Raw genomic sequence first — 112,260 nt, 5'->3', positions numbered from 1 at the left:
CCCGTCGCTCAGTTCGACCGCCGCGAGCGTCGCGGGCGCGACCGCCTGGCGGATCGACGCCAACGTGGACCCGCTCCGCAGGGTGTGCATCGCGTCGAGCAGCAGCCCGCCGTTCGGGTGACCCGCCGCTGCGACGAACCGCGAGGCCCGTTCGATCGTCGGCAGGTTCGACCACGGCTCGGGTTCGAGGACGAGCTGCGCGCCGACGGCCGCAGCCTGGTCGGCCAACACGGTCCAGTCGTCGGCCATGGTGATCGGTGAAGCGCCGGGCAACGTCGTGTCGGCACGAGCGATCACCTGCCAGGCGCGGAGCGCCGCGGCGGCCTCGAGGACCACCCCGCGGTCGGCGGCGTCGTCGTCGGTCCGGCTCGTGCACGTCCACCAGCGGTCGAGCGGCCCCAACTGGACCCAGACGATCCCCGCACCGTCGAGCATGCGGCGGAGTTCGGCGAAGCCCGTCGTCGCACGCACCTCGTGCAGGTCGTCGAGCGACAACGAGAGTCCGGCGAACCCAGCGGCACCGACCGCGTGGACCCGTTCGCTGATGGGCTCGTCGCCCGCCCACGTCCACGACGTCGCCAGCAGATCGTGTTCCATCACGGCCCGTACCTCCGTCATCCCGGAGCAGCTGCAGACGCCCGTCGCGATGGTCCTGCCCCGTGTGTGCGACGCCGCGATCCCCACCTGGCGTCGCTCCAGGGATACCCGGCGTGTCTGCGAGCCCTCCCAGCGGCGCGTCACACTGCGGAAACGCCGGTCAGACGATGCGGGTGCGGACCGTGCCGATGCCGGCGATCGTGCCGACGACGAGCTGACCGCGCTCCAGGACCCCGACCCCCTCGGGCGTCCCCGTCATGAGCAGGTCGCCGGGGGCGAGCGTCACCGACCGCGACAGCGCCGCGATCGTCTCGGCCACCGACCAGATCTGCTCGGCCAGGTCACCGACCTGCCGTCGTTCGCCGTCGACGACGAGCTCGATCGCACCAGCCGTCGGGTCGATGCCCTGCGCCGGGACGATCGCGCCGATCGGTGCCGAGGCGTCGAACCCCTTCGCCGTGTCCCAGGGCCGACCGAGACGCTTGGCCTCGGCCTGGAGATCGCGTCGGGTGAGGTCGATGCCCACCGCGTAGCCCCAGACGTGGGTGAGCGCGTCGTCGACGCCGATGTCCGCGCCGCCGGTGCCGATCGCGACGACCAGTTCGACCTCGTGCTCGAGCTGCGCCGTCTGCGGCGGGTACGGGGTGTCCGCGTCGTCGACGACGACGGCGTCCGCCGGCTTGGTGAAGAAGAACGGCGGCTCGCGATCTGGGTCGTGACCCATCTCGCGTGCGTGCGCCGCGTAGTTCCGACCGACGCAGAAGACGCGTCGGACGGGGAAGCGTGCGCCCGTGGTCGTGGGGACGGTCGGGAGGCTCGGGGCCGGGATGACGAGGTCGGTCACGGTCTCAGCGTGGCAGGCTCGCAGGGCGTCGGTTCAGCTCTCACCGAAGGACGCCTCGTACTTGAGCTTCCGCGCGCGGGCGCGCTCCTGCCGTTCGCGCCACTCGATCCGTGCCTGGCGGAGCTCCTCCTCGGCGCCCTTCGCCCGCATCATGGGGCCGTAGTGCGGATCGGCGAGCAGCGCTGGCGTGGTGAGCTCACGTCCGTCCAGCCAGTACTTGAAGTCCCGGTCACTGAGCTTCGAGATCATCGTTCGTCCCTTCGTTCGTCGCTGTCTTCAGGTCATCGAGTGCCTGGCGGACCCAGCGGTCGTCAGCGGTCGTCCAGTCGCGGGTGGTCAGGGCGACCGACATGACAGCCGCGGCCTCTCGCTGCCGCACGTCGTCCGAGGTCGCGCGGTCGGCGACCCACGACCAACGCTGCCACCAGAGATCCCGGTGCCCCAAGAACTCGGTATTTCGCCGCCCGGCCCGCCCGTCGACGACCGACACGACCAACGCGCCGACGGCCACGAGAGCCCCGACCACCGACACGACCGCACTCGTCAACGCGACATCCATGTGGACCACCCTGAAGCCACATGACCGGCCACGCGGCGGGCGTGGCCGGTCCTGTGGAAGGTGATCCGGGCCTCCCGGCCTGTGCAGGAGGGATCAGGCAGACGGGTCCTGCGGCCACCCCGAGAACTCCCACCCGTCGACGGACGGGTGGTCCTCGCCCCGCGAGTAGGCGTACTCGCGGGCCGCGTCCCGTGCGGCGGACAGCCGGTCGAGCAACTCGGCGTGTGCGCCCGCGTCGACCCGCGTCAGGGCGTCGTGCGCCAGCGCGAAGCGGTCCATCTCGTTCCGCATGAGCATGTCGAACGGCGACGTCGTCGTGCCCTGCTCCAGGAACCCGTGCACGTGCAGGTCGTCGTGGCCGTTGCGGCGGTACGTCAGCTGGTGCACGAGCGACGGGTACCCGTGGAACGCGAACACCGTCGGGGTCCCGGGCAGGAAGAGCTCGTCGTACCGCTCGTCGGGGATCGGGTGCTCGTGCTTCCGCGGGTCACCGAGGGCGAGCAGGTCGACGACGTTGACGACCCGGACGCCGACCCCGGGAGCGTGCTGCCGGATGATGTCCGCGGCGGCGACCGCCTCGACCGTGGGGACGTCCCCGGCGCAGGCGAGGACGACGTCGATGCGACCGGCGGACTGCTCGGTGCCGGCCCAGTCCCAGACCCCGAGACCTGCGTCCGCGTGGGCGACGGCGTCCTCGAGGGACAGGAAGACGGGCTCGGGGTGCTTCCCGGCGACGATCACCTCGATGCGGTCGGTGGTCTCGAAGGCGTGTGCCGCGACGGCGAGCAGCGTGTTGGCGTCGGCGGGCAGCTTGATCCGGACCAGGTCCTGCTGCTTGGACGCGACGACGTCGAGGAACCCGGGGTCCTGGTGGGAGAACCCGTTGTGGTCCTGCCGCCAGACGTGCGACGACAGCAGGATCGACAGGTTCGACACGGGCGCACGCCAGTCGATGTCGGTCGAGGACTCGAGCCACTTGGCGTACTGCCCGACCATCGAGTCGATGATGTGGGCGAACGCCTCGTAGGTGTTCAGGAGCCCGTGCCGGCCGGAGAGGACGTAGCCCTCGAGCATGCCCTCCAGCAGGTGCTCGGACAGCACCTCGGTCACGCGTCCACGGGCAGCGAGGTGCTCGTCGCCGACCGCGCGTTGTGCCCGCCACACGCGCGAGGTGACGTCGAAGACGGCGTCGAGCTTGTTCGAGATCGTCTCGTCCGGGCCGAAGAGCCGGAACGACGACGGGTTCTTGGTGATCAGCGCTGCGAGCCACGGGCCGAGCGTGCCGGTGGCCGAGGCCGTCGAGCCGGCGGGGACCCCGTACGCGTCGAGCGCGGGCCGGTCGAGGGCCGTCCGGATGCGCCCGCCGTTGGCGTGGGGAGTGGCGCTCATCCGGTCGTCGCCGGTGGGACGGATCGTCGTCATGATCCCGACGGGGTTCCCGTCCGCGTCGAAGAGCTCCTCGGGTCGGTAGGACCGCATCCACTCCTCGAGCTGGGCGCGGTGTGCGGAGTTCTCGCGGACCTCGGACAGCGGCACCTGGTGGGCGCGGAACGTCCCCTCGACCTGCTGGCCGTCGACCTCCTTCGGCCCGGTCCACCCCTTCGGACTGCGGAGGATGATCATCGGCCAACGCGGGCGCAGGTCGGCGGCGCCGGCTGGTTGCCCGGCAGCCGCACGTTCGGCCTGCGCCCGAGCTGCCGCCTGGATGTCGTCGATCGATGCGAGCGCTCGACGCAGGGCGCCGTCGAACAGGGCGTGCACGGCGTACGGGTCGTCGTCGACCCGCTTCGAGTCCACGACGATCGGGTCGTAGCCGAGGCCACGGAAGTAGGCGGTCAGGTCCTCACCGGGGATGCGGGCGAGGACGGTGGGGTTCGCGATCTTCCACCCGTTGAGGTTGAGGATCGGGAGCACGGCACCGTCGGACACCGGGTCGAGGAAGGTGTGTGCCTGCCACGACCCCGCGAGCGGGCCGGTCTCCGCCTCGCCGTCGCCGACGACGCACGCGACCACCAGGTCGGGGTTGTCCAGGGCCGCTCCGTACGCGTGGGCGAGGGAGTAGCCGAGTTCGCCGCCCTCGTTGATGGACCCGGGTGTCTCCGGTGCCGCGTGTGACGGGATGCCGCCGGGGAACGAGAACTGCCGGAAGAAGCGCTGCAGGTCGTCGTCCGCGTACAGCTCGCCCCACGTGCCGTCGAGCCAGGCGTTCGCGTTCATCGCCGGGCCGCCGTGGCCCGGGCCGCAGACGTAGAGGAACTCACGTCCGGTCTCGGCGATCAGCGCGTTGCAGTGCGCGTACACGAGGTTGAGGGCGGGCGAGGTGCCCCAGTGTCCGAGCAGTCGGGGCTTGATGTTGTCGGGCTCGATCGGCCGCCCCAACAGCGGGTTGTCCAGCAGGTAGATCTGCCCGACCGTCAGGTAGTTGGCGGCACGCCACCAGGCGTCGACCGCCCGGAGTCGGTCGGTGGTGGAGAGCTGTGCAGGAGCCATGCCCCCACGCTACGAAATGCCGGCCCCGTGAACCTCAGGAAACCCGTTCCAAACCGATCGCGGGGGTGCACCGAATGAGTTGCACAGGGTAAAAGCCCAGGGCGCTCTCCGGTCAGACATGGCCGTTGTTCAGCGTACGCACAGGAGCATACGTCGGCCGTCGGCCGGGGTGCCCACACAGCAAAGGAAAGATCACCATGCGCAAGAGCCTGAAGACCTCCATCACCCTCGCCACGACCGGCGCCCTCGTGCTCGGCGGTGCCGCGTTCGGCATCTCCTCCGCCCAGGCCTCCACCCCCCAGGTCCACACGGTCTCGTCGTCGTCGTCGAAGATCCCCGCACCGGTCGCCTCGGTCCCCGAGGTCCTGGGTGGTTCCACCGCCGTGAAGCTCGACTCCGGCTTCACCGACGCCCTCACCGCCCTCAAGCTCACCCCCGGCGTCTCCGGGGACGCGACCCTGGCTGACGGGTCGGTGTCGTTCCCGATCACCGCCGGGTCGGTCACGTACTGGTCGCCGGACGGCAACTACAAGCCCTACGTGCAGGGCCTGCTCAACCACGACGACTCCGGCCTGACCCTGAAGGCCGGCGACACCACCGTCACGCTCGAGAACTTCGTCGTGAACCCGGGCTCCTCGAAGCTCTACGGTGACGTCCTGGTCAACGGCAAGGTCGCCGCGTCCAACGCGTACCTGTTCGAGCTCTGGGGCGGTTCCCTCAAGCCCCTCCAGCTCGAGGGCGACAACGCCATCCTGACCGGCACCACCGTCCACGTCTCCGAAGACGCCGCCGGCCTGCTGAACAAGACCTTCGGCACCGACGCCGTCAAGCGTGGCCTGCTCGTCGGCACCGCCACCATCACCGCACAGATCAAGTAACACCCCGCACCACACGCACCACCGCACCACACGTGAAGGGCCGCCCCGGGCAACCGGGACGGCCCTTCACCACGTTCAGTGACGCCGGCGCCACCACCGACGAGGTCGGTCGTCAGACCCGGCCGCCAGTGCAGCCGCAGCCGCTGCGGCCGCGGCGAGACGGGCCTCCCGGCGGTCACGCCACGCGGTGACCTCGTCATCGACGTCCCGCAGCGGCGTCACGACCGGCGGCCCACCGAGCAGCTGACGTCGGGCTTCCTTCACCCGGGCGTTGAAGTCCACCAGGACATCACGCACGTCGGCCTCCGTCGACAGCGCGTCGAGGGCATCGTCGAGTTCCGCGTCCTCGGTGCGGAGTGCGAGAGCAGGCGGAGCGATGCCGCGGATGTCCTCGCGTTCGATCTTGGAGCGGATCCACCAGTCCGGGTCGTGCTGCCCGTCGTTCCCGGGCAGGGGCTTGCCGTGGTGCGGATTGCCCTCGAAGACGCCGCGGCGCTCGGCCTCCTCGATCTGTGCCCGAGCATGCGCGGCGACGTCGGCCGCTTTCAGCAGCCGGCGTTCCTCACGCACCTCGTCCGGATCGAGCGACCCCCGCTCGATCTCACTGTCGACCAGCTGCTGGTAGCGGTAGCGAGCGGCCCTGCGGAGCCGGTCCATCCGTGCATCGACGTCGTTCATGACCCCTCCATGATCACTCCGAGCGGTCGTCCTCGCCAGTCAGTTCCTCGATGGTCAGCGCTGCCTGGATGAGCGCCAGGTGCGACAGCCCCTGGGGGAGGTTGCCCATGAACGAGCCGTCCTCGCTGATCATCTCGCTGAACAGCCCGACGTCGTTCGCCTGGCCGACCATCTCGTCCATCAGGGTCCGAGCGTCGTCGACCCGGCCCGTGCAGGCCATCGCGGCAGCGAGCCAGAACGAGCACGCGACGAAGGGCGACTCCTCGTCCTCGATGCCCGAGTAGCGGTACACCAGCGGTCCGCGCTGCAGCTGCTCCTCGATCGCCCGGATGGTCGACGCCATGCGTGGGCCGCGGTCGAAGGAGCTCATCGCGTGCAGCAGGATCGATGTGTCGAGCGCATCCGAACCCGGGTACATCACGTAGTGCCCGCGTTCCTCGTCCCAGCCGTGCTCGGCGACCCACTGCTCGATGAGCTCGCGGTTCTCGACCCACTTCTCGCGCGGCCCGTCGATCATCCCGGCGTCGTGGAGGTCCACCGCGGCGTCGAGGGCCTGCCAGCAGCCGATCTTGCTCGTGACGTAGTGCTGGGTGTCCTCGAGCTCCCACATGCCGGAGTCCGGTTCCTCCCACCGATGGCAGGCGTCGTCGGCGAGTTGCTGCAGGACGGCCGCGGTCTTCCGGTCCAGGACGTTACCGGCGTTCACGTACTGGCGCAGGATCTCGAAGACGTCACCCCAGACTCCGAGCTGCAGCTGGTCGCCGGCGCGGTTGCCCACCGTGACCGGGCCGATGCCGTTCCACCCGGGGACGTCGCGCTCCTCGACGTCGTCGCTCTTCGTGCCGTCGAGCTCGTAGAAGATCGGCATGTCCTCGTCGTGCTCGGCGATGGTGCGCATCACCCACGACACCGCCGCGTGGGTCTCCTCGCGCAGGCCGAACCGGGTCAGGGCGTGCACGGTGTACGACAGGTCGCGCACCCAGGCGAACCGGTAGTCCCAGTTCTTGCCGCCGGTCCGGTCCTCGGGCAGGCTCGTGGTCGGCGCCGCCGCGATCGCTCCGGTCGGCGAGAAGATGAGCAGCTTCAGGGCGAGGGCGCTGCGCTGCACCGCTTCGGCCCAGGGGCCGTCGTAGGAGAACTCCTCCGACCAGGTCGCCCAGTTGTCGATCGTGCGGTCCATCGCGGCGAGTGCACTCTCCGGCCGCGGCATGAAGATCGGCTCGTCGTGCGTGCCCACGATGGTCAGGATGTGCTTCGATCCGTCGCCGGTGGTGAACCGGCCGGAGAAGCGCGGGCGGTCGTCGTCCACCGGGTCGAACCCCTGCTCGACGATCGCGATCGTGATGCCGTCGATGCCGATGACGGCGCCGTTCGCGGTGTCGAGGCGCTTCGGCTCAGCGGTCCCCAGCAGGGTGCCGGGCACGACGGCCCACTCGAACTCCACGGACCCGTTGACCCCCTGGACACAGCGCGCGACCTCGGCCCACGGCAGGCGACCGGCGACCCCGGTGACCATCGCGTCCGTCACCGTCGCCCGCCCGGACGGTGTCGTCCACGTGGTGACGAGCACGTTGGTGCCGGGCAGGTACTCGCGGGTGACCTCGGCCGATCGGTCCACCGGGCGGAGCGCCACGTGGCCGCCGTGTTCGGCGTCGAGGATCTCCGCGAACACGGGCGGTGAGTCCATCGAGGGGATCGGCAGCCAGTCGATCTGTCCGTCGCGGGCGATGAGCGCGACGGTCCGACCGTCGCCGATCGCTCCGTAGGTGCGGAGCGGGGCGTAGCCGTCGGTGCGTGCGTGGGTGTCGACCGCGTCGAGGGTGTCTTCGGTGCGCTCCGTCATGCACCCAGACTGCCCGCGCCCGAGGCGCGACCATCAGGCGGACGTACCCCGCTGTGGAGGACGCGGGACGGACCTCCCGACTGTGGACGACCGCGACACGCCCGGGTGAGTTGCGCATCCCGGGCGTGTCGCACTACTGTCGCTCTCCTGCCCAACGGCAGGAACGCCAGCGGCACCAACGCCGCCGGCAGGAACGCCAGCGGCACCAACGCCGCCGGCAGGAACGCCCGTCCCGGGCACACCGGAAGGACCGCGCATGCGCGCCGTGCAGCACAACGAGGAACGCGTCGAGCTCCAGCTCGACGCGACCGCCGTGCTGCCCGAACCGCAGCAGCAGTGGTCCCTCCGCTATCCCGCGTAGGCACGGAACGTCCCACGACGCCCCGTGCCCACCCGGCCCGGGGCGTTCGTCGTCCTGCTCATCCTCGCCACGTCGCGCTCGACGTCGCCCGGAGCGCAGGCCGGACACCGTCCCGGACCGTCATCGAAGACCGTCCAGACGACCGTCCAGACGGCCATCCTGAAAGCGAGACGAAGCAATGAAGAAGATCAACGACCGGCTGCTGAGTTGGGCCTCGATGCTCGAGGACAACACCGAGCAGCAGGCCCGCACGACCGCACGCATGCCGTTCGTGTTCCCGCACCTGGCCCTGATGCCGGACGCCCACCTCGGCCTCGGCGCCACCGTCGGTTCCGTCATCCCGACCCTCGGCGCGGTCATGCCGGCGGCCGTCGGCGTCGACATCGGCTGCGGCATGATCGCGGTCCGGACCCAGTTCACCGAGGCCGACCTGCCCGACGACCTGCAGGAGCTGCGCGAGCAGATCGAGCGCGCGATCCCGCTGTCGGCGGGTGCGTCGAACCGCAAGATCGTCGCGACCGCCGAGCCGCGGATCGCCGAGCTCGAGGCGATGGCCGACGCCGCCGGGTTCGACCCCGCACAGGCGCACGGCGGCTGGCGCAACCAGCTCGGCACGCTCGGCTCCGGGAACCACTTCATCGAGGTCTCCCTCGACGAGCAGGACCGGGTCTGGCTCTTCCTGCACTCCGGATCGCGGGGCGTCGGCAACAAGATCGCGCAGCGGCACATCACGGTCGCCAAGCGGCTGATGGAGCGCTGGTGGATCCAGCTGGCGGACCCCGACCTCGCCTACCTGGTCGAGGGCACGCCGGAGTTCGACCGGTACATCGCCGAGCTGCGGTGGGCACAGCACTTCGCCCTGCTCAACCGCGAGGAGATGATGGACCGCGTCGTGCGGCAGCTGTCCGAGGTCGTCGGTACCCCCGTCGACGAGCAGGAGCGGATCAACTGCCACCACAACTTCACGCAGCGCGAGACGCACTGGGGGAAGTCCGTGTGGGTGTCCCGCAAGGGTGCGATCCAGGCGACGGCAGGTCAGGCCGGCCTGATCCCCGGGTCGATGGGCACGGCGTCGTACGTCGTCGAGGGCCTCGGCAACAAGCCGTCGCTCGAGTCGTCGCCGCACGGAGCCGGCCGGCTGTTCTCGCGGAGCGCGGCACGGCGGACCTTCACGCACGACCAGCTGCGGGAGGCGATGGTCGGCATCGAGTACCGCGACACCGATGCGTTCCTCGACGAGATCCCGGGCGCGTACAAGCCGATCGACCAGATCATGGCGGACGCGTCGGACCTCGTGTCGGTCCGGCACACGCTGCGGCAGGTCGTCAACGTGAAGGGCGACTGACGTGACGGTCGCGACCCTGCCCGACGTCCTGCGCGCCGTCGAGTCCGCGTGGGTGGCGCGGCCCGAGCGTGACGTCTCGTGGCCGGCCCCTCATCCGGACCGCGCTCCGCTGGACGAGGAGTACTCCCGCGTCACCGACCCCGAGCGGTACCTCGTGGTCGGTGCACGCGTCCAGGCCTGGGTCGAGGCGCTCACGTCCCTCGGACTGGCCCGACGGTCCGAAGGGCCCGAAGGCGTCCTCCGGCTCGTCCCGGCCGCCGACGGCGCGCTGGTGCTCGACGTCGCCGTGCGGTCGATCAACGGGGTGTCGGGCACGGTCGTCGACCTGCTCGTCGGGGATCCGGCCGTCGTGGTCGGAACCCAGCCGGACTGCGGGTGCGATGCCTGCGACGACGGCTCCGAGAGCCTGCGCGAGGCGGTCGACGAGATGTTCGTCGGGACCCTCGGCGGTGGGTTCGTCCTCATCGACTCGAAACGCTCGACGATCATCGCGACGGCAGACGGTTGGAGTGCATCGGGCAACACCGGCGACACGGAGGCGGCGGTCGCCGCCGCACGGCGAGGCGAGCGCCGTCGGGGGCGGCGCACCCTGGTCGGCGCGGCCTGGTGGGTGCGCTGACGACGGTGCGGACGGGAGGCGCGGGTGCAGCCCGCCCCGCGCCGCCCGTCCGGCTCCGGGTCAGCCCCACTGCCCGGCGCGGCCCGGACAGACCGGCCCGCGTCGGGCACGCTTGACCGGATGAGCGACACAGCAGAGCACGCAGCACGGGAGACCGGACGACAGGTCCGACGAGCGGCGGACAGCCGCTGGTTCGAGCTGACCGCTCGCGCCGGCTTCGTCGGCAGCGGCATCGTCCACCTGCTGATCGGGTACCTCGCGATCCTGCTCGGCATCGGCAACGCGTCCTCCGGCGGTGAGACCGACCAGTCCGGCGCACTGCAGCAGATCGCTGCCGTGCCGGGCGGGGTCTTCCTGCTCTGGCTGATCGCGATCGGTACGGCCGCACTCACCGTGCGGCTGATCGTCGAGGCCGTCGTCGGCGGCCGGTCGGACAGCACGCGTGGGTGGCTCGCCCGGGCGAAGGACGTGGCGAAGGCCGTGGTCTACGGCATCATCGCGTACTCGTCGGCGTCGTACGCCCTCGGCGCCGGGTCGAGTTCCAGCAGCTCGTCGCAGAGTGCCGCGGCGAAGACCCTCGCGACGCCCGGAGGGGTTTTCGTGCTGCTCCTCGCCGGCGCGATCGCGGTCGCGGTCGGCATCGGGCTCGTGGTCATCGGGTGTCGGCGGACGTTCCGGAAGCAGATCACCCGACCGTCCGGGACGCTCGACCGGGTGGTCACGGTGCTCGGGGTCGTCGGGTACGTCGGCAAGGGCATCGCCGTGGTCATCGTCGGTGTGCTCATCGGTGTGGCCGGACTGCGGAGCGACCCGGACCAGGCGACGGGCCTCGACGCGGCGTTCGACGCGGTGCGCTCGATGCCCGGTGGCGTGTTCGTCCTGGTCGCGATCGGCATCGGGTTCCTCGCCTTCGGCGTCTACAGCTTCTTCCGCGCGCGGTACGCCCGCCTCTGATATATTGACCTTGCTCGCCTCCTGCTGGGGGGATGAGAAGTCGGAGCCGGTGCACCTGGGGTATACCAGGTCCCGGCTCTTGCGCCGTCCGGTGTTCGCTCACGGACGGACTTCGAAGGTCTCGAGCCCGTCGGCGATCGAATCCGAGAGCGGCTTTCCCGTGGTCATGGCCTCGCCGAACATCCCGAGCAGCTGATCTGGGAGCCAGAGCATCGGCTCGTTCCTGGGGTCACCGTGCTCGACCCGCAGGGTCTTCGGGATGACGCGTCGGCCGCGGAGTGCTTCCACGACTCGCAGATCCCGGGCGATGAGCGCGCTCGCACGTGATTCGAGCGTGAGCAGTGACACGTCGTGGCGAGCGAGCTCCCATCCGAGACGTTCCAGGCAGACCGCTCGTGCTCGTTCTTCCCGACGGAGATCCACGGGTGTGGCGACCACGACGAGGTGCAGGGCTTCGAGTGCCTCGACGGCCTCGCCGACCCGTCGTCGCTCACGCCGACGGAGGTCGTGCCAGTGGAGCTTCCCGTTCGTCGGCCGCAGCGACTCGAGCACCTCGCGGGTGGCTTCGACGTCGTCGGAGTCGACGACGGAGGCGCCGAGCAGGTAGGCGGGTGCATCGAGTCCGTGGGAACGGATGCTCTCGTCGCCCCAGGCGTAGAGTGGACAGATCATCGAGCCACGCTGCCAGCTAGGAGAGTCCACAGCCGAACATTCCGTGTTTCGCTGAGGGAGCACGGAGCCGGCGCCGGTAGACCGGTCCGATGAGCACCAGCGCGACGACCGGGCCCGTGACCGTCTTCTCCGACGCCCGGGCGGTCCTCGCCGAGAGCATCGTGTGGGACCCGTCGGCGCAGCTCCTCCGCTGGACCGACATCACCCTCGGCACCCTCGTCACCGCGCAGTCCGACGGCACCGTGGTGTCGACGGTCCCGCTCCCGCCGCCGCTCGCGAGCTTCCAGCCGCGGGCCTCCGGTGGCTTCGTCGCAGCGCTCGGGGACACCGTCGTCGTGACGGACGAGCACGGGGTGGTCGAGCGTGAACTCACCCGCGTCGAGCACGCCACGGCCGGGCTCCGGTTCAACGAGGGCAAGTGCGACCCGTTCGGCCGGTTCCTGGTCGGCAGCATGAACCTGACGACGGGCGCGCCGGACGGTGCGCTGTACTCGGTCGAGGCGGACGGCACGACGCGCGTGCTCCGCGGCGGCTTCGGTGTGACGAACGGCTTCGAGTGGTCGGACGACGGCTCCGTGATGTACGTCACCGACACGAGCGCGTCGACGATCTACCGTGGGTCGTACGGTCCGGACGGCGAACTCGGCGAGCTCGAACCCTTCGTCGTCGGCCACGCCCACGACGGCCTGGTCCGCGATGACGAGGGCTGCTCGTGGAGTGCGGTCTACGGCGGCGGCCGGGTGGAGCGGTACGGCCCCGATGGGTCGCACCTCGAGACCGTGGAGCTGCCCACCCCGAACGTGACGTCGGTGGCCTTCGGCGGCCCCGACATGTCGACGCTGTTCGTCGCCTCGGCACGGGAGAACCTCACCGAGGAACAGCTCGAGCAGCACCCGTCCTCGGGGGCGATCCTGGCGGTGCCGACGCGGGTGCACGGGTTCCCCGCGAACACCTTCAGCGGCTGACCGGGCGGGAGCGCACGCTGCGGCGGTGTCCGCGGGTATCGTGGGCGCTCGCCCGACCCGAGGAGACCCACGTGAACGACGAGCGCACGGCAGCCACCCCGGACCCGGCCGGCGAACTCGCGGAGGCCGAGGACGCCGACGTCACCGTCGAGGTGGACCGGGTCGCGGTCGACGGCACGTACGTCCGCGTGAGTTCGATCGGCGAGCCGGGGGAGCGCGCCTTCCTGCTCGTCGCCGGCCTCGGCATCGCGGCCACCTACTACGAGCGGCTCGCCCCGCACCTCAACGAGAACGGCCCGGTGCACGCCCTCGACCTGCCCGGCTTCGCGGGCGTTCCCCGGTTCCGCGGAAAGGTCTCGATCGAGCGGTACGCCGCCGCCGTCGAGAAGGTCATCGACGACCTCGGCCTGGTCGACCCGGTCCTGGTCGGCCACTCGATGGGCACCCAGGTCGTGACCGAGGTCGCGGCGCGGCACCCGGAGATCTCGGACCTCGTGCTCATCAGCCCGGTCGTCGACTCGCACGCGCGCACGGTCCGCCAGTCCGCGTTCCGGTTCCTGCGGTCGACCCTGCACGAGCCCTCGGCGGTCCGGTGGCACGGCATCACGGCGTACGCGCTGTGCGGATGGCACTGGTTCTCGAAGGTGCTGCCCCGGATGATCGCCTTCCCGATCGAGGAGCGTGCGGCCCACGTGCAGGCGCGCACCCTCATCGTCCGCGGCGAGCACGACGCGATGGTCCCGCGGGACTGGATCCGACGGCTCGCGCGGGTGTTCCCCTACGCGGTGCTGCGCGAGGTCGTCGGCGGCGCCCACTCCGTGATGCACGCCCAGGCCGACGCGGTCGCGCAGCTGGCGGTCGCGCACGTCGACCACCGGCTGCCGGACCGCGGGGTCGGTTCGCTGCAGCGGGTGCGCGACGACTCGACGGCGTCCGACCTGTCGCGCCTCAGCCCGAGCGAGGCGTGGATGCTCGTGAAGTCGCGCTTCGTCGAACTGGTCGGCATGGCGAAGAACGACGACGAGACGCTCGAGGCGGCGAAGTCCGCCCACGCGGTCGCGATGGCCGACGGGGACGACCTGCCGGTCGACCCGGCCGACCGCAAGGCGGTCGTCAACGCGGTCGCACCCGAGGCCGACCCGAACCGCTGACACCGGGCACTGCACGCGACGCACAGGAGGCCCGGTGCCGGTTCTCGGAAACGGCACCGGGCCTCCCGTCGGTCGCGTCCAGGGCCACCAGCGTGCCGGTCAGGCCGTGATGCGGCCCGGCAGCATGTCCGACGTCAGGGAGTTCGCCTCGGCGAGGACCTTGCGGGCCTCGTCGGTCTTGTCCCACACGTTCCAGAGCAGCACGCCGCGCACCGTGTCGTCGTCGTCCAGATAGTAGACGACGCCGGTGACGGTCGGGTCCTGCCAGTCCTCGACGGTGCGGAGCTTCGTGGAGACCTGCCCCACCGCCTCGTACCCCATGTCGAAGACGTCGGAGTAGAACATCGGCGTGTGGTCGTAGGTCTCGTCGGCGTCGGCGAGGTTCCGGCCTGCCTGCCGTCCCTGCTGCTGCGCGTTGTCGACGTGTTCGACCCGGCGGGTCCCGAGGATCCGGTCCGGGTACTCGGCGACGTCGCCGGCCGCGAAGACCGAGTCGTCGTCGGTGAGCAGCGTCGACGAGACCACGATGCCGTCGCGCACGGTCAGACCGGCGTCGGCGGCGAGCTGGGTGGCGGGCTCGATGCCGAGTCCGGCGACCACGGCGTCTGCTTCGAGCACGGAGCCGTCGTCGAGCGTGAGCGTGACCCCGTCGGCCGTCTGCGTGCCGGACTCGACCCGGCGTCCGAGTCGGAGGTCCACGCCGGCGTCGACGAAGCGCTGTTGGAACGCGCGCGCGAGGTCGTCCGGGAACATCCGGCCGCCCACGATGTCGTCGGGGTCGACCAGGGTGACGCGGGCGCCGTTCTGCACGACCCCCGCGGTGATCTCCTGGCCGATGTAGCCGCCACCGACGACGACCACGTGCGCCCCGGCGTCGGCGAGCTCGCGGAGCTTCCGGTAGTCGTCGGCGCTGCGGTAGTCGAGCACCCGGTCGGAGGGCTCCAGGCCCGGCAGCCCGCGGGGCTTGCCGCCGGTCGCGATGAGCAGCCGCTCGTAGCCGTGGGTCTGGCCGTCGGCCGTGGTCACGGTCTTCGATGCACGGTCGATCCCCGTCACCGCGGTGCCGAGGACGAACGACGCCCCGGTCTCCTCTGTGTGCAGGTCGACCTTCTCGTCCCAGCTGAAGTCCGGGTCGGTCCACAGCTTCTTCGACAGGGCCGGGCGGGCGTAGGGCCGGTCGACGTCCTCGCTGAGGATGCCGATCGTGCCGTCGGCGTCGAGCTCGCGGACACCGCGGGCAGCGGCGTCGGCGACCATCCCGCCGCCGATGATGAGGTATCGGTAGTCGGTCACGGTGCCTCCCGGCGTCAGATCGTGGCGACCGAGCCGGAGTCGACCCGGTAGTTGGAGCCGTTGACGAAGCTCGCGAGGTCGGAGCAGAGGAACGCGATGACGTTCGCGACCTCTTCCGGCTCACCGCGGCGCTTCAGCTCCATGTAGGGACGTTCCTCGTCGAGGAAGCTCGTGATCGCGTCGTCGAAGCTCTGGTTCGTCTCCTTCGCCCGCTTGTTCATCATCGCGTCCGTCATGGGCGTGTGGATGAACGCGGGGCTGACGGTGTTCACGAGCACGCCCTCCCGCGCGTAGGTGCGCGACAGGCCCTTCGCGAACGACAGGACCCCGGCCTTCGCGGCGCAGTAGGGCAGTTCGTCGTCGTAGGGCTGCGAGGCGTCCTCGGACACGAGGTACACGATCCGGCCCCAACCGCCCTGCCGCAGGTCGCCGATGAACTCGCGCGTGATGCGGACAGGACCCATCAGATCGACGTCGATGGTGTCGGCCCAACCCTGCTCGTCGATCTCGTGGAACAGCCCCTGGGCGCCGGTGACGCCCGAGGACTGCACGAGGATGTCGATCGCGCCGACGGCGTCCCGCACCTTGCCGTGCAGGTCCGCCAGGCTCGCCGCGCTCGTGACGTCGGCCGCGAACGCGTGCAGCTTGCCGAGCGGCGCCTCGAGCTGGTCGGCGCTGTTGTCGAGCTGCGCCTGGTCGAGGTCGCTCACGACCACGGTCGCACCCTCCGCCAGGAGGATGCGAGCCGTGTTCCAGCCGATGCCGGAGTCGGCACCGAAGACGAGCGCGGTCTTGCCCTGGATGCCGAGGTCCACTCGGTCCCCTAGGCGTGCGCCGACGCGTCGGCGACGGCAGGCGTCGTGGCGGAGGCCAGCGGCGTGCTCGGCGCGCGGTTCTCGGCGGAGACCATCCACGCGAGCTGCTCGAGGCGCTCGATGAAGCCGTGGAGCAGGTCCGCGGTCGTCGGGTCCTCGTCGTCGACCTCGTCGTGGACGTCGCGCATGGTGCCGGTCGCCTGGTAGAGGCGGAGCGTCACCTGGTCGATCGCGTCGTGCGTCGTGATCTCGCCCTCGGGGAACTGGTCGAGGTGGCTCGACGCAGCGACCGTGCTCGAGCGTCCGTCCGGCACGGCGTACAGGGCGCGCATGCGCTCTGCCGTGTCGTCGGCGAACTCGCGTGCGGCGTCGACGATCTCGTCGAGCTGCAGGTGCAGGTCGCGGAAGTTCGTGCCGAGGATGTTCCAGTGGGCCTGCTTGCCCTGGAGGTGCAGGTCGATGAGGTCCACGAGGACCGCCTGGAGGTTCTTGGCCATCTTGTCCGAAGCGTGCATGGTGGTGGCTCCTTTCGCGTCGGTTACCCTTCCGGTCTACGCGGTGCGGCCGAGACCGCTCTCAGTGCGCACGGAACCGCACTGTCCCCCGGGCGTTCCACCGGGTGTGTTCGCGCCGGTCAGTGGGCCGGTGCCGGGTCGACCTGGTCGACGGCGCCGCGCATCTGCTCGAGGAACGACGCCACGATGCGCGCCTCGTCCGCTGGCAGTCCCTCGGCGATCGACATCATCCGGCGGTGCATGATGCCGAGGGTCGCGCGGACCTCGTCGTCGGTCTCGGTCGTCGGGGTGATCACGAGCGCGCGACGGTCGGTGGGGTGCGGGTCGCGGCGCACGTGGTTCGACTTCACCAGGCGGTCGATCAGGATCGTGGTCGAGGCCGACGAGATCTTCAGGTAGGCGGCGAGGTCCTTCGGGCTGATGCTGCGGCCCGAGCGCTGCGACTGCAGCAGGAAGCGCACGGCGAGCAGGTCGGTCTCGCCCATGCCCATGGAGTCGCGGGTGCGGCGGCGCATCGCGGTCTCGGCGGCCCGGTAGCGCCGCAGTGCGTTGAGCACGGCGACCCCGCGCTGGGTCGCGTCGTCGTCGGGGAACCAGTACCCGGACGCCTCGGTGATCTCCTGCGTTGCCATTGGCACAGGCTAGTCCGTCTCGTATGGAGGCCGTCTAGCGACTTCCTGTGGGTGTGCCTGCTTCGTTCCCGCGTGCAGGACGGGAGGCCCGTGGCGGGGTCGCTACGGCCCTCCCGTCCGTCCTGTGGTGCGGTCGACCGCACCCGGTCGCTCTACGCGGCGGCCTGCTCCGTCGAGGCGTCGGCGAGTGCGTTCAGCGCGCCCTGGACGAGCGAGGTGACCTCGGCGTCCTCGCGCGGGTGGGTCTCCGCGAAGCGGACGACCGACTGCGGGATCGCGACCTTGACGTCCTCGAGGACCTTCGCGCCGGCGATGCCGGCGACCTTGCGGGCGTCGTCGTGGGCCCACACGCCGCCGTACTGCCCGAACGCGGAACCGATGGCGGCGAGCGGCTTGCCGGACAGCGGCGAGGCGCCGAACGGACGCGATGCCCAGTCGAGGGCGTTCTTCAGCACGGCCGGGATCGTGCCGTTGTACTCGGGGGTGACGAGCAGGACGGCGTCCGCGGCGGCGATCGCGTCGCGGAAGGCGACCGCTGCGGCCGGCGGGGTGTCGCCGTCGATGTCCTCGTTGTAGAACGGCAGGTCGACGATGCCGTCGAACGTGGTGACCTCGATGCCCTCCGGCGCGTGGTGCGCCGCGGCCTCGGCGAGCTTGCGGTTGATGGAGTCGGCGCGGAGGCTGCCGACGAGTGCGAGGACGTTCGTCATGGTGATCCTTCTGGTTCGAGACGTTGTTCTGGGACGGAAAGGTGTCTGCGACAACCAATCCGAGCGTACGGCGTGCTATTCCCAGACCGCTGGGTACGGTGGCGATGGGTACGGTGGCGACGTGAGCACGCTTCGGACGCCGGCCAGCACGCCCCGCACGACGAACCCGGACTGGTGGCGCGATGCCGTCGTCTACCAGGTCTACCCACGCAGCTTCGCGGACTCGAACGCCGACGGCCTGGGCGACGTCGCGGGCATCACCAGCCGCGTGCCCTACCTGTCGGCGCTCGGCGTCGACGCGATCTGGCTCTCGCCGTTCTTCCCGTCGCCCCTCGCCGACGGCGGGTACGACGTGGCCGACTACCGGGCGGTCGATCCGCGACTCGGCTCGCTCGAGGACCTGGACGCCCTGCTCCGGTCCGCGCACGAGCACGACCTGCGGGTGATCGTGGACATCGTGCCGAACCACACCTCGGACGAGCACGAGTGGTTCCGGGCGGCGCTCGCATCCGCGCCGGGCTCGCCGGAACGGGCGCGGTACGTCTTCCGCGACGGAAGCGGCACCGCCGGGGAACTGCCGCCGAGCGACTGGGTGTCGAACTTCGGCGGAAGCGCCTGGACGAGGGTCCCCGACGGCCAGTGGTACCTGCACCTGTTCGCGCCCGAGCAGCCGGACCTGGACTGGTCCAACCCTGAGGTCCGTGCGGATTTCGAGGACACGCTGCGCTTCTGGTCGGACCGCGGGGTCGACGGGTTCCGGGTCGACGTCGCACACGGCCTGGCGAAGGACCTGTCGACGCCGTACCGCCCGTCGAACGAGCACGCGCTGCCGCTCGACGGCTCCGACCCGCTGTACGACCGCGACGAGGTGCACGAGGTCTTCGCGTCCTGGCGCACCGTGCTCGACGAGTACGACCCGCCCCGTGCCGCAGTCGCCGAGGCCTGGGCGCCGGCACCGCGACGCGTCCTGTACGCCCGGCCCACCGAACTCGGGCAGGCGTTCAACTTCGACCTGCTCGAGGCGCCGTTCGAATCCGCTGCGTTCCGGAGCATCATCGAGCGGAACCTGGCGGCGTCCGAGCAGTCCGGTGCGTCGAGCACCTGGGTGCTGTCGAACCACGACGTCGTGCGGCACGCCAGCCGGTACGGCCTGCCGGACCACACCGACACCGACGCCTGGCTGCTGACGGACGGCACCACGCCCGAGCTCGACCGCGAGCGGGGCCTCCGCCGTGCCCGCGCCGCGACCCTGCTGATGCTCGCGCTGCCCGGGTCGTCGTACGTCTACCAGGGCGAGGAACTCGGCCTGCACGAAGCCGCCGCGATCCCGCGTGACCAGCTGCAGGACCCGAAGTGGATCCGCTCGGGACACACCGTGAAGGGACGGGACGGCTGCCGCGTGCCGATCCCGTGGACGACCTCCGGGCCGTCGTTCGGCTTCGGCGACGTCGCGCCGCTGCTGCCGCAGCCGGCGGACTTCGGAGCGTCGTCGGTCGAGGCGGAGGACGGCGATCCGGCATCGACGCTTTCGCTGTACCGGGCCGCGCTCGACGCGCGTCGCCGCCTGCAGCAGGGTGAGGAGCTCACCTGGCTGGACTCCGCCGACGGCGTCGTGGCCTTCGCCCGGCATGACGGGTGGCGGTCGGTCACGAACTTCGGCACGACGCCGGTGCCGATGCCGTCGGGAGACGTCGTGGTCGCGTCCGGGCCGCTGCCCGGCTCGCTGCCCGGCTCCGCGGCAGGCACGCTGCCGGGTGAGACGACGGTGTGGTTGGCCTGAGCGGACCGGTTCCGGTCGTCGTTCCTCCACAGCCAGGAGGCCCGGGGCCGCGTTCCACAGGTCGGGTCGCGGCCGACGTGCGGTGACGTCCGGATCGCGACGATCGGGGCATGACAGAACCCACTGCTCCAGCATCCGTCCCACGTCCGGTCCGGTCGCGGGTGGCCCGTCGCCTCGCGGCGGCGTGCACCGCGTTGACCGCGCTCGCCGTGCTCGCGGCACCGACGATCCTGCCCACGGGGTCGAGTGCGGCGACGCTCGACTTCCCCTACGTCAACCAGTTCTCCAGTGCGTCCGGCGGCGCCCTGCACGGTGACGCCGCGGTCTCCGGCGGACGACTCCGGCTGACCGCGGACGTCCGCAACCAGGCCGGCGCCTGGTCGACGAACGACACGTTCCCCTCGGACACCGGGCTCGAGATCGAGTTCACCTACGCGATGCACACCGCGAAGGACGACCCCGGAGCCGACGGCCTGCTGCTGTACCTCGCCGACGGTGCAGCGGCGCAGGGCGTGGGGTCGTTCGGCGCCGGGCTCGGGTACGCCTGCCGCAAGGAGGCCACCGAGGGCGGTGGGCGGCTGTGCGACCTGCCCGGTGTCCCCGGTGGGTTCGCCGGGATCGCGATCGACCACTACGGCAACTTCTCGTCGCGCATCAACGCCTCCGGGCCGGGTGCCCAGCCGGACCACGTCGTCGTCCGCGGCTCCGGCAACGGGCTCGAGGGCTACCGGTACGTCGCCGGGGCTCCCGCTCCCGGCGGCACGGTGACGAACGGGTCGACGCCGCGGAAGGTCCGCATCACGCTGCTGCCGGGCGACGCCGGCGAGCTGTCGATGACCGTCCGCCTGCAGGTCGGCTCGACGATGCGCACGGTGCTCGACGCGGTCCCCCTGCACGGGGACGACCAGGCACCGCTGCCGGGCACCCTCCGCCTCGGGTTCGCCGGCGCCACCGGCAGCCACGTGAACAACCACGAGGTCGACGCCCTCAGGGTGTGGAAGCCCGCCGACCTGTCCGTCGAGCACGACCTGCCCGCCACCGCCGTCGCCGGGGAACCCGTCCGGTACACCGTCACGGCGCGCAACCCCGGACCGAACGCCGCCGACCCCAGCCCGCTGCAGGTGGACGTCCCGGACACGATCGAGGGCGCTTCCTGGACGTGCGAGGCGGCGGAGGGCTCCGGCTGCGCCACCCCGTCCGGGCAGGGTGACGTGGCGACCGACCTCGACCTGCCCCGCGGTGGTTCGGCGGTGGTGACGGTCGAGGGGCGGATCGCCGACGGCGTCGAGGGGCCGCTCGAGAGCGTCGCCACCATCGCACCACCGACGTCGTTGTCCGACACGAACGAGTCCGACAACACCTCGCGGGCGAGCACGACCGTCACCACGCCGCCGGTCGTCGCCCACGTCGAGACGGACAAGACGGTGTCGCCGTCCACCGTCGAACCCGGCGACGAGGTGGAGTACACCGTGACCGCACGGAACCGCGGACCGTCGGTCGCCCAGCAGATCGGCGCGGTGGACGACCTGCCCGAGGCGATGCGCTTCGTCGGGTCCGACGACGGCTGCACGGCCGAGGGGCAGCGGGTGACCTGCCGGTCCGACGTGGCGCTCGCCGTGGGGGAGACCCACGACTTCCGGCTCCGTGCAGTCCTCGACCCGGAGTACCAGGGGGACGGGTCCGACGTGGTGAACGTGGCCACGGCGACCTCCCCGACGGACCCGGACGGCGGCGACCCGTCGACCGAGGTCGCGATCGTCGTCGAGCAGGACGACGACGGTCCCGCGCCGAGCCCGTCCCCGTCCCCGGCGCCCGGACCCGACGACGAGGCATCGGTGCCCGATGCGCCCAGCGGTGGCGACGGCGACGGCGACCGGGATCTCCGTGGCCCGGTCGCCGACGCGGGACCGCAGGCTGCACGCGGCGCCCTCGCCTACACCGGCGTCGACGACCTCGGGCTGCTCGCCGCGCTCGCCGCGGTGGTCGTCGCGGCCGGTTCGACCTGCTGGTGGCTCGCTCGTCGGCGTGGGCGGCGGTCGGTGGTGACGGACGACCAGCGGCGGTCCTGATCCAGCGGCCGGGGTGGCGTCGCTCGGGCGGCGCCACCCCGCCGGGCATTCGAGCATCCTCAGTGCTGCGGAACCCCCGGCGGTCGGTCGGCTGCCACCGCGGCGGTAGGATCGATCTCACGATCCGCATGCCTGAAAGAGGTCCCGTGTCCGACACCGTGGACGACGCCACCACCGTGAACGAGGCGACCCAACGCGCGCGGTACTGGCCGATCCCGATCCTCCGGGCCGTGCCCGCCGCGGTCGTCGCGCTCGTCATCACCTTCTCGACGAACCACGCCGCCGGCTACGGCCTGCTGCTGTTCGCCGGCTTCGCCCTGGTCGAGGGACTCGTGCTCCTGTGGGCCGGCGTCGCGCGGCTCCCGCTTGACGGTCGGTCCCGCCGCACCACGTTGCTGCAGGCCGTCATCACCCTGCTCGCCGCCGTCGCCGGGTTCGCCGGCAACGGTCTCGGGCTGCCGGCGTTCATCTCGGTCATCGTCGCCTTCGCGGTGCTCACCGGGGCCCTGGAGCTGGCACAGGGGCTGCGGGCTCGTCGTCGTTCCCCCTTCGCGCGGGACTGGACCACGATCGGCGCACTCACCCTGTTGCTCGCGATCGCGTTCCTCATCACCCCGCCGGACTACTCGCAGCAGCTCGGTGGGGTGGAGCAGGTCACCGGCACGCTGGACGCCTCGATCGTCCTGGTCGGCCTGCTCGGCGCCTACCTCGCCATCACGGCGGTCTTCCACGTGATCGCCGGCCTCTCGCACAAGTGGGGCACGGCCACGCCGGCCGTCGCCCCGGACGGAGCACCACACGCATGACCACCCCCAGCCGCCGTGACCGTCTGCGCCCGGTCGAGCTCCTCGGGATCTCCGCGATCATCGCGGTGTTCACCGGGCTCGTCGTGCTGTTCTCGACGCGGGAACTGCAGCTGGCCGTGATCTTCCTCGGCGTCGCGTTCATCGTGGTGGTCGTCGTGCTCGCGATGCTCCAGCTCGCGTCGACCAGCGACCAGGACGACAACGACATGCTCGGCGGGCACAAGACGCCCGGCGACGGCGAGGGCGACGACTTCCACTGATCCACTGCGGGCGCCGTCGCGCGCATCGCTGTGCGGACACGCCCGGGATCACGTTTCCGCCACGGTCCTGTCAGGATCGCGCGTCCTGCCGACACCTCTGGGTGAAGGAGGTGGGATGTGGACGTGACGACCGGCACCGACACGGACGAAGGACTCGTCCGTGCGATCGCGCAGGGGGACACCGGTGCGCTCGCACGGGTGTTCGACCGCTACGCCGCCACGCTCACCCGGTACGCCTGGGCACTCGTCGACGACCGGTCCGACGTCGAGGAGATCGTGCAGGACACGTTCCTGACCCTCTGGCAGCGGGCGGCGACGCTCGAGCTCCCGGCGGACACCGTGCTGCCGTGGCTGCTCGTCGTCTGCCGGAACCACGCCTTCAACACCGGCCGGAGGCAGGCGCGTCGGCGCGCTGACGAGCTGCCCGAACACCTGGCCGCTCCCACCGACCAGGACGAGGCCCGTGACCTCCTGCGCTGGGTCCGCGACGAGATCGCCGCACTCCCCGCCACCGACCGCCGCATCTGCGAGCTCTGCCTGCTCGAGGGGTACTCGTACGCCGAGGCCGCCGAGATGCTCGGACTCAGTGTCGGAGCGGTCACGCAGCGGGTCTCCCGCAGCCGACGCCGACTCAAGAAGGTGGTGACGCACGATGAACACTGAACCTCCCGAGGGAGACGACCTGCAGCGCATGCTCGTCTCGATGAAGCAGAACGTCCTCGAGCGCGCCACCCCGCGGGCCGCGCGGCGTCGTGGCCGATCCGGCATCGTCATCGGGGTCGTGGCGCTCCTGGCCGTGGGCACCGCGACCGGAGCCGTCGCCCTGACGCTCTCGCAGCAGGACACCCCGGTCGCCGCGCCCACCCAGACGCAGGCGCCCGAGCCCTCGCCCACCGCGACGACCCCGTCCTCCGCGCCGATCACCGGCGCACCGACCCCGACGTCCACACCGAGCGCCCCGGTGGACGTGGCGACGATACCGACGGACTGTCGCGCGCTCGTCTCGGCAGCGGACTACGACCGCTTCTTCGGGGACACTCCGTTGACGCAGGCCGATCCGCCGTCGGGAACCGATCGGGTCCCCGACGGCCAGGACCCGGCAGGCGTCGAGTCGAAGGTCTCCTGCACGTGGCGTGACCCGCGCGCGGACGTCTCGGGGATCGAGGTCCGGGTCGGGACCGCCACCGAGGCCGCCATCCAGCAGGAGATCGACGAGTTCCCGGCGCACGACGGCGGGGGGACGTGCACCGAGCGCGACGGCGGGACGTTCTGCCAGTCCCGCGGGATCGTGGAGCCCTACGGCGTGGAAAAGGCGTACACGTACTTCGCCCGAGGTGACACCTGGATCACCATCGAGCAGACCAACGTCCCGACCGACGGGCTCCTGCCCGCTCTCATCGCGACGATCTGGGGGGACTGACGGCCGGGAGGCGCGCGGCGGACCCGCCCCGCGCCTCCCGTCCGTCGGTGCGACCCACCAACCGGCGCCGCGTCACACGACGCGCGCCGCGACGAGGTCGCGCGCCAGCGTCCGGACGGCACGGTTCGGATCCGGACTCGTGCGGATCGCCAGGCCGATGCGGAGCGGTTCGACCGCGTCCTCGAGCTCGAGGACCGCGCCGTCGTGCCGCACCCCGGAGTCCGGCACGACCCCGACCCCCAGCCCCGCCGAAGCGAACCGGATCACCGCGGGCATGTCGTTCATCTCGGCGACGATCCGCCGTCGGATCCCGAGCCGCTCGAGTGCGCCGTCCAGGATGATCCGGTTGCCGAACCCGTGCGCGGTGTCGACGAAGGGCTCGTCCGCGAGCTCGGCGAGCGACACCGAGGCGCGTCCCGCCAACGGGTGGTCCGACGCCGTGAAGACCCGGAACGGCATCTCGCGCAACGGTTCGACCACCACTCCCGCCGGCACCGTCGGTAGCCCCGTGTACGCGAGGTCGAGGCGCCCGGCGACGAGGTCCTGCACGAGCCCGGTCGTGCCGGACGGCGAGGTCATGAGCTCCACGGTGACGAGCGGGTGCCGCCGCCGGAACCGCTGCAGCACACCGGTCAGGTCGACGATGTCCATGCTCGTGAAGATCCCGAGCCGCACCCGTCCGCGCAGGTCGGCGTCGTCCACCGTCGCCAGGTCGCGCATCCGGTCGAGCGACTCCAGCACGGCGCGGGCGTGGGGGAGCAGGTCCTCGCCGGCGGTCGTGAGGACGAGGTGCCGTCCGGTGCGGTCGAACAGCCGCACGCCGAAGGTCCGCTCGAGCGAGGCGATCCCCGCCGAAACCGTGGACTGCGCCGCCCAGAGCCGTTCGGCCGCGCGGGTCACGCTGCCCTCGGCGGCGACGGTGATGAACTGTTCGAGCAGGCGGGTCTCCATCTCCCCATCATCGATCCGATCGATGGACGGCATCAAGAGCATCCGTTGGACTCGATGCTCGGCGCGCGCGATCATCGGAGCATGTCAACCGTGACCGACACCCCGACGGGCGCTCTCCCCGCCACTGCATCCGCTCCCGCGAGCGACCGCGTCCCGGCCCCGCGTGGCCGTCGTGCGCACACCCGTCGGCGCCACGGCTTCGGCTTCTGGGCCGTCGCCTTCGCGTTCCTGTCGGTGATGGCCTTCGCAACCGTCCCCGCACCGCTGTACGTCATCTACCAGGCACGGGACGGCTTCCCGACGTTCACCACCACGATCATCTTCGCCGCGTACGGCGTCGGGGTCGTCGGGTCCCTGTACCTGGCCGGACACCTCAGCGACGTGCACGGGCGGAAGCCGCTCATCCTCGTGTCGATCGCGCTCGAGCTCGTCGCCGCCGTGCTGTTCCTGGTCTGGAACGACGTCACCGGCCTGATCGTCGCGCGGCTCGTGACCGGCCTCGGCGTCGGCACGCTCACCGCCACGGCGACCGCCCACCTCGGTGAGCTGCGGGTCCGTGCGACCGGATCGTCCGACTCGGCGAAGGGCGCGAGCGTCGCAGCCGGTGCCGTGAACCTCGGCGGGCTGTCGCTCGGCGCCCTCGTCGGGGGTGCGCTCGCCGAGTTCGTCGGAGCGCCGCTCATGGTGCCGTACGTCGTGTTCGTCGTCGCGCTGACCGTGGCCTTCGTGCTCGTCCTCGTCGTGCCGGAGACCGTCGCCCGCTCCGAGACCCGTGTGCCCTACCGCCCGCAGCGCATGCAGGCGCCGGAGGGCAAGGCTGCCGCGTTCTGGGCAGCCGGTGCCGCGGCGTTCGCGGCCCTCGCGGTCCAGGGGCTCTTCACCTCGGTCGCCCCGACGTTCCTGGGCACCACCTTCCACGTCACCGACCGGCTGGCGGCCGGTGCGACGACCTTCGGGGTGTTCGCCGCGAGTGCCGTCTCGCAGATCGTGTTCGCCCGACTCACGCAGCGCACGCAGATCCGACTCGGCATGGTGCTCCTGGTCGGCGGTCTGGCGGTGCTCGCCGTCGCCGCGGTCCTGCTGCAGGTCGCCGGCTTCATCGGCGGTGGCGTCGTGGCGGGCGCCGGGGTCGGGCTGCTCTTCCGGGCCAGCATCGCGAGCGCCGGAGCCCTGGTCGGTCCCGAGCGTCGGGGCGGGGTGCTCGCGGCCACGTTCCTCATCGCGTACGCCGGGCTGACGGTGCCGGTCGTGGCCGTCGGGGCGGCGCTCCTGGTGATCCCGACCCTGCCCGTCCTGATCGGGTACGTGGTGCTCGTCGCCGTCCTGGCCGTCGTCGCCGGCACCCGACTGGCCGCGCGCGCCTGACGCGGGGCGGGCCTCCCGTCCGCCGTCGCATCCCGGAACCTGGTTCCGGACACCGAACCACGCGATCGCGCGGTGTCGTGTCCGGAACCTGGTTCCGTCGTGAGGGTCGCACTCCCGGCATACTGGGCGCGTGCCCCAGAACCGCAACCGTCCCGTGATCACGGGGATCGCGGCCGTGGTGGCCGCCGGTCTCCTCGCCGGCGGGCTGTTCCTGACGGCGAGGCAAGGCGCGGACAACCCGACCATCGGCGCCGGATCGAGCTCCGGGACGCCGAGCGACGCTGCGACCGCCTCCGGCGACGGCACCGTCACGATCACCCGCACCGGGCCGGACCTGCCCGGCGACACCACCCTGGCGCGGTGCGACTCCACGACCCAGGCGGCCGTCGCCCAGTACGACACCGCGGCGCTCGGGCGGGTCACCCTGCAGTGCGGCACGTCGGCACAGGGCTACGAGCACATCCGGCAGCGGCACACCGCCGACTGGCAGGGGGTCGTCGCGGGCCACGGCTCCCGCGACTGGGACGACGCGATGCTGACGGCCGTTCAGACGGCGCTGGTCGCACCGCGAGCGGGGTTCCCGGTCGACGCCGGCGACGGCAAGGTCTGCTACGCGGCACCGGTGCGGTTCGACGACGGGTCGCGCCCGGAGGCGGACCCGTTCGTGAAGGTCATCGTCTCCGCCACCACCGACCGCGTCATCACGGCGTACCCGACGCGCACCGACGACTGCTGACGCGGGCGGGGGCGAACGCCGACCCCGAACGACACTCTCGATGTCGTACGACGTCGAGGATGTCGTCTCCGGGCACCGGAAACAGTGCGCGCGTGCAACGAACGACGAAGCCGATGTCGTACGACGTCGACGAAGTCGTTCCGCGTCGACACGCACAACGCCCGCCAGCACCGCTACGCGTGCACCTCGTGCTCGTGCCGCCGGTGCGACGCGGGCTCCAGCTGGAAGGTCGAGTGCTCCACGGGCACGTCGAAGTGCTCCGCCACGCACTGCTGCAGCTCGTCGAGGATCCGCGGAGCGTGCGCCGTCGAGAAGCACTCGTCGTCCACCACCACGTGGGCGGTCAGGTTCGGGACCCCCGTCGCCACCAGGGTCGCGTGCAGGTCGTGCACGGCGATGACGTGCTCGAGCTCGAGGATGTGGCCCCGCACGTCGTCGAGGTCGAGCCCCGGCGGCGTGGACTCGAGCAGCACGTTCGCGGTCTCGCGCAACAGCCGGATCGCCCGCGGCAGGATGAGCAGGCCGATGAGGATCGCAGCGACCGAGTCGGCACGCTCCCACCCGGTGAGCATGAGCACGACCGCGGCGGCGATGACGGCGACCGAGCCGAGGGTGTCGTTGAGGACCTCGAGCCGGGCGGCGCGCGAGGTGAAGCCCTCGCCCGAGGCCCGCAGCAGCACGCCGTAGGCCACCAGGTTGCCGACGAGTCCGATGATGCCGAACACGAGGAGCGGTCCGGAGTGGATCTCGGCGGGCACGAACAGCCGTTGGATCGCGGAGATGATCACGAAGACGCCGACCGCGAGCAGGATCGCCGCCTGGGCGGTGGCACCGAGCACCTCGGCACGTTGGAAGCCCCACGTGCGCTGCGTCGTCGGGCTGCGGCGGGCGAGCCGCGTCGCGACGAGTCCGATGCCGAGCCCACCGGTGTCGACGACCATGTGCCCGGCATCGACCAGCAGCGCGAGGGAGCCCGTGACGACGGCGCCGACGACCTCGGCCAGCAGGATCGTCGCCGAGATGCAGAACGCGATGAGCAGTGCGCGCTCGGACGCGTGCCCGTGCGAGTGCCCTGCTCCGTGGTCGTGACCCATGTGCCACATCGTAGGGATCGGCACCGACGACATGCCAGGATCGGGACGTGACCCGGTCGCCCTACGAGCTGTCCACACCATCCGACGTGCTGGCCCGGTTGCACCCGCGGCTGTCGGCGTACTTCGGCGCGGTCCCGCCCGGTCACGTCGGCCGTGGTGAAGGGGTGTTCGACGTCGTCGGCACACCGCGCCGGTGGCTCTGGCCCCTCCTCGCCTGGTTCGCCCGCGATTCCGTCATGTTCCCGGTCTGGGAACGGGACGTCCCCTTCACGGTCGAGAACCGGCCGGCTCACGTCCGTCGTGGTCGTGCTGGACGGGAGGCCCACCCCGCGGTCCGCGCGCACCGCACCTTCCGGTTCCGCTCCGGCAGCCGCACGATGGTGGACGCCATCACCGCCGAACCGGACGGCCTGGTCGACCACCTCGGTCGCCACGGGCGCGTCAGCGCCCGGCTCCGGGCGGAGGTCGACGCGCACGGGCCGGACGCGGGCGCCCTGCGCCTGGTCTCCACGCGCGTGACGTTCCGTGCGATGGGACGCGAGGTGCGCCTCCCGGCCCTCATCGCACCACGTGTGACGCTGATGGAACGATTCGATGACGAAGCGGACCTCCAGCGCGTGTCCCTGGTGCTCTCGGCGCCGGTGCTCGGCACGCTGTACCGGTACGAGGGGGCGTTCCGGTACGAGATCGCGCCGGACACAGGACGGGGATGAGATGAGCGACCAGAAGGGCCGCGTCGTGATCGCGGGAGCGAGCGGGTTCGTGGGGCAGTACCTGCGCGATGCCTTCACCGAAGAGGGCTACGAGGTCGTCACGGTGGGCCGGACCGGTGATGCGGTGTGGGGCAACACCCTGCGCATCCGCGAGCTCGTCGACGGTGCGGCCCTCGTCGTGAACATGGCGGGCAAGAGCGTCAACTGCCGGTACGGCCGCCGGAACCGCGCCGAGATCACGCGCTCGCGGGTGGACACCACGCTCGAGCTCGCCTAGGCCATCCGCACCGCCGAGCAGCCGCCACCGCTGTGGCTGAACGCCTCGACGGCGACGATCTACCGGCACGCCGACGACCGCCCCCAGGACGAACTGACCGGCGAGCTCGGCGAGGGCTTCTCGGTCTCGGTGGCGCGCGCGTGGGAGGACGCCTTCTTCGGCGCGGACCTGCCGTCGACCCGCCGGGTGGCACTCCGGATGGCGATCGTGTTCGGCGACGGCAGCGCACTCGTGCCGCTCCTCCGGCTGGCGCAGACGGGCCTCGGCGGGCCACAGTACGACGGCGCCTGGGTGCCGACGCGGTCCCGGCTGCGGGCGGGGACGTACCACCACCACCGACCGACCCGCGGCCGACAGCGGTTCAGCTGGGTGCACATCGCCGACGTCCTCGGCTCGATCCGGTTCGTCCGCGACCACCCGGAGCTCGAGGGGCCGGTGAACGTGTCGAGCCCGAACCCGTCCGACAACCGGACCGTGATGGCGACGATCCGCGACGCAGTGGGCCGCCGGTTCGGACTGCCGACGCCGCGGTGGATGCTCGAGGTCGGGTCCTTCGCGATCCGCACCGAGACCGAACTGGTGCTCAAGAGCCGGTGGGTGGTGCCGACGCGCTTGACCCAGGCGGGTTACGAGTTCCGGTACCCGCACCTGCGCGGTGCGCTCGCCGGGATCATCGCGGAGCGTCGCCAGCACCGGGGCTGAGCGCCGGCACCGGGACCCCGTCGACCGGCGTCGGGACCGGCTCGTCTGACAGCCGTGCCGGTCGCGACGACCACAGCACCGCCCCGACCACGACGGCGCCGGCGAGCACCTCGACCAGGTCGGGCACCTCGCCGAAGGCCGCCCACGACGCGAGGACGCCGACGACCGGCACGAGCATCGAGAACGGGGCGACCGTGCTCGACGGGTAGGTCGCCATCAGCCGCGACCAGATCCCGTAGCCGACCAGGGTCGCGACCAGCACGATGTAGAGCAGGCCGAGGTCGGCCGGCAGCGCCTCGGCGGTGAAGGCCGTGCCGAGTGCGGCGCCGATGCGGTCCGGCCCCTCGACCACGAGCGACAGCACGGCCATCGGGATCGGCGGCACGACCGACCACCAGAGCGTCAGGTGCAGCGGGTTCGCGGCCCCTGCTCGTCGGGTCGCCACGTTGCCGATCGCCCACCCGAGCGCGCCGCAGAGCGCCAGCACCACCGGCAGCAGCGCCGCCGTCTGCGACCGGTGCAGGGCGATCAGGCCGAGGGCGGCGACCGCGATCGTCACGCCGATGACCTGTCGCCCGGTGAGCCGTTCGCGCAGGAACACCCCGGCGAGCACCACCGTGAACGGCGCCGAGGCCTGCAGCACGAGCGAGGCGAGCCCGGACGGCATCCCCGACGCCATGCTCAGGTACAGGAACGAGAACTGCAGCACCCCGAGCCCGAACCCGACGAGCAGCAGCCGCCCGAACGGGATCTTCGGCCGCGGCACGAACAGCAGCGTGGGGACCGCCAGGATCGTGAACCGCAGGGCCGCGAGCAGGAACGGCGGGAAGTGCTCGAGGGCGAGCGCGGTCGCGGGGAAGTTCAGGCCCCAGACGACGGCGACGACCAGAGCGAGGAGGCGGTCACGGGTGGTCATGCTCTGATCGTGGTGGCTCCGAAGGTGTAGGACCAGCGAATTGTTCGCAACCGACGTTGTAGCCTCCCTGCATGGTCGACTTCGACGTGCAGCTGCTCGCCGTCCTCCGCGAACTCGCCGAGCGCGGCAGCGTCACCGCCGTCGCCGAGGCCACCCACCGCACGCCCAGCGCGGTGTCGCAGCAACTGCAGACGCTGCAGCGGCAGGTGGGCGTCCCGCTCGTCGAGCGCATCGGACGCGGCGTCCGGCTCACCGCCCACGGCGAGGTGCTGGCCGGCCTGTCCGCCGGCGTCGCCACGGCGATGGCCCGGGTCGACGCCGCGTGGCAGGAGCACCTGGGCGGCGCGACGGGCCGCGTCAACCTCGCGATCTTCCCGTCGGCGGCCGAACTGCTGCTGCCCGGAGTCCTCACCCGGATGCGGGCGCACCCCGGCATCGAGCTCGCCCTCGTCGACGTGGACGTCAGCGAGGGGGAGTTCGCGCCGCTCGCCGCCGACCACGACATCGCCGTCGGGCACCGGTCCGACGGGGTGCGACCGGCGGACCAGGGATCGGTGGAGACCGTGCCGCTCCTGCGCGAACCGCTCGACGTCGCGGTGCCACCGGGACACCGGCTCGCCGGTCGTGAGCGGGTCGGGATCGACGAGGTCGTCGGCGAGACCTGGATCGGCGTGCCCGAGGGCTACCCGATCGACCGGGTCCTGCAGGCGATGGCGGCGGCGTCGGACGCCCCGCCGAGCGTCGCCTTCCGGACGATCCACCTGCCCGTCATCGAGAACCTGGTCGCGGCGGGGCACGGCGTCGCGCTCGTGCCCCGGTACACCTCGGGCACCCGGGCGTCCGGCCGGTTCCACCTGGCCGAGCTGGCCGACGTGCGTGCGGGGCGCCGGATCGAGGCGCTGGTCCGCCCCGACCGTGCGGTCCGCCCCGTGGTGCGCACCGTCCTGGAGGCGCTGGTCGCCGAGGCCCTGGACGTCACCACCTGAGACGGTCGCGCCCACTGCCGGGCGCACGCCGCGCCTCCAGTCCGGGTGTGCGCCACGGCAGACCTGCTTCGTGCGCGTGGGAACGTCAGCGAACCTGGAACGGGGTGCCGAGCGGCAGGAGCTCGGCCAGGGCGCTGATGTCGGCGTTGTGCATGCGGATGCAGCCGTGCGAGGCAGCGGTCCCGATGCTCGAGCTGTCGTCGGTGCCGTGCAGGCCGATCTGGCCCGGGCCGCCGCCGAACGAGTTGAGCACGTCCGAGAACGCCGTCGTGCCGTACGCGTACGGGCCGTAGCCGCTGTTCGTCGGGGCGAGCAGCTCGGTCAGGGCGAAGCGGCCGGTCGGTGACGGGGTGCCGCCGGTGCCGGTCGCGACGGGGTAGCTGTCGACGACCTTGCCGTCCTTGTACAGGTCGAGCGTGTTCTCCTCGCGGGTGACCACGATCGCGTACGGGTCCTCGGTGAGGGTGACCGCGCTCGTCGGGACCCACCCGGTGCTGCCGTTCGGACGCTGTGCGAGCTGTACCTGCGCCCAGCCGTCCTGCTGGTCGACGACCCGGAAGACGAGTGGTGCTCCGGACGACTGCGGGTTCGACAGGGTGGTCGTGGCCGTGCCACCGGGCGTACTGCTGACCGGCACGCTGTCACCGCGGACTGCGGCGACGGTGGTACTCGCGGGCGCGTCGACCGCATCGGTGGGGCCCGCGGAGCGCGTCGGGCCCGGTGTCGCCGTGGGGGTCGGCGTCGCGCTCGCGGCGACGGACCGTGTCGGGGTCGGCGCGGGGGCCGCCGACAGGGGGCCGAGGGCGACGAACGCCACCGCCCCGGCGCAGACGACGGCCACGGCGGCGGCGATCAGTGTCGCGCGCCGCCGTGGCTCGGTCGGGAGGATCGGCAAGATCAGCCCGTGAAGGTCGCCGTTCCGGGCACCGGCACGGCGACCGGCGCCGTGGCGGCGTCAGCCGTCACGGTGAGCGTCGTCGCGGCCGTCTGCCCCGACGACAGGCCGACGAGACCGAGCACGTAGGTGCCGGCCGAGTCGACGAGGTCGGCGGGCAGGACGATGGTCCCGGAGACGTCGCCGTCAGCGTCGGCGCGGAACTGGACGCCGGGGATCGCGACGGCGTCGGCTGCGTCGCCGACGGCAGCGGTGACGACCTCGTTCGGGGCGAAGCCCGAGCCCTGCACGCGGACACCGGTCGTGGTGGCCTCGGTCAGGGTGGCGGAGGTGGTGAGCAGACGTGCTGCCGCGGTGGGCTGCGGGGTGAAGTACGTCGTGGTGTCGTCGATGCGCAGGGCCGAGATCGAACCGCTGGCGTCGGCGGCGAGGGCCTGGGCGTCGGACTCGAGCGGCGAGGAGAGGCTCTTCAGCTCGGCGCCGGGGGCTTCCTCGACCGGGGTGGTCGGGGCCGTGGTCGGCTCGTCCGTCGGCTCGACCGTGGGCTCGTCCGTCGGGACGGGCGTCTCGGTCGGGGCCGGCGTCTCAGTCGGAGCGGGCGTCTCGGTCGGGGCCGGCGTCTCGGTCGGCTCGTCGGTCGCGGGCGGTGCGGGGACCTCGGCGGTGATGTCGATGCCGACGTAGACGACGTAGCCGACGACCTCGGCGTCCGCTGCCTTCAGGTCCGCAGCGAGGTCGGCGGTCGACTCGGTGGTGCCGGTGCTCGGGTCGATCCACTTGGTCGAGGTACCGCTGAGGCCGGCGTCGCCGTCGCCCGCCGCGAAGACGACGGTCTGCGCACTGGTGTCGCCGCCCTCCTGGATGGCGAGGCCGAACGTGGTCGCACCGGTGGTCTCGGCGCCGGCACCGGCGACGAGCGCGCCGAGGCTGCTCGGGGCGACCGGCGTGTTGAGCCCGCGGACCAAGCCGACGGCCTCGCCCTCGGAGACGGAGATGCCGTCCTCGTCCAGCGTGGCGAAGTCGGTGATCTTCCCGCCCGCGGTCGGGTCGGACAGTGCCGCCCAGTACCACTGGTCGGTCAGCGGGAACTCGCCCTCGGGCGCCGCCGTGAAGTCGGCGGACGAGTCGGTCCAGGTGACGACGGCCGAAGCGGCATCGTCGGACACGTTGGCGGTGGAGACGGTGGGGACGAGCGCAGCGGTGACGCCGAGCACGGTGGCGCCGACGGCGGCCGCGGTGATGCGGGAACGAAGCACGGTGTGGAGATCCATCCGGTCAGAGGGCAGGGATCGTCCTCTGTGACGCCCCCGGTGCTGAGACGATGCTCAGCACCACGAACCTACCGACTTCATGAGGAATCCGCACCCCTTTTGCGGCACAGTGTTCGCATCGTGCAGGTGAACAGCGTCAGACGTCGAGGTGGTCGACCAGCTCGTCCGCCAGGCCCGTGTACGTCGCCGGCGTCAGGTTCGTCAGCCGGGCCTTCGCGCCGTCCGAGATGTCCAGGCCGTTCACGAACACGATGAGGTCCTGCTGGGTCACCCGCTTGCCGCGCGTGAGGTCCTTGAGCATCGCGTAGGGGTCCTCGATGTTCGACTGCCCGGCGGTGACCTCGGCACGGATGACCGTCTGGATCGCCTCGGCGAGGACCTCCCAGTTGTGGTCGAGGTCGTCGGCGAGCTTGGCCTCGTTCACCGAGATCTCGCCCAGGCCGCGGCGCAGGTTGTCGAGCGCGAGCAGCGAGTGCCCGAACGCGACGCCGATGTTCCGCTGCGTGGTGGAGTCGGTCAGGTCGCGCTGCAGGCGGCTCGTCACCAGGGTCTCGGACAGGGTGGAGAACAGCGCCGACGAGATCTCGAGGTTCGCCTCGGCGTTCTCGAACTTGATCGGGTTGATCTTGTGCGGCATCGTCGACGACCCGGTGGCACCGGCGACCGGGATCTGCGTGAAGTACCCCATCGAGATGTAGGTCCACACGTCGGTCGCCAGGTTGTGCAGGATGCGGTTGGCGTGCCGGATCCGGTCGTACAGCTCGGCCTGCCAGTCGTGCGACTCGATCTGCGTGGTGAGCGGGTTCCAGGTCAGCCCGAGGCCCTCGACGAACTCGCGCGACAGCGTCGGCCAGTCGGCCTCGGGGTCGGCGGCGAGGTGGGCCGAGAAGGTGCCGGTCGCGCCGGAGAACTTGCCGAGGTACTCGCCGCCCTCGATCTGGGCCAGGACGCGCTCGAGCCGGTAGACGACGACCGCGAGCTCCTTGCCGAGCGTCGACGGGGTCGCGGGCTGCCCGTGCGTGTGGGAGAGCATCGGGACGGCGCGCAGCTCGACCGCGAGGGTCCGCAGCTTCTCGAGCACGGCACGGTACGCCGGCAGCCAGACCTGGTCGACGGTGTCGCGCACGGTCAGGGCGTACGACAGGTTGTTGACGTCCTCGCTCGTGGCGGCGAAGTGGGTCAGCTCGGCGATGGCGTCCAGCCCGAGCTCCGAGAGCCGGCGGCGGACGAAGTACTCGACGGCCTTGACGTCGTGGCGGGTCGTCGCCTCGATCTCGGCGAGTTCGGCGATCTGGTCGTGGCCGAAGGTCTCCACGATGCGCCGGAGTGCGGCCTTGTCGTCGACGCTGAGCGGCGAGGTGGTGAACATCGCGTGGTCGGTCAGGAAGACCAGCCACTCAACCTCGACCACGATGCGCGCACGGTTGAGCCCGGCCTCGGAGAGGTGCTCGCCCACCGTGTGCACGATCGGGTAGTAGCGACCGTCGAGCGGGCTGATCGGCTGCGGGGGAAGGGGGGTCATGGGGCTCCCTGACGGACGGCCGGCTCGAGCTGGTGGAAGAGCGCCCGGCAGGCCCGTTCGACGGTCGAGAGCACTCGGTCGAACTCGTGCCGGTCCGCGTAGTACGGGTCCGGCACGTCGGTCTGCTGGGGCCAGGCGTCGTCGTACCGCAGCAGGAGCGTCACCTTGGCGGAGTCGTCCATGGTCGGTGCCCACGATCGCAGGACGCGTTCGTGGGAGCGGTCGAGTGCGACCACCAGATCGAGGTCCGGGAACCGGTCCGGGTCGAACTGACGGGCGCGATGCCTGCTGCCATCGTATCCGCGTGCCGCGAGGGCTGCGATCGTGCGCTCGTCGGCCGGTTCGCCGACGTGCCAGTCACCGGTGCCGGCCGACTCGACGTGGAAGCGCTCGGCGAGCCCGGCGTCCGCGGCGATCTGCGCGAAGACGACGCCGGCCATCGGGGACCGGCAGATGTTGCCACTGCAGACGAACGAGACGCGGAACGGGGCGTCGACGTCCGGGGCCATGGTCACATCATGACGCAGGGAGGTGTCCTCCGCGAGGTCCGTCCGCGTCACGCCCGCTGGCGGTTCAGCACCGGACGGACGAACAGCCCGATCAGCCAGGCGAAGACGGCGAGCACGAAGGCGCCGACGATGCCCCAGCCGAACGACTCGACCTGGAGCCCGAAGCCGAACGCGTCCGATATGCCCGCGACGATGAGCAGCAGGACCGCGTTCACGATGAAGGAGATCAGCCCGAGGGTCAGGATGTAGATCGGGAACGCCACGATCCGGATCAGCGTGCCGATCACGGCGTTGACGAGCCCGAACACGAAGGCCACGAGCAGGTAGGTGAGCACGGTCGCCGTGGTCCCGCCGTCGCCGAACGCGGTGACGGAGACGCCGCTGACGATGAGCGTGGTGAGCCAGAGGGCCACGGCGTTGACGACGAGGCGGACGAGGAATCGCATGCACCCATGATGCCCTCCGACACCCGCGCACGTGCCGGTAACCTGAACCAGTGACTGAGGAGCGTGTGCACATCCGGCCCGAGATCGCCGTCCTCCCCGCCTACAAGCAGGGACGCCAGGCCGCCGACGACGCCTTCAAGCTGTCGAGCAACGAGAACCCGTTCCCCCCGCTCCCCGGGGTGGTCCAGGCCGTGCAGGCGCAGACCGCGTTCAACCGCTACCCGGACGCCACCGCCCTGGCCGTCCGTGCCGCGCTCGCGAACCGCTTCGGGCTGACCGCCGACGAGGTGCACGTCGCCCCCGGCAGCGTCGCGATCCTGCACGAGCTCGCCCGCGCGACCTCCGGCCCGGGCGACGAGATCGTCTACGCCTGGCGGTCGTTCGAGGCCTACCCCGGTGTCGTCACCGTCGCCGGTGCCACGAGCGTGCAGGTGCCGAACCGGCCGGACGGCGGCCACGACCTCGACGCGATGGCCGCCGCCGTCACCGACCGCACCCGCATGGTGATCGTGTGCACGCCGAACAACCCGACCGGCCCGATCGTGACCGAGTCCGAGTTCGCGTCCTTCATGGCCGCGGTGCCGCAGTCCGTGCTGGTCGTGCTCGACGAGGCATACGCCGAGTTCGCCACCGACGAGGCCGCCGTGCACGGGCACCCGTTGCTGGCCCGCTACCCGAACCTGGTCGTCCTCCGGACCTTCTCGAAGGCGTACGGTCTCGCCGGGCTGCGCGTCGGCTACGCCCTCGGCCCGGTGTACGTGCTCGAGGCGGTCCGCGCGTGCGCGATCCCCCTCTCCGTCACGGCCCAGGGGCAGGCGGCCGCACTGGCCAGCCTGGAACGCGAGGGCGAACTGCTCGAGCGGGTCTCCGAGATCGCCGCGCTGCGCGACCGCATCGTCACCGAGCTCCGCGAGCAGGGGTGGGCCGTGCCGGACGCCCAGGGCAACTTCGTCTGGCTGCCGACGGGGGACCGCACGGTCGCCGCGGCTGCCGCCTTCGAGGAGGCCTGCATCATCGTGCGGGCCTTCCCGCCGGAGGGCATCCGCATCTCGATCGGCGAGCACGAGGCTGTGGAAACGCTCCTCGAAACGGCCCGCTCGCTTGTGGGGGACCTCCAGGTGGCCGACTGATGCCTGCCGCTACGCTGGCCCGCATGTCATTCCGCGCCGCGGCTCCCGCGACGACCACCGTCCGGCTCCTCGACCCCGAGGGTCGGTTCGTGGAGTCCGACGAGAACGCCGAGTTCGCCGCCGCCGCGCGGGCGATCCCCGACGAGACCCTGCTGGCGATGCACCGCCGCATGGTCCTCACCCGACGGTTCGACCACGCCGGCCACAACCTGCAGCGCACCGGCCAGCTGGGCCTCTGGGTGCCGAGTCACGGGCAGGAAGCCGCGCAGACCGGTTCCGCCTTCGCCCTGCGCGCCCAGGACCACGTCTTCCCCTCGTACCGCGAGCACGCCGTCACGATGCAGCGAGGTGTCGAGCCGATGGAGATCATCGCGATGTACCGCGGGCAGACCCACGGTGGATGGGACCCGGACCAGCGCGGCAACACGCACATCTCCACCCTGGTGATCGGCTCGCAGACCCTGCACGCCACGGGCTACGCGCTCGGCCAGAAGCTCGACGGCGACGTCGGCACGGGCGACCCCGACCGTGACGCCTGCTCCATCGTCTACTTCGGCGACGGCGCGACGAGCCAGGGCGACGTGAACGAGGCGTACGTGTTCTCGGCGTCGACCAAGGCCCCCGTCGTCTTCTTCCTGCAGAACAACCACTGGGCGATCTCGGTGCCGGTGTCGGTGCAGTCGCCGACGCCGCTCGTCGACCGTCCCCGCGGCTTCGGGATCCCGAGCGTGCTGATCGACGGCAACGACATCCTCGCCTCGTACACGGCCTCGGTCGTCGCCACCGACCACGCCCGCAGCGGCCAGGGTCCGGCCTTCATCGAGGCCGACACCTACCGCATCGGTGCGCACACCAGCTCGGACGACCCGAGCCGGTACCGTGCCGACGGCGAACTCGAGGACTGGGTCCGCCGCGACCCGATCGTCCGCTCCGAGGCGTACCTGCGCTCGAAGGGCGCGACGGACGAGCAGTTCGCCGCGTTCGACGAAGAGGGCGAGGACATCGCCGCCGACGTCCGCCGCCGCACCGTGGCGCTGACCCCGCCGTCCGTCGACGTCATGTTCGACAACGTCTACCGCGAGCCGCACCCGCTGGTCGCCGAGCAGAAGGCCTGGCTCGAACAGTACGAGGCCGGCTTCGAAGGGGGCGCCCACGCATGAGCACCACCGAGCAGCTCTTCGACTACACGCTGCGCTCCCACCCGGGCGCCGGCGAGGTCCCGAGCGACCCCACCCCGACCCTGCCGATGGCGAAGGCCCTCAACGCCGGGCTCGCCGCGGCGATGCAGGCGGACGACAAGGTCCTGCTGATGGGCGAGGACATCGGCCAGCTCGGCGGTGTCTTCCGCATCACCGAGGGCCTGCAGGACCGCTTCGGCCCCGAGCGCGTGCGGGACACCCCGCTCGCCGAGGCCGGCATCATCGGCACCGCGATCGGCCTCGCCCTGCGCGGCTACCGCCCGGTCGTCGAGATCCAGTTCGACGGCTTCGTGTGGCCCGGCTTCGACCAGATCACCTCGCAGCTCGCGAAGATGGCGAACCGGCTGCCGGCGCACATGTCGCTGCCCGTCGTCATCCGCATCCCCTACGGCGGCCACATCGGCGCCGTGGAGCACCACCAGGAGTCGCCCGAGGCGTACTTCGCGCACACCCCCGGTCTGCGCGTGGTCAGCCCGAGCACCCCGAACGACGCCTACTGGATGATCCAAGAGGCAATCGCCTCGAAGGACCCGGTGATCTTCCTCGAGCCGAAGTCGCGCTACTGGCCCAAGGGCCAGGTCGACCTCGTCGACGGGCACGTCCCGATGCACACCACGCGTGTGGCACGCACCGGCACCGAGGTCACCCTCGTCGGCCACGGTGCGATGGTCGCGACCCTCATGCAGGCCGCCGAGCTCGCCGAGTCCGAGGGGACGAGCTGCGAGGTCATCGACCTCCGCTCGATCTCGCCCATCGACTGGGACCCGATCCTCACCTCGGTCCGCAAGACCGGTCGCCTCGTCATCGCGCAAGAGGCCTCCGGCTTCGTCAGTGTCGGCAGCGAGATCGCCGCCACCGTCGCCGAGAAGGCGTTCTACACGATGCAGGCGCCGCCGCTGCGGGTGTCCGGGTTCGACATCCCGTTCCCGGTCTCGAAGCTGGAGCACCTGCACCTGCCGGACGCCGACCGCGTCCTCGAGGCCGTCGACCGCGCCCTCGCGTACTGATCCAGCTCGACTGACCCAACTCGTCCGAACGCCGAAGGAGCCGTAAGTGGCCGTCGCCGAATTCCCCCTGCCCGACGTGGGCGAAGGCCTCACCGAGGCCGAGATCGTGCAGTGGCGCGTCGCGATCGGGGACGAGATCACCGTCGACCAGGTCCTGGTCGAGATCGAGACCGCGAAGTCGCTCGTCGAGCTGCCGTCGCCGTTCGCCGGCACCGTCACCGGGCTGCTCGTCTCCGAGGGCGACACGGTCGAGGTCGGCAAGCCGATCATCCGTGTCGAGTCCGATGCGTCGGTCGCGTCCGGCGCGCCGGTCACGGCTCCGGCCGCCCAGTCGGGAGGCCCGGCACCGGTCGCCGACAGCGTCCCGACCTCGCCCGTGGTCGCCCCGACCCCGCCGGCAGCGCCCGCCCCGGTGGCTCCGGTCGCGCAGACCCAGCCCACCCCCGCGGCGGCCCCGGCACCCGCTGCTGCACCTGCTCCCGTCGTCGCTGCCGCCCCCGCGGCAGCGCCGGTGCAGCCCGTCGCCGACGGCGCTTCCGTCGTCGGGACGGACGAGTCCTCCGGCGCCGTCCTCGTCGGCTACGGCTCGGCGACCTCGTCGCCGTCCCGTCGCAAGCCGGGCGCCCGCCGGGCCGCAGCCCTCGCGGCCGAGGTGAGCCGTGCCTCCAGTGTGGATGCGCAAGCAGCGGCCGAAGCGGCCAGCGATCCCGGTGAGGACACCACCGCCGAGGCGATCGCCGGTCTGGCCTCCGCGCCCGCGCGCAAGCAGACCCTCGCGACCAACGTGCTCGCGAAGCCGCCGATCCGGAAGCTCGCGAAGGACCTCGGTGTCGAGCTGACCGAGATCGTCGCGACCGGGTTCGCCGGCGAGGTCACCCGCGACGACGTCATCCGGCACGCGAAGCAGGCCAGCGTCTTCCGCAACATCGAGACGCCCGAGTGGGGCGAGGTGCGCAGCGAGACGATCCCGGTCAAGGGCGTCCGCAAGGCCATCGCGACCGCGATGACCACCTCGGCGTTCACCGCACCGCACGTGTCGCTGTTCGTCGACGTCGACGCGACCCACACGATGGAGTTCGTCAAGCGGCTCAAGGCCTCGCCGACGTTCGCCGGCGTCAAGGTCTCGCCGCTGCTCATCGTGGCGAAGGCCGTCATCTGGGCCGTCCGCCGCAACCGTTCGGTGAACTCGACCTGGACCGATCGCGAGATCATCGTCCACCACTTCGTGAACCTCGGCATCGCCGCAGCGACCCCGCGCGGGCTCATCGTGCCGAACATCAAGGACGCGCAGGACATGTCGCTGCTCGAGCTGGCGCAGGCGCTCGAGGAACTCACCCTCACCGCCCGTGACGGCAAGACGACGCCGAAGCAGATGGCGAACGGCACGGTCTCGATCACGAACATCGGCGTGTTCGGCATGGACACCGGCACCCCGATCCTCAACCCGGGCGAGGTCGCCATCGTCGCCATGGGCACGATCAAGCCGAAGCCGTGGGTCGTCGACGGCGAGGTCCGCTCGCGCATGGTGACGACCATCGGCGCCTCGTTCGACCACCGCGTCGTCGACGGCGACGTGGCGTCGCGGTTCGTGCACGACGTGGCCTCGGTGCTCGAGGAGCCGGCGCTCCTGCTCGACTGAGTGGCGTTCAGGGGCCGGCGCGTCGGTCGTTCCGCTTCGTGAGCAGAAATGGTCGGGTGGCTTCGAGCCACTCGACCATTCCTGCTCACCATCTGCGGCCTTCCGCAATCGTCGCGTGGTGTTCACACGGATGTCGGTGGTGCGGGGGATGATCGGGGCATGGTCCACCAGCTCCTGACCCCCTCGCAGGAGATCCGAACGGATCGCCTCCTGCTCACCCCGCTCACGCCGGCCGACATCGACGACGTGCACGCGGTGTTCGCCGACGCCCGCACCTGGCAGCACCTGCCGAGCGGACGGCACGTCGCCCGGAGCTCGAGCGTGGACCTGGTGCAGCGGAAGATCGGTGGTCGGGCCCGACACGGACTCGGTTCGTGGGCCGTCCGCACGGCTGCAGACCACGCGTTCGTCGGGGTCGGCGGGGTCGACATGACCGCCGGTGGGGTCTGGAACCTCGGGTACCGGTTGGCTCCCGCGGCCTGGGGGCAGGGCTTCGCGTCCGAGATCGCCCTCGCTGCCGTGCGAGCCGCCGGCGAGACCGCGCCGGACGTCCCCGTGACGGGTCGCGTGCTCACGAACAACCCCGCGTCCGCCGCGGTGCTCCGTCGTGCCGGGCTGTCACTCGTGTGGCAGGGGGCTCCCGGGGTGCAGACGTCGTCCGCCGCGGGGGTCGAGGGGCAGGTCTGGACCGACCGGCTGCTCTCCGACGAACAGTTCGCCTGGCTCGTCCGCAACGCCTGAACCCTCCCGCCGGTCCACGCGGAACGTCACGCACGTTGGCGTTCCGAGGTCGACTCGCTACTGTGATGGGAACTGGTCATGTCCGCGCATGACCACCACCCAGGACCAGCAACGGAGCACGAGGGACGCATGACGAGCCGCATCACCGAGGGTGCCGAACCGAAGCACCAGCAGCTGCGGCGCATCCTGCTCGACCTCGCTACCGCCCGTCTGGCCCCCGGCGCCGCGATCCCGTCCGAACGCCAGCTCATCGCCGAGTACGGCGTCTCACGGATCACTGTGCGCGAGGCACTCGGGCAGCTCGTCAACGAGGGCTACCTCGAGCGCGTGCGCGGCAAGGGCACGTTCGTGGCGCACCGCCCCGTGCAGTCGACGCTGCACCTCGCGTCGTTCACCGAGGAGATGCGCGCGATGGGCCACGTCCCGACCACGGTTGTGCTGGTGCGCGAGGAACGTGTGCCGCCGAGTGACACCGTGGCGGCGCTGCGGCTCGACGCCGAGGTGTCGGCCTTCCACGTGAAGCGACTCCGGATGGCGGACGGCGCTCCGGTGTCGATCGACGACGCCTGGCTCGTGGCCGATGCGTTCCCGGGCCTGCTCGACCACGACCTGTCCGGGTCGGTGTACTCGATCATCGCGAACGAGTACGGCACCCCGATCGACCGGGCACAGCAGACGGTGGCCGCGAACCCGGCCGCCGACGACGTCGCGACCCTGCTCGGCACGAAGACCGGTGCTCCGGTGCTCGAGTTCGACCGGGTGTCGTACGCGGGGGAGCGCCCCGTGGAGCACACCCGCAGCTGGTACCGCTCGGACCGCTACCGCGTGCAGATGGAGGTCACCGCGACCCCGGCGGTCGCGTAGTCCGGCACGAACGCGAAAGCGACTGTGTGCCGCGAGCAGTTCGCGGTACACAGTCGCTTCGGCGGGAAGGACCGGGGAAGAACCGGGGTGCGCCCGGGTCAGACCTCGAACAGGGTGTCACCGTCGAGCACCGAGGTGCCCACCGTGCCCTGGTCGACGGTGTCCGGCGCGGAGCCGAGCACCACGACCGGGCAGATCGGCGAGTAGCCGGCGGCCGAGATCACCGAGGGGGTGAACCGGACGACGGGGTCGCCGGCCGTGACCGTCGAGCCCTCGGTGGCGAGGAGCTCGAAGCCCTCGCCCGACAGCTTCACGGTGTCGATGCCGACGTGCACGAGGACGTCCGTGCCCGCCGAGCCCTGCAGGGCGAACGCGTGCGGGTGCAGCTTCACGATGGTGCCGTCGACCGGGGCCACCGCGGTGACCGCGCCCTCGACGCCCGTCGGGTCGACGGCCACACCGGCGCCGACGAGCTGGCCGGCGAACACCGGGTCCGGCACGTCAGCGAGGGCGACGACCGGGCCGGCGAACGGCGTGCGGACCGCCGTCACAGTTCGTCCTGGATGTCCTGCGCGAGGTTGTCGGCGATGGTGCCGACGATGACCTGCCAGCCGGTGCCGCCGCCGACGACGGCCTGGGCGCCCGCAGCCTGCAGCGCGGCCTTGTCGACGAGGTCGCCGTCCTCCACCTCGACACGGAGGCGCGTGATGCAGCCCTCGACCTCTTCGATGTTGTCGGCACCGCCGAGCGCGGCGATGATGTCGGCTGCCTTGATGTCGGCCATCGTTTCCTCCTCGTTAAGGGTTTTCGTACCAGGTTGACACGGGACCGGTCTCGGTTCAGACTACGGAACTGGTCATGACCGGACAGGACCGGACCTGGCGACACCGCCGAGGTTACCTGCGCTGGCTGCACGACTCAACTCACCCCGACAGCTCCACCCAATGACGAGAGGACCTCCGATGAGCGCCACCACTGCCACGGACGTGCCGGAGAAGAAGAAGCCGAAGAAGCAGTCCCGGCTGTTCGCGCAAGCCCAGCGCCTCGGACGGAGCCTGCTCCTGCCGATCGCGGTCATGCCCGCCGCGGGCATCCTGCTGCGCCTCGGCCAGTCCGACATGCTCGGCGCGATCCCCGGCTTCGAGCAGGGCGCGACGATCATCGCCGCCGCGGGCAACGGTGTGTTCACCTGGCTGCCGCTGCTCTTCGCGGTCGGCATCGCGATCGGGTGGGCGAAGAAGTCGGACGGCACGACCGCGCTCGCGGCCGTCGTCGGCTACATGGTCATGTACCAGGTGTTCGCGGCGATGTCGCCGATCGTCCTGGCCGGGGTGAAGGACGCCAACGGCGACCAGGCCACCATCAACTTCGGTGTCCTCGGCGGCATCGTGATGGGCCTCGTCTCGGCGGTCATGTGGGAGAAGTTCCACCGCACGAAGATGCCCGACTTCCTCGGGTTCTTCTCCGGCCGTCGCCTCGTCCCGATCCTGACCGCGGTCGCTGGTCTGGTCATCGCCGTCCTGATGTCCTTCGTGTACCGCTACTTCGACATCGCGCTGACCGCCGCCGGCCAGGCCGTGGCCGACAACGCCGTCATCGGTGGCGGCATCTTCGGGTTCGTCAACCGCATGCTCATCCCGATCGGGCTGCACCAGCTGCTCAACTTCTTCCCGTGGTTCCAGCTCGGCAGTTTCACTTCGGGCGGGGTCACCTACCACGGCGACATCGCGCGCTTCCTCGCCGGTGACCCGACCGCCGGCATCTTCCAGGCCGGCTTCTTCCCGATCATGATGTTCGCGCTGCCGGCCGGTGCGCTCGCCATCTGGCGCAACGCCAAGCCGCAGAACCGCAAGCTCGTCGGCGGCATCATGCTCTCGGCCGCCCTCACCTCGTTCGTGACCGGTATCACCGAGCCGCTCGAGTACTCGTTCATGTTCGTGGCGTTCCCGCTGTACATCATCCACGCGGTGCTCACCGGGACGTCGCTGGCGCTGGTCAACGCACTCGGGATCCACGACGGGTTCTCGTTCTCGGCCGGTGCGATCGACTACGTGCTGAACTTCGGCAAGGCGGACGGAGCGATCTGGCTCATCCCGATCGGCCTCGGCTACGCGGTCGTGTACTACTTCCTGTTCAGTTTCGTGATCAAGAAGTGGAACCTCCGCACGCCCGGGCGTGAAGAGGACACGATCGCCGAGAACACGATCGACGCGGCCACCAAGCCGTAGACGTCACCACGTGACGGACAGGAGGCGCGGTGCCAGCTGGCTCCGCGCCTCCTGTCCGTCTGTCGTCACCACCAGAGCGCTGATACCGGTTTTGACAATCGTTATCAGCAAGCGCTACCGTCGGAGCATGCACAACCGCCTCCTCGCCCTCCCGCTCGTCGCCGGCGCCGCCGCGCTCGCCCTGACGGGCTGCGCGACCTCCTCGGCCTCGGGCAACGCCAGCAGCGACGGGAAGATCGCCGTCGTCGCCTCGACCAACGTCTACGGCTCGATCGTCCAGTCGATCGGCGGCGACCAGGTGTCGGTCACGAGCATCCTGAACGACCCCTCGCAGGACCCGCACTCGTTCGAGTCGAGCGCCCGAACCCAGCTCGCGGTGTCGAAGGCCGACCTGCTCATCGAGAACGGCGGCGGGTACGACGACTTCATGACCACGCTCGCCGACGCCTCGGACACCAAGGCCGACACCATCAACGTCGTGAAGCTCTCGGGCTTGGACAAGGGTGGCGACGCCGAGTTCAACGAGCACGTGTTCTACAGCTACCCGACGATGGTGAAGCTGGTCGACGACGTCACGAAGCGCCTGTCCGCGCTCGACGCGGGCGACAAGACCACGTTCGAGAAGAACGCCGACGCGCTCACGACGAAACTCGAGGGCCTCGAGTCCCAGACCGCCGACTTGAAGAAGACGTACGACGGCGAGAAGGTGGCGTACACCGAGCCGGTGCCGGGCTACCTCTTCGACGCGATCGGTCTCGACAACGTCACCCCCGAAGCGTTCTCCGAGGCGATCGAGGAGGGCGACGACGTCCCGCCGGCAGCCCTCAAGGACACCCTCGCGCTGTTCAGTGGCAAGAGCGTGGAGCTGCTCGCCTACAACGACCAGACCTCGAGTGCCGAGACCGAACAGGTCAAGAAGGCCGCCGACCAGAACGACGTCCCGGTGGTCGGTGTCACGGAGACGCTCCCCAAGGGGCAGGATTACGTCTCGTGGCAGCAGGCGAACATCGACGCGGTGCAGGCGGCGCTCCAGAAGTGACGACCTCGACCGCAGCAGCGACGACCGACAGCCCGGCGACCACCTCGGTGGACGACCGGGCTGCGGCCCGTCCGGTCCTGGCCCTGCGCGACGCCGGGCTGTCCTTCGGCGAACGGAAGCTCTGGGGACACCTGGACCTGGACATCGCGCCGGGGGAGTTCGTCGCGGTCCTCGGCCCGAACGGCGCCGGGAAGACCTCGCTCCTGCGCACGGTGCTCGGGCAGCAGCGCCTGACGAGCGGCACGATGTCGTTCCTCGGCCAGCCCGTCCGTCGTGGGCACCGGAAGATCGGCTACATCCCGCAGCAGCGACTCATGGAGGCCGGCACCCCCCTGCGCGCGCGGGACATGATCGCGCAGGGTGTGACGGGCCACCGGTGGGGCGTCCTGCCGACGTCGAAGGCCGACCGCGCCCGCATCGACCGCATCCTCGACGAGGTCGGCGCCACCGCGTTCGCGGACGCCCCGGTGGCCGAGCTGTCCGGCGGCGAGCAGCAGCGCACCCGCGTCGGTCAGGCCATCGCCGCCGACCCGGCACTGCTGCTGTGCGACGAACCCCTCATCTCACTCGATCTGCGGCACCAGCGGGGCGTCACCGAGCTCATCGACCGGCAGCGTCGGCAGCAGGGTGCCGCGGTGCTCTTCGTGACGCACGACGTGAACCCGATCCTCGACGTCGTCGACCGGGTTCTCTACATTGCCGGCGGCCGGTTCCGGATCGGTTCCCCCGACGAGGTCCTGCGCGCCGACGTGCTGAGCGACCTGTACGGCACCCCCGTCGACGTCGTCCGCACGATGGGCCGCATCGTCATCGTCGGCGCGAACGACGCGCACGACCACCACCACGGCGAGGTCGACCCGCACGCCCCGGCGTCGGACGAAGGGCGGATCTGATGGACGTCCTGTCGACGGTCTTCTCGTTCCAGGACTACGGCGAGCTCGTGGCCCTGGTGCAGAACTCGATCTGGGCCGGCGCGGTGCTCGGCATCGTCGGCGGGCTCATCGGCCCGTTCGTCGTCGCCCGGAACATGCCCTTCGCGGTGCACGGCATCTCGGAGCTGTCCTTCGCCGGCGCGAGCGCGTCCCTGCTGCTCGGTGTCAACGTCGTCACGGGCTCGCTCGTCGGGTCGGTGATCGCGGCGCTGCTCATCGGGGTGCTCGGCTCGAGGGCGCGTGACCGCAACTCGATCATCGCCGTGCTCATGCCGTTCGGTCTCGGGCTCGGCATTCTCTGCCTGGCGCTCTACAAGGGACGTGCGGCCAACAAGTTCGGGCTGCTCACCGGCCAGATCGTGTCGGTGGACAACCCGCAGCTGACGTTCCTCATCGTCATCGCCGCCATCGTGGTCGCGACCCTGCTCGTCATCTGGCGGCCGCTGATGTTCGCGTCCGTCGACCCCGACGTCGCCGCGGCCGCCGGTGTCCCGGTGCGGACGCTCGCGATCGTGTTCATGCTCGTCCTCGGCCTGGCCACCGCGGTGTCGGTGCAGATCGTCGGCGCCCTGCTCGTGCTGTCGCTGCTCGTCACCCCGGCCGCTGCGGCACTGCGGCTCAGCTCGCACCCGGTCGTGGTGCCGGTGCTGTCCACGGTGTTCGCCGTGGTGTCGGTCGTCGGTGGCATCCTGCTGGCACTCGGCGGCGGACTGCCGATCAGCCCCTACGTGACGACCATCTCGTTCGCGATCTGGGTGGTCTGTCGGATCGTCGGGGCCCGGCGCGACCGCCGTGGACGCGACCGGGTCGTCCGCCGCGACCAGCGTGGCGGGGGCACACCGGGCCTCCCGTCCGGAACGAACGGAACCGGAACCGGAGCCGGAACCGGTTCCGGAACGTCAGCCGAAACGAAGGTGGGTGCACCAGCATGAACGCCGTGCAGAAGGTCAAGCGGAACACGTGGCAGCGCGAAGCGGTGCGCGGTGCCCTCGACTCCACCGAGGGGTTCGTCAGCGCGCAGGCGCTGCACCAGCACCTGCGGGACGAGGGCTCGACCATCGGCCTCGCCACCGTCTACCGGGCGCTCGCCGACCTGGCGACCGAGGGTGACGCCGACTCGTTGCAGCAGGACGGCGAATCGCTGTACCGGGCGTGCACGACGGACGCGCACCACCACCATCTGATCTGCCGGAACTGCGGCCGGACCGTCGAGATCGAGGCGGACCCCGTCGAGCAGTGGGCGCAGGACGTCGCCGCCGCCAACGGGTTCACGAACGCCAGCCACGTCGTCGACATCTTCGGCGAGTGCGCGGTGTGCACGGCATCTGCCGCCGCAGCCGGACCGCGGACCGGCGACGCCGACGGCGAGTAGCGTCCGCGCCATGCACGTCATCCTGGTCCCCGGGTTCTGGCTCGATGCGAGCGCGTGGGACGACGTCGCCCCGGTGCTGCTGCAGGCGGGCCACACGGTCGAGGCGATCACCCGCGACGGCGACACGCTCGACGAGCAGGTCGCGGCGCTCGTGGAGCGCCTGGACGACGTCGCCAGCCCGGACGAGCCCGTCGTGATCGCCGGACACTCCGGTGCCGGACCGATCGCGTACATGGCCGCCGACCAGCGGCCCTCGCTCGTCGCACACCTGCTCTACGTCGACACGTTCCCCGGTCCCGCCGGCGGCTGCGTGAACGACGAACTGCCCGTGGTGGACGGTGTGGTGCCGCTGCCGTCGTGGGACGTCTGGGAGCCGGCCACGGTGCGCGGGATGACCCCGGCGTTGCGGGAGTCCTTCGAGCACCGCGCGATCCCGGAGCCGGCCGCCGTGCCGTCCGACCGGTTCCACTACGCCGACGCCGCCCGCCACACGATCCCGGCGACGGTGATCACCTGCGAGATCCCGGCGACCGAGCTCGCGACGATGGTGGCCGACCACCAGACCTGGGCCGCGGAACTCGTCGAGATCGAGGAACTCAGCATCGTCGGACTCGAGACCGGACACTGGCCGATGTTCACGGCGCCGCGCGAACTCGGCGAGCTCATGGTGCGTGCGCTTGCGACACGCCCGGAGCTCGCGTAAGCTCTTCCCTTGGTCCTCCACGTCCGCGTGGTGGACCCGTTGTTCCAAGCCCTCCGACCGTCGCGAACGCCGCGGTCGCGTGGTGTCCGTTCCCCCTTCGACAGGGGCTGCGGGCCTGGGCGGTGTGCACAACCCCCTCGCATGCACCACTCCGGTGGTCCTGCGCGTGCGCACCAGGCAAGTGAACTTGGGTGCGGCCGTCCGGTCGCACGGTACCTCAGGAGGAAACCATGGCAGCAGTGTGCCAGGTGACCGGCGCCGTTCCCGGCTTCGGTCACAACATCTCGCACTCGCACCGCCGGACGAAGCGCCGCTTCGACCCGAACGTGCAGAAGAAGACGTACTACGTGCCGTCGCTGCGTCGCAACGTGACGCTCAACGTCAGCGCTAAGGGCATCAAGGTCATCGACGCACGGGGCATCGAGTCCGTCGTCAAGGACGTCCTCGCCCGTGGGGAGAAGATCTGATGGCGAAAAAGGGTCAGGACATCCGTCCGATCATCAAGCTCCGCTCGACGGCGGGCACCGGGTTCACGTACGTGACCAAGAAGAACCGTCGGAACAACCCCGACCGTCTCGTGCTGAAGAAGTACGACCCGGTGATCCGCAAGCACGTCGACTTCCGTGAGGAGCGCTAAGCATGGCGAAGAAGAGCAAGATCGCGAAGAACAATCAGCGTGCCGTCATCATCGCGCGCTACGCCGAGCGTCGTCTCGAGCTGAAGAAGGCCCTCGTGGACCCGAACGGCTCCGACGAGTCGCGTGAGGCCGCTCGCGTGGGCCTGCAGAAGCTGCCCCGCGACGCATCCCCGATCCGCTACCGCAACCGCGACGCGATCGACGGCCGCCCCCGTGGCCACCTGGGTGAGTTCGGCATCAGCCGTGTCCGCTTCCGCGACATGGCCCACCGTGGAGAGCTCCCCGGCATCACGAAGAGCTCCTGGTAAGCACTCGCAGTACCCGACGCCCCGTCACCTCCTGGTGGCGGGGCGTTCGCTGTGTCCGGGGTACAAGGGTGCCTCAGGGGTCACATCTGCCCCGTTGGACCCGCGACAAGCCCGGAAATCCGGGCGAGTCGGCTGAAAACGTCCGATGTGGCTGGTAGGTTCAACTCCGGTTCCGCCGGGCCCTCGGCCCACTGGCACCGTGGCACGGGGCAACCGCTCCGGGCGCCGGACGGCACGTCCGTCCGACCGATACTGCAAGAAGTCCGAGGAGGACATCCATGGCTGACAAGTCACTGAACCGCACCGAGCTCGTCGCTGCCGTCGCCGCCGAGTCCGGCCAGAGCCAGGCCACCGTCAACGGCGTCGTCGACGCGCTCTTCAGCGTCGTCTCGTCGTCCGTCGCGGACGGCACGAAGGTCACGATCCCCGGTTGGATCGCCTTCGAGAAGACGCACCGCGCCGCCCGCACCGGCCGCAACCCGCAGACGGGTGAGGCCATCGAGATCGCCGCGAGCGACTCGGTCAAGGTCAGCGCCGGCTCGAAGCTCAAGGCTGCGGTCAAGTAAGACTGTTCCGCGCATCGGGAGGGACGGCTTCGGCCGTCCCTTTCGTCGTTCCCAGGGTGCGTTCGGTGCGTCGGGCCGCGTTCGTCGGGTCGCGTTCGTCGCGTCGCGTCGCGTCGTGTCGGGTCGCGTTCGTCGCGCTGCGTCGACCGGGAGGCCCGTGCCGGTTCCCACAGGTCGGCCCGGCCGGTTCGGTGGCCGGGTGGGCACCGCCTAGGCTTGACGGGTGAATCGGATCGTGCGCATCGCCGGTCCCGCCGTGCTCCTGCTCGTCGGGTTCGTGGCGCTGCTCGCTGCGCTCGTCATCGGCGGTGGCGCCGACGCAGCCCTGATCGCGGACCCTGGTGCCCTGGTCCGGTTCGGTCTGCCGATCTCCCGGTTGGTCGTGGACCTGTCCGCCGCTGCGACGATCGGCGGCCTCGCGTTGGCCACCGTCGGACTCTCGCGCTCCGGCCCGGAGTGGAACCGTGCCATCGACGTCGCGGCGGCCGCCAGCGGTGTCTGGACGGTGTCGTCCGCCGTCGCCACGTTCTTCACGTTCCTGAGCGTCGCCGGCTCGAAGATCAGCATCGACGAGCAGTTCGGGCAGTCGATGGGGGTGTTCCTCACCGGCACGGACCTCGGGCTCGCCTGGCTGGTGACCGTCCTCGTCGCCGCAGCCGTCACCGTCCTCTGCTTCGCCGTCCGTTCGCGCGGCATGGTCGCCATTACCACGGGTGTCGCGATGATCGGCCTCATCCCGCTCGCGCAGCAGGGCCACGCAGCCGGCACCGCCAGCCACGACGCGGCGGTGACCGCGCTCGGCCTGCACCTGATCGGCGCAGCGCTCTGGGTCGGTGGACTGCTGATGCTCGTCCTCCTGCGCGGCGTGCTGCCGGGCGACCGCCTGGCCGTGGTCGTCTCGCGCTACTCGAGCATCGCGCTCGCCTGCTTCGTGCTCGTGGCCGTGTCGGGCACCGCGTCCGCGCAGATCCGTGTCGGCGCCCTGTCGAACCTGTTCACCCCGTACGGCGTCCTCGTGCTCGTCAAGATCGGCGCGATCGTGGCCATCGGGATCCTCGGTGCCGTGCAGCGGCGACGCGCGATCCGTGCCCTGACCGCCGTCCCCGCCCGACACCGTCCGTTCTGGACCCTCGTGGTGGTCGAACTCGGGGTGATGGGGATCGCCTCGGGGTTCGCCGCCGCACTCGGACGCACGGCGACACCGACCGACCAGCTCGCCCCGAGCAAGACCACCGACCCCAGCCCGGCCGAGTTCCTCACCGACGACCGGCTGCCGCACGCGCCGGGGGCGTGGGGCTGGCTGACGCAGTGGAACCTCGACCTGTTCTGGCTGATGGCCGCCGTCCTGCTCGCCGTCACCTACGTCGCGGGGGTCGTCCGGCTGCGTCGGGGCGGCGTGCACTGGCCGGTGCGCCGCTCGGTGGCTGCTGCGCTCGCGATCGTGTGCCTCGTGGTCGCGACGTCGGGGTCGCTGCACCAGTACGACCGCTTCCTGGTCTCGGCGAACGTCGGCGCGCACGTGCTGCTCGGTCTCGTCGTGCCGGCGCTCGCGTGGGCGGCGGCTCCCGTCGTGCTCATCCGGGCCGCGGTGCACCCGCGCGACGACGACAGCACCGGCGTGCGCGAGTGGACCGGTGTGCTGGTCGACAACGCCGCGGTCCGCTACCTGGTGCAGCCCTTCCCGGCGTTCCTGCTCGCCGCAGCGGTGTGGTGGGCGTACTTCGCAACCGACGCCGTCCGGTGGTCGGTGAGCGACTCCACGGGGCGCACGGTCATCGACGTGGGCTTCCTGCTCGTCGGGCTCCTGGCGATGCCGACGCTCTTCGCACCGGTCGCGGCCGGCCAGCAGTACCCGACCCGCGCAGCAGCGATCGTCCGGATCGTCGGGGCCGCGGTCGTCGCCGCCGGAGCGGTGTCGCTCGGCGTCGCGATGCGCGGGCCGCTCGGACTGCTGCAGGCGTCGTGGTTCGGGGCGATGGGGCGGACCTGGGGGCCCGATCCGCTCGTCGACCAGGCCCGTGGTGGGCTCGTGCTCGTGGTCGCCGGGGTGCTGCTCCTGGTGGCGGTCGTCGTGGTGGTGCTCGTGCAGCTGCGGCGTGCTGGATCACCGGCTCGCACGCTCGGAGCGGACGCGCGCACCCTCGAGCAGGACGCACGATGAGCGTCGAGCTCAGTGACGAGCAGCGGGCCGTCTTCGAGTACATCGAGCACACCCGTGACCACGTCTTCATCACCGGTCGTGCCGGCACGGGCAAGTCGACCCTGCTCAACCACCTGTCGTGGAACACCGAGAAGCAGGTCGTGATCTGCGCACCGACCGGGGTCGCGGCCCTGAACGTCGGTGGCCAGACGATCCACTCGTTGTTCCGCCTGCCGATCGGGCTCATCGCCGATGCCGAGCTGCGCCAGGGACCGGACACCCGCAAGCTCCTGAACACCATCGACACCCTGGTGATCGACGAGGTCTCGATGGTGAACGCCGACCTGCTCGACGGGATGGACCGCTCGCTCCGCAAGGCCCGCGGGCGGCAGTTCGAGGCGTTCGGTGGAGTGCAGGTGGTCATGTTCGGCGACCCGTACCAGTTGCCGCCGGTCCCGGGCGGTGCCGACGAACGCGCCTACTTCACCGACCACTACCGGTCGATGTGGTTCTTCGATGCCAAGGTCTGGCTCGAGGCGAAGCTGAACATCATCGAGCTCGCCACCGTGCACCGCCAGCGCGACGACGCCTTCGCCGCCATGCTCACGGCGGTGCGGCACGGCCGGGTGACCGCCGAGATCGCCGACCAGCTGAACACCGCGGGCGCACGGCCCTCGCCCGACGACGCCATCACCCTCGCCACCCGGAACGACACCGTCGCGCGCATCAACAAGGCGGCGCTCGAACGGTTGCCCGGCAAGGTGAAGACCGCGAAGGCCGACGTCAACGGTGACTTCGGCGGGCGGAACTTCCCGGCCGACGAAGCCCTCGAGCTCAAGCCCGGTGCGCACGTGATGTTCCTGCGCAACGACGCCGACCAGCGGTGGGTGAACGGGACGCTCGGCATCGTCACGGCGATCCGCGACACGGTCTGGGTCGACGTCGACGGAGAATCGTTCGAGGTCCAGCCGTCGGTGTGGGAGAAGTTCAAGTACTCCTACGACGCCGACAAGAAGGAACTCAAGAAGGACACCGTCGGTGAGTTCCAGCAGTTCCCGTTGCGACTCGCCTGGGCGGTGACGATCCACAAGTCGCAGGGCAGCACCTACGACCGCGCGGTGGTCGACCTGGGCAACCGGGTGTTCAGCGCCGGACAGACGTACGTCGCGCTGTCACGCCTGACCTCGCTCGAGGGCCTGTACCTCACCCGGCCGCTGCGGCCGCAGGACATCATCGTCGACACGGACGTCCGACGCTTCATGTCCGAGGCGCCGCGCATCGTCGCGACGGCACTCGAAGCCCGGAAGCCGGAGCCGGACGACGACCCCGACGACTCCGACGACGACGCCTGACGCACCCGCGCACGCACGCTCCAGTCACGCACTCGCTCCGCACACACGACGACGCCCGCCTGCCGGAGCGGCAGACGGGCGTCGGGGAGCGTGTCGGTGCGTCAGGCGCGAGCCGCCGCACGCAGCGCGCGGAGGTTCTCCTTGTCGGCACCGAGCGCCGTCAGCAGCAGGATGACCCCGACGATCGCGTGGAACACGTTGTCGGTGGTGTTCAGCGCGAAGATGTTCGCCGAGGTGTTGACGAAGACGAAGCCGTAGACCGCCAGCACCACGAGCACGGCGCCGACGACCAGGTTGCCGTTCCGCGAACCGATGGTGGTGCCGAGCCCGGTGATGAGCAGGACCGCGGCGAGCAGCACCCAGATGAGAGCGAGCGGCGGGTTCACCCCGAAGGCGTTCCAGAGCATCCCGCCCTGGCGGCTGAAGAAGCCGGGGTCGCCGTCGGCGGCGAAGAAGAAGCCCAGGATGCCCCAGAGTGCGAGGACGCCACCGACCGTGAGCGCGAGCCCGCGGTTCGGTGAGGCGGTGATGCCCGGTTCCTTGATGGCCACTTCGGTCTCCTCCTCGTACACTGCCGACGCGACGTGCGTCAGTCCGGCGGTGCCCGCCGGACTGAGCGGCGCGGCACTGAGCGGCACAGCGCGGGATCCGCGGGTGACGGCCGCGCGGTTCCCAGCCTCCGGCCGGTGAGCCAACGGTATCGTGTCCGACCCCGACCGTCCGAATCGCAGCGCCGTCACCAGGCGTGCGACGAGACCGACGACGACCACTCCGAGGAGGACCAGCCCGGTGACCTTGACACCCGAGCGCAATGCACCGGAGTCGCGTGGACCGAGCGTCTCGCGGCGGTTGCGGTGGGGTGTGCTGGCGGCTCTGGGGTTCGTGATCGTGCCTTCCGTCTACGCGGCCGCGGTGCTGACGCCGGTGGGGCAGCGCATGGAGGACGCCGCGCTCGGCGGGGTCCGTGAGTCCGACCTGTTCAGCTCGGACACTGCGCTCAACGTCATCTCGGTGCCGGTGATCCTGTTGCTCGTTGTCGTGATCGTCGCGGTGGCGTTCGCCAGGCGACGGCTCTCGGTGGGGCTCGGCGCGGGTGCAGTGGTGCTCGCGTCGGCGGCCACCTCGACGCTCGTCAAGCGTATCGCCGAGCGCCCGGAGATCGCCCAGTCGACGACGCCGAACTCGTTCCCCTCGGGGCACGCGACCATCGCGCTGGCCGCACTGTTCGCCGTCCTGATGGTCACGCCCCGTCGCTTCCGGCCGATCGTCACCCTGCTCGGTGCCGCCTACGCGGTCTTCGTCGCCAACCAGACGGTCGTCTACGGCTGGCACCGGGTGAGCGACATCATCGGGGCGTGCGCGATCGCGATGTTCTGGCTCGGCGTCGTCCGGGCGTTCGGGCCGAGGGTCGACCGTGGACTCCGAGGTGACCGGGACGGCCGACGGGGACCGCGTCGGGTGGTCAGCGTCGTCCTGCTCGTCGCCACCGGGGTCACGCTGGCTGTCGGCGTCGCCGCGCTCGTCGTCGGCCTGACGGGGGACGGCGCTCACGACCACGCCGCGATCCTGATGGCCGGACGACTGGCCTCGAGCGCGAGCGTCCTGGCGGTGGTGACCGCGGTGTGGTTCCTCGACGGCATGCACCACGCGGCCCGGACCGACCCCGCAGCACTGCCCGCAGCGCGCTGACGCCTGGTGGGAATGCACCGGCGTACGCTACGTTGTACCGAGCAAGTCGATGCAAACGCATCGATATCGCGAAAGGCGGCGCATCATGCAGTTCGGCATCTTCACGGTCAGTGACGTCACGACCGACCCCACGACCGGCACCACGCCGGACGACACGCAGCGCGTCCGTGACATCCTCACGATCGCGCAGCACGCCGACCAGGCCGGACTCGACGTCTTCGCCACCGGCGAGCACCACAACCCGCCGTTCGTCGCCTCGTCGCCGACCACGTTGCTGGCCTACCTCGCGGCGAAGACGAAGGACATCACGCTCTCGACGAGCACCACGCTCATCACCACGAACGACCCGGTGCGCATCGCCGAGGAGTACGCGATGCTCCAGGTGATCTCCGACGGCCGCATGGACCTCATGATGGGTCGCGGCAACACCGGCCCGGTCTACCCGTGGTTCGGGCAGGACATCCGCCAGGGCGTCAACCTGGCGATCGAGAACTACGCGCTCGTCCGCCAGCTCTGGGAGAACGACGTCGTGAACTGGCAGGGCAAGTTCCGCACGCCGCTGCAGGGCTTCACCTCGACGCCGCGCCCCCTCGACGGCGTGCCCCCGTTCGTCTGGCACGGCTCGATCCGCACGCCCGAGATCGCGGAGCAGGCCGCGTACTACGGCGACGGCTTCTTCCACAACAACATCTTCTGGCCGATCCAGCACACCGAGCAGATGGTCGGGCTGTACCGCCAGCGCTTCGAGCACTACGGTCACGGCCGTGCCGACCAGGCGATCGTCGGTCTGGGCGGGCAGTTCTTCGCTCGGAAGAACTCGCAGGACGCGGTCAACGAGTTCCGGCCCTACTTCGACAACGCCCCGGTCTACGGTCACGGCCCCTCGATGGAGGACTTCGCCGCCCAGACCCCGCTCACGGTCGGTTCGCCGCAGCAGGTCATCGACCGGTACGCGGCCATGAAGGACCACGTCGGCCACTACCAACGCCAGCTGTTCCTGGTCGACCACGCCGGGCTGCCGCTCAAGACCGTGCTCGAGCAGATCGACATCCTGGCCACGGACATCGTCCCCGAGCTGCGCAAGCTGAACGACGAGGGCCGTCCGTCCGACGTACCGTCGAACCCGCCGAGCCACACGGAGCGCGCCGCCGCAGCGCTCGCCGCAGGCACGGTCGGCAGCGACCACGTCGCCGCCGAGGACGAGTGGACGGGCGCCTCCGTCTGACGCTCCCAGCGCTCGGTTCGTGAGCAGGAACGGTCGGGTCCCGCGAGGAGACCCGACCTTTTCTGCTCACCATGCCGGGTGGGCGCGACCACGTGCGGACGGGAGGGACGGCGCCAGCTGGCACCGGGCCTCCAGTCCGTCTCGGCGCGCGTCCAGTGCACCAATCGCGAAAGCGACAGTCCTGCGGATGGCGCTGCCGTCACCTTCGCGAAAGCGACAGTTGCCCGCCGATCATCGGCGGAGATCTGTCGCTTTCGCGAGCGGGGCGGCGGGCTCGGTGACCGGACGGGCCGGCACCAGCTTCAGGCCGACGACGCAGCCGACGATCCCGGCGATGAACAGCACGCGCAGCAGGGTGACGGGCTCGGCGCCGGTGGCCATGCCCCACAGCACCGTGAGCGCCGCTCCGGTACCGGTCCACACGGCGTACGCGGTGCTGATCGGGATGTGCTTGAGGACGTAGCCGAACGCGACGAGGCTGATCACGATCGTGATCGCGAACACGACGGTCGGGCCGGGTCGGGTGAAGCCGTCGCTCTCGCCCAGGGCGGTCGCCCACACGGTCTCGAGCGTGGCGCTGAGGAACAGGACGATCCAGGCCACCTCAGCTCACCACCTTGAGGCCGACGACGCAGGCGACCAGGCCGAACACGAGGCCGAGGCGTGCGAGCGACGCGGCTTCCTGTCGGCGCAGGATCGACACGACGACCGTCAGCGAGGCGCCGATGCCGACCCAGACGGCGTAGGCGGTGCCCACCGGGATCGACTTCATCGCGAACGCGAGCCCCACCATGCTCAGCGCCATGCCGGCGATGAACACGATCGTCGGCACGACCTTCTTGAAGCCGTTCGAGGCGCTCAGTGCGGTGGCCCAGACGGCCTCGAGCACGCCGCTCAGCACGAGGCTGACCCATGCCATGACGATGTTCCCTTCGTTCGGTCGCATAGTCGCACGACTGTGCGACAACGACCTCGACGGTAGCACGAGTTCGTACGACTGTGCGAGTATGGCGTGGTGGCCAGGAGCATGGACGTCGAGCAGCGGCGCCGCACCGTGTCCGAAGCGGCGTGCCGGGTGCTCGCCCGCGACGGACTCGGGGCGCTCAGCGTCCGGAACGTCGCGGCAGAGGCCGGACTGGCGCCGAGCACCGTCCGCTACACCTTCCCGACCCAGGCGAGCGTCCGGTCGCATGCGCTCGAGCTCGTGTTCGACGCGACCGCGGCCCGGATCGACGCCGTGCCCGCGGACCTGCGGGGCACGGCGTACGCGCACGCGGTCCTGCTCGAGCTGCTGCCCCTCGACGAGGAACGACGCATCGAGCTCGACGTCTACCTGGGCCTCGGCACGGCGGCGCTGACCGACACCGAGCTCCGGCCGTTCCACGACCGGGTCGTCGACGAGATGCGGGAGTGGTGCGGGCGGATCCTGCGGGCACTCGGGGTGCCGGACGCCGACGTGCCCTACGAGACCCGGCGGCTGCACGCCCTGGTGGACGGGCTCGCGATGCACATCGTGCGGGTCGATCCCGGGGGTGACGCCTCGTGGGCGATCGACACGCTCGACCGGCACGTGGCGGGCATCGCCCGGGTCTGACTGCGGCCCGTCGCGCTCGCACGGTGCCGGGTTCGCGAACCCGTGCGTCGTTGGTGGCTCCGTGCGGCGCTCCAGGCCTGCACCGAGCGAGCAACCCTGCACGGGGTGAACGAACTCGCACGGTGCGCAGGCGGCCGCGCGCGGACCGTCACGCAGCACGCGTCGCCTATCCTTTCCGGGTGACGACGACCACGCCGCCGCAGCAGCGCTCCCGCTCCCGTTCCCTGACGGGCCCGGGCCTCGTGCTGCTCACCGTCGTCGTGCTCCTGGGGATCCGGCTGCTGTCCCCGAGCATCGGGACCGCCGGCCTGCCGGACGTCGTGCAGGACTTCCTGACGCTGGCGATCAGCGTGGTGGTCGAGTCGCTGCCGTTCGTGGTGCTCGGGATCGTGCTGTCGATCGTCGTCGAGGTGTGGGTGCCGGTCGGTGCGCTCGAGAAGGTCCTGCCGCAGAACGCCTTCGGCCGCCGCGCCGTGATCTCGCTGATCGGCATGCTGTTCCCGGTGTGCGAGTGCGGGAACGTGCCCCTCGCCCGCGGCCTGATGATGCGCGGGTTCACCCCTGCCGAGGCCGTCACGTTCCTGGTCGCCGCCCCCATCCTCAACCCGCTCGTGATCATCAGCACCGCGCAGGCGTTCGGCTGGTCTGGCTGGATCCTGCCGGTCCGGATCGTCGGCGGCTTCGTGATCGCGAACCTGGTCGGCTGGATCGTCGCCGCGCACCGCCGCCCGGCCGACCTGCTGCTGCCCGCGTTCGAGGCCCGCTGCCGCGCTGCGATCGGCGCGCCACGGAGCCGGAACCGTTGGCGGGAGAGCGCCGCGCAGTTCGGCGGCGAGACCGCAACCATGATGCCGGCCCTGTTCGTCGGCGCCGGACTGGCTGCGGCGATCCAGGTAGCCGTGCCCCGTTCGACGCTCGTCGCGATCGGCTCGAACCCGGTGCTCTCCGTCGCGGCGATGATGCTGCTCGCCATGACGGTGTCGCTCTGCTCGAACGTCGACGCGTTCTTCGCGCTGTCGTTCGCCTCGACGTTCCTGCCCGGGTCGATCACGGCCTTCCTGATCATCGGGCCGATCATCGACGTGAAGATGATCGCCCTGCTCCGTACGACGTTCCGGGTCCGGTTCCTGGTGCTGCTCGCCGTCGTGTGCGTGCTGTTCGCCGGCGCCGTGGGATTGGTGATGAATGTCCTCGTCTGACGCACGCAGCAGCAACGCTCCGGCCTACCTCGGGCTCGGGTCCGTGCTGGCGGTCGCCCTGTGCACGCTCTGGCTCGCACTGGTCGGGCACCTCGACCTGTACATCAACCCGCGGTACTCGGTGTTCACGATCGTGCTCGCCGCCGTCGCGGTACCCGCCTCGATCGCGGGCCTGGTGGTCATCGCACGCGGCCACGGCCACACGCACGGTGACGACGCGGACGAGCACGAGCCGGACCACGACCACGGGCGGCGCGGGCCCGGCCGTGGTCGCGCCGTCCGCCTTGCCCTCGGCGGAGCGGCCGCGATCGTCACGGTCGGGGTCACCGTGTCGATGCTGGTCCTGCCCCCGACGACGCTGTCCGCCCGCACCGCGCAGCAGCGGAGCGTGGACTCGGCGACCCTGTCGAACGCGACGGGCTCCGAGGCGGCGGTCTCCCTGCTCGGCAGCGAGGGCGTCGACACCTCGCAGTACGGCGTCAAGGACTGGGCGGCGCTGATCCGGCAGACCACCGACACCACTGCGCTCGTCGGCAAGCAGGTGCGGCTGTCCGGCTTCGTGGTCCCCGGCCAGGACGGCTCGTTCACGCTCACCCGGTTCGTGATCAGCTGCTGCGCCGTCGATGCCCAGCCCGTCGGTCTCGGTGTCGTGACGGACGCCGGCGACCGTCCCGACGCGGTGCCCGACGAGGGACAGTGGGTCACGGTGACCGGCGCCCTCGCAGCCAACCCGGACCAGTCCGCCGACGCCCGCATCGTCATCAAGGCCGCGAAGGTCACCGAGATCGCGCAGCCGAAGGACCCGTATGAGTACTGAGGGGCGCCGTGGTCGCCGCCCGGTCACGCGCCGGTTCCACCGCCGGTACCTCGCCGTCGTGCTCGTCCTGGCGGTCGTCGCCGCGCTCGCCGCGGTCGTCGGGTCGCAGCAGGGGCCGCGCCTGCGCGACGTGTCGTACGACGCCACCGGTCTGGTGTCGCGCCCGGCGCAGCGGGTGATCCTGACGGCGAACCAGGCACTGCAGCAGGTGTCCGCCGACGACGTCCGGGTCAGCCCCGCGGCCGCGCACACCGTGACCTCGAGCGGCAACACGATCGCGGTCGAGTTCGCCGGACCCCTGGCCTACGACCGCGACTACACGGTGACCGTCGCGAACGTCCGGGCTCCGGGGCAGCGTGCCACCGCGGACCTGACCGCCGCGATCCGGACCGGCAGCACCGACGTCCTCGCCCTCGTGCCGGGAGCCGACGGTGCGAAGGACCGCATCGTGCGCCGCTCCCTCGACGCCGGCGGTGCGACGACCGTGTACCAGGGAGCCGACATCTCGGAGTACGCCCGGCTCGGACGGTCCCTGGTGGTGGTCAGCGGCAGCGACGCGAGCTCCTCGGTCGACGTGGTCGCGCTGTCCGGCGGGGTGCAGGACCCGGACGCTCCTGTCGAGCACCTCACCCTGCCGTCCTCGCAGGGCCGGGTCACCGCGCTGCACGTCGCCGACGACGCGGCCTCGTTCGGGTTCGAGTACGCCGACACGTCCACCGGGCAGTCGCGGAACACCGGTCTGTACGTGGTCGACATGACGGGCACGCACCTGCCCACCGCGATCGCCGAGGACGGGAAGCCGCAGACGGGCGCCGTGCCGATGACCGTCGGGCAGTGGGCATACGTGCCCCGGACCGAGAGCGCCCTGGTGCGGACGGGCAGCGACGACCTGGTGCTCGTCGACATGAGCGGCCACGCCGACCCCGTCCGGCTCGGCAGCGCCACGTACCTGCACGGGTTCGTCGGCTCGGGCACCACGGCGGTGGTCGAGACCGGCACTGGCATCGAGCGCCTCGACCTGACCGACGGCGCGAAGACGGCGCTGCGGGCGCCGGCCGCGAGCACCGACGCGGCGGTGCTCGGCCGCATCGCCCCGTTGACGGACGACACGTACCTGCGCGTGCTGGGGGACGTGCGGTCGGACGGGACCGTCTCGGCACGGATCGTGCGCGTGGACGGTGGGCGGGCCTCCCGGCTGTCGGTGACCGTCCCCGACGACGCGAGCGTCACGGCGGTCTGCCCGTCCCCGAACGGGCAGTTCGTGGCGGTCGCGACGAAGTCGGCGACCGACCAGCTGGTGAGCATCGTCGACGCGGCCTCCGGTGCGCTCGAGGCGAGCATCGACGCGGGTTCCGTCGACTGGTGCGGCGCGCTGCCGTCCGGCGACGAGGTCGGCTGACGGCCCGACGGACAGGCGGACAGACGGGAGGCCCGGTACCAGCTGGTACCGGGCCTCCCGTCTCGCAAGTGGTGACGACTACGCCAGCGTGGCCGCGTCGATCACGAAGCGGTAGCGGACGTCCGAGGACAGCACGCGCTCGTAGGCCTCGTTGATCTGGTCGGCGCTGATGAGCTCGGTCTCCGGCAGGATGTCGTGCTCGGCGCAGAAGTCCAGCATCTCCTGGGTCTCGCGGATGCCGCCGATGGCGGACCCGGCCCAGCTGAGCCGGCGCGGGATCAGGGCGAACGCCGGGACCTCGAGCGGCTCGGACGGAGCGCCGACGTTGACGAGCGTGCCGTCGACCTTGAGCAGGCCGAGGTACGAGCCCATCGGGATCTTCGCCGACACGGTGTTGATGATGAGCTCGAAGGAGTTCGCGAGCTTCTCGAACGTCTCCGGGTCCTTCGTCGCGTAGTGGGCCTTCGCGCCGTAGCGGAGCGAGTCGGCTTCCTTCGACGTGGTCTGCGACAGGACGGTGACCTCGGCGCCGAGGGCAACGGCGATCTTGACGGCCATGTGGCCGAGGCCACCCATGCCGACGACGGCGACCTTCGTGCCGGGGCCGGCCTTCCAGTGGTGCAGCGGCGAGTAGGTGGTGATGCCGGCGCAGAGCAGCGGCGCGACCTTCTCGATGTCGAGCGACTCGGGGACGCGGAGGACGAAGTCCTCGTTCACGACGATCGCCTGCGAGTAGCCGCCCTGGGTGATCGAGCCGTCGGCCGGGTCGACGCTCGTGTACGTGCCGATGTTGCCCTTGAGGCAGTACTGCTCCTCGCCGGCGACGCAGTTCTCGCACTCGCCGCAGGAGTTGACCATGCAGCCGACGCCGACGCGGTCGCCGACCTGGTGCTTGGTGACGTTCTCGCCGACGGCGGAGACGTGGCCGACGATCTCGTGGCCGACGACCTGCGGGTACTGGATCTGGCCCCACTCACCGCGGACGGTGTGGATGTCCGAGTGGCAGATGCCGGCGTAGGCGATGTCGATCTCGACGTCGTTCGCTCCGACGTCACGACGGGTGATGGTGGTCTTGACGAGCGGCTCGGTCGCTGACGGTGCCGCGTACGCGTTGACGGTGCGCAATGATCTCCTCGTGGGGGTGCGTTGCGGGCCGGTTCCGGCCCGCACCCAGTCTGATGGAGCGCGCCACAGCGTGGGAGGTTCCAATGGGGCTCCCCAGTGCGGGAATCGGAGTGGTCAGGCCAGCCGTGCGAGGCGCTGGCCCGCGATCGTGGCGAAGCGCAGCGGGTCGGCCAGGGCGTCGTCCGGTTCCCCGGTGGTCTGCGTGGCGAGGACGGTGAGCGAGGCAGCGGCGGCGTAGTCGTCGAGCGAGGCCTCGATCGCGCCGGCGACGAGCATCGACCGGGCGCCGGGGGCGTGCGTCGCCGTGAGCGACCGCACCACCGACGGGACCTTGCCGGCGGCGGACTGGCCGTCGTACCGGCCCTCGCCGCTGATCACGACGTCGGCGCCGGTGAGCCGATCGGCCAGCCCGAGCACGTCGGCGATGCCGTCCGCGCCGCGGGCCAGGGTCGCACCCCAGACGAGCAGGCCGAAGCCGACGCCACCCGCGGCGCCGGCGCCCGGGCTCGCGGGGTCCACCGAAGGGAAGCGGGCGGCCCAGGCGGCCAGTCGCTCGTCGAAGAATGCGACGCGCGAGGGCTCGATCCCCTTCTGCGGCCCGAACACGGCAGCCGCGCCGGTCGGGCCGAGCAGCGGTGAGGTCACGTCGGTCAGGACGGTGACGCCGAGCGGTGGGAGGGCACGCAGCGCGTCGTGGTCGGCGTCGTACCCGAGCGCCTCGAGCACGGGCCGGCCGCCGTCGGTCGAGGCGCTGCCGCCGATGCCGAGCACGAGCCCCGTGGCGCCGGCGTCGAGCGCGGCGGCGATCGCCTCGCCGAACCCCCGGCTCGTCGCGGAGTCCGGCAGGAGTTCGTCGAGCAGCGGGAGGCCGCTCGTCGCCGCGAGCTCCACCACCGCACGGCCGTCGGGCAGCATGAGCCACCACGTCTCGACGGGGGTGCCGGCGGGCCCGGTCACGGTGACGGGGACCCGGACCGCACCGGGGACGGCGGTCGCGAACGCCTCGAGGGTGCCCTCGCCGCCGTCGGCCATCGGCACGAGCACCACGTCGTCGTCGGGGCGTTCGGTCAGCCAGCCGTCGCGGACCGCCTGGGCGACGGACGCCGCGGTCGCGGTGCCCTTGAACGAGTCCGGAGCCACCACGATGCGCACGGGACCACCGTAGCGGGGAGACGGCGACACGTGCTGGACAAGGTAGGCAAGGCTCACCTAAGTTAACGGTTAGGTGAGGCTCACCTAACTTCACGAACCAGCACTCGGGATCATCTCCATGTCGTCACTCCGTCGCGCCCTCTCGGCTGCAGCGTCCGCCCTCGTCGTCCTCGCCGTGGCGACCGGCTGCACCGGCGGCGGCACCGGTACCGCGGGCGCGACGCATGCGGCGGGTCGCGGGACGAGCGCGACGGACCCGGCCGCGAGCCTCCAGGCCATCGCCCCGGTGACCGACGCGAAGGACGTGACCGGCGAGCGCACCGCGACCCTGGCGACGGACCTGCCGCCGACGGCGAGCACGGTGGACGAGCCCGAGCTGCCCGTCACCGTCACCGACAACCAGGACACCGAGGTGACCGTCACGAGCGCGGACCGGATCCTCGCGCTCGACATCTCCGGCACGCTGTCGTCCACCGTGTACGGCCTCGGCCTGGGGGACCACCTGGTCGGACGGGACGTCTCGACCGGCTTCGCGGGCACCGAGGACCTGCCGCTCGTCACCCAGAACGGCCACGAACTCTCCGCCGAGGCGATCCTCGCGCTCCGCCCGACCGTGCTGCTGACCGACACCTCACTCGGACCGTGGGACGTCGTCCTGCAGATCCGGAAGGCCGGCGTCCCCGTCGTCGTCCTGGACCCGCACCGGGACACCACGAACACCGACGCGATCATCGAGCAGGTCGCGACCGCGCTCGGCGTCCCGGCGACCGGCGACCGCCTGGCCGCCGAGGTGCACGCGCAGGAGCAGGCCGTCGCCGCGCAGGTGGCCCGGATCGCGCCGTCGGCTCGGGCCGACAAGCTGAAGATGGTGTTCCTGTACGTGCGGGGGAACGCCGGGATCTACTACCTGTTCGGCAGCGAGTCCGGCGCCGACTCGCTCATCGACGCCGTCGGCGGGCGGGACGTCGCGACGGAACAGGACTGGACGGGCATGCGCCCCGTCAACGCCGAGGCGCTCGTCGCGATGCAGCCGGACCTCGTCATCATGATGACCAAGGGGCTCAAGTCCGTCGACGGCGTCGACGGACTGCTCCAGCGGGTCCCCGCGATCGCGAAGACGCCCGCGGGTGAGCACCGCCGCATCGTGGACATGGCGGACACGACGGTGATGAGCTTCGGGCCGCGCACGCCCGAGATCGTGGCCGCGTTGGCCGCGGCGATCTACGGTCCGGCGGACGCCTCATGACCGTCCGGGAGGAACGGATCGCGCCCGCCACGCACGTCCCCGCAGCACCGGCGGTCACGTCCAGGTCGCGGGTCGGCCGCATCGCACTGCTCACCGCCGGGCTCGTGGTGGCGCTCGTCGTCGCGACGCTGGTGTCGGCGAGCGTCGGGCAGCTCGGGATCTCGCCCGCCGAGGTGCTCCGGACCGTCGGCCGGTCGCTCGGGCTGCCCGTGGACGGTCCCGCCGACGACCTCGTCACCCAGGCGCTGTGGACGATCCGGTTCCCGCGCGTGGTGATGGCGCTGCTGATCGGTGCCGCGCTCGCCGCGGCCGGTGTGCTCATGCAGGCCGTGTTCGCGAACCCCCTGGCCGACCCCGGCGTCGTCGGGGTGTCCGGCGGCGCGGCGTTCGGGGCCTGCGCCTCGATCGTGTTCGGGCTGCAGTTCGCCGGGTACTGGACGACGCCGCTGATGGCCTTCGCCGCGGGCCTGGTCGCGACGCTGCTCGTCTACGGGCTGTCCCGTGCCGGTGGCCGCACCGAGGTCGTCACGCTCCTGCTCACCGGCATCGCGGTGAACGCGTTCACCGGCGCGGGGCTCGCCTTCCTGACGTTCCTCGGCGACCAGCAGGCGCGCGAGCAGATCGTGTTCTGGCAGCTCGGGTCCCTGAACGGCTCGATGTGGGACCAGGCCGCAGCGATCGCCCCCGTCATCGGTGCGGGCCTCGTCGGCGCCGTCGTGCTGACGCGCTCGCTCGACCTGCTCGCCCTCGGCGACCGGGCCGCGCGGCACGTCGGGGTGCGGGTCGAGGCCGTCCGGGTCGTCGCGATCGTCGTGGTCGCGCTGCTCGTCGGCGCAGCGGTCGCGTTCGCCGGCATCATCGCGTTCGTCGGGCTCGTCGTCCCGCACTTGATGCGGATGGTCATCGGCCCGGCGCACGGCCCGCTGCTGCTCGTCTCGACGCTCGGCGGCGCCCTGCTCCTGACGATCGCCGACCTGCTCGCGCGCACCCTGGTGCCGTACGCGGACCTGCCGATCGGCATGCTGACCTCGCTCGTCGGCGGACCCTTCTTCTTCTGGCTCCTGCGCCGTGCCCGCCGACGGTCAGGAGGCTGGGCATGATCGAGACGAGTGCTGTCGGCGCCGTGGTCGCCTCCGGGATCGGCGTCGTCATCGACGGACGACCGCTGCTCGCCGACGTCGACCTGACCGTGCGCGCGGGCGAGGTCCTGGCGCTCGTCGGTCCGAACGGTGCCGGCAAGTCGACCCTGCTCCGGGCGATCGCCGGTGACCTCGCGCACAGCGGCACGGTCGCGATCGACGGCGTGCGCACCGGCGGCGAAGCACCGCTCGCCACCGCTCGTCGGCGTGCCGTGCTCGAGCAGGACACCGCCGTGGCCTTCGGGTTCCGCGTCGGGGAGGTCGTCCGGATGGGCCGTGCTCCGTGGCGGGGGACCCCGCGAGCGGTCGACGACGACACCGTCGTCGCGCGGGTGCTCGACCAGGTCGAACTCGCCGACCGGATCGACCAGGCGTTCCCCTCGTTGTCGGGCGGGGAGCGAGCCCGGGCCTCGTTCGCCCGGGTCCTGGCGCAGTCGACCCCGGTGCTCCTGCTCGACGAACCGACCGCCGCCCTCGACCTGCGGCACCAGGAGGCCGTGCTGGCCGTCGCCCGCGCACACGCCCGGGCCGGCGGCGCCGTCGTCGTGGTGCTCCACGACCTGAGCCTCGCCGGGGCGTACGCCGACCGCGTCGCCATGCTCGCCGGCGGTCGGATCGTCGCCGACGGCACCCCCACCGACGTCCTGACCGCCGACCGCATCGGCACCGTCTACCGACACCCGGTCACCGTCGTGCCCGACCCGAACACCGGCACGCCCGTCGTCGTGCCGTCCCGAACCCTCCAGGAGGCCTCCTCGTGACCACCCGCACCCGCCCGCTGCGGCTCGCGCTCGCCGGACTGCTCGTCGCGCTCAGTGCCGGGGGAGCCGCCCTGGTGGGCGTCGCCCCCGCAGCGGCAGCCGGCCGTGTCAGCGTCGCGATCGAGGGGCACCCCGAGGTCACGAACCAGGTCGACTCGACGTACCTGACGACGCTGCGCCTGCGCGGTTCCGGGTTCCAGGGCATCAAGAACGGGTACGGCGGCATCTACGTGGCGTTCGGCACCGTGAACGGCACCTGGCAGCCGAGCAAGGGCGGGGCGACGGGCGCGGACTACAGCTACGTGCCTGACGACGAGTCGAACCCCACCGGGTACCTCGACTTCGTGGCCTTCGAGGGCAGCACCACCGCGTCGGCGGCGAACGGCGGCACGGTCGACTCCGCCACGGGCACCTGGTCCGCGACCCTCAAGGTCCCCGGTTCGACGTTCCAGGCGCTCGACCGGAACGGTGCCGCGAAGACCGTCGACTGCACGGTCGTGCAGTGCGGGATCATCACGATCGGTGCGCACGGCGTCGCGAACGCGAACAACGAGTCGTTCACACCCGTCTCCGTGCAGAACCTGTACGGCAGCGGCGGCACGCTGGCCGGTGGCGGCACCAGGGCGACCACCGGGCAGGCGCCGGCCGACACGACGGACGCGGGCAGTGCCTCCCGGCCGTCCGCCGAGTCGTCGTCCGAGGCGAGCGCCGACACCCGCGCGACCACGAAGCCGTCCGCGCGGTCGACGGCGAAGCCGAGCGCCACCGCGGAGCCGACCGCGTCGGCGACCCCCACCGTGCCGGCCGGGGCGACCCCCTCGGCGGTGGCGGCCGCGGCTGCCGACGGCTCCGCGGGCGGGATCGACCCGAGCGTCCTGCGCATCGTGCTCGGCGGCCTGTCCGCGCTCGTCGTGGCCGTCGCGGCGCTCGTCGTCTTCGCGATCGTGCACTCCCGCCGCACCGCACGACGCACCGCGACCGACGTCGCGCCGTAGGACCACCGGACCCGGGTGCTCACAGGGGGCGCCCACATCGAGAGGGAAACACGAACATGACACGAATCGCACGCTCGTTCGGGATCACGCTGGCGGCAGGGGTCGCCGCGGTCGGGATCGCCGTCCTGCCCGCGGTCAGCGCGTCCGCGGCCACCGCGGTCACGAACGACTACGGCGCCAGCCTGTCCGTCAGCGGTCCGGCCTCGGTCGTCACCGACGGCCCGGGGGCGCTCCACGGCGTCTCGGACGGCAGCGTCACGGTCACCGGCAGCGGCTTCGACGGGGACGCGCAGGGGCGCGGCTTCGGCGTCTACGTCGTCTACGGGCCCAAGCAGGCGGACTACGCCACCAACTCCGGCTGGTTCGGCTCCGCCCAGTGGGTGTCGAAGAGCGCGTTCACGGCCGGCGGCGGCTTCACCACGACGATCGACGTCGCGAAGTCCTACACCGCGGACCCGCACCACACCGGCGACGCGGCCGCGACCGTCAGCTGCGACTACGACGCCACGAAGACCGCGACCGCCAACGCTGCCCTCGGGCAGTACGAGTGCTTCGTCCAGACGTTCTCGGCGCACGGCGTCGCGAACGACCCGGTCGACCTCGACGAGGTCCAGGTCCCCGTCACCTGGTGACCCACGCGGTGCCCCGGGTCCGCCCGGGGCACCGCCGCCCCACACTCGCACCACCCGACCCGAGGAACCGATGCACACCCAGACCAGACCGGCCCGTCGCCTCCGCGCGCTCAGCACCACCGTCGCCGCGATCATCGGCCTGACCGCGGCCGTCGCCGGCACCGTGCCCACCGCGGCGACCGCCGCCACCGCGGCCTCGGGTCCGAGCACGTCCGTCACGGGCGGCACGCTCGACTGGGGGTTCAAGCAGTCGTTCCGGAACTACGTGCCGGCCGCAGGGCAGTCGGTGTCCGGCGGTGCGTCGAAGAACGCCGACGGCACGTTCCGGTTCGCCGCGTCGGGCGGCAGCTACGACCCCGGCACGCGGAAGCTCACCGTCACGGGTTCCGGTGCCGCGGTGTTCGACTACCGGGCGCACATGTTCGTGATCTCGCTGCGCGACCCGGCGATCGAGCTCACGCCGACCACCGGCACCCTGACCGCCGGGGTCGACGTGCGGCTGGTGGACCCGACGACCGGTGCCACGACGGCCGACCCGGGGACGAAGCGCATCGCGTTCGCGACGATCGACGTCACCAAGGGCACCCGATCGGTCACCGACGGGGAGTACTCGTGGACCGGTCTGCCCACCACGATCACCGCGGCGGGTGCGGCGGCCTTCGCAGCCGACGTCACCGGCGGCGGGAACCCGACCCAGTTCTACGCCGCGGGCACCGCGCTGGACCCGCTGTCGGTCGCCGTGACGGGCGACTGGGCCGCCGAGGGCACGGACGGTGACGGCGGCGCCGACGGTGACCAGGGGTTCAGCGACCCCGGCGTCCAGGGGGTCGTGAGCACCGGCGTGCAGACCACGGTCGGTGACCGCACGATCGGCCGGGTCACCACGGTGGTGCGGGACGCCACGCGCGCCCTGAACGTCGTGCAGGTACCGGCGGCCGGAACCGCCAAGGCAAGTTACTTCGTCGTGGACGACGACGGCAAGCGCGTCGCCGGGCCGATCGACCCCGGTGTCGCCACCTCGAAGCCGAGCGTCGACCCGTCCACCGGGAACATCGTCGCGACCGCGTCGTTGCCCGCCGCGGAGTTCGGCGGCACCGGCGCGAACGTCCAGGGCTGGGTCGTCGTCGAACGCGGCACGGATGCCGCCTACCGGGACGTCGTGCACGTGAAGCCGTCCGTCGCGGTGCCCGCCGCGAAGGCGTTCACGATCGACCCCGCCGACGGCTCGATCGTCGCGCAGGTCGCCCCGGCCGCGAACGGCGGGTCCGCGGGGCTGCTGCGGGTGGCCGCGGTCGGTGCGGGAGCGGGTGCTGGTTCTGGTTCGGGTGGCTCTGGTTCTGGCGCTGGTCCCGGTTCTGGTTCTGGTTCGGGTGCGGTGACCGAGGTCGGCACCAGCCCCGCTGGCGGGACCGTCCGCGCCGTCACCCGCACGGCCACCCTGATCGGCTCGGTCACCGGGACGATCTCGTCGGTCGGCGTCGACTGGACCGGCGAGCGCGCCGTCGTCTTCGACCAGGCCGCCGCCCTCGCCCGCGTCGTCGCCCTCGACACCGGGGCCTCGGTCGCCGACGTGTCGATCGGCGCCACCGCGACGTCCGGGGCCACCGGCGGGACCGTCGTCGATTCCCGGGGCCGGGCGTGGTGGAGCAACGACGGCGACGCCACGCTCCGAGCCGTCTCGCTGCGCGGGACCCCGGCCGTGACGACCTCGATCGACCGGGTCGGCGGTGCCGCGTACCTGGCCGTCGACGAGTCCGCGAAGCGCCTCTGGGTGTCGGCCGCCGGCAGCACCGACACCGGCAACGTCGTCCGCGCCTACGCGATCGACGGCAGCACCGCGCCCACGCTCGGCGCCGAGTACACGCCCGGCACCACCTACACCGGCGACCCGATCGTGGTCGCCGCCGACGGCCGCGCGGTGGTCGGCGTCGTGAACGCCGCGACCGACGCCGCCGACCAGGGGCTCCGCACGTTCACGGTCGTGACCACCCCGACCATCACGGCGCAGCCGGCCGACGTCGCCGTGACGCTGACCGGCGCGACCACCGGAACCGACGGCAGCACGACCCCCGCCACGCCGCAGCAGGTGTCCTTCGCGGTCACCACGACCGGGTCCCCGACGCCCACCGTGCAGTGGCAGCAGCACACCCCGTCCGGCTGGGCCGACCTGCAGGACGGTCCCTCGGTCGCCGGCGCGACGACCAGCACACTCCGCATCACGGCCACCGAGGGGCTGGACGGCGACCGGTACCGCGCGGTCGCCACGAACGTCCTCGGTGCGACCGTCGTCGGTCGGGTCGCCTCGGACACCGCGACCCTGCGCGTCACCGTGCAGGCGCCCACGAACCCGGGTGGCGGGAACGGCGGCGGGGGAACGGGCGGCGGCACCGGCGGCGGGTCGACCGTGGTCGGTGCGGACGGGTCGATCACCGGGGCGGAGAACGCCCGGGGTGCCTCGACGAACGTGCGGCCGGCCACCGGCCTCTCGACCGCCGCGGCGGGCACGAAGCTCACCGTGACGGGCTCCGGCTTCACGAAGAACACCAACGGCTCCGGGCTGTACGTGCTGTTCGGGTACGTCACGAAGCACCCGAGCGCCGGGGGAGCGGCCGGCGCGGGCTACGACTACGTCCCCGGGTCCGGCGGCACCGGGCAGGACGGCCAGGGCTTCGTCGCCTGGCCCGACAACACCGGCACCGGCGCCGCAGCGACCGCGAAGTTCAGCGGCACCAAGAACGCCGGCTTCACGCAGGGCGGCGTCATCGCGCGCTCCACCTTCACCGGCCAGTCGACGAAGCGTGTCGACTGCCTGTCCGGGGCCGTGCAGTGCGGGGTCCTGACCATCGGTGCGCACGGCGCCGCCGACGCCGCGCTCGAGACCTTCACGCCGGTGTACTTCGCCGGACAGACGGTCCCCGGCACCCTGCCGATCGGTCCGACCACGGGTGGTGGTACCGGCGGCAACGGCGGCACGGTGATCCAGCCGCCCGTCGTGCAGCTGCCGCCGGCCGCCACAGCACCGACCATCACGAACGCCTCGGACACGGCGCCGACGGCCGCGCCGACCGCTGCGCCGACCGCAGCGCCGCGGAACACCGCCGCCCAGCCCCGGAACAGCGCGAAGGCCCCCTCGGCCGCCGAGCCACCCACGGCCCCCGCCGCGGACTCCGACGAGCTGGCACGCAAGATCGACGCCGGCGACATCACGACCGTCGCGGCCGCCGACGCCGGGATCCCCGACGAGGTCACCGCCGGTGACCAGCTCGAGCTCCGCCTGCCGTGGACGGGCGACGACGAGGGCGGGAGCGTGTGGACCTACTCCGAACCGGTGCAGGGCGACGACTTCACCGTCGAGGACCGCACGGCCACCGCCACGGTCGACACCACGGGCCTGGAGGTCGGCGACCACCACGTCGTGCTCGTCGGTGACCAGGGAACGGTCGTCGCGGTGCCGTTCTCGGTGACCGACGGGGTCGAGGCGGTCACGCAGCCGGCCGATGGGTCGGCCGCCGCCGCGGCCGCGTCCGACGGGAGCAGCGGCGGGGGGATGTCCACCGAGACGCTGCTGCTCGTCGTGATCGGCTTCCTCGCCGGGCTCGTCGTGCTGGCGATCGGGCTCGTGGTGCTGCTGCTGACCGGGGTGCTGCAGGTGCGGACCCGTCGCACGCCGCGGGTGGCATCGGCTGCGGCGCGCGTCTGACGCCGGCGTCGTGTGCCGTCAGGCGCGTGCACACCCGAGCCCGTCGAGGAACAGCGCCTCGGCCAGGGCCATGTGCTCGATCTCGGACGGATCGACGCTCTCGTCCGGCGCGTGCACGTTCGCAGCCGGCTCGGACACCCCCGCCAGGATGACCTCGACCCCCGGGATCGTCCGTTCGAGCGTCGCGCAGAGCGGGATCGATCCGCCGCCGCCGAGGGAACCCACCGACGACACCCGGTACGACGACGCCAGTGCGCTCCGGAACGCCGACGAGTACTGCCCCGCCGTCGCCCGGAAGCCGTCGCCGGTGCCCGTGACCCGCGCGGTGACCTCGATCCCGGAGGGCGCTCGCCGCAGCAAGTGCGCCACGAGCAGTTCGCCGGCGGCAGCGGGGTCGACCCCCGGCGGGACCCGGAGGTTCAGCGCGGCACCGGCGGTCGCCTGCACGGACGGCGACGACCCGGCGATCGCCGGCGCATCGATGCCGACGACGGTCAGCACCGGCCGTGCCCAGACCTGGGATGCCGGGTCCCCGGACCCGATCGGCACCGCGCCGTCGAGCAGTCCGGCGTCGGCCGCGAACCGGTCGGCGTCGTAGGGCAGGCCGTCCCAGGTCTGCGAGGCCTCGAGTCCGTCGACGGTGGTGTCCCCGGCGTCGTCGCGCAGCGTGGCGAGCAGGGCCACCAGGGTCGCGATGGCATCGGGCGCCGCACCGCCGAACATCCCCGAGTGCACGTTGCCGTGCAGCGCTCGGACGCGCAGCTCGACGAACGCCGTGCCGCGCAGGGTGGTCACGAGCGCGGGGACCCCGACGGCGGCGTTGCCGGCGTCCATCACGACGGCTGTGTCGACGTCGGCGAGGTCCGCTGCGTGGGCGGACACGTACTGCTCGAGACCGTCGGTGCCCTGCTCCTCGGACCCCTCGACGACCACGACGAGTCCGACCGGGAACGATCCGTGCACGTCGAGCAGCGCCCGCAGCGCCACGAGGTGGGTGACGACCCCGCCCTTGCAGTCAGCAGCACCGCGACCGTACAGGCGACCCTGTCGCTCGGTCAGGGTCCACGGGTCGCTCGTCCACGCTGCGAGGTCGCCCGCGGGCTGGACGTCGTGGTGGGCGTAGAGCAGGACCGTCGGGGCGCCGGGCGGCGCGGGGTGGGTCGCGAGGACCGCCTGCGAGCCGTCCGACGTCGTGACGAGGCGCGAGGTCAGGCCGAGGCCGTCGAACGCACCCCGCACGCGCTCGGCGACGCGGCGGCAGTCGTCGAGCGACTGCACGGCCGGGTCGTGGACGGACGGGATGGCGACGAGCGCCGCGAGCTCGTCGAGCCCCGCGGGCATCCCGGCGCGGACCGCGTCGCGCAGCGCTGCGTCGCCGGTGCTCACGAGCGCCCGATCTCCCAGATGCGGAACTCACCAGAGGCGTCGACCGACTTCGTCAGCCCGGTGAGCGACTTCTGCCCGATGACGTTCTCCTGCCCGGCGAGCAACGGGATGAGCGGCACGGACTCGGCGGTGTCCTGCTGGATCTCCTCGATCTGCTTCGTCCGCTCGGTCGCGTCGGCCTCGACCGCCTGCGCGGCGACCAGTTGCTGCACGGCCCGGTCGTCGAAGTGGTTCGCGAGCAGGTTGACGTCGTCGGAACCGTAGGCCGGCTTCAGGTACGACGAGGCGTCGGGGTAGTCCTGGAAGAACCCGAGCTGGAAGACCGGGTACTCGCCCTTGCCGACGTTCCCGACGTAGGTGTCCCAGCTCGCCGACTGCAGGTCGACCGTGAACAGGCCGGTGTCCTCGAGCTGCTGCTTGATCAGTGCGTACTCGTCGTCCGACCCCGAGCCGTAGTGGTCGGTCGTGTACTCGATCGGCAGCGCGACGGGCGTGCGCACGCCGGCCTTCTCGAGGATGGCCGCGGGGTCGGCGCCGTCGTACTCCGTCTGGAACGCATCGGTCGCGCCGGTGAAGTCGGACGGCACGATCGAGTACGCCGGAGCGTAGGTGCCCTGGTAGACGTCCTTCGCGATCGCCGCGCGGTCGACGGTCGCGGCGACCGCCTGGCGGATCGCGGTCTTCTGCGCGGTGTCGTCACCGGGCATCGTGTCGAGGTTGAAGCCGAGGAACCGGACCTCGCCCGACGAGCCCTGGACCCGCTGCAGGCCGTCGTCCTCGGACAACGAGGTGACCTCGGTCGGTGTGAGCTGGCGGTACGCCACATCGGCGTCACCCCCCTGCACCGCGAGCTTGAGGTCGGCGGACTTTGTGTACTGCTTGATCGTCACGCTCGACGACTCCGGCGCGGTGCCGTCGTACTCCTTGTTCGCCGTCAACGCGATGGTCGCCCCGCCGTCGACGGACTGCTGCAGCGCGTACGGACCGGACCCGACGACCCCGTCGGCCGCGTGGACCTCCGTCCCCGAGAACACCCCGCTGTCGACGATCGCCCCGGCCATGCTCGCCAGGACGTACGGGAACGTCTGGTCGTTCGCCTGCTTCAGGGTGAACGTGACCTCGTCGCCGTCGGCCGCCACGGACGCCATGTTGGCGAGCAGCGACCCCGGACCGTTCTCGGAGCCGATGCCGACCTGGCGCTCGAACGAGAACACGACGTCCTTCGCCGTCAGGGCGTCACCGTTCGAGAACGTGAGCCCGTCACGGATCCGGCACACGTAGTGGGTGCCGTCGGTGAAGTCGCACGACTCGGCGACCTCGGGACTCGTCGTGGTCTCACCGGCCGGGTAGGTGAGCAGGTGCTGGTACAGCTGCGTCTGCACCGTGTAGCTGCCGCGGTCCCAGGCGCCGGCCGGGTCGAGCGAGGTGACGGGATCGGTCGTCCCGATCACCAGGCCGTCGGAGACGTCGGTGGACGCCCCGGTCGAGGCGCAGCCGGTGAGCACGGCGGCGACGGCAGCGGAGAGCGCGAGCGCGGAGAAGAGTCGGGTCGTCACGGGGTTCCTGAGGGGGATGGTTTCGAGAGGGAGAAACGGGGATGTGCGGCCCCGCGGGTCGCGAGGTCGGCGATCATGTCGCCGAGCAGCGGTGCGAACTTGAAGCCGTGGCCGGAGAACCCCGTCGCGACGGTGACGGGACCACGTCGGTCGATCACGAAGTCCTCGTCGGGGGAGTTGTCGTACAGGCAGCTGATGAAGGTCGGCTTCGTCGCGTCGACACCGGGCACGTACCGCGCGGCGTAGGCCTGCAGCCGCTCGGCCTCGGCCGGTACGGGCGTGAAGTCGCGGTGGTCCGGATCGACGACGGGGCCGGTGCCGTGGAACCCGACCTTGACGCCCTCGCCCGGGGTGAGAAGGCCGTACACGTCGTCGTCGGCCGCCCAGTGCACGAAGCTCGGCCACGCCTGATCCGGCAGACGGCTGGGGAAGTGCGCGGGCTGCTCCTGGGTGACGCGGATGGCCGGGAGGCCCGCCCCGCGTCCGGCGAGCAGGTCGCCGACCAGGGCGGGTGCCCACGACCCCACGGCCGCCACCACGGACGAGCTGCGGTGGGTGGACCCGTCGGACAGCGTCACGGTCACGTCGTCGCCGTGGTCCTCGAGCCCCGTCACGCCCGTGTCGAAGCGCAGCTCGGCGAGCCCCGTCCGTTCCGCCAGGGTGAGGAACACCTCGATGGCGCGGTCGGACCGGATGCGACCGGCCGTGGCGTGTGCGAGCACGTGGCCCTCGAACGCGATCCCCGGCCAGCGTGCGGCCGCGGCGTCCGGGCTGAGGGTCTCGTGCGGGATGCCGGCGTCCGTCAGCGCGGCGGCGATGGCGTCGACGACCTCGGCGCGGCCGTGGTCGACGGCCCCGGTGCGGACGATGAGCTCCTCGTCCGCAGCGCCCTCGAGCGCTTCCCACAGCGCCAGCGCGCGGGAGGTCAGGGCGACGTACTCGGGGTCGGCGTAGCCCTGCCGGAAGATCCGGGTGGCGCCGTGGGACGAGCCGTTGTGGTGCCCGCGCTCGTGCTGCTCGACGAGCAGGACGCGCTCGCCGCGGAGTGTGAGGGCGTACGCGGTGGCGGCGCCGACGACCCCGCCGCCGATCACGACGTGCGTCGGGGCCCGGTCGCTCAGCACGTCGCTCATGCCACGGCTCCGGCTCGTCGGGCGTCGGCCTCGCGCCGCGCCGGCATCATCGCTACCACCTCGGCCTCGGTCGGGGCCGCCGCCGGGAACCGTGCCGGGGCGTAGCGGCTCGCGTCGCCGAGGGTGGTCGTGCCCGTGACGCTCAGTTCCGCTGCGATCCGCCCGAGGCCCGGACCGTGCGTGACGCCGGACTCGTTGTCGCCACCGGCCACCACGAGTCCGTCCAGCTCGGGGACCGCGCCGACGATGAAGTACCGGTCGGCGGTCATCGAGACGACGCCCTGCGTGGGGGTCTCGTCGACCCCGAGCACGCTCGCGGCGGCGGGGAGCAGCCGGGCGACGATCGGGTGCAGGTACGTCCGCATGGCGTCGAGCAGGTCCGTGCGAACCGGTCGGCGGTCGGGTTCGTCGCTCCGGTCCGCACCGCCGACGTGCAGCGGCTCGTACCCGGGCCCGGCACCGTACGTCAGGCCGCCGCGGTGCTCACGGATCCACAGGCCGTGCAGCTCCGGCAGCATCAGGGTCGGCAGGGTGCCCGGCAGACCGAACGGCGTCGTCACGAGCCGGCTGGCGACGACCCGGACCGTCGGCAGCTCGCGCCCGAAGGGGGCGAGGAGGGCGTTCGTCCAGCTGCCGGCGGCGAGCACGACCTTCGCGGCGTCGATGACCTCGCCGTTCGCGGTCCGGACGCCCGTGACGGAGCCCCCACGGGCCTCCAGACCGGCGACCGGCGTGTGCTCGCGGATCTCGACGCCCCGCGCACGGACCGCGTGCACCAGCGCTGCGGCCGTGTCCGGCGCACTGATCTGGATGCCGTCCGGATGGAGGAAGCCCGCGGTGACCGCGGTCGGGTCGAGCCCGGGCACGAGGTCGGCCGCCTCGGCCGGGGTGAGCGTCCGCGCCCCGGCCGGCCGGAGCGGGTGCTGCTCGAACGGCGGCAGGTGGTCGGCCTGGCCCTGCTCGGTGACGGTCAGCCAGACGTTGCCGTTCTGCCGGTACCCGGTCGGGCCGTGGCCGGCGCCGGCGAGGTCGCGGTAGAAGTCGATGCCGTACTGCTCGACGTCGCGTTCGGACTCGTTCCAGTACCAGGCGTACCCGGCTGCCCACTGGCCGACGAACCCGGCACCCGCGGTGGTCGTGCCCCCGGCGACCGTCCCGCTGTCGAGGAGCAGGACCCGCTGCCCGAGCCCGGCGAGGTGCCACGCGGCGCTCAGTCCGATGATGCCGGCGCCGACGACGACCACGGGGGATCCGGAGGAGGACATGGAGCGAGCGTAGTGTCCCGGGGTCCCCGACAGGTGTCGTTCATGACGCCGTGTGACGCGGTGCAGAACGGCGATCGCCGCCCCGGTCGATCAGCGGTCGATCAGCGGTCGAACGCGTCGAGCACCGCCGATGCCGACCGGGCCACCAGGGCGTCGTCGTAGGCGGCGTCGGGGTCGTTCCGCGTGGTCAGGACCGAGAGCACGATCGGGTCACCGCCGGGCGGGGTCACCCGCGCCACGTCGTTCCGGATCGGCCCGGCGCCCCCGGACTTGTCGACCACGACCCAGCCGTCCGGTGCGCCGGCCCGGATGAGCGCGTCGCCGGTCGCGTTGCCGCCCATCCAGTCGACCAGCAGCGCGGTGTCGGCGCGGTCCAGGGTGCTGCCGTCGAGCACGGTCGTCAGGGCCGCGGTGAACGCCGCCGGGGTCGTGGTGTCCTCGGTGCTGCCCGGCTCGATGGTGTTGAGGTCCGGCTCGCCGTGGACCACTTCGGTGGTGGTGTCGCCGAGCTCGGTCAACGCGGCGTCCAGGCCGCTCGGACCGCCGATGCGCGTGAGCACGAGGTTCAGGGCCGTGTTGTCGCTCATCCGGACGGCTGCCTCGGCCAGCTGCTCGTACGACAGCCCGTCGGCCACGTGCTGTTCCGTCACGGGGGAGTACCCGGCAGCGGCGACGTCCGCGGCCGTCCAGTGCACGACCTCGTTCCGGGCGTCCGCGGGCACCGAGCGCAGGAACTGTGCCGCGGCGAACGCCTTGATGGTCGAGGCGTAGCCGAAGCGTCGGTCGCCGTTGTACGCGACCGTCTCACCCGTGACGGTGTCGGTCGCGACGACGCCGACCGTCGCGTCGTACTCGCGTTCGAGGCCCGCGAGTGCTCGGCGGACGCGCTCCTGGTGCGGTGCAGCGGCGCTCGCCGTCGGGGTCGGACTCGCCGTCGTCCGGGGCGGTGCCGCGGAACGGGACGTCGCCGGGGACTCGCCGTCCGCACAGCCGGTCAGGACGAGCGCAGTGATCACACCGCCGATCACGAACAAGGCAGAACGACGCATGCGAGCAGCCTTGCGGGTCACCCTGGACACATGCAGAACGGCCGCCCACCGGGCGGCCGTTCGTTCGGAGCGAGTGACGGGAATCGAACCCGCGCTACCAGCTTGGGAAGCTGGAGTTCTACCATTGAACTACACTCGCGCACCCCGCAGAACGGGACTCGGCAAGCCTAGCGGATTCTCGCCTGGAAGCCAGCCGACCGCGCACCGTACGCCTCCTGTCGGGCGTGTGTCGTGCCTCCCGAGTCTCCGCTGTGAGCACGCCAGCCTGACGGACAGGTGTCGTCCTCGTGTGTACCGTCCAGGGAGTTCCAGCGCCGAAGAACCCGAGGAGGACCGGATGGTCAGGCATCCCCTCATCGACGACGTGGTCGGTCCCGCCATCGTGGTCGAGTCCGCCTCGCCGGTCGTGTGGCTGACGGACGCGCTCGCCTCACTGCTCCGTCGTTCGGCGGACGCCGGCCGCATGGTCGTGCTGCGGACCGGGCGCGAATCCGCGATCACCCCCGCCCTGCGGCACGCGCTCGGTGCCTACGGTGCCGCGTGGGCCGTCGCCGACTTCGACGGGACGCTGCGCGACGGCCGGACGGGTGCGGCAGCCTCGGGCATCGAGGACTTCGTGCACCGCGGCCCCGAACTCGTCGGCACACCGTCTCCCGAGCACCCGGTCGCAGCCGACTCCGTCCGCCAGATCAGCATCGACCTGACGCTCCGCCACCACGCCGAGCGTGCCGTGGACATGGGGTCCGCGATCGAGGCCCTGTGCCACACCGTCGGCACCTGCCCCACCCGTTGGGGCACCGCCGAACCGCTCTCCGTGCCGTGGGACCGATGGGTCGTCACGCAGTACGCCAAGCACGAGGCGCCCGGGGTGTCGACCTCGTACGCCGTCGGCGAGGGCTTCTCCGCGACGATGACCGCCCACCTGGTCGGTGGCGTCGTCGTCGAGACGATGTCCGCCGTGTTGACCGTGCCCGAGGAGAACACCGACCCGGCGCTCGCGAACCGCCTGTTCGACGCCGTGCAGCAGGTCGCGGACCAGGTCGTGCCCGTCTTCGGTGTGGTGATGCAGCGCCGGGGGGACGCCGACCACCTGATCCGCGCGGTGTCGCACGGCGAGCCGTCGCCGCTCGCCGTCGTCGTCGGACCCGAAGCCTCCGAGTTCCTGGACCGCGACGGGGTCTGGCCGCCACCGCGCACCACGACGGCGACGTTCGGCACCCGGTCCGGGGCAGGCGACCGGTCCGGGGCGGGCGGCCCGTCCGGAGCAGGCGACACCGGTGCCGCTGACAGCGACATCGTCGACGGCGGCATGATCGTCCGCTTCGAGGACGGCTGGGAAGCCCTCGAGTCCTTCCTCGACCGCATCGACGAGGACCGCTTCCTGCAGCTCGTCGGCGGAGCGCCCCTCGACCCGGCCCACGACGAGGGCACGCTCGACGGGCACGTGCGGGACACCCGGGTGGCAGGCGGTCACGGTGCCGCGTGACGTCACCATCCTCTGCCGCCAGCCGGTCGAGCCGCGGGAGGTCGCCGAAGCACTGCTCCTGCACGACGAGTCCTGGGGCGTCCGAGCCCTCGATGACGGCCCGATGTTGCAGGTCTGCCGCGACGCCACGCACCCGGTGATCACCGTGCTCGGGGTGCGGCGGGTGGACTCCTTCGACGAGGTCGAGCGGATCCTGCCGGACGCCCCCACGATCGCGACGCCGCTGTGGTGGGTCGACACCGTCACCCCCGCGGGGTCCGACGGGGAGTCCGGGATCTCGGCGGCGCTCGAGGCCGCCCTGGACCTCGACGCGGTCTGCATCGTCCACGGCGACTGACCAGAACAGCCGCTGACGGACGCGCGCGTCAGTCGCGGCGCGCGGTGTCGGTCGCGTTGATCGCCGCCAGGCGTTCGTTGTACGCCTTCAGGTCGGCGTCGCCGTCACGTTCGGCCTTGCGGTCGAGCCGCTTCGCGTCGCGCTTGTCCGTGCGGATCCAGTTCCGCACCACGAGCAGCGCGACGAAGACCATCGGCAGCTCGGAGGCGCCCCAGGCGATGCCGCCGCCGGTGTGCTGGTCGTCGAGCAGCGCGGCGTCGTTCGTCTGGCCGAGTGCGTGGAACCAGTCGATCGCGAACACCGACTGCGAGGTCATCACGGCGACGCCGAAGAACGCGTGGAAGGCCAGCGTCGCGAGCAGCGCGATGATCAGGATCGGGTACGGCGGACGCTTCGGCCCCGGGTCGACGCCGACGAACACCCAGAAGAACAGGTAGCCGCTCAGCACGAAGTGGACGACCATCGCGACGTGCCACTCGTGCGACTGCATCGCCGCCTGGTACGCCGGCGTGAAGTAGAACACCACGAGCGACCCGGCGAAGATCACACCCGCGACGGCGGGCTTCCCCATGAACTGCATGTACCGCGAGTGCACGAAGAGCATGAGCCACTCGCGGGCCCCGCGGGAACCGTCGTTGCGGACCGGCAGGGTGCGCATGGCGAGCAGCACCGGCCCGCCGAGCACGAGCGGCAGCGGCACGAACATCATGAGCAGCATGTGCTGGACCATGTGCGACGAGAAGTGGATCATGCCGTACACGGCCGGTCCGGCCGACGTGGTCCAGATGAACAGGGCGCAGCCGATGACCCAGGCGATGGTGCGCCCGACGGGCCACTTGTCGCCGCGCTTCCGGAGCTTCCGCACGGCGAGCAGGTACCAGACGGCACCGACGACGGCGAGCCCGAGCCACACCCAGTCGATGTGCCACTGCGTCAGGTACGTGTGCATCGTCTGGGCCGGCGGGAACGGGAACCCGATCAGGCCGGAGCGGGTGTCCTCACCGGTCTCGGGTGTCTGCGGGATCGGCGGCTGCGAGCGGGACACGGCCACCGAGACGCCGATCGCGACGGCCATGAACACGATCTCGGCGAGCGCGAACCGGGTGAACCGACGGCGGTCGAGCGGCGCGCGGAGCAGCCCGGGCACCAGCTTGCGGCGCTGCACGACGCCGGCGATCCCGAGCAGCACCAGGATGACGGCCTTGACCGTGATGAGTGCGCCGTACGGGGTGGTGACGAGGTCGAGCGGACCGGTCAGCCGCAGCGAGGCGTTGACGATGCCGGAGAACGCGACGGCGCCGAACGACCACCCGGCCAGTGTGGAGTAGCGGGAGACCACCCGACCGGTCGCGCCCTTCGTGCGGGTGCGCAGCAGCACGACGGCGACGAGCCCGCCGGCCCAGACGCACACTCCGATCAGGTGGATCGCGAGGGAGTTCACGGCGTTGGCGTGCTCGAGCGAGCCGGCGGCGTGACCGGACAGTGCCAGGGGGAGCAGCGCGAAGAGGCCGAACACGGTGGCGACGGCGAGCGTCGTGACCCGGGTGGCGAACGCGGCGACCACGGTCGCGATGAGGATGGCCGCCGCGGAGACCACGAGCGCCTGCCCGATCTCGACCTGGAACGCGAACAGCATGAAGTTCCGGGCGAACACCGGACTGGTGATCGGGACGCCGAGGGTGTTGGCGCCGGTCAGCACGACGGTCACGGCCGCGGCGAGGAACCAGACCGATCCGGTCGCCGCCGCCCAGCGTGTGGCGCGGTGCTGCACGCTCGAGAGCGCCCGGTGGTCCTTCTTCTGTGCCGGCAGCGCGAACGCGGCGACGATGAGCAGGCCGACGGTCAGCGCCGCCATGGTGTCGTGCACCACGCGGGCGATCGGCAGGCCGTACTCGACCACGTCGCCGGCGGACACCAGCTGCTGGTTCGCGGTGAACGCCCCGGTGATCGTCAGGCCGAGGAGCGAGCACGCGACCGCGAGCGGGATGGCGACGACCAGCACGGTCGCGACGGTGGACGTGCGCGCGGTGACGGGCGCGGATTCCGGCGCCGGGCCTCCGGGCTGGGTTGCGGGGGACGTGACGGTCATCAACCTTGTTCCAGGGACGCGTGCGTCCGCGAGACCGCGGACCCTCCATGGTAGGCGGGTCGGTCTGGAGGAGCGGTGTCAGTCCGCAGCGCGCGCTGCGGCCCGCCTCAGGGTCGCGCCGACGACCCCTGCAGGTCGCGGATCCGGCCCAGCTCGTCGAAGTCGACCGTGATGGTCCCGTCTGCCAACGTCAGCGTGCGCCCGTCCCAGGGGACACCGCGGAGCGACGCCCAGCTCCCCACGGCGCGGCGGTGGTCGTGCACCTCGGTCGTCTGCAGGCCCTCACCGAAGACCCGGACCATCCGGGGGACCGTCGGCGGCGCGAAGAGCAGGCCCTCGAACAGCACCCAGAGGCGGGAGCCTCCGCCGACGTGCCCGCCGAAGCCGAACCACGAACCGGTCGCCAGCCGTGCTGCGATCGACATGTCCCACGCGAACTCGTACCCGGCGTCTGCGGCGTCGGCCTGCCGGTGCTCGCCGAACGGGACCTCGCCCTGCACGAGTTCCGGGATCCCGAGCCGTTCGCCCAGCGCGCGGGTGGCGTTCGCGGCGGCGAGCACCGACGCGGGGTACTGCGACGGGTTCGCCCAGCCCCAGAGCCAGCTGCGCGGCCCCGGTGCGGCCGACCCCAGGAGCTGGATCCGGAACTCGCCCGGGTGCGGCCCGACGAACTGCAGGGTGCCGGCGGCGAGGTCGACGTTCCAGCGTTCGTGGTCGTCGTACAGGTCGGCGAGCTGCAGCTGCGCTTCCCAGGCCAGGAAGACCCCGTCGCTGACCAGATCGTCCATCCCCCGTGAGCGCGTCATGGGGGAACCCTACGCCGGGCGGTGTTCCCAGATCCCCTCGCTGCCGACGCCCACGAACCCGACGGCCTCGTTCACGTCGAGCATCGGGCGGTTCTCCTCGGCGTTGAACGTGATGATCGAGGGGTGCCCCGGTGGTCGCGCTCGATCGTCTCGATCCCGACGACCTTGAGCAGCCACCCGAGCCGGTGCCCCCGGTGCTCGCGCAGCACGAGGGTGTCGCCCTGCATCACGGGCTGGGCCACGGGCCCAGGGACGGCGAGCTGGGTGAAGCCGACGAGTCCGCCGGACGACACGTCCTCCACGGCGACGGTGCGCATGGTGCGCGGGCCGTCGTCGAGGTGCTGCTCGTGCGTCCGGAGCCGGTCGATCGTCCAGGCGTCCTCGGGCTCGGCCATGTCGCCGGCCGGGGCATCGGTGCTCATCCGGCTCAGGAGGAGTGCGACGTCCGTCTGCCACCGGGACGGAGTCGGTCCGGCCCAGGTGTGCACGCGGTACCGGTCGGCCGCCGCCCGCGTCGCCGCCGCGCGGACACCGGAGAGCGCATCGGGGTCGGCCGGGAGCTCCAGACGGCTGATCCGGTTCACCTGCCCGAACCGCCACCCCCGGCTCGTCAGGAACCGGGCTCCGGGTTCGTCCTCGGGCACGACGCCGAACCCGGTCGGTGCACGGAGGTACCCGGGGCCCGCTGCGGGGCCGACCTGCCGTGACACGGCGTACGTCTTCCACTGCGTGCGGCCCTGCTGCCTCGCGACCGCTTCGACGTGCTCGGCCAGGAGCGTGCCGATGCCACGGCGCCGGTGCTCGGGCGCCACGCTGACCGCCATCCAGCAGTTCGGGGCGTCCGCGACCGCCTTCGATTCGTACGAGCCGGCCCCCACCGCGGCCCCCTCGTCGTCACGGACCAGGAACAGTCGGCTGGGCGCGTCGGGGTCGATCAGGTACGGCAGTTGTTCCTCGGGCGTCCAGAGCAGTTCCGGCAGTCCGGTGATCGACACCTCGGCGCGGTTCTGCACGTCGACCCACTCGCGGAACGCCCGCACGGTCCCCGGGTCGTCGTCCATCGTGGCGGGGACCACGAGTTCGTGGACGGTGTACGCGGTCATGTCGGTTCCTCCCGGCGGTGCGACGCCGCCCGGCTCCGGACAGCCTCGCAGCATATCGGCGAGGGTCCGCTGCCGCTAGGCTGCACGGCGTGCTGCTCTCCGATCGCGACATCACCGCCCAGCTCGCCGAGGGCCGGATCGGTCTCGACCCCCACGACGCCTCGCTCGTCCAGCCGTCGAGCATCGACGTCCGACTCGACAAGTTCTTCCGGCTGTTCGACAACCACAAGTACCCGCACATCGACCCGGCGGTCGACCAGCCCGACCTGACCCGGCTGGTCGAGACCGACCCGGACGAGGCCTTCGTGCTGCACCCCGGCGAGTTCGTGCTCGGCTCGACCTACGAGGTCGTCACGTTGCCCGACGACATCGCCGCGCGGCTCGAGGGCAAGAGCTCGCTCGGACGCCTCGGGCTCCTGACCCACTCGACCGCGGGCTTCATCGACCCCGGGTTCTCCGGCCACGTGACGCTCGAGCTGTCGAACGTCGCGACGCTGCCGATCAAGCTCTGGCCCGGCATGAAGATCGGGCAGCTGTGCTTCTTCCAGCTGTCCAGCCCTGCCGAGAAGCCGTACGGCTCGGCCGAGTACCAGTCGCGGTACCAGGGCCAGCGCGGGCCGACCCCGTCCCGCTCGGCGCAGAACTTCCACCGCGCGGACGTCTCAGCACGCCCCTGACCGCGGTCCACCCGACCCGGAATGACGTCCTCGACGTCGTGCGACATCGATGACGTCGTTCCGAGTCGACACCGCCATGCCTCCCGGCGGACGAAATGTCGCATGCTGTGTATCGTTGCAGCATGTCCGCAGTCCCTCCACGTCCGATGCCGACGGTGTCGGCGGCCGCGCTCATCCGTGACGCCCGTGACCGCGCCGAACTGACGCAGGTGCAGCTCGCCCGCCGCGCCGGCGTCACGCAGAGCGTCATCAGCACGTACGAGAACGGCCGACGCGAACCCTCGCTCGCCGCACTCCAGCGCATGCTCCGGGCCGCGGGCTTCACCACGTCGATCGACCTGCTCCCGGTCGAGGACCCACCGCCCCTGCGCGAACGCGTCGCCGCAGCACGGCACGACCTCGTCGCCGTCGTGGAGCGGTTCGGCGGCCGCAACCCACGGTTGTTCGGCAGCGTCGCCCGTGGGGACGACGGCCCGGGCAGCGACGTCGACCTGATGATCGACGTCGACGCCGGGCTCGGCATCTTCGCGCTCATGCGCATCCAGGACGGCGCCGAGCGACTGCTCGGCGTGCGCGTCGACGTCGTGGACGCCGCCGGCATGAGTCCCGAGGTCGTCCGACGCGCGGTGCCGCTGTGAGCCAGGAACCGGTGACGCCCCGGCTGGTCGGCGACCGACTCGACGACGTCATCGGCGCGTGCGAGGCCATCGGCCGGTACGTCGGCGACGAGCGGCTGCCCGAGGACCTGGTGCACGACGCCGTCCGGATGCGGCTGGTCGAGATCGGCGAGGCGGTCCGTGTCCTGCCGAGCACCGTCACCGCGAGCGAGCCGGACATCCCGTGGTCGCGGGTGTCCGACCTCGGCGACCGGCTGACCCGGCGCTACTTCGACACCACCCGCGCGGTGGTGTTCGGCACGGCCCGCACCGACGTACCGCACCTGGCCGACGCGGCGCGGCGGTTGCGCGCGACCCGGCCCTGACCCGGCGGGTCGCGCGGGCACCGGACGTGCGTGCACGGCGGACGGGAGGCACGGATCACGACGTGCCCCGGGCCTCCCGTCCGACCGTGGCCGGCCCCACGACGACGCAGGACGGCCCCGTCTCGCCGAAGCGAGACGGGGCCGTCCGTGTGAGCGGGGGAGATCAGCCCTTCTTGGCGAGCTCCTCGAGGGTGTCGTTGCCCTTGTAGGCCTCGACCGCGTTGTCCTTCGTGACCAGGATCGGCGTCAGCTCGACGGCCGGCACGATCTTCTTGCCGTTGTCGTTGTTCTTGTCCTTCGTCGTCTTCGGGGTCTTGCCGTCGGCGAGGTCGGACACCAGGTCGATGGCCGCCTGGGCCTCCTCCGTTGTGTTCTTGTAGATCGTCGAGTACTGCGTGCCCTGCATGATGAGCGGGATGGAAGCGGTCTCCGAGTCCTGCCCGGTCACGACCGGGTTCTCCTTGCCGGCGGCCTTGGTCGCGGTGAGGATGGCACGGGCGAGGGTGTCGTTGGGCGACAGGACGCCGTCGAGCTTCGTGCTGCCCGAGTAGTACTGCGAGAGCAGGTCGGTCATGCGGGACTGGGCGTTCTGCGCGAGCCAGCCCTTCGTCTGCACCTTCTGGAAGGTGGTCTGGCCCGAGACGATCTTGATCGTGCCGTCGTCGATCTTCGGCTGCAGGACGTCCATCGCACCGTCGAAGAAGACGGTCGCGTTCGCGTCGTCCGCCGAACCGGCGAAGAGCTCGACGTTGTACGGTCCGTCGCCCTTCTTCTCCTTCAGGCCCTTGAGCAGCGCCTCGGCCTGCAGCTGACCGACCTTGAAGTTGTTGAACGCGACGTAGTAGTCGACGTTCGTCGTGTTCAGGATGTTGCGGTCCCAGGCGATGACGACGGCGCCCGAGGACTTCGCCGACTTGACCTGCGCGGTCAGCTGCGAGCCGTCGGCCGCACCGATGATGACGGCCTTCGCACCCTTGGTGATCATGCCCGAGATCTGCGACTGCTGGTCCGGGACGGGGTTGCCGGCGTTGGCGTACTGGATGTCGGCCTTGAAGCCGGCGTCCTCGATCGACTTCTTGAACGCTGCACCAGCGAGGACCCAGTTCTGCGAGGTCTTGGCGGGCAGGGCGACACCGATCAGGTCGCCCTTCTTGATGGTGGTGGAGCTGCCGCTGCCGGCGTCGTCGGACGAGCCGCGCGACGAGCAGCCGCTGAGGGCGAGGCCCGCGATGAGCGCCAGGCTGAGGCCGGCGACGATCTTCTTGCGCATGTGATTGCTTTCTCTTCGTTGAGGAGGGGTGGGGCCTGAGGCCCCGCTGTGGGGAGGTGTGAGCTAGGGGAGGGTGATCTTGTCCGGCTGGTCCTCGATGGACCGCGGCTGCTGGGCGGCCACCGTGTTCTGCTCGGTGTCCTTCCGCTGGAACTGCCGCATCATGCCGCCGATGAGTGACGGACGTCCCTGCGACTTCGAGTAGACGTCGAAGGCGACGGCGACGAGCAGGACCAGACCGCGGATGATCTGCACCTTGTTGGACTCGAGGCCCATCAGCTGCAGGCCGTTCGACAGCAGCGCCATCACGAGACCACCGATGATGGAACCGGAGATCGTGCCGACACCACCGGCCACGGCGGCGCCACCGACGAACACGGCGGCGATCGCGTCCAGCTCCCAGCCGGTGCCGTCCGCGGGTCCGGACGCACCGGAGTAGGCGACGAACACCATGCCGGCGACGGCGGCGAGGACGGACATGTTCATCATGACGAAGAAGTTGACCTTCTTCGCGGAGACACCGGACAGGACGGCGGCGCTGGAGTTGCCACCGACGGCGTAGACCTGGCGACCGAAGATCGTGTTCTTCGTGACGAAGCCGTAGACGATCGTCAGGACACCGAGGATGATCGCGACGATCGGGACCGAGGTACCGACCGGGCCGGCGCCGAACAGGTACGTGGCGACGAGCGTGACGGCGACCAGGATGCCGGTGCGCACGACGGAGACCCACAGCGGCGGGACCTCGGCCTGCATCTTGCGGCGCCGTGCGCGTCCGCGCGCCTCGATGATGATGAGTGCGGCGATGGTGGCGAGGCCGAGCAGGAGCGTGCCGTTGCTGTAGCCGAAGTCGGGCCCGAAGTCACCGAGGAAGCCGGCGCCGATCGGGGTGAAGCTGTCCGGCACGGGGACCGACGTCGAGTTGCCGATGATCTGGTTGACGCCACGGAAGATGAGCTGCCCGGCCAGCGTCACGATGAACGCCGGGACGCGGACGAAGGCCACCCAGAACCCCTGCCAGGCACCGATCACGGCGCCGACGGCCAGGCCGAGCAGGATCGCGGCCCAGACCGGGAAGTTCCACACCGCGATCGACTGGGCCACGATGATGCCGACGACTGCCGCGACCGAGCCGACCGACAGGTCGATGTGGCCGGCGATGATCACCATGACCATCCCGAGCGCCAGGATGAGGATGTAGGAGTACTGCAGGAACAGGTTGATCACGTTCGTGGGCTCGAGGATCAGCCCCTGGGTGGTGATCGCGAAGTACGCGAGCAGCACGATGAGCGCGATGATCATGCCGTACTGGCCGATGCTGTTGCCCTTGCCGAAGAGCAGTTTCAGGTTGTTCATGAGGCGGTGGCGCCCTTCCGCGCGGAGGTCATGCTGCGCATGAGCGATTCGGGATCGGCCTGGTCGGCCGGGAGGTCAGCGGTGATCTGGCCCTCGAAGATGGTGTAGATCCGGTCGGAGAGACCGAGGAGTTCCGGCAGCTCGGACGAGATGAGGATGATGCCCTTCCCCTCGGCCGCGAGCTGCTGGATGATCCCGTAGATCTCGAACTTGGCGCCCACGTCGATGCCGCGGGTCGGTTCGTCGAGGATGAGGATGTCCGGGTCGGTGAACATCCACTTGGACAGGACGACCTTCTGCTGGTTGCCGCCGGACAGCTTGCCGACGTTCTCCTCGACGCTCGGCACCTTGGTGCGGAGCATCTTGCGGTACTTCTCGGCGACCGAGTACTCCTCGAGCGAGTCGACGACACCGGCCTTCGAGATCTTCTGCAGGTCGGCGGAGACCGTGGACCGCTTCACCGTGTCGAGCAGGTTGAGGCCGAGGGCCTTGCGGTCCTCGGAGACGTAGCCGATGCCGTGCTGGATCGCCTGCTGGACGTTGGTGACCTTGATCTCGTGGCCGTCCTTGATGATCTCGCCGCCGAGCCAGGTGCCGTAGGAACGACCGAACAGGCTCATCGCGAGTTCGGTACGACCGGCACCCATCAGGCCCGCGAACCCGACGATCTCGCCGCGCTTCACGTGGAAGTTCGAGCCCTTGCAGACCAGACGCGACGCGTCGAGTGGGTGCTGCACGGTCCAGTCTCGGACCTCGAAGAAGGTCTCGCCGATCTTCGGGGTGCGGTCCGGGAACCGGCTCTCGAGCGAACGGCCGACCATGCCGCGGATGATGCGGTCCTCGTTGACGCCGTCGCCCTTGACGTTCAGCGTCTCGATGGTCTTGCCGTCACGGATGATCGTGATCTCGTCGGCGATCTGCTCGATCTCGTTGAGCTTGTGGCTGATGATGATGCTCGAGATCCCCTTGGCCTTCAGCCCGACGATCAGGTCGAGCAGGTGCTGCGAGTCGTTCTCGTTCAGGGCCGCGGTCGGCTCGTCGAGGATGAGGAGCTTGACGTCCTTGTGCAGGGCCTTCGCGATCTCGACCAGCTGCTGCTTGCCGACACCGATGTTCTTGATCTGCGTGTCCGGGTCGTCGGCGAGCCCGACGCGGGCGAGCAGGTCCTGGGCGCGGAGCTGCGCGGCGGTCCAGTCGATTCGCCCGAAGCGTCCCGGCTCGTTTCCGAGGAACAGGTTCTCGGTGATCGAGAGCTCCGGGATCAGCGCGAGCTCCTGGTGGATGATCACGATGCCGGCCTGTTCCGACTGCTTGATGTTCGCGAAGCGGACCTCTTCGCCCTCGAAGACGATCTCGCCGTCGTAGGTGCCGTAGGGGTAGACGCCCGACAGGACCTTCATCAGGGTCGACTTGCCGGCGCCGTTCTCACCGCAGATCGCGTGGATCTCACCGGCGCGGACGTTGAGGGAGACCTCGGAGAGCGCCTTGACACCAGGGAACTCCTTGGTGATCGAGCGCATCTCGAGGATGGTCTCGGGTGCGGTGATCGACCGGGTCTCGAGGCCGGTGTCGATCGGGGTTGACGCCACAGTGCATCTCCTTCTGCCGCTGCGATGCGGCAGTTGTTCGGGTGGTTCTGCTGCGGCAGCGAAAGGGCGCAGGTGGCCTGCGTGGACTTCGTTGTCGCGTCCGGTGCCCCGCTGGTGTGACGCTCATGTGAACGGTCACATCGGCTGGACGGAGGTAATTTACGCACAGCCCCGGTGCGGCTGTCAATTCGGATTGGTCGCGTTTTCGTAACGGCCTGCGTGATCCCGCACGAACGTCCCCCGGACGGGAGGCACGGTGCCGGTCCGCCCCGCGTCCTGCGGATCGACCGTGGGCGCGTCACCGGCCGCGCGGGGCTCCCGTGGACGCGCGCACGACGAGTTGCGGGACGATGTCGATCGGGCGGAGCAGCTCGTCCTCGCCGGGCAGGAGCAGGTCGACGCAGCGGCGGCCGAGCTCGGCGAAGTCGACCTGCACCGTGGTGAGCGGTGGCCAGAAGTGCTTCGCCTCGGGGATGTCGTCGTAGCCGACCACCGACAGGTCGCCCGGCACGTCGAGCCCGTAGGAGCGCGCTGCGTGCATGACGCCCAGGGCCATCTGGTCGTTCGAGCAGAACACCGCCGTGCAGTCCCGCCACCGCAGGAGTTCGCGGCCGGCGTGGTAGCCGAAGTTCGCCGTCCAGTCGCCCAGGATCGGCGGGACGACGGACATGTCGCGGTCCGACATGGCGCGCAGGAAGCCCTGCATGCGGGCGTCCGCCTCGATCCAGTCCTGCGGGCCGGCGATGTGCCGGATGTACTCGTGGCCCAGGTCGAGCAGGTGCTCGGTGGCGAGCCGCGCGCCCTCCATCTGGTCGACCCACAGGGCCGTCGGGTCCTCGCCGACACTGGCCCGCATCGTCACGTACGGCGTGCGGATGCCGAGTTCCTCGATCAGGTCGAACACCCGCTGCTGGGGTGCGATGACGACGATGCCCTCGACGTCCAGGTCGAGCAGGTGCCCGAGCCCCTCGCGCACGGCGGTGTCGGTCGCCTCGGCGATGTTCGCCGTCGTCACCGAGTACCCGCGCAGCATCGCCGCGTCCTCGATCGCCTGCAGTGCGACCGCCGGGCCGTAGTGGGCGCGCCGGGCTGTCAGGACGCCGATCGTGTGGGTCCGGCTCGTGACGAGGGCCCGCGCCGCACGGTTCGGCCGGTACTGCAGCTGCTCCATCGCCGCCAGCACCTTGTCGCGCGTGGCGTCGCGGATGGCGTCGGAGTTGTTCAGCACCCGCGAGACGGTCTGGTGGGAAACGCCCGCGATCCGTGCGACGTCACGGATGCTGGGCGAACGCGGTTGCTGTGCCCGCGATGACGCCATTGCTGCTCGTTTCCGCCCGGGGCCGTGGCACGTCGATGTGCACGTTCACATTCCGGGCCAGATCATTATGCACGTCCGGAGCATCCGTGCCACCTGAGTTGTGCTGGCGGGTGATCATGGGTTACGGTTCACGTCGTATCCGGCATATCGCGTGGGCCGGATCGGACAACTGCAGATCGGCCGTCCCACCCGAGGGACGGCAGTCGCTCCAGACCTCAGAGAACAGCGACACCCGCAGCGCACCGGCGCTGGGGTGTCGCTGTTCTTTTTTTGTGCCCGGAACCCCCTCCCCCGACCCGATCCGACCCACACCACGAAGGAGTGGTCTTGACCAAGTCCCGCAGACTGCTGAGCTTCATCGTCCTGTCCATGACCGGCGGCGTGATCTTCCAGGTCGCGTACATCCGGTTCGTGTTCCTCGCGGACACCGCGCATGCGCTCGACCTCACGATCCAGCGCTACGGCGAGATCACCTCGGTGTTCGGCGCCGTCGCCGTGCTCATGTACTTCTGCGGCGGGTGGTTCGCCGACCGCTTCTCACCGAAGGCCCTCATCGTGGTCGCGCTGGCCGGCATGGGTGTCGTCGACCTCTGGCTCGCGACGGTGCCGGACGAGACCGGGATCGTCGTCGCCCACGTGCTCATGGCCGTGCTCGGCATGGGGCTGTACTGGTCGTCGCTCGTCAAGCTCATCTCGATGCTCGGCTCGGCGGACGAGCAGGGCAAGCTGTTCGGCTGGCTCGAGGGCGTCCGCGGCATCACGTCCACGATCGTGGGCTTCATCGGCGCCGGCATCGTCGCCGCGGCGATCGCCGACACCGGCGGGGTGCTCTGGGTGATGCGCATCTACGGCGTGCTCTGCCTCGTGTTCGCCGGCCTGGTCCTGCTCGTCGTCCGCACGGACCGCGATGCCCTGGGCCAGGTCGGCCGACAGACGGTCACGCTCCGCGAACTCGGCGCCGCCGCACGCAACAAGTACACGTGGCTCATCGGATCCTCGATCATGCTGATGTACTGCTTCTACACGCTGCTCGGCTACCTCACTCCGCTACTGCAGAACGGGTTCGCCGTGCCCGTCGTGCTCCTCGGCGCGATCGGCGTCATCCGCACCTACGTGTTCCAGATCGTCGGCGGCCCGGTCGGCGGCGTGCTCGTCGACCGGTGGACGAAGTCCTCGCCGGCGTTCCTCCGGTGGACGTTCGTCGTCGCGGCCGTCAGCGCCGCCGGCTTCCTCCTGCTGCCGCAGGACCCCGCCCTGGTGTGGGTCGCCGTCGCGCTCATGATCGTGATGTGCCTCGCGGTGTTCACTTCGCGCGGCGTCTACTGGGCGCAGATCGGCGAGGTCGAGGTCCCGCTCGCCCAGCGCGGCGGCGTGATCGGGCTGGCCTCGGGCATCGCCTACCTGCCGGACGCGTTCCTGCCTGCCCTCGGCGCCTGGTGGGTCGGGGACCCGGCGAACGGCGTCCCCTCGCAGGGCGGCGGGTACACGACCATGTTCGCCGTCCTGCTCGGCGCGGCCGTCCTCGGCTTCCTCCTCACCACCCTCACCATGCGCGTCCGCGCGCGAGACCTCCGGAACCACACGGCGCCCGACGTGGCCGTCGTCGCCTGAAGCACCACGAAAGGACCCCACACCCATGGACATCCGCGACTTCTCGATGGACCTGTTCAGCCTCGCCGGCAAGCGGGCGATCGTCACCGGCGGCAACTCCGGCCTCGGGCAGGCGTTCTCGCTGGCTCTCGCCAAGGCCGGCGCCGACGTCTTCGTGCCGAGCGTGGTCGACGACGACGGCACGACCCGGGCGCTCGTCGAGGGCGAGGGCCGACGGTACGAGTTCCTCGAGGTCGACCTCACCGCGGCGGACGCCCCGCAACGGATCGTGGACGCCTGCGTGGAGCGACTCGGCGGCGTCGACGTGCTGGTGAACTCGGCCGGCATCTGCCTGCTCGACGACGTCGACGCGTTCGACCGCGCGAAGTGGGACCCGATGGTCGCGGTCAACCTCACCGCGCCGTTCGCCCTCGGGCACGCGGTCGCGAAGCACTTCGTCGCGCAGGGCTCCGGCAAGATCATCAACATCGCGTCGCTGTTCGCGTTCCTCGGCGGCCAGTGGTCGCCCGCGTACGCCGCGACCAAGCACGGCATCGTCGGCTTCACGAAGGCGTACTGCGACGAACTCGCGCAGCACAACGTGCAGGTCAACGCGATCGCTCCGGGGTACTTCGCCACGAAGATCACCGAGCAGACCCGGTCCAACCCGGAGACGAACCAGCGCGTCCTCGACCACATCCCGGCCGGGCGCTGGGGTGACGTCGCCGACCTCATGGGCGCGACGGTCTTCCTCTCTTCGCGCGCCTCCGACTACGTGAACGGCCACACCCTGACCGTCGACGGCGGATACCTCGTCCGCTAGTCGCCCGACCAGCGCTCCGACCCACACCAACGAAAGGCAACCCTTCGCATGATCGACTCGATCGCCACCCTCGACCGCTCCGAGATCCTCGCGCGCCTCGCCGAGATCGTCCGACCTGAGCAGATCGACACCGACGAACAGCACCTCAAGGACGCCAGCGTCGACCGGTTCAAGAAGTACCAGTCGGTGCACGGGATCTACGACGCGCCCGCCCCGGTCGCCATCGTGAACGCCGAGTCCACCGAGGACGTCGCCGCGATCCTGGTGTTCGCGAACGACAACCTGATCAACATCGTCCCGCGCACGGGCCGGACCGGCACCGAGGGTGGCCTCGAGACGAGCGTGGTCGACACGATCGTGCTGGACTGCTCGCGCATGGACGCCGTGCTGAACGTCGATCCCGAGAACATGCAGGTGACGGTGCAGGCGGGCGTGCCGCTCCAGCGCCTCGAGGACGAGCTCCGCCTGCAGGGCCTGACCACCGGTCACTCGCCGCAGTCCAAGCCGTTGGCCCAGTACGGCGGGCTCGTCGCGACCCGGTCCATCGGCCAGTTCTCCACGCTGTACGGCGCCATCGAGGACATGGTCGTCGGGCTCGAGGCCGTCTTCCCCGGTGGTGATGTCCGCCGCATCAAGGCCGTCCCGCGCCGTTCCGCCGGCCCGGACATCCGCCACGTCGTCATCGGCAACGAGGGCGCGCTCTGCGTCATCACCGAGGTCACGATCAAGGTGTTCAAGTACCAGCCGGAGAACAACGAGTTCCACGGTGCGCTCGTCGACGACATGCGCACCGGCATCGCGATCCTGCGCGAGGTCATCACGAACGGATTCCACCCCTCCGTCGTGCGCCTGTACTCGCCGGAGGACGCGAACCAGCACTTCTCGCACTTCTCGAAGGACAAGTGCGTCGTGGTGTTCGTCGCCGAGGGCCCGGCCGGCATCGTGCGTGCCACCTCCGAGGAGATCCAGCGCGTCCTCGACCAGCACCAGCACGAGAAGGTCGACCCGGCGCTCATCGAGGCCTGGTTCGACAACCTCAACTGGGGGCAGGACAAGATCGACGCCGAGAAGGCGGTGATGCTGCAGGACCGCCAGCTCGGCTACACGACCGAGATCTCCGCCGACTGGTCCGCCGTCGGCGACGTGTACGACGCGGTCATCGCCCGTATCCGCGACGAGTACCCGCACGCCGAGGACCTCACGATGCTCGGCGGTCACTCGTCGCACAGCTACCAGACCGGCACGAACATGTACTTCGTGTACGACTACCGGATCGACTGCTCCCCGGAGGAGGAGATCGAGAAGTACCACATCCCGCTCAACGCGATCATCGTCGAGGAGGCCCTGCGTCACGGTGGCTCGATGGTCCACCACCACGGCGTCGGCAAGTACCGCACCCCGTGGGTCGAGGAGGAGCACGGCTCCGCGTTCGCGATCATGCAGGGGCTTAAGGCGCAGTTCGACCCGAAGGGCATCATGAACAAGGGCACGATCTTCCCTGCACCCGGAGCGATCCAGTCGGCCGCTGAGCACCCCGACACGCGATTCGGAGCCACGGGCGCATGACTCGCTACCTCGTCGGCATCGACAACGGCTCGCAGTCGTCGAAGGTCACGGTCTTCGACGAGCGGGGCGTCGTCGTCGCCGAGGGGCGCGTGCCGCTGCGGCCGAACCACACACCGGCGCCCGGCGTGGTCGAGCATCCGGACGACGACCTCTGGGACTCCGTCGCGGCGGCGTGCCGCATCGCGATGGCGGCCTTCCGCGGGGACCCGTCCGAGATCGTCGGCGTCGGGCTCTGCACCATCCGGTTCTGCCGAGCGGTGCTGCGCGCCGACGGGTCGCTCGCCCAGCCGGTGATGAGCTGGATGGACGCCCGCGTCGGGCAGCCGTTCACGGCCGAGCACGACGACGTGGCGTACGTCACCACCTCCTCGGGTTACGTCGGTCACCGGCTCACGGGCGCGTTCCGCGACACCGCCGCCAACTACCAGGGCATGTGGCCGATCGACACCGACACCTGGCGCTGGGCGACCGACGACGCCGCGTATGCCGCAACGGGCATGCAGCGGTCGCAGCTCCTCGAGCTCGTCGACCCGGGCGAGGTACTCGGCACCGTGACGGCAGCTGCGAGCGAGGCGACGGGCCTGCCGGTCGGACTGCCAGTGGTCGCGACGGCCAACGACAAGGCGGTGGAGGCCCTCGGCTGCGGGCTCCTCGACCCGACCACCCTGCTCGTGTCGCTCGGCACGTACATCGCCGGCATGTCCGTCGGTGAGCGGAACACCGCCGGCGGGACCGACTTCTGGACCAACTTCGGTGCGGAACCGGGCCGGTACCTGTACGAGTCCGGCGGCATCCGCCGCGGCATGTGGACGGTGAGCTGGTTCCGCGATCTGCTCGGGCCGGACTACGCCGCCGCGGCCGAGTCCGCGGGGGAGCGGGCCGAGGACCGGCTGAACCGCGAGGCCGCCGCGGTCGCTGCCGGTTCCGACGGGCTCCTCACGGTGCTCGACTGGCTCGCGCCGGCGGACGCAGCGTTCCGGAAGGGGTCGATCCTCGGCTTCGACGGACGGCAGGGCCGAGCGCACGTCTACCGGTCGATCCTCGAGGGCATCGCGATGACGATGCGCGACCGCAGCGACGCCATGGCCGCAGAGCTCGGCACGCCGTACGAGCGCGTGGTCGTCTCCGGTGGCGGTTCGTCGTCGGACCTCATGATGCGGGTGATGGCGGACGTCTTCCAGACACCGGCCATCCGCATCGTGGGCGACAGCGCCGCCGGGCGCGGGGCCGCGATCTGCGCTGCCGTCGCGACGGGTGTGCACCCGTCGTTCGCCGCGGCGGCCGAGGCGATGGTCGTCGAGCGGGACCGGTTCGCGCCGGATCCGTCGACCGCGACGGTCTACGACGCGCTGCGTGCGGTGCACGCCGACGTCACGGCCCACACCGACGAGCTGTACCGGCGGACCGCAGCGATCGTCGGCTGACGGCCGCGGACGTCGAACGCGACAGCCTGGAGGCCCGGTGCCGGTCCACGAGATCGGCACCGGGCCTCCAGGCGGTCACCACTCCCGCCGGTTCGCGGCGAGGACCTGCGTGGGCTCACATGCCCCAGACGTCGCGGTTCGACGAGGCCACGGCGATCGCGCCCGCGCCGAGCGCCGCCATGACGTCCGCCTTGTCGCACACCAAGCCGCCGGCGATGACCGGCACCGTGGTGTCGTCGCGGAGCCAGGTGATGACCCGCGGCATGCACCCGGGCAGGATCTCGATCGCGTCGGGCTTCGCCTGCTCGACCACCCGGGGCAGCTGGTGGTACGAGAACGAGTCGACCAGGAAGAACCGTTGGACGGCAACGAGCCCCGCACGCTTGGCGGCGCGGACCAGGTTCGACTTGGTGGAGAGCACCCCGTCGGCGCGGGTGTGCTCGGCGATCCAGGTCACCACGACCTCGCGCGCCGAGAACCCGTCGAGCAGGTCGACGTCCACGAAGACCGTCTTGCCGGCGTCCTTCGCCCGGTCGACGACGTCCGCGACGTCGAGGACGCTGCCGTACAGGACGAACACGACGCCCCGGTCGGAGGCCAGGACCTCGTCGAGCGCCGAGGCGTCCTTCACGCTGGCGATCACCGGGTCGTCGCGGAGTGCTTCGAGCACGGCGGCGGCGCCAGCGCGCGGTGCGGCATCGCGTTCCGTCGTGGTCATACCGACCATTGTCGATGACGCGCCCTGACAGTCGCTGGCCGCGCACTCGAGACTGGACCCGGCGCACTCGAGACTCGGCGTGGGCGACAGTTCTCGCGCTCGCGGGCACGAGGAGTGTCGCGCAGCCCGAGTCTCGCCCCCGCCCTGGACCGGCGGGGACCGCGCGGCCGGGGTCAGCGGGTGATGTGCAGGCCCGCGGCTTCGAGCTCGGTCAGCTGCCAGCCCAGCCAGGGGCTCCAGCCGAACGGCGCACCGGCGACGGCGGCCCGCAGCGAGTCCTCGGAGACCCAGGCGTACTCCGCGACCTCGTCGTCCGCGGGTGCGGGCAGATCGTCGGTCACGGCGCGGAACACCGGGCAGACCTCGTTCTCGACGATGCCCGAGGCGTCGACCGCGCGGTACCGGAAGTCCGGCAGCACGAGCTCGACGTCGCGCACGGTGATGCCGAGCTCGCGTGATGCCCGGCGGGCGATGGCGTCCTCGAAGGACTCGTCCGGGCCGGGGTGCCCGCAGAACGTGTTCGTCCAGACACCGGGCCACGTCTTCTTCGACAGGGCGCGACGGGTCACCAGGACGTCCCCGTCGGTGTTGCGGACGTGGCACGAGAAGGCCAGGTGGAGGGGCGTGTGGTCTGTGTGCACCGTGAACTTGTCCGCTGTGCCGATCGGGGTACGGTCGTCGGCCAGCAGGACCACGGTTTCCGGGAAAGCGCTCATCTGCACCGATAGGTTAGGCCAATGAGCGAGGAAGCGGCCACCGTGGCGCACATCGACCTCGCGCTCGTCGACGACTGTCTCGAGCGCTTCTTCGTCGTGTCTTCGGCTCGTGCCGCGCGCTACGGCCGTCCGTCCGAGGAACTCTGGCGGGTGCTCCGCAAGGCGAGCATGGGCGGCAAGCGCTTCCGGCCGCGCATGGTCCTGACCGCGTACCTCGGCCTCGGCGGGGACGACGTGCACGCTGCCGCGCACGTCGCCGCCGCCTACGAACTCCTGCACACCGCGCTGGTGGTGCACGACGACGTCATCGACCGCGACTGGGCCCGCCGCGGCCAACCGAACGTCGCGGGCTCCTACCGCGACGCCGGCACCACCGGTGGGCTGCCACTGCCGACCGCCGAGCACCGCGGGATGAGCGCCGCCGTGATCGCGGGCGACCTCGCGCTCTCCGGCGCGCCGCGGTTCATCGAGTCCTCTGGTGTGACGGGCGAGCGTCGTGGGCGTCTGCTCGAACTGCTCGACGAAGCCGTGTTCGCCAGCGCCGCCGGTGAGATGACCGACGTCGACTTGGCGCTCGGCGTGATGCCGACGGTGGACGAGGTCCTGGCGATGGAACGGGCGAAGACGAGCGTCTACTCGTTCGAGGCGCCGCTGCAGTCCGGTGCCGTGCTCGCCGGCGCGCCCGAGACCGTCGTCACCGCGCTCGGCGCCTTCGGCCGCGAGATCGGCATCGCCTACCAGATCGTCGACGACCTGCTCGGGGTGTTCGGCGACGAGACGACCACCGGCAAGAGCGTGCTGGGGGACCTGCGCGAGGGCAAGCGGACCATGCTCATCGCGTACGCGGCCACGACGGACTGCTGGCCGGACATCGCTCCCTACCTCGGCGACCCGGACCTGACGGAGGAACGCGCGGCCGAACTCCGTGCGACCCTGGTCACCTGCGGCGCCCGTGCCGCAGCCGAGTCCCGGATCGCCGACCACGTCGCACTCGCCCGTGCCGAGCTCTCCGGACTGCCGTACGACCTCGCCGACCGCCTGGAGGGCCTCGTGACCGAACTCGTGGAGCGCGCCCGGTGACGACCGAGACCACCCGGACCGGCAGCGCGCCGTCCGGTCGGCTGCCCCTGTACGACGCCACGGCCGAGGCCGCGTCGAGCGTCGTCATCGACCGCTACTCGACGTCGTTCGGTCTGGCGAGCCGGTTGCTCGCCAAGGACGCCCGCGAGCACATCCGGAACGTCTACGCGCTGGTGCGGGTCGCCGATGAGGTCGTCGACGGTCCCGCGACCGAGGCGGGTCTCGACCCCGACCTGGCTCGGACGGTCCTCGACGAGCTCGAGGCCGACACCGAGCGAGCGATCGCCCTCGGCTTCTCGGTGAACCCCGTCGTGCACGCGTTCGCCCGGACCGCGCGGGTCACGGGCTTCGGCGCGGAGCTCACGAAGCCGTTCTTCGCGTCGATGCGGATGGACCTGGAGCGCACCGAGCACGACGACGCCTCGTTCGACGCCTACGTGTACGGCTCGGCCGAGGTCGTGGGGCTGATGTGCCTGCGGGCTTTCGTCCACCGCGCCGGCCGACCGACCTTCGACCAGGCAGAACTGGTCGCGGGGGCCCGTGCGCTCGGCGCCGCGTTCCAGAAGGTGAACTTCCTGCGGGACCTGCACGCCGACTTCGAGGTGCTCGGTCGCTCCTACTTCCCGGGGGTCGACATCCGTTCGTTCGACGAGGCCACGAAGGACCGGCTGGTCGCCGACGTGCAGGCCGACCTCGACCACGCGGCCCGGACGATCCGCCTGCTGCCGTCCGACGCGCGCGCCGCCGTCGGACTCGCGCACGCCCTGTTCCAGGAACTCAACGACCGCATCGCCCGCACACCGGCGACGCGCCTGGTGACGACGCGCGTGCGCGTCCCGAACCCGGTGAAGGCACGCCTGGCCGCACAGGTGCTCGCCGGACGCGCCCCCGTGCGGTCGAAGGTGGCCACCCGTCGGCCAGGAGGCACGTCATGACCCCGCCCCGCGCCTCCCGTCCGACGGCCGTCGCCGCCACCACCCGGCGCAAGGTGCCCGCCCGACGCGCCGTCGTGATCGGCGGCGGCATCAGCGGACTGGCGTCCGCGGCGCTGCTCGCGCGGGACGGCTTCGCCGTGACCGTGCTCGAGCAGCGGTCGCAGCTCGGCGGCCGTGCCGGTTCGTGGGAGCGCGACGGCTTCCGGTTCGACACCGGGCCGTCGTGGTACCTCATGCCCGAGGTGTTCGACCACTTCTTCCAGCTGCTCGGTACCTCGGCCGACGCCGAACTCGACCTCGTGAAGCTCGACCCCGGGTACCGCGTCTACAGCGAGGGCAACGACGAGCCGATCGACCTGCGCGCCGACGCCGAGGCGAACATCGCGCTGTTCGAGTCCGTCGAGCCCGGAGCCGGCAAGCGGATCAGGAAGTACCTCGCCTCGGCCGAGGACACCTACGCGATGGCGATCCGCCGGTTCCTGTACACGACGTTCCAGGACCTCACGAAGCTCGCCGCCCCCGACGTGCTCCGTCGCCTGCCGAAGCTCGCCCGGCTCCTCCTGCAGCCGTTGTCGTCCCGCGCTGCCTCGGCGGTCAAGGACCGGCGGCTCTGGCAGATCCTGGGCTACCCGGCCGTCTTCCTGGGCACGAGCCCGTACGCCGCACCGAGCATGTACCACCTGATGAGCCACCTCGACCTCGCCGACGGGGTGCTCTACCCGAAGGGCGGCATCACCGAGGTGATCGCCGCGGTCGAGCGGGTTGCCCGTGCCGAGGGCGCGAAGATCATCGCCGGCGCGAAGGTCGAACGGATCGTCGTCGAGGACGGCGTCGCCACCGGGGTCGTGCACCGCGACCGCGACGGCGTGCAGCACACGGCTCCGGCCGACCTGGTCGTGAGCGCCGCCGACCTGCAGCACACCGAGATGCAGCTGCTCGACCGCGAGCACCGCACCCACGGTGCCGAGCACTGGAAGACCCGCGACCCCGGGCCGAGCGCCGTGCTCGTCTACCTCGGCATCGACGGACCGACGCCCGGCCTGCTGCACCACACCCTGGTGTTCACCGAGGACTGGAAGGCGAACTTCGGCGCGATCTTCGGCAAGGACCGGCACGTCCCCGACCCCGCGTCGATCTACGTCTGCGCGCCGTCGGAGACCGACCCCTCCGTCGCACCCCGCGGCTCGAGCAACCTGTTCATCCTGGTGCCGCTGCCCGCCGACCTGTCCATCGGCAAGGGCGGGATCGACGGTGCCGGCGACTACGAGGTCGAGCAGATCGCCGACCGCGCCATCGACGTCGTCGCCGAGCGTTCGGGCGTCCCCGACCTGCGGGACCGCATCCGGGTCCGCCGGACGATCGGCCCGCGCGACTTCGCCGACGACCTCAACGCGTGGAACGGGTCGATGCTCGGTCCCGCGCACACGCTCAAGCAGAGTGCGTTCTTCCGCGAGAAGAACGCGTCGGCCAAGGTCGAGGGCCTGTACTACGCCGGGGCGTCCACGATCCCGGGCATCGGTCTGCCGATGTGCCTGATCAGCGCCGAGGTCCTGCTCAAGCGGATCCACGGCGACACGAGCACCGAACCGCTGCCGACGCCGCTCGGCACCCCGCGGAACCAGGCCGGCACCGCCTGATGCCGGGGCTGTACCTCGCCGGCCTGGTCGTGTCGCTGATCGGCATGACCGTGCTCGACGCCCGCTTCCGGCTGTTCTTCTGGCGAGCGCCGTGGCGTGCGGCTGCGGTGATGGTCGTCGGCGTCGCGTTCTTCATGGTGTGGGACGTCGCCGGGGTCGCGTACGGCATCTTCTTCATCGGCCCGCAGCACCTGCTGACCGGGGTGCTGCTCGCCCCCGAGGTCCCGCTCGAGGAACTCTTCTTCCTGCTGCTGCTCTGCTACTCGACGATGGACCTGGTCGGCTTCGTCCGGCCCGTCGTGCAGCGGTCGCTCGGACGGCGGCGCCCGTGACCGGCTCCGGCGCGTACGCCCTCCTGGCCCTGCCGTTCTTCGCCGTCGTGGCGGTGGTGGCGGTCGTCGCCGGCATCGTGGTCGCGCGCCGTGCACGAGCGGCGGGACGCGCACCTGGGCCCGGGCGTCGGGTCGCACTGGTCACGTCGCTCGTCGCCGGGATCGCGCTGCTCGTGATGACGATCGTGTTCGACAACGTCATCGTGACCCTGCGCATCGTCGCCTACGACCCCTCGCTCATCAGCGGGGCGAAGATCGGGGCGATCCCGGTCGAGGACCTCGCGTACGCGATGGCGGCGATCGTGCTGCTGCCGAGCCTGTGGGTCCTGTTCGACCGGACGGGCCCGCGCGACCCGGCCGCCGCGCGCCCCGCGCCCGACCCGACCACCGCACCACCGGAGGACACCCCGTGAACGCCAGCACCGCCTCCAGGCCGTCGACCCTGCGAGCCCTGTTCGTCTCGTCGCGTCCGATCAGCTGGGTGAACACCGCCTACCCGTTCGGTGCCGCGTACCTGCTCGGCAGCGGGGTCGGCGTCAGCGTTGACGACAGCGGCGGCGGCGGGTTCTCGCTCGTCGCGTTCCTGGTCGGCGTCGTGTACTTCCTGGTGCCCTACAACCTGGCGATGTACGGCATCAACGACGTCTTCGACTACGAGTCCGACCTGCGCAACCCGCGCAAGGGCGGCGTCGAGGGGGCGCTGCTCGACAAGAGCGTCCACCGCACCACGCTCTGGGCCGTCGTCGCCACGAACGTGCCGTTCCTGGTCGCGCTCGTCGTGCTCGGGGCGGTGAGCGGGAACGGGCCCTGGTCGTGGCTCGTCCTCGCGATCAGCGTCTTCGCCGTCATCGCGTACTCGGCGCCGGGGCTGCGGTTCAAGGAGAAGCCCTTCCTCGACTCCCTGACCTCGTCGACCCACTTCGTCTCGCCCGCGATCTACGGCCTGGCGCTCGCCGGACCGCACTGGACCGGCCAGCTCGTCGCCGTCTGCATCGCGTTCTTCCTGTGGGGGGTCGCCTCGCACGCGTTCGGCGCCGTGCAGGACGTCCTCGCCGACCGGGCCGGCGGCATCGGGTCCGTCGCGACCGTCATCGGTGCGCGGGCGACCGTGCGACTCGCGTTCGTCGCGTACGTGGTCGCAGGTGTCGCGCTGCTGTTCTCGGCGTTCCCGGGGCCGATCGCCGCCGTCGTCGTGATCCCGTACGCGCTCAACGTGCTGCCGTGGTGGAACATCACGGACCAGGGGGCCGAGGCCGCGAACGCGGGGTGGAAGCGGTTCCTCTGGATCAACTACCTGGCGGGGTTCATCGTGACGATGGCGCTCATCGCCTACGCCTTCACGCACTGAGCGCCCGGGTCGCGCTGGTCGCGGTCGGGCTCCGTCGGCGTCCCGTCGAGGTTCCGAAATCTCGGCATCTCGACGTCGCCCGGCGCGATCCGTGGAACCTCGGCGCCGCGCACGCGGCATGTCGTGCAACCTCGGCGCCCGAACCTCGGCGCCTGCCGCCCGCAGCACTGACAGCGCCCGGCGCGCGCAGCACTGACAGACTGGACGGACGCGTCACGGGAGTCGTGACGCCGCAGCCACGAAGGAGTGCACGCATGACGGTCCGGATCATCCACGTCGGTCTCGGAGGGTGGGGCGGCAACTGGGCCCGCACCGCCATCCCAGAGGTCTCCGAAGTGGAGGTGGTCGGGATCGTCGACCCGGTGCCGGCGACGCTGACCGCCGTGCAGCAGGACCTCGGGCTGCCCGCGTCCGCCGCGTTCGCGTCCCTCACCGAAGCGCTCGCCGGGGTCGAGGCCGACGCCGTCGTCATCACCGCCCCCGCCGTCACCCACGTGCCGCTCGCGCTCGAGGCCCTCGACGCCGGCAAGCACGTCCTGGTCGAGAAGCCGTTCGCCAACACCACGGACGAGGCCGTCACCGCCGTGCGCCGTGCCGAGGAGCTCGGCCTCGTGCTGCAGGTCAGCCAGAACTACCGCTGGTACCCGGCACCGCGCGCCGTGCAGGACCTGCTCGCGGCGAACACCGTGGGCGAGCTCTCCGCGATCAACGTCGACTTCCGGCAGTGGGACAACGACCTGGCGTTCGAGGAACACCCGCACTACAAGTTCCCCCACGCCATGATCAACGACATGGCCATCCACCACTTCGACCTGCTCCGGATGGTCACCGGACAAGAGGCCGTCCGGGTCTTCGCCAAGGCGACCTTCCCGTCGTACAGCAAGTACCAGGACGAGGCCATCGCCTCGATGCTCATCGAGCTCGACGGTGGGCTGGTCGTCAGCTACCGCGGCAGCTGGCTGAGCCGCGGCCCCCGCACGGCGTGGGCCGGCGAGTGGAGCATCCAGGGCGAGGACGGCGAACTCTGGTTCACCAGCCGCGACGGAGCGCCGAACGCGGTCGACGGCGACGTGGCCACCCTCCGCCGCACCCAGGACGACGAGGCCGAGCCCGTCGAGCTGCCCGTGCTCGAGCACACCGACCGCCAGGGCGGGCTGCAGGCCTTCGCCCGTTCGGTCGAGGGCGGTCCGGCGCCGGCGACGAGCGGCCGCGACAACCTGCGCAGCCTCGCACTCATGGAGGCAGCTGGTCGTTCGGCTGCCAGCGGCCAACCCGAGGACGTCGTCGTCCCGTCCTGAACGCCGTGACCGACGGACGGGAGGCCCGTGGCGGGCCCGCCACGGGCCTCCCGTCCGCCCTTGGGTCCGCGTCCAATGCCACGGGCGCGACACCGACCAGATGGCCGCACCGCGGCCATCTGGGCGCGCCCCCGGCCCCACCGTGTAGAAACTGGGGAATGGCCAAGGACAGTCTCCCCGAGCTCGAACTCGCGAACGTCCGCACGCGTGAGCGCATGACCGACACCGTCACCGAGCTCAAGCGCCGTGCGAACCTCCCGGCGCGGGCACGGCTCGCAGCCGCGAAGACCCGCCAGCGCTGGCACCGTGACCCGACCCCGCTCGTCGCGATGGGCATCACCGGACTCACCGGGATCGCGGCGATCATCATCGGCATCGCGATCCGCAACCGCCCCGCCGGGCACCTGGCGACGCCACCGGCGAGTTCGGCGTTCACCGCGCTGCTGCCGTTCGGCGCGCCCGGCGACGGCCCCTCGGCCAAGGAGCAGGCGCAGTCCGGCCGCAAGGGTCGCAAGGCCCGGGCGAAGGCGGCCGAGCAGGCCCTGGACCGTGACCCGGCCCACAAGGCCCGCGTGAAGCAGCAGACCGGCATCGCCGCGGTGCAGCGACGGGCGACCAAGAACCGCAAGGCCGCCGTGAAGCGGTCGAAGCAGGCCCTGAAGGCGCGGGGGTAGTCCGATGGCGCAGGAGCAGCAGAAGCCGGACCCGGACGACTCCCGGAAGCCGGACAGTCCCACCGACCTCACCAAGCCCACGCTCGTCTACACGCTGAAGAAGACCCTGCGTGAGTTCTCCAGCGACCAGTGCACCGACCTCGCCGCGAGCCTGACGTACTACACGGTCCTCGCGCTCTTCCCCGGACTGCTGGCGATCGTCTCGATCCTGGGCCTCGTGTCCGACCCGCAGAAGACCATCGACTCCCTGCTGACGATCATCGGCAACGTCGGGTCGCAGAGCGTCGTCGACCTGCTGAGGGACCCGATCGAGGGTCTCGTCCGGTCGCCCGCCGCCGGCATCACGTTCGTCGTCGGCATCGTCGGCGCGATCTGGTCGGCTTCCGGGTACGTCGGCGCCTTCGGCCGGGCGATGAACCGGATCTACAACGTCCGCGAGGGCCGACCGATCTGGAAGCTCCGTCCGACCATGCTCGGCGTGACCGTGTTCACCGTCGTCATGCTCGTCGTCGGTCTGCTCGTGCTCGTCTCGGGTCCGCTCGCCCGGAGCTTCGGCGACGTCATCGGACTCGGCGACGCCGCCGCGACGGTCCTGCTGATCGTGCAGTGGCCGATCCTGCTCGTCGTCGCGATCATCGTCGTCGCGGTGCTCTACTACTGGGCGCCGAACGTCAAGCAGCCGAAGTTCCGGTGGGTGAGCGGTGGGTCGATCCTGGCGATCCTCATCCTGATCATCGCGAGCGTCGGCTTCGGGTTCTACGTCGCCAACTTCTCGAACTACAACGCCACGTACGGCTCCCTCGGTGGGGTCATCGTGTTCCTGCTGTGGCTCTGGATCACGAACAACGCGCTGCTCTTCGGTGCTGAGTTCGACGCCGAGCTCGAGCGCGGCCGGCAGCTGCAGGCGGGAATCCGTGCGGAGGAGGACATCCAGCTCCCCGAGCGCGACACCCGCCAGATCGAGAAGCAGGACGAGAAGCGGGCGCAGGACGTGCTCGAGGGGATCAGGATCCGGCAGGGCGCCGACGGCGACTGACCGAATCCGGTAAACTGGTGCAGCGGACCCGCCCCACTCTCGTGGATCAGGCGGGTCTAGCTGTTTCTCCGGGCACGTGCAACGGCGCACCGTTTCGGTCCAGGGGTCGCAGGTGCTGGTCGTACCAATTCCATCCGAACGCGTTGCGTGGGTGCCGATTGAGGTGGATGTTCACCGTGTACGCCACGAGGTCGGCGATCTGCGCCCACTGCGAACGACGGCTGTCATGTGCCACCGGGTCCTCGAGCACTCGGCGCGTCGCCAGCGGAAGGGCACGATGCGCCGATCGGTAGTTCTCGTCGTCACCGTCCATCGTGATGATCCCGAAGGCGTCCTCGGCGGCCAGCTCGCGATCGATCATCGCCACGAGATCGGCGTACGTCTCGTACTTCGCGGCACCCCAGGCCTTCCCGCCCTCAGGCACCCACCGGAAGACCGATCCCACACGGACACCGGGAAGGAAAGTGAGGGTCCGCAGGCATCGCTCGGCGACTTCGCGCCCGAGGTCCTTCCACAGGACGATTGTCGTTCCGTCTGCGCTCTTCGCAACGTGTCGCGCCGGCGGGTGGTCTGCCACCTTGCCGCGACCCTGGGTGTAGTGCGTGCAGTGCAGTTCCCGCGAGACCGGTATCCCGAAGTCCCGTGCCAGTTCCTTCCGGAGATCGAGCCAGGTGCGGAGGGCGGGCGCCCACGACGTCGGCGACACCTCGACCCAGGCGTACACGATCAGCCCGCCGTGCTCGGCGCTCCCCGAGTCATCGACGTAGAAGAGCCGCATGCGCTCGGTGGCGGCTTCGCGACGTTCCATGTACCAGATACTGACGTACTCCAGGCGTCCGCGGGGGTCGGCGCGCTACGGTGCGACCGTGCCCGCCTTCCTCGAGGGGCTGCCGCTCTGGCAGCTCGTCCTCGCGCTCTTCGTGATCGTGTTCTGCCGTGCGCAGGCCACGTACTGGGTCGCGCGTCTCGCGGTGACGGGTGCCTCGCGCTCCCGCTGGGGTCGCTGGTTGCACTCGCCGGCGGTCCGCCGCGGCTCAGTGCTCCTCGAACGATGGGGCCTGCCGGTGGTGACGGTGAGCTTTGTGGTGGTCGGGCTGCAGACGGTGATGAACGCGGCCGCCGGGCTCGCCCGCGTGGCGTGGTGGCGGTACACGATCGCGATGGTGCCGGGGTGCGTTGCGTGGGCCTTCCTCTACGCCACCGTCGGGCTCGCGGTGTTCTGGGCGGTCGTCGCCGCGCTGGCCGGCTCGCCGTGGGGCATCGCAGCGGTGGCCGTCCTGGTCGTCGCGATGGTCGTCGCGGTGACGGTTCTCCACAGATCCCGAACGCGGACGGGAGGCCCGGCCCGGCTTCCGTAGGCTGGCCCACGTGACGACAGAACAGCTCCAGAACCGTCCGGTCGCCCTGGTGACCGGTGCCACCCGCGGCATCGGCCGCGCGATCGCGACCGACCTCGGTCGCACCCACCACGTGTTCGTCGGCGGGCGGAACGCCGAGGCAGTGGACGCCCTCGTCGCCGAGCTGCCGAGCGCCGTGCCGTTCGTCGGTGACCTCGGCGCGGGGGACCTGCCGCCGCTGCCCGACCGGCTCGACGTGCTCGTGCACTCCGCCGGTGTCGAGCAGGGCACGACCATCGCCGACACCCCGCGTGCCGTGTGGGAGCAGGTCTTCGCCACGAACCTGTTCGCGGTCGCCGAGCTCACCCGGGTGGCGCTGCCGGCACTCCGAGCGGCTCGGGGCATCGTCGTGCCGATCAACAGCGGCTCGGGCTTCCACTCCGGCCCCGGCGGTGGTGTGTACGCGGCGTCGAAGTTCGCACTGCGGGCCTTCGCCGACGCCCTGCGCGAAGAAGAGCGGGCGAACGGCGTCCGGGTCTCGAGCGTGCACCCGGGCCGGACGGACTCGGACATGCAGCGGGCGCTGACCGAGAAGCTCGGCGAGGACTACGACACCGCCTACTACCTGGCGCCGGAGGACGTGGCCGCCGCTGTCCGGACGGTCGTCGACCTGCCGGAGCGCGGCACCGTCGAGTCGCTCGCGATCCGACCGACCCGACGGCGCTGACAGCGGGCTACGACAGCTCGATGCGCGCGTCGAGCTCGAGTCGGTCGAGGAACGTCTCGTCGTGGCTGACCACGACGAGCGCGCCGCGGTAGGCCCGCAACGCGTCGACGAGCTGGTCGACACTCGTCAGGTCGAGGTCGTTCGTCGGCTCGTCGAGCACCAGCAGTTGCGGCGGCGGGTCGGCCAGCACCAGGCTCGCCAACGCCACCCGGAACCGCTCCCCGCCGGACAGCGCCCCGGCGAGCCGGTCGACGGTGTCGCCGCGCACCAGGAACTTCGCGAGGCGGTTCCGGACCTCGGCGACGGCGACGTGCGGGGCGTCCCGTCGCACGTTGTCGAGCACCGTGGCGGTGTCGTCGAGGGTGTCCTTCCGCTGCGGCAGGTACGCGATCCGCTCGACGTGGGCGACGGCTCCGGTGTCGGGGAGCGGGTGCTCCCGCGCCTCCGGCGAACCGACGAGCTGTTCGAGCAGGGTGGACTTGCCGACGCCGTTGTCCCCGGTGACGGCGATCCGCTCCGGCCCCTGCACGATCACGTCCCGCCCGCGAACCGTGACGGTCGCGATCTGCCGTGACGCCGGCACGTCCGGGTCGGGCAGGGTCACGTGGATGGACTCGTCGTCGCGCAGCCGGAGCTGTGCCTCCCGCTTCGTCTCGAGGGCAGCGGCCTCGTCGTCCGCGTACCCGACGCGCAGTCGGCCGGCGGTCTGCTCGCCCTTCTTCCGCAGCTCGTTCGCGTAGCCCTTCGGCATGTTCTCGACGGCCTTCACCCCGGCGCGCGCTCGCCGGGCGATCTTCGTCTCGGCCTCGATGCGCTGCCGCTTCTCGGTGCGGTGTCGCTGTTCGGCGACCCGGACCTCCCGTTCGACGGCCGCCTGCTGCACGGCCACGTGCTCCTCGAACGCACTGAACGTCCCGCCGAACACGGTCAGCGCACGGGCGCGGAGCTCGCACGTCTCGTCGACGTGCTCGAGGAGCTCCCGGTCGTGACTGACCACCACGAGGGTGCCGCGCCAGTCGTCGACCAGGTCGAGCAGGAGCCCCCGTGCCCGACGGTCGAGGTTGTTCGTCGGCTCGTCGAGGAACGCGATCGGACGGCCGCGCAACCGCACCCCGGCGACGGCGACGAGCACGGACTGCCCGCCGGACAGCGTCGACACCGGGCGTTCCAGGTCGGCGCCGTCGAGTCCGACGCTCGCGATCGCTGCGGCGGCCCGTTCCTCGATGTCCCAGTCGTCGCCGACCGCCTCGAAGTGCTCGGGCGACGCGTCACCGGACAGGACTGCCCGGAGCGCGGTGAGCGTCGACCGGATGCCGAGCAGGTCGGCGACGGCGTCGTCGGCCCCCGTCGCCAGGCGTTGCGGCAGGTGGTCGACGGGGCCGGACGTCGAGATGGTGCCCGACGTGGGGTGGAGCCGGCCGGTCGCGAGCCGGACCAGCGTGGACTTGCCGGCCCCGTTCCTCCCGACCAGGCCGGTCCGGCCACGCCCGAAGGCGGCGGTGAGGTGGTCGAGCGCGACGGTGCCGTCGGGCCAGGCGAAGGTGACGTCGTGCAGGACGACGGATGGACTGCTGGGCATGGGGATGCCTCCCGGTGTCGATGCTGGGCGCACGACACCGAACCCACCGCTGTGCGGTGGAGCGCCCGACGGGGCGCGCGATCACGGTGTCAGCGCGTGGGCTGAGCAGAACCGGTGATCGACAGCAATCCGTCTTCTTCCGTCGGGGACCCCCGTGTCCGCCATCCGTGCCGCCGGTCGGTCTCCCGCCCCGGGGGCCTCGTGATGACGACGAGGTGCCTCCCACGGTAATCCCGGCCACGGGGACGCGCAAGGGATGACAGGCTGGGGGCATGCCGGAGAACCTGTTGCCGAACCCGTCGACGAACCCCGAGACCCTGCTGCCCGCTGAACCCGAGGTGACCGCGGCACTCGCCGCCGACGCCCCCGTCGCCAGCGTGGTGGTGTCGCACCCGTCGTCGAGCCTGGCGTGGGCCCTGCTCGCCGACGAGGCCTGGGAGCGTGGCGCGGCGCTCGAGTCGTACGCCTACGCCCGCGTCGGGTACCACCGCGGGCTCGACGCCCTGCGCAAGGCCGGCTGGCGCGGTGCCGGTCCGGTGCCGTGGTCGCACGAGCCGAACCGGGGCGTGCTCCGTGCCCTGTTCGCCCTGCGCCGTGCGGCCGAGGCGATCGACGAGCCCGGCGAGCCCGAGCGCCTGACCGACTTCCTGAACGCGAGCGACCCCGAGGCACTGCGCGCCCTGTCCGCCGGCGCGTAGGCGTCGGAAGCGGCGCGCGGCGTGGCGCGGCCAACGATTCGCGCCCCGTGGCGGTCGTGGGGGGCCCCCCCCCCGGGGGGGGGGGGGGGGGCCGGGGGGGCGGGGGGGGGGGCGCGCGCCCCCCCCCCCCCCCCCCCCCCCCCCCCCCCCCCCCCCCCCCCCCCCCCCCCC

112 protein-coding genes, 1 tRNA gene and 1 pseudogene (1 of these 114 only partly in view) are annotated in these 112,260 nt (G+C 71.2%); 68 read left to right on the top strand and 46 right to left on the bottom strand.

The window, feature by feature from the left end; all coding sequences use genetic code 11:
• The 5 genes from EDF31_RS00565 to EDF31_RS00545 all read right to left on the bottom strand — a co-directional run.
• A protein-coding gene (locus EDF31_RS00565; RefSeq protein ID WP_165901279.1) for a TIM barrel protein crosses the window boundary here: on the bottom strand, positions 1–597 show its 5' portion. 396 nt of this gene lie to the left of the window's left edge; only the first 597 of its 993 coding nucleotides appear in the window; its start codon is at positions 595–597; its stop codon lies off the left edge, out of view.
• A 160-nt stretch (positions 598–757) separates the two neighbouring features.
• The gene (locus EDF31_RS00560; RefSeq protein WP_131844798.1) at positions 758–1,441 is read right to left on the bottom strand and encodes a fumarylacetoacetate hydrolase family protein; all 684 of its coding nucleotides are present in this window, start codon (positions 1,439–1,441) and stop codon (positions 758–760) included.
• Positions 1,442–1,474: 33 nt separating this feature from the next.
• A complete protein-coding gene (locus EDF31_RS00555; protein ID WP_123294902.1) occupies positions 1,475–1,690 on the bottom strand; it encodes a hypothetical protein in 216 nt (71 codons plus the stop codon).
• Positions 1,671–1,973, bottom strand: coding sequence for a hypothetical protein (locus EDF31_RS00550; protein WP_131844797.1), 303 nt, complete (start codon positions 1,971–1,973; stop codon positions 1,671–1,673). Before EDF31_RS00550 ends, EDF31_RS00555 begins: the two co-directional genes overlap by 20 nt.
• A gap of 120 nt (positions 1,974–2,093) precedes the next feature.
• Entirely contained in the window at positions 2,094–4,490 is a 2,397-nt protein-coding gene (locus tag EDF31_RS00545) for a phosphoketolase family protein (protein ID WP_131844796.1), read from the bottom strand.
• Positions 4,491–4,687: 197 nt separating this feature from the next.
• Between EDF31_RS00545 and EDF31_RS00540 the strand changes: the two genes are divergently transcribed.
• Positions 4,688–5,368 (top strand): hypothetical protein, encoded by a 681-nt coding sequence (locus EDF31_RS00540; RefSeq protein WP_131844795.1) that lies wholly within the window; start codon positions 4,688–4,690, stop codon positions 5,366–5,368.
• Between the two features lie 75 nt (positions 5,369–5,443).
• Here the strand turns inward: EDF31_RS00540 and EDF31_RS00535 are convergent, their stop codons facing one another.
• Positions 5,444–6,046 carry a DUF1992 domain-containing protein gene (locus EDF31_RS00535; RefSeq protein WP_131844794.1) on the bottom strand — a complete coding sequence of 201 codons (603 nt, stop codon included), beginning with the start codon at positions 6,044–6,046 and terminating at the stop codon, positions 5,444–5,446.
• A gap of 13 nt (positions 6,047–6,059) precedes the next feature.
• Entirely contained in the window at positions 6,060–7,889 is a 1,830-nt protein-coding gene (locus tag EDF31_RS00530; RefSeq protein ID WP_131844793.1) for a glycoside hydrolase family 15 protein, read from the bottom strand.
• 539 nt (positions 7,890–8,428) lie between these two features.
• Between EDF31_RS00530 and EDF31_RS00525 the strand changes: the two genes are divergently transcribed.
• From EDF31_RS00525 to EDF31_RS00515, 3 genes are all read left to right on the top strand, one after another.
• Complete coding sequence (locus EDF31_RS00525) at positions 8,429–9,595, top strand: RtcB family protein (RefSeq protein ID WP_131844792.1); 1,167 nt, start codon at positions 8,429–8,431, stop codon at positions 9,593–9,595.
• A gap of 1 nt (position 9,596) precedes the next feature.
• Positions 9,597–10,214 (top strand): DUF6226 family protein, encoded by a 618-nt coding sequence (locus EDF31_RS00520; RefSeq protein WP_131844791.1) that lies wholly within the window; start codon positions 9,597–9,599, stop codon positions 10,212–10,214.
• Positions 10,215–10,334: 120 nt separating this feature from the next.
• Positions 10,335–11,168 carry a DUF1206 domain-containing protein gene (locus EDF31_RS00515; protein WP_123672176.1) on the top strand — a complete coding sequence of 278 codons (834 nt, stop codon included), beginning with the start codon at positions 10,335–10,337 and terminating at the stop codon, positions 11,166–11,168.
• Between the two features lie 99 nt (positions 11,169–11,267).
• On the opposite strand, the gene EDF31_RS00510 is transcribed toward EDF31_RS00515, so the two are convergent.
• Complete coding sequence (locus tag EDF31_RS00510) at positions 11,268–11,840, bottom strand: hypothetical protein (protein WP_131844790.1); 573 nt, start codon at positions 11,838–11,840, stop codon at positions 11,268–11,270.
• An 89-nt stretch (positions 11,841–11,929) separates the two neighbouring features.
• Here EDF31_RS00510 and EDF31_RS00505 point away from each other — a divergent pair, with 89 nt between their 5' ends.
• Together EDF31_RS00505 and EDF31_RS00500 are read left to right on the top strand one after the other, a co-directional pair.
• Positions 11,930–12,805 (top strand): SMP-30/gluconolactonase/LRE family protein, encoded by an 876-nt coding sequence (locus EDF31_RS00505; RefSeq protein WP_131844789.1) that lies wholly within the window; start codon positions 11,930–11,932, stop codon positions 12,803–12,805.
• Between the two features lie 71 nt (positions 12,806–12,876).
• Positions 12,877–13,956 (top strand): alpha/beta fold hydrolase, encoded by a 1,080-nt coding sequence (locus tag EDF31_RS00500; RefSeq protein WP_165901278.1) that lies wholly within the window; start codon positions 12,877–12,879, stop codon positions 13,954–13,956.
• 99 nt (positions 13,957–14,055) lie between these two features.
• Here EDF31_RS00500 and EDF31_RS00495 read toward each other — a convergent pair whose 3' ends face one another.
• From EDF31_RS00495 to EDF31_RS00475, 5 genes are all read right to left on the bottom strand, one after another.
• Positions 14,056–15,249 (bottom strand): FAD-dependent oxidoreductase, encoded by a 1,194-nt coding sequence (locus EDF31_RS00495; RefSeq protein WP_123293433.1) that lies wholly within the window; start codon positions 15,247–15,249, stop codon positions 14,056–14,058.
• 14 nt (positions 15,250–15,263) lie between these two features.
• Positions 15,264–16,064, bottom strand: coding sequence for an SDR family oxidoreductase (locus EDF31_RS00490; RefSeq protein WP_131844787.1), 801 nt, complete (start codon positions 16,062–16,064; stop codon positions 15,264–15,266).
• A gap of 8 nt (positions 16,065–16,072) precedes the next feature.
• Positions 16,073–16,579: a DNA starvation/stationary phase protection protein gene (locus tag EDF31_RS00485; RefSeq protein WP_123293434.1), complete on the bottom strand. Its 507-nt coding sequence runs from the start codon at positions 16,577–16,579 to the stop codon at positions 16,073–16,075.
• Positions 16,580–16,698: 119 nt separating this feature from the next.
• A complete protein-coding gene (locus EDF31_RS00480; protein WP_123339939.1) occupies positions 16,699–17,211 on the bottom strand; it encodes a MarR family transcriptional regulator in 513 nt (170 codons plus the stop codon).
• Positions 17,212–17,363: 152 nt separating this feature from the next.
• Positions 17,364–17,921: an NAD(P)H-dependent oxidoreductase gene (locus EDF31_RS00475; protein WP_111086916.1), complete on the bottom strand. Its 558-nt coding sequence runs from the start codon at positions 17,919–17,921 to the stop codon at positions 17,364–17,366.
• Between the two features lie 121 nt (positions 17,922–18,042).
• Here EDF31_RS00475 and EDF31_RS00470 point away from each other — a divergent pair, with 121 nt between their 5' ends.
• The 6 genes from EDF31_RS00470 to EDF31_RS00445 all read left to right on the top strand — a co-directional run bounded on the left by EDF31_RS00470 (position 18,043) and on the right by EDF31_RS00445 (position 24,256).
• On the top strand, positions 18,043–19,701 hold the full coding sequence (locus EDF31_RS00470) for a glycoside hydrolase family 13 protein (protein ID WP_243649779.1): 1,659 nt from the start codon (positions 18,043–18,045) through the stop codon (positions 19,699–19,701).
• A 110-nt stretch (positions 19,702–19,811) separates the two neighbouring features.
• Positions 19,812–21,770, top strand: a complete 1,959-nt coding sequence (locus EDF31_RS00465; protein ID WP_131844785.1) for a DUF11 domain-containing protein — start codon at positions 19,812–19,814, stop codon at positions 21,768–21,770.
• A gap of 146 nt (positions 21,771–21,916) precedes the next feature.
• A complete protein-coding gene (locus tag EDF31_RS00460) occupies positions 21,917–22,576 on the top strand; it encodes a DUF308 domain-containing protein (protein ID WP_123293438.1) in 660 nt (219 codons plus the stop codon).
• Entirely contained in the window at positions 22,573–22,836 is a 264-nt protein-coding gene (locus EDF31_RS00455; RefSeq protein WP_111086912.1) for a hypothetical protein, read from the top strand. Before EDF31_RS00460 ends, EDF31_RS00455 begins: the two co-directional genes overlap by 4 nt.
• Positions 22,837–22,959: 123 nt before the next feature.
• Positions 22,960–23,499, top strand: coding sequence for a sigma-70 family RNA polymerase sigma factor (locus tag EDF31_RS00450; protein WP_131844784.1), 540 nt, complete (start codon positions 22,960–22,962; stop codon positions 23,497–23,499).
• The gene (locus EDF31_RS00445) at positions 23,489–24,256 is read left to right on the top strand and encodes a hypothetical protein (RefSeq protein ID WP_131844783.1); all 768 of its coding nucleotides are present in this window, start codon (positions 23,489–23,491) and stop codon (positions 24,254–24,256) included. The genes EDF31_RS00450 and EDF31_RS00445 overlap by 11 nt, the downstream gene beginning before the upstream one ends.
• A gap of 72 nt (positions 24,257–24,328) precedes the next feature.
• Here EDF31_RS00445 and EDF31_RS00440 read toward each other — a convergent pair whose 3' ends face one another.
• Positions 24,329–25,240 (bottom strand): LysR family transcriptional regulator, encoded by a 912-nt coding sequence (locus tag EDF31_RS00440; protein ID WP_165901277.1) that lies wholly within the window; start codon positions 25,238–25,240, stop codon positions 24,329–24,331.
• A gap of 48 nt (positions 25,241–25,288) precedes the next feature.
• Between EDF31_RS00440 and EDF31_RS00435 the strand changes: the two genes are divergently transcribed.
• Entirely contained in the window at positions 25,289–26,572 is a 1,284-nt protein-coding gene (locus EDF31_RS00435; protein ID WP_131844781.1) for an MFS transporter, read from the top strand.
• A 130-nt stretch (positions 26,573–26,702) separates the two neighbouring features.
• Complete coding sequence (locus tag EDF31_RS00430; protein ID WP_131844780.1) at positions 26,703–27,308, top strand: hypothetical protein; 606 nt, start codon at positions 26,703–26,705, stop codon at positions 27,306–27,308.
• 173 nt (positions 27,309–27,481) lie between these two features.
• Here EDF31_RS00430 and EDF31_RS00425 read toward each other — a convergent pair whose 3' ends face one another.
• The gene (locus EDF31_RS00425; protein WP_111086907.1) at positions 27,482–28,402 is read right to left on the bottom strand and encodes a cation diffusion facilitator family transporter; all 921 of its coding nucleotides are present in this window, start codon (positions 28,400–28,402) and stop codon (positions 27,482–27,484) included.
• 47 nt (positions 28,403–28,449) lie between these two features.
• Here EDF31_RS00425 and EDF31_RS00420 point away from each other — a divergent pair, with 47 nt between their 5' ends.
• Together EDF31_RS00420 and EDF31_RS00415 are read left to right on the top strand one after the other, a co-directional pair.
• On the top strand, positions 28,450–29,115 hold the full coding sequence (locus tag EDF31_RS00420; RefSeq protein WP_131844779.1) for a DUF4166 domain-containing protein: 666 nt from the start codon (positions 28,450–28,452) through the stop codon (positions 29,113–29,115).
• A 1-nt stretch (position 29,116) separates the two neighbouring features.
• Positions 29,117–30,094: pseudogene (locus tag EDF31_RS00415) on the top strand (DUF1731 domain-containing protein).
• Here EDF31_RS00415 and EDF31_RS00410 read toward each other — a convergent pair.
• Positions 30,063–31,010: an EamA family transporter gene (locus EDF31_RS00410; protein ID WP_131844778.1), complete on the bottom strand. Its 948-nt coding sequence runs from the start codon at positions 31,008–31,010 to the stop codon at positions 30,063–30,065. The pseudogene EDF31_RS00415 and the gene EDF31_RS00410 overlap by 32 nt on opposite strands.
• A 71-nt stretch (positions 31,011–31,081) precedes the next feature.
• Between EDF31_RS00410 and EDF31_RS00405 the strand changes: the two genes are divergently transcribed.
• Entirely contained in the window at positions 31,082–31,996 is a 915-nt protein-coding gene (locus tag EDF31_RS00405; RefSeq protein WP_131844777.1) for a LysR family transcriptional regulator, read from the top strand.
• A gap of 85 nt (positions 31,997–32,081) precedes the next feature.
• Here the strand turns inward: EDF31_RS00405 and EDF31_RS00400 are convergent, their stop codons facing one another.
• The 5 genes from EDF31_RS00400 to EDF31_RS00380 form a co-directional block, all read right to left on the bottom strand.
• Positions 32,082–32,891 carry a L,D-transpeptidase family protein gene (locus tag EDF31_RS00400; RefSeq protein ID WP_243649778.1) on the bottom strand — a complete coding sequence of 270 codons (810 nt, stop codon included), beginning with the start codon at positions 32,889–32,891 and terminating at the stop codon, positions 32,082–32,084.
• Positions 32,892–32,893: 2 nt separating this feature from the next.
• A complete protein-coding gene (locus tag EDF31_RS19790) occupies positions 32,894–34,162 on the bottom strand; it encodes a hypothetical protein (RefSeq protein ID WP_165901276.1) in 1,269 nt (422 codons plus the stop codon).
• 136 nt (positions 34,163–34,298) lie between these two features.
• On the bottom strand, positions 34,299–35,684 hold the full coding sequence (gene purB, locus EDF31_RS00390; protein WP_123672158.1) for an adenylosuccinate lyase: 1,386 nt from the start codon (positions 35,682–35,684) through the stop codon (positions 34,299–34,301).
• Complete coding sequence (locus EDF31_RS00385; RefSeq protein ID WP_123293449.1) at positions 35,681–36,193, bottom strand: low molecular weight protein-tyrosine-phosphatase; 513 nt, start codon at positions 36,191–36,193, stop codon at positions 35,681–35,683. Before EDF31_RS00385 ends, purB begins: the two co-directional genes overlap by 4 nt.
• Before the next feature lie 47 nt (positions 36,194–36,240).
• Positions 36,241–36,639: a phage holin family protein gene (locus EDF31_RS00380; RefSeq protein WP_131844776.1), complete on the bottom strand. Its 399-nt coding sequence runs from the start codon at positions 36,637–36,639 to the stop codon at positions 36,241–36,243.
• A 50-nt stretch (positions 36,640–36,689) separates the two neighbouring features.
• Here EDF31_RS00380 and EDF31_RS00375 point away from each other — a divergent pair, with 50 nt between their 5' ends.
• From EDF31_RS00375 to EDF31_RS00350, 6 genes are all read left to right on the top strand, one after another.
• On the top strand, positions 36,690–37,769 hold the full coding sequence (locus tag EDF31_RS00375; RefSeq protein WP_131844775.1) for a histidinol-phosphate transaminase: 1,080 nt from the start codon (positions 36,690–36,692) through the stop codon (positions 37,767–37,769).
• Between the two features lie 23 nt (positions 37,770–37,792).
• Positions 37,793–38,929: a thiamine pyrophosphate-dependent dehydrogenase E1 component subunit alpha gene (locus EDF31_RS00370; protein ID WP_111087051.1), complete on the top strand. Its 1,137-nt coding sequence runs from the start codon at positions 37,793–37,795 to the stop codon at positions 38,927–38,929.
• Positions 38,930–39,015: 86 nt separating this feature from the next.
• The gene (locus EDF31_RS00365) at positions 39,016–39,975 is read left to right on the top strand and encodes an alpha-ketoacid dehydrogenase subunit beta (RefSeq protein ID WP_131845166.1); all 960 of its coding nucleotides are present in this window, start codon (positions 39,016–39,018) and stop codon (positions 39,973–39,975) included.
• A 46-nt stretch (positions 39,976–40,021) separates the two neighbouring features.
• A complete protein-coding gene (locus EDF31_RS00360) occupies positions 40,022–41,614 on the top strand; it encodes a dihydrolipoamide acetyltransferase family protein (protein ID WP_131844774.1) in 1,593 nt (530 codons plus the stop codon).
• 159 nt (positions 41,615–41,773) lie between these two features.
• Positions 41,774–42,355 carry a GNAT family N-acetyltransferase gene (locus EDF31_RS00355; RefSeq protein ID WP_123293452.1) on the top strand — a complete coding sequence of 194 codons (582 nt, stop codon included), beginning with the start codon at positions 41,774–41,776 and terminating at the stop codon, positions 42,353–42,355.
• Positions 42,356–42,484: 129 nt separating this feature from the next.
• Entirely contained in the window at positions 42,485–43,219 is a 735-nt protein-coding gene (locus EDF31_RS00350; RefSeq protein ID WP_123293453.1) for a GntR family transcriptional regulator, read from the top strand.
• A gap of 98 nt (positions 43,220–43,317) precedes the next feature.
• Here EDF31_RS00350 and EDF31_RS00345 read toward each other — a convergent pair whose 3' ends face one another.
• Both EDF31_RS00345 and EDF31_RS00340 read right to left on the bottom strand, forming a co-directional pair.
• Entirely contained in the window at positions 43,318–43,770 is a 453-nt protein-coding gene (locus EDF31_RS00345) for a glucose PTS transporter subunit IIA (protein ID WP_123293454.1), read from the bottom strand.
• Complete coding sequence (locus EDF31_RS00340) at positions 43,767–44,003, bottom strand: PTS transporter subunit EIIB (RefSeq protein ID WP_071293232.1); 237 nt, start codon at positions 44,001–44,003, stop codon at positions 43,767–43,769. The genes EDF31_RS00345 and EDF31_RS00340 overlap by 4 nt, the downstream gene beginning before the upstream one ends.
• Positions 44,004–44,181: 178 nt before the next feature.
• On the opposite strand from EDF31_RS00340, the gene EDF31_RS00335 reads away from it, so the two are divergent.
• From EDF31_RS00335 to EDF31_RS00280, 12 genes are all read left to right on the top strand, one after another.
• Positions 44,182–45,447: a PTS transporter subunit EIIC gene (locus EDF31_RS00335; RefSeq protein WP_123672150.1), complete on the top strand. Its 1,266-nt coding sequence runs from the start codon at positions 44,182–44,184 to the stop codon at positions 45,445–45,447.
• 127 nt (positions 45,448–45,574) lie between these two features.
• Entirely contained in the window at positions 45,575–46,486 is a 912-nt protein-coding gene (locus EDF31_RS00330) for a zinc ABC transporter substrate-binding protein (protein WP_131844772.1), read from the top strand.
• A 47-nt stretch (positions 46,487–46,533) separates the two neighbouring features.
• Positions 46,534–47,379: an ATP-binding cassette domain-containing protein gene (locus EDF31_RS00325; RefSeq protein WP_123293829.1), complete on the top strand. Its 846-nt coding sequence runs from the start codon at positions 46,534–46,536 to the stop codon at positions 47,377–47,379.
• On the top strand, positions 47,379–48,350 hold the full coding sequence (locus EDF31_RS00320) for a metal ABC transporter permease (protein ID WP_243649777.1): 972 nt from the start codon (positions 47,379–47,381) through the stop codon (positions 48,348–48,350). Before EDF31_RS00325 ends, EDF31_RS00320 begins: the two co-directional genes overlap by 1 nt.
• Positions 48,347–48,790: a transcriptional repressor gene (locus tag EDF31_RS00315; protein WP_123293457.1), complete on the top strand. Its 444-nt coding sequence runs from the start codon at positions 48,347–48,349 to the stop codon at positions 48,788–48,790. Before EDF31_RS00320 ends, EDF31_RS00315 begins: the two co-directional genes overlap by 4 nt.
• Positions 48,791–48,800: 10 nt before the next feature.
• Positions 48,801–49,493: an alpha/beta hydrolase gene (locus tag EDF31_RS00310; protein WP_131844771.1), complete on the top strand. Its 693-nt coding sequence runs from the start codon at positions 48,801–48,803 to the stop codon at positions 49,491–49,493.
• 230 nt (positions 49,494–49,723) lie between these two features.
• Positions 49,724–49,960, top strand: coding sequence for a 50S ribosomal protein L28 (gene rpmB / locus EDF31_RS00305; RefSeq protein ID WP_111085377.1), 237 nt, complete (start codon positions 49,724–49,726; stop codon positions 49,958–49,960).
• Positions 49,960–50,130, top strand: coding sequence for a 50S ribosomal protein L33 (rpmG, locus tag EDF31_RS00300; protein WP_017886456.1), 171 nt, complete (start codon positions 49,960–49,962; stop codon positions 50,128–50,130). The genes rpmB and rpmG overlap by 1 nt, the downstream gene beginning before the upstream one ends.
• 2 nt (positions 50,131–50,132) lie before the next feature.
• A complete protein-coding gene (gene rpsN, locus EDF31_RS00295) occupies positions 50,133–50,438 on the top strand; it encodes a 30S ribosomal protein S14 (RefSeq protein ID WP_111085378.1) in 306 nt (101 codons plus the stop codon).
• Positions 50,439–50,716: 278 nt separating this feature from the next.
• Positions 50,717–51,004, top strand: a complete 288-nt coding sequence (locus EDF31_RS00290) for an HU family DNA-binding protein (RefSeq protein WP_111085379.1) — start codon at positions 50,717–50,719, stop codon at positions 51,002–51,004.
• Between the two features lie 223 nt (positions 51,005–51,227).
• Positions 51,228–53,165, top strand: a complete 1,938-nt coding sequence (locus EDF31_RS00285) for a cytochrome c oxidase assembly protein (RefSeq protein ID WP_131844770.1) — start codon at positions 51,228–51,230, stop codon at positions 53,163–53,165.
• A complete protein-coding gene (locus EDF31_RS00280) occupies positions 53,162–54,496 on the top strand; it encodes an AAA family ATPase (RefSeq protein WP_131844769.1) in 1,335 nt (444 codons plus the stop codon). The genes EDF31_RS00285 and EDF31_RS00280 overlap by 4 nt, the downstream gene beginning before the upstream one ends.
• A 101-nt stretch (positions 54,497–54,597) precedes the next feature.
• Here EDF31_RS00280 and EDF31_RS19785 read toward each other — a convergent pair whose 3' ends face one another.
• Positions 54,598–55,047: a DUF4383 domain-containing protein gene (locus tag EDF31_RS19785; protein WP_165901145.1), complete on the bottom strand. Its 450-nt coding sequence runs from the start codon at positions 55,045–55,047 to the stop codon at positions 54,598–54,600.
• 238 nt (positions 55,048–55,285) lie between these two features.
• On the opposite strand from EDF31_RS19785, the gene EDF31_RS00270 reads away from it, so the two are divergent.
• Together EDF31_RS00270 and EDF31_RS00265 are read left to right on the top strand one after the other, a co-directional pair.
• Positions 55,286–56,185: a phosphatase PAP2 family protein gene (locus EDF31_RS00270; RefSeq protein ID WP_131844768.1), complete on the top strand. Its 900-nt coding sequence runs from the start codon at positions 55,286–55,288 to the stop codon at positions 56,183–56,185.
• Between the two features lie 85 nt (positions 56,186–56,270).
• Positions 56,271–57,410, top strand: a complete 1,140-nt coding sequence (locus tag EDF31_RS00265; protein ID WP_123339972.1) for a CE1758 family FMN-dependent luciferase-like monooxygenase — start codon at positions 56,271–56,273, stop codon at positions 57,408–57,410.
• Between the two features lie 231 nt (positions 57,411–57,641).
• On the opposite strand, the gene EDF31_RS00260 is transcribed toward EDF31_RS00265, so the two are convergent.
• Both EDF31_RS00260 and EDF31_RS00255 read right to left on the bottom strand, forming a co-directional pair.
• Entirely contained in the window at positions 57,642–58,013 is a 372-nt protein-coding gene (locus tag EDF31_RS00260; RefSeq protein WP_123293464.1) for a multidrug efflux SMR transporter, read from the bottom strand.
• A 1-nt stretch (position 58,014) separates the two neighbouring features.
• On the bottom strand, positions 58,015–58,329 hold the full coding sequence (locus EDF31_RS00255) for a multidrug efflux SMR transporter (RefSeq protein ID WP_131844767.1): 315 nt from the start codon (positions 58,327–58,329) through the stop codon (positions 58,015–58,017).
• Between the two features lie 96 nt (positions 58,330–58,425).
• Between EDF31_RS00255 and EDF31_RS00250 the strand changes: the two genes are divergently transcribed.
• The 4 genes from EDF31_RS00250 to EDF31_RS00235 all read left to right on the top strand — a co-directional run bounded on the left by EDF31_RS00250 (position 58,426) and on the right by EDF31_RS00235 (position 62,419).
• Positions 58,426–59,004: a TetR family transcriptional regulator C-terminal domain-containing protein gene (locus EDF31_RS00250; protein ID WP_165901275.1), complete on the top strand. Its 579-nt coding sequence runs from the start codon at positions 58,426–58,428 to the stop codon at positions 59,002–59,004.
• A 179-nt stretch (positions 59,005–59,183) separates the two neighbouring features.
• The gene (locus EDF31_RS00245) at positions 59,184–60,203 is read left to right on the top strand and encodes a permease (RefSeq protein WP_131844766.1); all 1,020 of its coding nucleotides are present in this window, start codon (positions 59,184–59,186) and stop codon (positions 60,201–60,203) included.
• Positions 60,190–61,020 carry a TIGR03943 family protein gene (locus tag EDF31_RS00240; RefSeq protein ID WP_131844765.1) on the top strand — a complete coding sequence of 277 codons (831 nt, stop codon included), beginning with the start codon at positions 60,190–60,192 and terminating at the stop codon, positions 61,018–61,020. Before EDF31_RS00245 ends, EDF31_RS00240 begins: the two co-directional genes overlap by 14 nt.
• Positions 61,010–62,419, top strand: coding sequence for a hypothetical protein (locus EDF31_RS00235; RefSeq protein ID WP_131844764.1), 1,410 nt, complete (start codon positions 61,010–61,012; stop codon positions 62,417–62,419). The genes EDF31_RS00240 and EDF31_RS00235 overlap by 11 nt, the downstream gene beginning before the upstream one ends.
• Before the next feature lie 78 nt (positions 62,420–62,497).
• On the opposite strand, the gene EDF31_RS00230 is transcribed toward EDF31_RS00235, so the two are convergent.
• Both EDF31_RS00230 and EDF31_RS00225 read right to left on the bottom strand, forming a co-directional pair.
• Positions 62,498–63,544, bottom strand: a complete 1,047-nt coding sequence (locus EDF31_RS00230; protein ID WP_131844763.1) for an NAD(P)-dependent alcohol dehydrogenase — start codon at positions 63,542–63,544, stop codon at positions 62,498–62,500.
• Positions 63,545–63,658: 114 nt separating this feature from the next.
• On the bottom strand, positions 63,659–64,696 hold the full coding sequence (locus tag EDF31_RS00225; RefSeq protein WP_131844762.1) for a glycerate kinase: 1,038 nt from the start codon (positions 64,694–64,696) through the stop codon (positions 63,659–63,661).
• Between the two features lie 118 nt (positions 64,697–64,814).
• Between EDF31_RS00225 and EDF31_RS00220 the strand changes: the two genes are divergently transcribed.
• The 6 genes from EDF31_RS00220 to EDF31_RS00195 all read left to right on the top strand — a co-directional run bounded on the left by EDF31_RS00220 (position 64,815) and on the right by EDF31_RS00195 (position 73,169).
• Positions 64,815–65,942, top strand: coding sequence for an ABC transporter substrate-binding protein (locus EDF31_RS00220; RefSeq protein WP_131844761.1), 1,128 nt, complete (start codon positions 64,815–64,817; stop codon positions 65,940–65,942).
• Positions 65,939–67,042, top strand: a complete 1,104-nt coding sequence (locus tag EDF31_RS00215; RefSeq protein ID WP_131844760.1) for an iron ABC transporter permease — start codon at positions 65,939–65,941, stop codon at positions 67,040–67,042. The genes EDF31_RS00220 and EDF31_RS00215 overlap by 4 nt, the downstream gene beginning before the upstream one ends.
• Positions 67,039–67,842: a heme ABC transporter ATP-binding protein gene (locus EDF31_RS00210; protein WP_131844759.1), complete on the top strand. Its 804-nt coding sequence runs from the start codon at positions 67,039–67,041 to the stop codon at positions 67,840–67,842. The genes EDF31_RS00215 and EDF31_RS00210 overlap by 4 nt, the downstream gene beginning before the upstream one ends.
• The gene (locus tag EDF31_RS00205) at positions 67,839–68,837 is read left to right on the top strand and encodes a hypothetical protein (protein ID WP_131844758.1); all 999 of its coding nucleotides are present in this window, start codon (positions 67,839–67,841) and stop codon (positions 68,835–68,837) included. The genes EDF31_RS00210 and EDF31_RS00205 overlap by 4 nt, the downstream gene beginning before the upstream one ends.
• A 56-nt stretch (positions 68,838–68,893) precedes the next feature.
• Positions 68,894–69,469: a hypothetical protein gene (locus EDF31_RS00200; RefSeq protein WP_111085395.1), complete on the top strand. Its 576-nt coding sequence runs from the start codon at positions 68,894–68,896 to the stop codon at positions 69,467–69,469.
• A gap of 70 nt (positions 69,470–69,539) precedes the next feature.
• Positions 69,540–73,169, top strand: a complete 3,630-nt coding sequence (locus EDF31_RS00195; RefSeq protein ID WP_131844757.1) for an HtaA domain-containing protein — start codon at positions 69,540–69,542, stop codon at positions 73,167–73,169.
• 18 nt (positions 73,170–73,187) lie between these two features.
• Here the strand turns inward: EDF31_RS00195 and EDF31_RS00190 are convergent, their stop codons facing one another.
• The 6 genes from EDF31_RS00190 to EDF31_RS00165 all read right to left on the bottom strand — a co-directional run bounded on the left by EDF31_RS00190 (position 73,188) and on the right by EDF31_RS00165 (position 79,697).
• Entirely contained in the window at positions 73,188–74,555 is a 1,368-nt protein-coding gene (locus tag EDF31_RS00190) for a M20/M25/M40 family metallo-hydrolase (RefSeq protein ID WP_243649776.1), read from the bottom strand.
• Positions 74,552–76,111, bottom strand: coding sequence for an ABC transporter substrate-binding protein (locus tag EDF31_RS00185; RefSeq protein WP_165901274.1), 1,560 nt, complete (start codon positions 76,109–76,111; stop codon positions 74,552–74,554). Before EDF31_RS00185 ends, EDF31_RS00190 begins: the two co-directional genes overlap by 4 nt.
• Positions 76,108–77,244 carry an FAD-dependent oxidoreductase gene (locus EDF31_RS00180; RefSeq protein WP_243649775.1) on the bottom strand — a complete coding sequence of 379 codons (1,137 nt, stop codon included), beginning with the start codon at positions 77,242–77,244 and terminating at the stop codon, positions 76,108–76,110. Before EDF31_RS00180 ends, EDF31_RS00185 begins: the two co-directional genes overlap by 4 nt.
• A complete protein-coding gene (locus tag EDF31_RS00175) occupies positions 77,241–78,509 on the bottom strand; it encodes an FAD-dependent oxidoreductase (protein WP_131844755.1) in 1,269 nt (422 codons plus the stop codon). The genes EDF31_RS00180 and EDF31_RS00175 overlap by 4 nt, the downstream gene beginning before the upstream one ends.
• A gap of 101 nt (positions 78,510–78,610) precedes the next feature.
• A complete protein-coding gene (gene bla / locus EDF31_RS00170) occupies positions 78,611–79,558 on the bottom strand; it encodes a class A beta-lactamase (protein ID WP_131844754.1) in 948 nt (315 codons plus the stop codon).
• A 68-nt stretch (positions 79,559–79,626) separates the two neighbouring features.
• A tRNA-Gly gene (locus tag EDF31_RS00165) sits at positions 79,627–79,697 on the bottom strand.
• 198 nt (positions 79,698–79,895) lie between these two features.
• Here EDF31_RS00165 and EDF31_RS00160 point away from each other — a divergent pair.
• Both EDF31_RS00160 and EDF31_RS00155 read left to right on the top strand, forming a co-directional pair.
• Positions 79,896–81,044 carry a DUF6177 family protein gene (locus EDF31_RS00160; RefSeq protein ID WP_131844753.1) on the top strand — a complete coding sequence of 383 codons (1,149 nt, stop codon included), beginning with the start codon at positions 79,896–79,898 and terminating at the stop codon, positions 81,042–81,044.
• A complete protein-coding gene (locus tag EDF31_RS00155; RefSeq protein WP_111085404.1) occupies positions 81,034–81,381 on the top strand; it encodes a hypothetical protein in 348 nt (115 codons plus the stop codon). The genes EDF31_RS00160 and EDF31_RS00155 overlap by 11 nt, the downstream gene beginning before the upstream one ends.
• Positions 81,382–81,409: 28 nt before the next feature.
• On the opposite strand, the gene EDF31_RS00150 is transcribed toward EDF31_RS00155, so the two are convergent.
• From EDF31_RS00150 to EDF31_RS00140, 3 genes are all read right to left on the bottom strand, one after another.
• Positions 81,410–83,470: a cytochrome c oxidase assembly protein gene (locus EDF31_RS00150; protein ID WP_131844752.1), complete on the bottom strand. Its 2,061-nt coding sequence runs from the start codon at positions 83,468–83,470 to the stop codon at positions 81,410–81,412.
• Between the two features lie 107 nt (positions 83,471–83,577).
• Positions 83,578–84,276, bottom strand: coding sequence for a DUF6882 domain-containing protein (locus EDF31_RS00145; protein WP_131844751.1), 699 nt, complete (start codon positions 84,274–84,276; stop codon positions 83,578–83,580).
• Between the two features lie 71 nt (positions 84,277–84,347).
• On the bottom strand, positions 84,348–85,379 hold the full coding sequence (locus tag EDF31_RS00140; protein WP_165901273.1) for a GNAT family N-acetyltransferase: 1,032 nt from the start codon (positions 85,377–85,379) through the stop codon (positions 84,348–84,350).
• A gap of 89 nt (positions 85,380–85,468) precedes the next feature.
• On the opposite strand from EDF31_RS00140, the gene dcd reads away from it, so the two are divergent.
• The 3 genes from dcd (at position 85,469) to EDF31_RS00125 (ending at position 87,038) form a co-directional block, all read left to right on the top strand.
• Positions 85,469–86,056 carry a dCTP deaminase gene (dcd, locus tag EDF31_RS00135; RefSeq protein WP_123339996.1) on the top strand — a complete coding sequence of 196 codons (588 nt, stop codon included), beginning with the start codon at positions 85,469–85,471 and terminating at the stop codon, positions 86,054–86,056.
• A gap of 122 nt (positions 86,057–86,178) precedes the next feature.
• On the top strand, positions 86,179–86,694 hold the full coding sequence (locus tag EDF31_RS00130; RefSeq protein WP_165901272.1) for a helix-turn-helix domain-containing protein: 516 nt from the start codon (positions 86,179–86,181) through the stop codon (positions 86,692–86,694).
• Positions 86,691–87,038, top strand: coding sequence for a HepT-like ribonuclease domain-containing protein (locus EDF31_RS00125; RefSeq protein WP_131844748.1), 348 nt, complete (start codon positions 86,691–86,693; stop codon positions 87,036–87,038). Before EDF31_RS00130 ends, EDF31_RS00125 begins: the two co-directional genes overlap by 4 nt.
• Positions 87,039–87,201: 163 nt before the next feature.
• On the opposite strand, the gene EDF31_RS00120 is transcribed toward EDF31_RS00125, so the two are convergent.
• From EDF31_RS00120 to EDF31_RS19780, 5 genes are all read right to left on the bottom strand, one after another.
• Positions 87,202–88,308, bottom strand: a complete 1,107-nt coding sequence (locus EDF31_RS00120; protein WP_131844747.1) for a sugar-binding protein — start codon at positions 88,306–88,308, stop codon at positions 87,202–87,204.
• A gap of 63 nt (positions 88,309–88,371) precedes the next feature.
• Positions 88,372–89,664 (bottom strand): sugar ABC transporter permease, encoded by a 1,293-nt coding sequence (locus tag EDF31_RS00115; protein WP_131844746.1) that lies wholly within the window; start codon positions 89,662–89,664, stop codon positions 88,372–88,374.
• Entirely contained in the window at positions 89,661–91,184 is a 1,524-nt protein-coding gene (gene mmsA / locus EDF31_RS00110; RefSeq protein WP_185002736.1) for a multiple monosaccharide ABC transporter ATP-binding protein, read from the bottom strand. Before mmsA ends, EDF31_RS00115 begins: the two co-directional genes overlap by 4 nt.
• A gap of 367 nt (positions 91,185–91,551) precedes the next feature.
• A complete protein-coding gene (locus EDF31_RS00105; protein ID WP_131844745.1) occupies positions 91,552–92,571 on the bottom strand; it encodes a LacI family DNA-binding transcriptional regulator in 1,020 nt (339 codons plus the stop codon).
• Complete coding sequence (locus tag EDF31_RS19780; RefSeq protein ID WP_165901269.1) at positions 92,525–92,689, bottom strand: hypothetical protein; 165 nt, start codon at positions 92,687–92,689, stop codon at positions 92,525–92,527. Before EDF31_RS19780 ends, EDF31_RS00105 begins: the two co-directional genes overlap by 47 nt.
• A gap of 209 nt (positions 92,690–92,898) precedes the next feature.
• On the opposite strand from EDF31_RS19780, the gene EDF31_RS00100 reads away from it, so the two are divergent.
• Genes EDF31_RS00100 through EDF31_RS00085 form a run of 4 tightly spaced genes read left to right on the top strand, consistent with a single transcriptional unit; the run spans position 92,899 to position 97,974 of the window.
• The gene (locus EDF31_RS00100; protein WP_131844744.1) at positions 92,899–94,182 is read left to right on the top strand and encodes an MFS transporter; all 1,284 of its coding nucleotides are present in this window, start codon (positions 92,899–92,901) and stop codon (positions 94,180–94,182) included.
• Positions 94,183–94,207: 25 nt separating this feature from the next.
• Positions 94,208–94,984, top strand: a complete 777-nt coding sequence (locus EDF31_RS00095; protein ID WP_131844743.1) for an SDR family oxidoreductase — start codon at positions 94,208–94,210, stop codon at positions 94,982–94,984.
• 48 nt (positions 94,985–95,032) lie between these two features.
• On the top strand, positions 95,033–96,550 hold the full coding sequence (locus tag EDF31_RS00090; protein WP_131844742.1) for an FAD-binding oxidoreductase: 1,518 nt from the start codon (positions 95,033–95,035) through the stop codon (positions 96,548–96,550).
• Positions 96,547–97,974, top strand: coding sequence for an FGGY-family carbohydrate kinase (locus tag EDF31_RS00085; protein ID WP_131844741.1), 1,428 nt, complete (start codon positions 96,547–96,549; stop codon positions 97,972–97,974). The genes EDF31_RS00090 and EDF31_RS00085 overlap by 4 nt, the downstream gene beginning before the upstream one ends.
• Positions 97,975–98,089: 115 nt before the next feature.
• Here EDF31_RS00085 and EDF31_RS00080 read toward each other — a convergent pair whose 3' ends face one another.
• Positions 98,090–98,692, bottom strand: a complete 603-nt coding sequence (locus EDF31_RS00080; protein WP_131844740.1) for a glycerol-3-phosphate responsive antiterminator — start codon at positions 98,690–98,692, stop codon at positions 98,090–98,092.
• A gap of 173 nt (positions 98,693–98,865) precedes the next feature.
• Positions 98,866–99,408, bottom strand: a complete 543-nt coding sequence (gene idi, locus EDF31_RS00075; RefSeq protein WP_111085474.1) for an isopentenyl-diphosphate Delta-isomerase — start codon at positions 99,406–99,408, stop codon at positions 98,866–98,868.
• Positions 99,409–99,429: 21 nt separating this feature from the next.
• On the opposite strand from idi, the gene EDF31_RS00070 reads away from it, so the two are divergent.
• From EDF31_RS00070 to EDF31_RS00035, 9 genes are all read left to right on the top strand, one after another.
• The gene (locus EDF31_RS00070) at positions 99,430–100,488 is read left to right on the top strand and encodes a polyprenyl synthetase family protein (protein WP_131844739.1); all 1,059 of its coding nucleotides are present in this window, start codon (positions 99,430–99,432) and stop codon (positions 100,486–100,488) included.
• Entirely contained in the window at positions 100,485–101,423 is a 939-nt protein-coding gene (locus EDF31_RS19775; protein ID WP_243649773.1) for a phytoene/squalene synthase family protein, read from the top strand. Before EDF31_RS00070 ends, EDF31_RS19775 begins: the two co-directional genes overlap by 4 nt.
• Positions 101,420–103,060: a phytoene desaturase family protein gene (gene crtI / locus EDF31_RS19770; RefSeq protein WP_235035804.1), complete on the top strand. Its 1,641-nt coding sequence runs from the start codon at positions 101,420–101,422 to the stop codon at positions 103,058–103,060. Before EDF31_RS19775 ends, crtI begins: the two co-directional genes overlap by 4 nt.
• Entirely contained in the window at positions 103,060–103,392 is a 333-nt protein-coding gene (locus EDF31_RS00060) for a lycopene cyclase domain-containing protein (protein ID WP_111085416.1), read from the top strand. Before crtI ends, EDF31_RS00060 begins: the two co-directional genes overlap by 1 nt.
• A complete protein-coding gene (locus EDF31_RS00055) occupies positions 103,389–103,805 on the top strand; it encodes a lycopene cyclase domain-containing protein (protein WP_165901271.1) in 417 nt (138 codons plus the stop codon). The genes EDF31_RS00060 and EDF31_RS00055 overlap by 4 nt, the downstream gene beginning before the upstream one ends.
• On the top strand, positions 103,802–104,740 hold the full coding sequence (locus EDF31_RS00050; protein ID WP_131844737.1) for a prenyltransferase: 939 nt from the start codon (positions 103,802–103,804) through the stop codon (positions 104,738–104,740). Before EDF31_RS00055 ends, EDF31_RS00050 begins: the two co-directional genes overlap by 4 nt.
• Before the next feature lie 254 nt (positions 104,741–104,994).
• Positions 104,995–106,038: a Gfo/Idh/MocA family oxidoreductase gene (locus EDF31_RS00045; RefSeq protein ID WP_131844736.1), complete on the top strand. Its 1,044-nt coding sequence runs from the start codon at positions 104,995–104,997 to the stop codon at positions 106,036–106,038.
• Positions 106,039–106,196: 158 nt separating this feature from the next.
• Positions 106,197–106,712, top strand: coding sequence for a hypothetical protein (locus EDF31_RS00040; RefSeq protein WP_131844735.1), 516 nt, complete (start codon positions 106,197–106,199; stop codon positions 106,710–106,712).
• Between the two features lie 4 nt (positions 106,713–106,716).
• Positions 106,717–107,748 carry a YihY/virulence factor BrkB family protein gene (locus tag EDF31_RS00035; RefSeq protein ID WP_123293499.1) on the top strand — a complete coding sequence of 344 codons (1,032 nt, stop codon included), beginning with the start codon at positions 106,717–106,719 and terminating at the stop codon, positions 107,746–107,748.
• Positions 107,749–107,794: 46 nt separating this feature from the next.
• Here the strand turns inward: EDF31_RS00035 and EDF31_RS19765 are convergent, their stop codons facing one another.
• Positions 107,795–108,556, bottom strand: coding sequence for a DUF3800 domain-containing protein (locus tag EDF31_RS19765; protein ID WP_165901270.1), 762 nt, complete (start codon positions 108,554–108,556; stop codon positions 107,795–107,797).
• Positions 108,557–108,614: 58 nt separating this feature from the next.
• Here EDF31_RS19765 and EDF31_RS00025 point away from each other — a divergent pair, with 58 nt between their 5' ends.
• Both EDF31_RS00025 and EDF31_RS00020 read left to right on the top strand, forming a co-directional pair.
• Entirely contained in the window at positions 108,615–109,106 is a 492-nt protein-coding gene (locus EDF31_RS00025; protein WP_131844734.1) for a VTT domain-containing protein, read from the top strand.
• A gap of 10 nt (positions 109,107–109,116) precedes the next feature.
• The gene (locus EDF31_RS00020; RefSeq protein WP_131844733.1) at positions 109,117–109,812 is read left to right on the top strand and encodes an SDR family oxidoreductase; all 696 of its coding nucleotides are present in this window, start codon (positions 109,117–109,119) and stop codon (positions 109,810–109,812) included.
• Between the two features lie 7 nt (positions 109,813–109,819).
• Here the strand turns inward: EDF31_RS00020 and EDF31_RS00015 are convergent, their stop codons facing one another.
• Positions 109,820–111,391 (bottom strand): ATP-binding cassette domain-containing protein, encoded by a 1,572-nt coding sequence (locus tag EDF31_RS00015; protein WP_131844732.1) that lies wholly within the window; start codon positions 111,389–111,391, stop codon positions 109,820–109,822.
• 272 nt (positions 111,392–111,663) lie between these two features.
• Here EDF31_RS00015 and EDF31_RS00010 point away from each other — a divergent pair, with 272 nt between their 5' ends.
• A complete protein-coding gene (locus EDF31_RS00010; protein WP_131844731.1) occupies positions 111,664–112,089 on the top strand; it encodes a DUF3151 domain-containing protein in 426 nt (141 codons plus the stop codon).
• Positions 112,090–112,260 lie beyond the last annotated feature (171 nt).

It is taken from the genome of Curtobacterium sp. PhB142 (assembly GCF_004341255.1).
Lineage (GTDB): Bacteria > Actinomycetota > Actinomycetes > Actinomycetales > Microbacteriaceae > Curtobacterium.
This window is presented reverse-complemented; position numbering and strand designations above follow the sequence as displayed.

Bases quoted from the DNA above. Each gene is read 5' to 3' on its own strand.
- EDF31_RS00440 (WP_165901277.1), bottom strand. From the start codon at position 25,240: ATGCCGTCCATCGATCGGATCGATGATGGGGAGATGGAGACCCGCCTG.
- EDF31_RS00280 (WP_131844769.1), top strand. From the start codon at position 53,162: ATGAGCGTCGAGCTCAGTGACGAGCAGCGGGCCGTCTTCGAGTACATC.
- EDF31_RS00215 (WP_131844760.1), top strand. From the start codon at position 65,939: ATGACCGTCCGGGAGGAACGGATCGCGCCCGCCACGCACGTCCCCGCA.
- EDF31_RS00150 (WP_131844752.1), bottom strand. From the start codon at position 83,470: ATGACCGTCACGTCCCCCGCAACCCAGCCCGGAGGCCCGGCGCCGGAA.
- EDF31_RS00555 (WP_123294902.1), bottom strand. From the start codon at position 1,690: ATGATCTCGAAGCTCAGTGACCGGGACTTCAAGTACTGGCTGGACGGA.
- idi (WP_111085474.1), bottom strand. From the start codon at position 99,408: ATGAGCGCTTTCCCGGAAACCGTGGTCCTGCTGGCCGACGACCGTACC.
- EDF31_RS00455 (WP_111086912.1), top strand. From the start codon at position 22,573: ATGACCACCCCCAGCCGCCGTGACCGTCTGCGCCCGGTCGAGCTCCTC.
- rpmG (WP_017886456.1), top strand. From the start codon at position 49,960: ATGGCGAAAAAGGGTCAGGACATCCGTCCGATCATCAAGCTCCGCTCG.
- EDF31_RS00130 (WP_165901272.1), top strand. From the start codon at position 86,179: ATGTCCGCAGTCCCTCCACGTCCGATGCCGACGGTGTCGGCGGCCGCG.
- EDF31_RS00535 (WP_131844794.1), bottom strand. From the start codon at position 6,046: ATGAACGACGTCGATGCACGGATGGACCGGCTCCGCAGGGCCGCTCGC.
- EDF31_RS00365 (WP_131845166.1), top strand. From the start codon at position 39,016: ATGGCGAAGGCCCTCAACGCCGGGCTCGCCGCGGCGATGCAGGCGGAC.
- EDF31_RS00235 (WP_131844764.1), top strand. From the start codon at position 61,010: ATGAGTACTGAGGGGCGCCGTGGTCGCCGCCCGGTCACGCGCCGGTTC.
- EDF31_RS00290 (WP_111085379.1), top strand. From the start codon at position 50,717: ATGGCTGACAAGTCACTGAACCGCACCGAGCTCGTCGCTGCCGTCGCC.
- EDF31_RS00175 (WP_131844755.1), bottom strand. From the start codon at position 78,509: ATGTCCTCCTCCGGATCCCCCGTGGTCGTCGTCGGCGCCGGCATCATC.
- EDF31_RS00220 (WP_131844761.1), top strand. From the start codon at position 64,815: ATGTCGTCACTCCGTCGCGCCCTCTCGGCTGCAGCGTCCGCCCTCGTC.
- EDF31_RS00095 (WP_131844743.1), top strand. From the start codon at position 94,208: ATGGACATCCGCGACTTCTCGATGGACCTGTTCAGCCTCGCCGGCAAG.
- EDF31_RS00425 (WP_111086907.1), bottom strand. From the start codon at position 28,402: ATGGGTCACGACCACGGAGCAGGGCACTCGCACGGGCACGCGTCCGAG.
- EDF31_RS00195 (WP_131844757.1), top strand. From the start codon at position 69,540: ATGCACACCCAGACCAGACCGGCCCGTCGCCTCCGCGCGCTCAGCACC.
- EDF31_RS00515 (WP_123672176.1), top strand. From the start codon at position 10,335: ATGAGCGACACAGCAGAGCACGCAGCACGGGAGACCGGACGACAGGTC.
- EDF31_RS00545 (WP_131844796.1), bottom strand. From the start codon at position 4,490: ATGGCTCCTGCACAGCTCTCCACCACCGACCGACTCCGGGCGGTCGAC.
- EDF31_RS00115 (WP_131844746.1), bottom strand. From the start codon at position 89,664: ATGAACAACCTGAAACTGCTCTTCGGCAAGGGCAACAGCATCGGCCAG.
- EDF31_RS00350 (WP_123293453.1), top strand. From the start codon at position 42,485: ATGACGAGCCGCATCACCGAGGGTGCCGAACCGAAGCACCAGCAGCTG.
- EDF31_RS00200 (WP_111085395.1), top strand. From the start codon at position 68,894: ATGACACGAATCGCACGCTCGTTCGGGATCACGCTGGCGGCAGGGGTC.
- EDF31_RS00405 (WP_131844777.1), top strand. From the start codon at position 31,082: ATGGTCGACTTCGACGTGCAGCTGCTCGCCGTCCTCCGCGAACTCGCC.
- EDF31_RS00120 (WP_131844747.1), bottom strand. From the start codon at position 88,308: ATGCGCAAGAAGATCGTCGCCGGCCTCAGCCTGGCGCTCATCGCGGGC.
- EDF31_RS00410 (WP_131844778.1), bottom strand. From the start codon at position 31,010: ATGACCACCCGTGACCGCCTCCTCGCTCTGGTCGTCGCCGTCGTCTGG.
- EDF31_RS00310 (WP_131844771.1), top strand. From the start codon at position 48,801: ATGCACGTCATCCTGGTCCCCGGGTTCTGGCTCGATGCGAGCGCGTGG.
- EDF31_RS00530 (WP_131844793.1), bottom strand. From the start codon at position 7,889: ATGACGGAGCGCACCGAAGACACCCTCGACGCGGTCGACACCCACGCA.
- EDF31_RS00355 (WP_123293452.1), top strand. From the start codon at position 41,774: ATGGTCCACCAGCTCCTGACCCCCTCGCAGGAGATCCGAACGGATCGC.
- EDF31_RS00085 (WP_131844741.1), top strand. From the start codon at position 96,547: ATGACTCGCTACCTCGTCGGCATCGACAACGGCTCGCAGTCGTCGAAG.
- EDF31_RS00525 (WP_131844792.1), top strand. From the start codon at position 8,429: ATGAAGAAGATCAACGACCGGCTGCTGAGTTGGGCCTCGATGCTCGAG.
- EDF31_RS00265 (WP_123339972.1), top strand. From the start codon at position 56,271: ATGCAGTTCGGCATCTTCACGGTCAGTGACGTCACGACCGACCCCACG.
- EDF31_RS19790 (WP_165901276.1), bottom strand. From the start codon at position 34,162: ATGGATCTCCACACCGTGCTTCGTTCCCGCATCACCGCGGCCGCCGTC.
- EDF31_RS00105 (WP_131844745.1), bottom strand. From the start codon at position 92,571: ATGGCGTCATCGCGGGCACAGCAACCGCGTTCGCCCAGCATCCGTGAC.
- EDF31_RS00485 (WP_123293434.1), bottom strand. From the start codon at position 16,579: ATGCACGCTTCGGACAAGATGGCCAAGAACCTCCAGGCGGTCCTCGTG.
- EDF31_RS00335 (WP_123672150.1), top strand. From the start codon at position 44,182: ATGAGCGCCACCACTGCCACGGACGTGCCGGAGAAGAAGAAGCCGAAG.
- EDF31_RS00330 (WP_131844772.1), top strand. From the start codon at position 45,575: ATGCACAACCGCCTCCTCGCCCTCCCGCTCGTCGCCGGCGCCGCCGCG.
- EDF31_RS00505 (WP_131844789.1), top strand. From the start codon at position 11,930: ATGAGCACCAGCGCGACGACCGGGCCCGTGACCGTCTTCTCCGACGCC.
- EDF31_RS00090 (WP_131844742.1), top strand. From the start codon at position 95,033: ATGATCGACTCGATCGCCACCCTCGACCGCTCCGAGATCCTCGCGCGC.
- EDF31_RS00240 (WP_131844765.1), top strand. From the start codon at position 60,190: ATGTCCTCGTCTGACGCACGCAGCAGCAACGCTCCGGCCTACCTCGGG.
- EDF31_RS00070 (WP_131844739.1), top strand. From the start codon at position 99,430: ATGAGCGAGGAAGCGGCCACCGTGGCGCACATCGACCTCGCGCTCGTC.
- bla (WP_131844754.1), bottom strand. From the start codon at position 79,558: ATGCGTCGTTCTGCCTTGTTCGTGATCGGCGGTGTGATCACTGCGCTC.
- EDF31_RS00015 (WP_131844732.1), bottom strand. From the start codon at position 111,391: ATGCCCAGCAGTCCATCCGTCGTCCTGCACGACGTCACCTTCGCCTGG.
- mmsA (WP_185002736.1), bottom strand. From the start codon at position 91,184: ATGCGCTCGATCACCAAGGAGTTCCCTGGTGTCAAGGCGCTCTCCGAG.
- EDF31_RS00040 (WP_131844735.1), top strand. From the start codon at position 106,197: ATGGCCAAGGACAGTCTCCCCGAGCTCGAACTCGCGAACGTCCGCACG.
- EDF31_RS00035 (WP_123293499.1), top strand. From the start codon at position 106,717: ATGGCGCAGGAGCAGCAGAAGCCGGACCCGGACGACTCCCGGAAGCCG.
- EDF31_RS00480 (WP_123339939.1), bottom strand. From the start codon at position 17,211: ATGGCAACGCAGGAGATCACCGAGGCGTCCGGGTACTGGTTCCCCGAC.
- EDF31_RS00045 (WP_131844736.1), top strand. From the start codon at position 104,995: ATGACGGTCCGGATCATCCACGTCGGTCTCGGAGGGTGGGGCGGCAAC.
- rpmB (WP_111085377.1), top strand. From the start codon at position 49,724: ATGGCAGCAGTGTGCCAGGTGACCGGCGCCGTTCCCGGCTTCGGTCAC.
- EDF31_RS00080 (WP_131844740.1), bottom strand. From the start codon at position 98,692: ATGACCACGACGGAACGCGATGCCGCACCGCGCGCTGGCGCCGCCGCC.
- EDF31_RS00320 (WP_243649777.1), top strand. From the start codon at position 47,379: ATGGACGTCCTGTCGACGGTCTTCTCGTTCCAGGACTACGGCGAGCTC.
- EDF31_RS00475 (WP_111086916.1), bottom strand. From the start codon at position 17,921: ATGACGAACGTCCTCGCACTCGTCGGCAGCCTCCGCGCCGACTCCATC.
- EDF31_RS00255 (WP_131844767.1), bottom strand. From the start codon at position 58,329: ATGGCATGGGTCAGCCTCGTGCTGAGCGGCGTGCTCGAGGCCGTCTGG.
- EDF31_RS00010 (WP_131844731.1), top strand. From the start codon at position 111,664: ATGCCGGAGAACCTGTTGCCGAACCCGTCGACGAACCCCGAGACCCTG.
- EDF31_RS00385 (WP_123293449.1), bottom strand. From the start codon at position 36,193: ATGGCCCCGGACGTCGACGCCCCGTTCCGCGTCTCGTTCGTCTGCAGT.
- EDF31_RS00210 (WP_131844759.1), top strand. From the start codon at position 67,039: ATGATCGAGACGAGTGCTGTCGGCGCCGTGGTCGCCTCCGGGATCGGC.
- EDF31_RS00340 (WP_071293232.1), bottom strand. From the start codon at position 44,003: ATGGCCGACATCAAGGCAGCCGACATCATCGCCGCGCTCGGCGGTGCC.
- EDF31_RS00445 (WP_131844783.1), top strand. From the start codon at position 23,489: ATGAACACTGAACCTCCCGAGGGAGACGACCTGCAGCGCATGCTCGTC.
- EDF31_RS00160 (WP_131844753.1), top strand. From the start codon at position 79,896: ATGGTCAGGCATCCCCTCATCGACGACGTGGTCGGTCCCGCCATCGTG.
- EDF31_RS00060 (WP_111085416.1), top strand. From the start codon at position 103,060: ATGCCGGGGCTGTACCTCGCCGGCCTGGTCGTGTCGCTGATCGGCATG.
- EDF31_RS00140 (WP_165901273.1), bottom strand. From the start codon at position 85,379: ATGACCGCGTACACCGTCCACGAACTCGTGGTCCCCGCCACGATGGAC.
- purB (WP_123672158.1), bottom strand. From the start codon at position 35,684: ATGACCCCCCTTCCCCCGCAGCCGATCAGCCCGCTCGACGGTCGCTAC.
- EDF31_RS00180 (WP_243649775.1), bottom strand. From the start codon at position 77,244: ATGAGCGACGTGCTGAGCGACCGGGCCCCGACGCACGTCGTGATCGGC.
- EDF31_RS00435 (WP_131844781.1), top strand. From the start codon at position 25,289: ATGTCAACCGTGACCGACACCCCGACGGGCGCTCTCCCCGCCACTGCA.
- crtI (WP_235035804.1), top strand. From the start codon at position 101,420: ATGACCCCGCCCCGCGCCTCCCGTCCGACGGCCGTCGCCGCCACCACC.
- EDF31_RS00510 (WP_131844790.1), bottom strand. From the start codon at position 11,840: ATGATCTGTCCACTCTACGCCTGGGGCGACGAGAGCATCCGTTCCCAC.
- rpsN (WP_111085378.1), top strand. From the start codon at position 50,133: ATGGCGAAGAAGAGCAAGATCGCGAAGAACAATCAGCGTGCCGTCATC.
- EDF31_RS00145 (WP_131844751.1), bottom strand. From the start codon at position 84,276: ATGACGCGCTCACGGGGGATGGACGATCTGGTCAGCGACGGGGTCTTC.
- EDF31_RS00465 (WP_131844785.1), top strand. From the start codon at position 19,812: ATGACAGAACCCACTGCTCCAGCATCCGTCCCACGTCCGGTCCGGTCG.
- EDF31_RS19780 (WP_165901269.1), bottom strand. From the start codon at position 92,689: ATGATCACCCGCCAGCACAACTCAGGTGGCACGGATGCTCCGGACGTG.
- EDF31_RS00380 (WP_131844776.1), bottom strand. From the start codon at position 36,639: ATGCGATTCCTCGTCCGCCTCGTCGTCAACGCCGTGGCCCTCTGGCTC.
- EDF31_RS00370 (WP_111087051.1), top strand. From the start codon at position 37,793: ATGTCATTCCGCGCCGCGGCTCCCGCGACGACCACCGTCCGGCTCCTC.
- EDF31_RS00540 (WP_131844795.1), top strand. From the start codon at position 4,688: ATGCGCAAGAGCCTGAAGACCTCCATCACCCTCGCCACGACCGGCGCC.
- EDF31_RS19765 (WP_165901270.1), bottom strand. From the start codon at position 108,556: ATGGAACGTCGCGAAGCCGCCACCGAGCGCATGCGGCTCTTCTACGTC.
- EDF31_RS00315 (WP_123293457.1), top strand. From the start codon at position 48,347: ATGAACGCCGTGCAGAAGGTCAAGCGGAACACGTGGCAGCGCGAAGCG.